This window comes from Brevundimonas sp. TWP1-3, from assembly GCF_049896085.1.
Taxonomy (GTDB): Bacteria; Pseudomonadota; Alphaproteobacteria; order Caulobacterales; family Caulobacteraceae; genus Brevundimonas.
In genome coordinates this window covers 445478-560820 of sequence record NZ_JAFCTP010000001.1, presented here as the reverse complement: position 1 = coordinate 560820, position 115343 = coordinate 445478, and the positions used below count along the sequence as shown (strand labels likewise).

At 64.2% G+C, this 115343-nt stretch carries 104 protein-coding genes, 1 tRNA gene and 4 pseudogenes (1 of these 109 cut by a window edge); 55 read left to right on the top strand and 54 right to left on the bottom strand.

Going from position 1 to position 115343, the window contains the following annotated elements:
* The 4 genes from ACP693_RS02755 to ACP693_RS02740 form a co-directional block, all read right to left on the bottom strand.
* Window positions 1-201, bottom strand: a complete 201-nt coding sequence (locus ACP693_RS02755; protein ID WP_425986708.1) for a hypothetical protein — start codon at window positions 199-201, stop codon at window positions 1-3.
* Between the two features lie 93 nt (window positions 202-294).
* The gene (locus ACP693_RS02750) at window positions 295-1962 is read right to left on the bottom strand and encodes a DHA2 family efflux MFS transporter permease subunit (RefSeq protein WP_425986711.1); all 1668 of its coding nucleotides are present in this window, start codon (window positions 1960-1962) and stop codon (window positions 295-297) included.
* The gene (locus ACP693_RS02745) at window positions 1949-3001 is read right to left on the bottom strand and encodes an HlyD family secretion protein (protein ID WP_426019193.1); all 1053 of its coding nucleotides are present in this window, start codon (window positions 2999-3001) and stop codon (window positions 1949-1951) included. The genes ACP693_RS02750 and ACP693_RS02745 overlap by 14 nt, the downstream gene beginning before the upstream one ends.
* Before the next feature lie 68 nt (window positions 3002-3069).
* Entirely contained in the window at window positions 3070-3498 is a 429-nt protein-coding gene (locus ACP693_RS02740; RefSeq protein WP_425986715.1) for a MarR family transcriptional regulator, read from the bottom strand.
* A gap of 51 nt (window positions 3499-3549) precedes the next feature.
* Here ACP693_RS02740 and ACP693_RS02735 point away from each other — a divergent pair, with 51 nt between their 5' ends.
* From ACP693_RS02735 to spt, 7 genes are all read left to right on the top strand, one after another.
* On the top strand, window positions 3550-3888 hold the full coding sequence (locus ACP693_RS02735) for a helix-turn-helix domain-containing protein (RefSeq protein WP_425986717.1): 339 nt from the start codon (window positions 3550-3552) through the stop codon (window positions 3886-3888).
* 224 nt (window positions 3889-4112) lie between these two features.
* Window positions 4113-4874, top strand: coding sequence for a DUF3313 domain-containing protein (locus ACP693_RS02730; RefSeq protein WP_425986720.1), 762 nt, complete (start codon window positions 4113-4115; stop codon window positions 4872-4874).
* 544 nt (window positions 4875-5418) lie between these two features.
* On the top strand, window positions 5419-6768 hold the full coding sequence (locus ACP693_RS02725) for a lipopolysaccharide biosynthesis protein (protein ID WP_425986722.1): 1350 nt from the start codon (window positions 5419-5421) through the stop codon (window positions 6766-6768).
* The gene (locus ACP693_RS02720) at window positions 6765-8492 is read left to right on the top strand and encodes a fatty acyl-AMP ligase (protein WP_425986724.1); all 1728 of its coding nucleotides are present in this window, start codon (window positions 6765-6767) and stop codon (window positions 8490-8492) included. Before ACP693_RS02725 ends, ACP693_RS02720 begins: the two co-directional genes overlap by 4 nt.
* Entirely contained in the window at window positions 8489-9421 is a 933-nt protein-coding gene (locus tag ACP693_RS02715; protein WP_425986726.1) for an NAD-dependent epimerase/dehydratase family protein, read from the top strand. Before ACP693_RS02720 ends, ACP693_RS02715 begins: the two co-directional genes overlap by 4 nt.
* A gap of 95 nt (window positions 9422-9516) precedes the next feature.
* Window positions 9517-9774, top strand: a complete 258-nt coding sequence (locus ACP693_RS02710; RefSeq protein ID WP_426029305.1) for an acyl carrier protein — start codon at window positions 9517-9519, stop codon at window positions 9772-9774.
* A gap of 3 nt (window positions 9775-9777) precedes the next feature.
* Entirely contained in the window at window positions 9778-10995 is a 1218-nt protein-coding gene (spt, locus tag ACP693_RS02705; protein ID WP_425986728.1) for a serine palmitoyltransferase, read from the top strand.
* Here the strand turns inward: spt and ACP693_RS02700 are convergent.
* From ACP693_RS02700 to ACP693_RS02690, 3 genes are read right to left on the bottom strand one after another with little or no spacing between them, the layout of a single operon-like run.
* The gene (locus tag ACP693_RS02700) at window positions 10977-11909 is read right to left on the bottom strand and encodes a hypothetical protein (protein ID WP_425986730.1); all 933 of its coding nucleotides are present in this window, start codon (window positions 11907-11909) and stop codon (window positions 10977-10979) included. The two genes, spt and ACP693_RS02700, sit on opposite strands and share 19 nt — an antisense overlap.
* On the bottom strand, window positions 11906-12814 hold the full coding sequence (locus tag ACP693_RS02695) for a diacylglycerol/lipid kinase family protein (RefSeq protein ID WP_425986732.1): 909 nt from the start codon (window positions 12812-12814) through the stop codon (window positions 11906-11908). The genes ACP693_RS02700 and ACP693_RS02695 overlap by 4 nt, the downstream gene beginning before the upstream one ends.
* Window positions 12814-13920 carry a CDP-alcohol phosphatidyltransferase family protein gene (locus ACP693_RS02690; protein ID WP_425986734.1) on the bottom strand — a complete coding sequence of 369 codons (1107 nt, stop codon included), beginning with the start codon at window positions 13918-13920 and terminating at the stop codon, window positions 12814-12816. The genes ACP693_RS02695 and ACP693_RS02690 overlap by 1 nt, the downstream gene beginning before the upstream one ends.
* Window positions 13921-14007: 87 nt before the next feature.
* Here ACP693_RS02690 and ACP693_RS02685 point away from each other — a divergent pair, with 87 nt between their 5' ends.
* A complete protein-coding gene (locus tag ACP693_RS02685; protein ID WP_425986736.1) occupies window positions 14008-14904 on the top strand; it encodes a metallophosphoesterase family protein in 897 nt (298 codons plus the stop codon).
* A 92-nt stretch (window positions 14905-14996) separates the two neighbouring features.
* Here the strand turns inward: ACP693_RS02685 and ACP693_RS02680 are convergent, their stop codons facing one another.
* Entirely contained in the window at window positions 14997-15473 is a 477-nt protein-coding gene (locus ACP693_RS02680; RefSeq protein WP_425986738.1) for a DUF2141 domain-containing protein, read from the bottom strand.
* Window positions 15474-15529: 56 nt separating this feature from the next.
* Between ACP693_RS02680 and ACP693_RS02675 the strand changes: the two genes are divergently transcribed.
* From ACP693_RS02675 to ACP693_RS02655, 5 genes are read left to right on the top strand one after another with little or no spacing between them, the layout of a single operon-like run.
* On the top strand, window positions 15530-15982 hold the full coding sequence (locus ACP693_RS02675) for an HIT family protein (RefSeq protein WP_425987086.1): 453 nt from the start codon (window positions 15530-15532) through the stop codon (window positions 15980-15982).
* Window positions 15979-17169, top strand: a complete 1191-nt coding sequence (locus tag ACP693_RS02670) for an LptF/LptG family permease (protein WP_425986740.1) — start codon at window positions 15979-15981, stop codon at window positions 17167-17169. Before ACP693_RS02675 ends, ACP693_RS02670 begins: the two co-directional genes overlap by 4 nt.
* Entirely contained in the window at window positions 17166-18230 is a 1065-nt protein-coding gene (locus tag ACP693_RS02665) for an LptF/LptG family permease (protein WP_426019196.1), read from the top strand. Before ACP693_RS02670 ends, ACP693_RS02665 begins: the two co-directional genes overlap by 4 nt.
* Complete coding sequence (locus ACP693_RS02660) at window positions 18227-19363, top strand: dATP pyrophosphohydrolase (protein ID WP_425986744.1); 1137 nt, start codon at window positions 18227-18229, stop codon at window positions 19361-19363. Before ACP693_RS02665 ends, ACP693_RS02660 begins: the two co-directional genes overlap by 4 nt.
* Window positions 19360-20127 carry a nucleotidyltransferase family protein gene (locus ACP693_RS02655; RefSeq protein ID WP_425986746.1) on the top strand — a complete coding sequence of 256 codons (768 nt, stop codon included), beginning with the start codon at window positions 19360-19362 and terminating at the stop codon, window positions 20125-20127. Before ACP693_RS02660 ends, ACP693_RS02655 begins: the two co-directional genes overlap by 4 nt.
* On the opposite strand, the gene ACP693_RS02650 is transcribed toward ACP693_RS02655, so the two are convergent.
* Entirely contained in the window at window positions 20106-20846 is a 741-nt protein-coding gene (locus ACP693_RS02650; protein ID WP_425986748.1) for an NTP transferase domain-containing protein, read from the bottom strand. The genes ACP693_RS02655 and ACP693_RS02650 overlap by 22 nt on opposite strands.
* On the bottom strand, window positions 20843-21718 hold the full coding sequence (locus ACP693_RS02645; protein ID WP_425986750.1) for a glycerophosphotransferase: 876 nt from the start codon (window positions 21716-21718) through the stop codon (window positions 20843-20845). The genes ACP693_RS02650 and ACP693_RS02645 overlap by 4 nt, the downstream gene beginning before the upstream one ends.
* 671 nt (window positions 21719-22389) lie before the next feature.
* Between ACP693_RS02645 and ACP693_RS02640 the strand changes: the two genes are divergently transcribed.
* Window positions 22390-23235, top strand: coding sequence for a universal stress protein (locus ACP693_RS02640; RefSeq protein ID WP_425986752.1), 846 nt, complete (start codon window positions 22390-22392; stop codon window positions 23233-23235).
* Window positions 23236-24051: 816 nt separating this feature from the next.
* Here ACP693_RS02640 and ACP693_RS02635 read toward each other — a convergent pair.
* Window positions 24052-24810 carry a glutaredoxin family protein gene (locus ACP693_RS02635; protein ID WP_292078826.1) on the bottom strand — a complete coding sequence of 253 codons (759 nt, stop codon included), beginning with the start codon at window positions 24808-24810 and terminating at the stop codon, window positions 24052-24054.
* A gap of 194 nt (window positions 24811-25004) precedes the next feature.
* Here ACP693_RS02635 and ACP693_RS02630 point away from each other — a divergent pair.
* Window positions 25005-26103, top strand: a pseudogene (locus ACP693_RS02630) (IS3 family transposase).
* Window positions 26104-26529: 426 nt separating this feature from the next.
* Here the strand turns inward: ACP693_RS02630 and ACP693_RS02625 are convergent.
* From ACP693_RS02625 to ACP693_RS02605, 5 genes are all read right to left on the bottom strand, one after another.
* Complete coding sequence (locus ACP693_RS02625) at window positions 26530-27981, bottom strand: aldehyde dehydrogenase (RefSeq protein ID WP_425986754.1); 1452 nt, start codon at window positions 27979-27981, stop codon at window positions 26530-26532.
* 107 nt (window positions 27982-28088) lie between these two features.
* Window positions 28089-28928: a 3-(cis-5,6-dihydroxycyclohexa-1,3-dien-1-yl)propanoate dehydrogenase gene (gene hcaB, locus ACP693_RS02620; protein ID WP_425986756.1), complete on the bottom strand. Its 840-nt coding sequence runs from the start codon at window positions 28926-28928 to the stop codon at window positions 28089-28091.
* A gap of 33 nt (window positions 28929-28961) precedes the next feature.
* A complete protein-coding gene (locus ACP693_RS02615) occupies window positions 28962-29267 on the bottom strand; it encodes a non-heme iron oxygenase ferredoxin subunit (protein WP_425986758.1) in 306 nt (101 codons plus the stop codon).
* A gap of 10 nt (window positions 29268-29277) precedes the next feature.
* The gene (locus ACP693_RS02610) at window positions 29278-29835 is read right to left on the bottom strand and encodes an aromatic-ring-hydroxylating dioxygenase subunit beta (RefSeq protein ID WP_425986760.1); all 558 of its coding nucleotides are present in this window, start codon (window positions 29833-29835) and stop codon (window positions 29278-29280) included.
* Between the two features lie 86 nt (window positions 29836-29921).
* Window positions 29922-31286, bottom strand: a complete 1365-nt coding sequence (locus ACP693_RS02605) for an aromatic ring-hydroxylating dioxygenase subunit alpha (protein WP_425986762.1) — start codon at window positions 31284-31286, stop codon at window positions 29922-29924.
* Between the two features lie 433 nt (window positions 31287-31719).
* Between ACP693_RS02605 and ACP693_RS02600 the strand changes: the two genes are divergently transcribed.
* The 3 genes from ACP693_RS02600 (at window position 31720) to ACP693_RS02590 (ending at window position 34565) form a co-directional block, all read left to right on the top strand.
* A complete protein-coding gene (locus ACP693_RS02600) occupies window positions 31720-32430 on the top strand; it encodes a fumarylacetoacetate hydrolase family protein (protein ID WP_425986764.1) in 711 nt (236 codons plus the stop codon).
* Window positions 32427-33074 (top strand): maleylacetoacetate isomerase, encoded by a 648-nt coding sequence (gene maiA, locus ACP693_RS02595; RefSeq protein WP_425986766.1) that lies wholly within the window; start codon window positions 32427-32429, stop codon window positions 33072-33074. Before ACP693_RS02600 ends, maiA begins: the two co-directional genes overlap by 4 nt.
* A 301-nt stretch (window positions 33075-33375) precedes the next feature.
* Window positions 33376-34565, top strand: a protein-coding gene (locus ACP693_RS02590; RefSeq protein WP_426019199.1) for an IS3 family transposase whose coding sequence is annotated in 2 segments (ribosomal slippage) — window positions 33376-33634 and window positions 33634-34565 — 1191 coding nt in all. Because the reading frame shifts where the segments join, the coding sequence is not laid out codon by codon here.
* A 16-nt stretch (window positions 34566-34581) separates the two neighbouring features.
* On the opposite strand, the pseudogene ACP693_RS02585 reads toward ACP693_RS02590, so the two are convergent.
* The 9 genes and pseudogenes from ACP693_RS02585 to ACP693_RS02545 form a co-directional block, all read right to left on the bottom strand.
* Window positions 34582-34844 (bottom strand): annotated as a pseudogene (locus ACP693_RS02585) (transposase); the annotation flags it as partial.
* A 510-nt stretch (window positions 34845-35354) separates the two neighbouring features.
* On the bottom strand, window positions 35355-35954 hold the full coding sequence (locus tag ACP693_RS02580; RefSeq protein ID WP_425986772.1) for a glutathione S-transferase C-terminal domain-containing protein: 600 nt from the start codon (window positions 35952-35954) through the stop codon (window positions 35355-35357).
* A 68-nt stretch (window positions 35955-36022) separates the two neighbouring features.
* Entirely contained in the window at window positions 36023-36685 is a 663-nt protein-coding gene (locus ACP693_RS02575; protein WP_425986775.1) for an OmpW/AlkL family protein, read from the bottom strand.
* Window positions 36686-36757: 72 nt separating this feature from the next.
* Window positions 36758-37963, bottom strand: a complete 1206-nt coding sequence (locus tag ACP693_RS02570; RefSeq protein ID WP_425986777.1) for an NAD(P)/FAD-dependent oxidoreductase — start codon at window positions 37961-37963, stop codon at window positions 36758-36760.
* Window positions 37964-38059: 96 nt separating this feature from the next.
* On the bottom strand, window positions 38060-38965 hold the full coding sequence (locus tag ACP693_RS02565) for a VOC family protein (RefSeq protein WP_425986779.1): 906 nt from the start codon (window positions 38963-38965) through the stop codon (window positions 38060-38062).
* Between the two features lie 39 nt (window positions 38966-39004).
* The gene (locus tag ACP693_RS02560; RefSeq protein WP_425986781.1) at window positions 39005-39595 is read right to left on the bottom strand and encodes a 2-hydroxychromene-2-carboxylate isomerase; all 591 of its coding nucleotides are present in this window, start codon (window positions 39593-39595) and stop codon (window positions 39005-39007) included.
* Window positions 39592-40587, bottom strand: coding sequence for a dihydrodipicolinate synthase family protein (locus ACP693_RS02555; RefSeq protein ID WP_425986784.1), 996 nt, complete (start codon window positions 40585-40587; stop codon window positions 39592-39594). The genes ACP693_RS02560 and ACP693_RS02555 overlap by 4 nt, the downstream gene beginning before the upstream one ends.
* Before the next feature lie 77 nt (window positions 40588-40664).
* On the bottom strand, window positions 40665-41729 hold the full coding sequence (gene gtdA / locus ACP693_RS02550) for a gentisate 1,2-dioxygenase (RefSeq protein ID WP_425986786.1): 1065 nt from the start codon (window positions 41727-41729) through the stop codon (window positions 40665-40667).
* Between the two features lie 44 nt (window positions 41730-41773).
* Complete coding sequence (locus ACP693_RS02545; RefSeq protein ID WP_425986788.1) at window positions 41774-42097, bottom strand: 2Fe-2S iron-sulfur cluster-binding protein; 324 nt, start codon at window positions 42095-42097, stop codon at window positions 41774-41776.
* A gap of 967 nt (window positions 42098-43064) precedes the next feature.
* Between ACP693_RS02545 and ACP693_RS02540 the strand changes: the two genes are divergently transcribed.
* The 5 genes and pseudogenes from ACP693_RS02540 to ACP693_RS02520 all read left to right on the top strand — a co-directional run bounded on the left by ACP693_RS02540 (window position 43065) and on the right by ACP693_RS02520 (window position 48529).
* Window positions 43065-44303 (top strand): CaiB/BaiF CoA transferase family protein, encoded by a 1239-nt coding sequence (locus tag ACP693_RS02540; RefSeq protein ID WP_425986790.1) that lies wholly within the window; start codon window positions 43065-43067, stop codon window positions 44301-44303.
* The gene (locus ACP693_RS02535; RefSeq protein WP_425986792.1) at window positions 44300-45214 is read left to right on the top strand and encodes a hydroxymethylglutaryl-CoA lyase; all 915 of its coding nucleotides are present in this window, start codon (window positions 44300-44302) and stop codon (window positions 45212-45214) included. The genes ACP693_RS02540 and ACP693_RS02535 overlap by 4 nt, the downstream gene beginning before the upstream one ends.
* Window positions 45215-45231: 17 nt before the next feature.
* Window positions 45232-46617, top strand: coding sequence for a 3-isopropylmalate dehydratase large subunit (gene leuC / locus ACP693_RS02530; protein ID WP_425986794.1), 1386 nt, complete (start codon window positions 45232-45234; stop codon window positions 46615-46617).
* On the top strand, window positions 46617-47270 hold the full coding sequence (gene leuD, locus ACP693_RS02525) for a 3-isopropylmalate dehydratase small subunit (protein ID WP_425986796.1): 654 nt from the start codon (window positions 46617-46619) through the stop codon (window positions 47268-47270). The genes leuC and leuD overlap by 1 nt, the downstream gene beginning before the upstream one ends.
* A 480-nt stretch (window positions 47271-47750) precedes the next feature.
* Window positions 47751-48529: pseudogene (locus ACP693_RS02520) on the top strand (IS110 family transposase).
* Window positions 48530-48759: 230 nt separating this feature from the next.
* Here ACP693_RS02520 and ACP693_RS02515 read toward each other — a convergent pair.
* Window positions 48760-49252 (bottom strand): annotated as a pseudogene (locus ACP693_RS02515) (integrase core domain-containing protein); the annotation flags it as partial.
* A gap of 15 nt (window positions 49253-49267) precedes the next feature.
* Here ACP693_RS02515 and ACP693_RS02510 point away from each other — a divergent pair.
* Both ACP693_RS02510 and ACP693_RS02505 read left to right on the top strand, forming a co-directional pair.
* A complete protein-coding gene (locus ACP693_RS02510; protein WP_425986798.1) occupies window positions 49268-49564 on the top strand; it encodes an integrase core domain-containing protein in 297 nt (98 codons plus the stop codon).
* A gap of 546 nt (window positions 49565-50110) precedes the next feature.
* Window positions 50111-50626 (top strand): MarR family winged helix-turn-helix transcriptional regulator, encoded by a 516-nt coding sequence (locus ACP693_RS02505; protein ID WP_425986800.1) that lies wholly within the window; start codon window positions 50111-50113, stop codon window positions 50624-50626.
* A 71-nt stretch (window positions 50627-50697) separates the two neighbouring features.
* Here the strand turns inward: ACP693_RS02505 and ACP693_RS02500 are convergent, their stop codons facing one another.
* The 6 genes from ACP693_RS02500 to ACP693_RS02475 all read right to left on the bottom strand — a co-directional run bounded on the left by ACP693_RS02500 (window position 50698) and on the right by ACP693_RS02475 (window position 57056).
* Entirely contained in the window at window positions 50698-51555 is an 858-nt protein-coding gene (locus ACP693_RS02500; RefSeq protein WP_425986802.1) for a fumarylacetoacetate hydrolase family protein, read from the bottom strand.
* A gap of 95 nt (window positions 51556-51650) precedes the next feature.
* Window positions 51651-52895 (bottom strand): cytochrome P450, encoded by a 1245-nt coding sequence (locus tag ACP693_RS02495; protein WP_425986804.1) that lies wholly within the window; start codon window positions 52893-52895, stop codon window positions 51651-51653.
* A gap of 567 nt (window positions 52896-53462) precedes the next feature.
* The gene (locus ACP693_RS02490) at window positions 53463-54587 is read right to left on the bottom strand and encodes an ABC transporter permease (protein WP_425986806.1); all 1125 of its coding nucleotides are present in this window, start codon (window positions 54585-54587) and stop codon (window positions 53463-53465) included.
* A complete protein-coding gene (locus tag ACP693_RS02485; protein ID WP_292078822.1) occupies window positions 54587-55513 on the bottom strand; it encodes an ABC transporter ATP-binding protein in 927 nt (308 codons plus the stop codon). Before ACP693_RS02485 ends, ACP693_RS02490 begins: the two co-directional genes overlap by 1 nt.
* Window positions 55510-56493, bottom strand: coding sequence for an HlyD family secretion protein (locus ACP693_RS02480; protein ID WP_425986809.1), 984 nt, complete (start codon window positions 56491-56493; stop codon window positions 55510-55512). The genes ACP693_RS02485 and ACP693_RS02480 overlap by 4 nt, the downstream gene beginning before the upstream one ends.
* Window positions 56490-57056, bottom strand: a complete 567-nt coding sequence (locus ACP693_RS02475) for a TetR/AcrR family transcriptional regulator (protein WP_425986811.1) — start codon at window positions 57054-57056, stop codon at window positions 56490-56492. The genes ACP693_RS02480 and ACP693_RS02475 overlap by 4 nt, the downstream gene beginning before the upstream one ends.
* A gap of 443 nt (window positions 57057-57499) precedes the next feature.
* Here ACP693_RS02475 and ACP693_RS02470 point away from each other — a divergent pair, with 443 nt between their 5' ends.
* The 11 genes from ACP693_RS02470 to ACP693_RS02420 all read left to right on the top strand — a co-directional run bounded on the left by ACP693_RS02470 (window position 57500) and on the right by ACP693_RS02420 (window position 73031).
* Window positions 57500-58069 carry an RNA polymerase sigma factor gene (locus ACP693_RS02470; RefSeq protein WP_425986813.1) on the top strand — a complete coding sequence of 190 codons (570 nt, stop codon included), beginning with the start codon at window positions 57500-57502 and terminating at the stop codon, window positions 58067-58069.
* On the top strand, window positions 58066-59016 hold the full coding sequence (locus ACP693_RS02465; protein WP_425986815.1) for a FecR family protein: 951 nt from the start codon (window positions 58066-58068) through the stop codon (window positions 59014-59016). The genes ACP693_RS02470 and ACP693_RS02465 overlap by 4 nt, the downstream gene beginning before the upstream one ends.
* Window positions 59017-59100: 84 nt before the next feature.
* On the top strand, window positions 59101-61788 hold the full coding sequence (locus ACP693_RS02460; RefSeq protein ID WP_425986817.1) for a TonB-dependent receptor domain-containing protein: 2688 nt from the start codon (window positions 59101-59103) through the stop codon (window positions 61786-61788).
* An 8-nt stretch (window positions 61789-61796) separates the two neighbouring features.
* Complete coding sequence (locus ACP693_RS02455; protein ID WP_426019202.1) at window positions 61797-63134, top strand: hypothetical protein; 1338 nt, start codon at window positions 61797-61799, stop codon at window positions 63132-63134.
* Window positions 63131-64438: a glycoside hydrolase family 1 protein gene (locus ACP693_RS02450; protein WP_426019204.1), complete on the top strand. Its 1308-nt coding sequence runs from the start codon at window positions 63131-63133 to the stop codon at window positions 64436-64438. Before ACP693_RS02455 ends, ACP693_RS02450 begins: the two co-directional genes overlap by 4 nt.
* On the top strand, window positions 64435-65658 hold the full coding sequence (locus ACP693_RS02445; RefSeq protein ID WP_425986823.1) for a glycoside hydrolase family 1 protein: 1224 nt from the start codon (window positions 64435-64437) through the stop codon (window positions 65656-65658). The genes ACP693_RS02450 and ACP693_RS02445 overlap by 4 nt, the downstream gene beginning before the upstream one ends.
* Complete coding sequence (locus ACP693_RS02440) at window positions 65655-66611, top strand: alpha/beta hydrolase (protein ID WP_425986825.1); 957 nt, start codon at window positions 65655-65657, stop codon at window positions 66609-66611. The genes ACP693_RS02445 and ACP693_RS02440 overlap by 4 nt, the downstream gene beginning before the upstream one ends.
* 137 nt (window positions 66612-66748) lie before the next feature.
* On the top strand, window positions 66749-67690 hold the full coding sequence (locus ACP693_RS02435; protein ID WP_425986827.1) for an alpha/beta hydrolase: 942 nt from the start codon (window positions 66749-66751) through the stop codon (window positions 67688-67690).
* Window positions 67687-69069, top strand: coding sequence for an alpha/beta hydrolase family protein (locus ACP693_RS02430; protein ID WP_425986829.1), 1383 nt, complete (start codon window positions 67687-67689; stop codon window positions 69067-69069). Before ACP693_RS02435 ends, ACP693_RS02430 begins: the two co-directional genes overlap by 4 nt.
* Window positions 69024-71147 carry a beta-galactosidase gene (locus ACP693_RS02425; RefSeq protein ID WP_426050112.1) on the top strand — a complete coding sequence of 708 codons (2124 nt, stop codon included), beginning with the start codon at window positions 69024-69026 and terminating at the stop codon, window positions 71145-71147. The genes ACP693_RS02430 and ACP693_RS02425 overlap by 46 nt, the downstream gene beginning before the upstream one ends.
* Window positions 71148-71393: 246 nt before the next feature.
* Window positions 71394-73031, top strand: coding sequence for a 3-(methylthio)propionyl-CoA ligase (locus tag ACP693_RS02420; RefSeq protein WP_425986831.1), 1638 nt, complete (start codon window positions 71394-71396; stop codon window positions 73029-73031).
* Between the two features lie 119 nt (window positions 73032-73150).
* Here ACP693_RS02420 and ACP693_RS02415 read toward each other — a convergent pair whose 3' ends face one another.
* From ACP693_RS02415 to ACP693_RS02370, 10 genes are all read right to left on the bottom strand, one after another.
* A complete protein-coding gene (locus ACP693_RS02415) occupies window positions 73151-73297 on the bottom strand; it encodes a LysR family transcriptional regulator (protein ID WP_426029323.1) in 147 nt (48 codons plus the stop codon).
* 136 nt (window positions 73298-73433) lie between these two features.
* Entirely contained in the window at window positions 73434-75134 is a 1701-nt protein-coding gene (locus tag ACP693_RS02410) for an ATP-binding protein (RefSeq protein WP_425986833.1), read from the bottom strand.
* Window positions 75135-75359: 225 nt separating this feature from the next.
* The gene (locus ACP693_RS02405; RefSeq protein ID WP_425986835.1) at window positions 75360-75743 is read right to left on the bottom strand and encodes a nuclear transport factor 2 family protein; all 384 of its coding nucleotides are present in this window, start codon (window positions 75741-75743) and stop codon (window positions 75360-75362) included.
* Entirely contained in the window at window positions 75736-77061 is a 1326-nt protein-coding gene (locus ACP693_RS02400) for a sugar MFS transporter (RefSeq protein WP_425986837.1), read from the bottom strand. The genes ACP693_RS02405 and ACP693_RS02400 overlap by 8 nt, the downstream gene beginning before the upstream one ends.
* A 49-nt stretch (window positions 77062-77110) precedes the next feature.
* Window positions 77111-78721 (bottom strand): alpha,alpha-trehalase TreF, encoded by a 1611-nt coding sequence (gene treF / locus ACP693_RS02395; protein ID WP_425986839.1) that lies wholly within the window; start codon window positions 78719-78721, stop codon window positions 77111-77113.
* Between the two features lie 103 nt (window positions 78722-78824).
* The gene (locus ACP693_RS02390) at window positions 78825-79937 is read right to left on the bottom strand and encodes an alpha/beta hydrolase (RefSeq protein WP_008260296.1); all 1113 of its coding nucleotides are present in this window, start codon (window positions 79935-79937) and stop codon (window positions 78825-78827) included.
* On the bottom strand, window positions 79934-81292 hold the full coding sequence (locus ACP693_RS02385; protein WP_425986841.1) for a glycoside hydrolase family 1 protein: 1359 nt from the start codon (window positions 81290-81292) through the stop codon (window positions 79934-79936). Before ACP693_RS02385 ends, ACP693_RS02390 begins: the two co-directional genes overlap by 4 nt.
* Window positions 81289-82944, bottom strand: a complete 1656-nt coding sequence (locus ACP693_RS02380) for a long-chain-fatty-acid--CoA ligase (protein WP_372691484.1) — start codon at window positions 82942-82944, stop codon at window positions 81289-81291. The genes ACP693_RS02385 and ACP693_RS02380 overlap by 4 nt, the downstream gene beginning before the upstream one ends.
* 3 nt (window positions 82945-82947) lie before the next feature.
* Window positions 82948-84330 carry an alpha/beta hydrolase family protein gene (locus tag ACP693_RS02375; RefSeq protein WP_426019206.1) on the bottom strand — a complete coding sequence of 461 codons (1383 nt, stop codon included), beginning with the start codon at window positions 84328-84330 and terminating at the stop codon, window positions 82948-82950.
* A 10-nt stretch (window positions 84331-84340) separates the two neighbouring features.
* A complete protein-coding gene (locus ACP693_RS02370) occupies window positions 84341-86578 on the bottom strand; it encodes a TonB-dependent receptor (protein ID WP_425986844.1) in 2238 nt (745 codons plus the stop codon).
* A 215-nt stretch (window positions 86579-86793) separates the two neighbouring features.
* On the opposite strand from ACP693_RS02370, the gene ACP693_RS02365 reads away from it, so the two are divergent.
* Window positions 86794-87507, top strand: a complete 714-nt coding sequence (locus ACP693_RS02365) for a TetR/AcrR family transcriptional regulator (protein WP_425986845.1) — start codon at window positions 86794-86796, stop codon at window positions 87505-87507.
* A gap of 625 nt (window positions 87508-88132) precedes the next feature.
* Here the strand turns inward: ACP693_RS02365 and ACP693_RS02360 are convergent.
* Both ACP693_RS02360 and ACP693_RS02355 read right to left on the bottom strand, forming a co-directional pair.
* Window positions 88133-88207 (bottom strand) — tRNA-Gly (locus ACP693_RS02360).
* 240 nt (window positions 88208-88447) lie between these two features.
* Window positions 88448-89230 (bottom strand): SDR family NAD(P)-dependent oxidoreductase, encoded by a 783-nt coding sequence (locus ACP693_RS02355; RefSeq protein WP_426019209.1) that lies wholly within the window; start codon window positions 89228-89230, stop codon window positions 88448-88450.
* A gap of 56 nt (window positions 89231-89286) precedes the next feature.
* On the opposite strand from ACP693_RS02355, the gene ACP693_RS02350 reads away from it, so the two are divergent.
* Window positions 89287-89685, top strand: coding sequence for a YkvA family protein (locus ACP693_RS02350; protein WP_426019211.1), 399 nt, complete (start codon window positions 89287-89289; stop codon window positions 89683-89685).
* A 37-nt stretch (window positions 89686-89722) separates the two neighbouring features.
* On the opposite strand, the gene ACP693_RS02345 is transcribed toward ACP693_RS02350, so the two are convergent.
* Window positions 89723-90724, bottom strand: coding sequence for an NADPH:quinone oxidoreductase family protein (locus ACP693_RS02345; RefSeq protein ID WP_426019214.1), 1002 nt, complete (start codon window positions 90722-90724; stop codon window positions 89723-89725).
* A 99-nt stretch (window positions 90725-90823) separates the two neighbouring features.
* Between ACP693_RS02345 and ACP693_RS02340 the strand changes: the two genes are divergently transcribed.
* Window positions 90824-91693, top strand: a complete 870-nt coding sequence (locus ACP693_RS02340) for an isoaspartyl peptidase/L-asparaginase family protein (RefSeq protein WP_426019216.1) — start codon at window positions 90824-90826, stop codon at window positions 91691-91693.
* Here the strand turns inward: ACP693_RS02340 and ACP693_RS02335 are convergent.
* Window positions 91690-93423, bottom strand: coding sequence for an ATP-binding protein (locus tag ACP693_RS02335; protein WP_426019218.1), 1734 nt, complete (start codon window positions 93421-93423; stop codon window positions 91690-91692). The two genes, ACP693_RS02340 and ACP693_RS02335, sit on opposite strands and share 4 nt — an antisense overlap.
* Window positions 93424-93671: 248 nt before the next feature.
* Here ACP693_RS02335 and ACP693_RS02330 point away from each other — a divergent pair, with 248 nt between their 5' ends.
* Complete coding sequence (locus tag ACP693_RS02330; RefSeq protein ID WP_426019221.1) at window positions 93672-96524, top strand: M16 family metallopeptidase; 2853 nt, start codon at window positions 93672-93674, stop codon at window positions 96522-96524.
* Window positions 96525-96576: 52 nt separating this feature from the next.
* Here ACP693_RS02330 and ACP693_RS02325 read toward each other — a convergent pair whose 3' ends face one another.
* From ACP693_RS02325 to ACP693_RS02315, 3 genes are all read right to left on the bottom strand, one after another.
* Entirely contained in the window at window positions 96577-97407 is an 831-nt protein-coding gene (locus ACP693_RS02325) for a S1 family peptidase (RefSeq protein ID WP_426019224.1), read from the bottom strand.
* 12 nt (window positions 97408-97419) lie between these two features.
* Window positions 97420-97860, bottom strand: coding sequence for a DUF350 domain-containing protein (locus ACP693_RS02320; protein WP_426019227.1), 441 nt, complete (start codon window positions 97858-97860; stop codon window positions 97420-97422).
* Between the two features lie 69 nt (window positions 97861-97929).
* Complete coding sequence (locus tag ACP693_RS02315) at window positions 97930-98262, bottom strand: metalloregulator ArsR/SmtB family transcription factor (protein WP_426019230.1); 333 nt, start codon at window positions 98260-98262, stop codon at window positions 97930-97932.
* Window positions 98263-98351: 89 nt separating this feature from the next.
* Between ACP693_RS02315 and ACP693_RS02310 the strand changes: the two genes are divergently transcribed.
* On the top strand, window positions 98352-99257 hold the full coding sequence (locus ACP693_RS02310; protein ID WP_426019233.1) for an acyl-CoA desaturase: 906 nt from the start codon (window positions 98352-98354) through the stop codon (window positions 99255-99257).
* A gap of 446 nt (window positions 99258-99703) precedes the next feature.
* On the opposite strand, the gene rlmN is transcribed toward ACP693_RS02310, so the two are convergent.
* Together rlmN and ACP693_RS02300 are read right to left on the bottom strand one after the other, a co-directional pair.
* On the bottom strand, window positions 99704-100876 hold the full coding sequence (gene rlmN, locus ACP693_RS02305; protein WP_426019236.1) for a 23S rRNA (adenine(2503)-C(2))-methyltransferase RlmN: 1173 nt from the start codon (window positions 100874-100876) through the stop codon (window positions 99704-99706).
* A gap of 82 nt (window positions 100877-100958) precedes the next feature.
* A complete protein-coding gene (locus ACP693_RS02300; protein ID WP_426019238.1) occupies window positions 100959-101258 on the bottom strand; it encodes a DUF6356 family protein in 300 nt (99 codons plus the stop codon).
* 148 nt (window positions 101259-101406) lie between these two features.
* Here ACP693_RS02300 and ACP693_RS02295 point away from each other — a divergent pair, with 148 nt between their 5' ends.
* Both ACP693_RS02295 and ACP693_RS02290 read left to right on the top strand, forming a co-directional pair.
* On the top strand, window positions 101407-102738 hold the full coding sequence (locus ACP693_RS02295; protein WP_426019240.1) for a trypsin-like peptidase domain-containing protein: 1332 nt from the start codon (window positions 101407-101409) through the stop codon (window positions 102736-102738).
* Between the two features lie 332 nt (window positions 102739-103070).
* A complete protein-coding gene (locus ACP693_RS02290; protein ID WP_426019241.1) occupies window positions 103071-103406 on the top strand; it encodes a DUF2794 domain-containing protein in 336 nt (111 codons plus the stop codon).
* 52 nt (window positions 103407-103458) lie between these two features.
* On the opposite strand, the gene ACP693_RS02285 is transcribed toward ACP693_RS02290, so the two are convergent.
* Window positions 103459-104208: a Bax inhibitor-1/YccA family protein gene (locus ACP693_RS02285; RefSeq protein ID WP_374321986.1), complete on the bottom strand. Its 750-nt coding sequence runs from the start codon at window positions 104206-104208 to the stop codon at window positions 103459-103461.
* A gap of 130 nt (window positions 104209-104338) precedes the next feature.
* Here ACP693_RS02285 and thpR point away from each other — a divergent pair, with 130 nt between their 5' ends.
* From thpR to mmcB, 4 genes are read left to right on the top strand one after another with little or no spacing between them, the layout of a single operon-like run.
* Window positions 104339-104878: an RNA 2',3'-cyclic phosphodiesterase gene (thpR, locus tag ACP693_RS02280; protein WP_426019242.1), complete on the top strand. Its 540-nt coding sequence runs from the start codon at window positions 104339-104341 to the stop codon at window positions 104876-104878.
* The gene (locus ACP693_RS02275) at window positions 104875-105459 is read left to right on the top strand and encodes a GNAT family N-acetyltransferase (protein ID WP_426019245.1); all 585 of its coding nucleotides are present in this window, start codon (window positions 104875-104877) and stop codon (window positions 105457-105459) included. Before thpR ends, ACP693_RS02275 begins: the two co-directional genes overlap by 4 nt.
* Before the next feature lie 57 nt (window positions 105460-105516).
* Complete coding sequence (locus ACP693_RS02270) at window positions 105517-106041, top strand: lipocalin family protein (protein ID WP_426019247.1); 525 nt, start codon at window positions 105517-105519, stop codon at window positions 106039-106041.
* A 45-nt stretch (window positions 106042-106086) separates the two neighbouring features.
* Window positions 106087-106530, top strand: coding sequence for a DNA repair putative endonuclease MmcB (mmcB, locus tag ACP693_RS02265; protein ID WP_426019248.1), 444 nt, complete (start codon window positions 106087-106089; stop codon window positions 106528-106530).
* Here the strand turns inward: mmcB and ACP693_RS02260 are convergent.
* A complete protein-coding gene (locus ACP693_RS02260; RefSeq protein WP_426019250.1) occupies window positions 106527-107312 on the bottom strand; it encodes a C40 family peptidase in 786 nt (261 codons plus the stop codon). The genes mmcB and ACP693_RS02260 overlap by 4 nt on opposite strands.
* A gap of 184 nt (window positions 107313-107496) precedes the next feature.
* Between ACP693_RS02260 and ACP693_RS02255 the strand changes: the two genes are divergently transcribed.
* The gene (locus ACP693_RS02255) at window positions 107497-107976 is read left to right on the top strand and encodes a hypothetical protein (RefSeq protein ID WP_426019252.1); all 480 of its coding nucleotides are present in this window, start codon (window positions 107497-107499) and stop codon (window positions 107974-107976) included.
* 3 nt (window positions 107977-107979) lie between these two features.
* On the opposite strand, the gene ACP693_RS02250 is transcribed toward ACP693_RS02255, so the two are convergent.
* Window positions 107980-109365, bottom strand: coding sequence for a leucyl aminopeptidase family protein (locus ACP693_RS02250; RefSeq protein WP_426019253.1), 1386 nt, complete (start codon window positions 109363-109365; stop codon window positions 107980-107982).
* 85 nt (window positions 109366-109450) lie between these two features.
* Between ACP693_RS02250 and ACP693_RS02245 the strand changes: the two genes are divergently transcribed.
* From ACP693_RS02245 to ACP693_RS02215, 7 genes are all read left to right on the top strand, one after another.
* Window positions 109451-110287, top strand: coding sequence for a tetratricopeptide repeat protein (locus ACP693_RS02245; RefSeq protein ID WP_426019256.1), 837 nt, complete (start codon window positions 109451-109453; stop codon window positions 110285-110287).
* 42 nt (window positions 110288-110329) lie between these two features.
* The gene (locus ACP693_RS02240; protein WP_426019258.1) at window positions 110330-110989 is read left to right on the top strand and encodes an HAD-IA family hydrolase; all 660 of its coding nucleotides are present in this window, start codon (window positions 110330-110332) and stop codon (window positions 110987-110989) included.
* A 72-nt stretch (window positions 110990-111061) separates the two neighbouring features.
* Window positions 111062-111517, top strand: coding sequence for an iron-sulfur cluster assembly scaffold protein (locus ACP693_RS02235; RefSeq protein WP_426019259.1), 456 nt, complete (start codon window positions 111062-111064; stop codon window positions 111515-111517).
* 79 nt (window positions 111518-111596) lie between these two features.
* Window positions 111597-111833, top strand: coding sequence for a membrane protein insertion efficiency factor YidD (gene yidD / locus ACP693_RS02230; protein WP_135194176.1), 237 nt, complete (start codon window positions 111597-111599; stop codon window positions 111831-111833).
* On the top strand, window positions 111830-113767 hold the full coding sequence (thrS, locus tag ACP693_RS02225) for a threonine--tRNA ligase (protein ID WP_426019260.1): 1938 nt from the start codon (window positions 111830-111832) through the stop codon (window positions 113765-113767). The genes yidD and thrS overlap by 4 nt, the downstream gene beginning before the upstream one ends.
* Window positions 113768-113863: 96 nt before the next feature.
* Window positions 113864-114853, top strand: coding sequence for a UDP-glucose 4-epimerase GalE (gene galE, locus ACP693_RS02220; RefSeq protein ID WP_426019262.1), 990 nt, complete (start codon window positions 113864-113866; stop codon window positions 114851-114853).
* A 105-nt stretch (window positions 114854-114958) separates the two neighbouring features.
* On the top strand, window positions 114959-115343 hold the 5' portion of the coding sequence (locus ACP693_RS02215) for a ferritin-like domain-containing protein (protein ID WP_409717453.1). The gene runs 116 nt beyond the window's last position; only the first 385 of its 501 coding nucleotides appear in the window; its start codon is at window positions 114959-114961; its stop codon lies off the right edge, out of view.

Sequence of the window (115343 nt, the reverse complement as noted above, 5' to 3'; positions counted from 1 at the left end):
TCATTCGAAGATCGAACGCCACATAGCGCGGGTGCTGTCCGCCATCGGCGCCTTCACCACCCAGCGCTCACCAAACTCACAGACTCTCTCGGCCTCCTTGATCCGGCAGTTGTCACGTTGGGGCATGAAGCCGATTTTCTCATAGTGACGGATCATGCGTCGGCAGACGCCGCTGGCGTCCGACGTCGCGCCGATATTCATCGCTTCACCGCATTGAGCCGCGGTGTGTCTAGAACGACGGTGAACGACGAGAGCGCCATCGGGCGGCTATATTTCCAAGGCCGACCGAAACCGTCAGGCGGCGCCCCTCTTGCGCTGCGGGCCTACATCGTCCGGCAGAACCGGTTCGAGCGCGAAACCGGCCTCGATATCCCCTTCGGCTTCCATGGCGGTCGGAGGCGCCGCGGAAGCCTTGCGGTTCGATTGCAGAGCGCGGTGCAGGATGAAGGTCGGCAGGAGTGCTCCGGCGAAAACGATTGCTGTGATCAGAAAACCGTCACGATAGGCGGCTGCGGCCGCCTGATAGACGACGGTCTGCCCTAGAAGCCAGCCGGAAGCCGCCGCCTGATCAATCGGCGCAACGCCGAGTTCGCTCATGGCCCGGACGGCACCCTGAACATAGGCAGTCGTCGCGACATTGTCCGGCGTCTGCGTCGCGGCGATGAGATCACCATGAAAGGCGCTGCGGCGTTCCACGATCACCGCCAAAATCCCCGTGCCGAGTGCGCCGCCGAGCTGCCGCGTAAAATTCATCGCCCCTGAACCCTGGCTCAGAAGTCGTGGCGGAAGCACCGTCAGAGAACCCGCGCTGAGCGACGGAAACACGAAGCCCAGACCGACACGGCTTATCACCGTCCACCACGCCAGCGTCCAGAAGGCCGTATCGACATTGACGTGCGAGAGGAGCCACGATGCGTAGGCGAAGATGGCCATGCCAAGACCGATGAGCACGCCCGGGGGCGCCACGTCGCTGAGTTTTCCGGCAAGGGGGAACACGAAAACGAGCGCGAACCCCGCCGGCATGAGAAGCAGTCCGGCCTGCGTCGCCGTAAGGTTCTGAATCTGCTGGACGAAAATGGGCAGTAGATAGGTCGAGCCGAACAGGCCCGCCCCCAGCACGAAACTGACGACACAGGCTGCGGCGAACGGCCCGTTGGAGAACAGTCGCAAATCGAGCATCGGATGAGGGGTCCGGTGTTCATGCCAGAGGAAGGCTCCACCGGCTGCGAGGGCCAGAGCGATCTCAACGATCACGATGTTGGAGTTCCATCCCAGGCGCTGGCCACTCGAAATCGCCTGAAGCACCGACAGGAGGAACACGGAAAGATACAGGATCGCCGGCCAGTCGAGCCTTTGCCGCTCGAGGTCCGGATTCCTGGTCGGCAGGAACAGATTGGCGAGAACGATGCCGACCACGCCGAACGGGATGCCCAGATAGAAGAGGAAGCGCCAATCGAAATTGTCCATCAGGACGCCCCCGACCCACGGCCCGAGCGCTGGCGCCAGAACCACGCCGATGCCGAAAATGCCCATCGCCGCCCCTCGCTGCTGCGGCGGGAAGACCTGGAACATCACCACCATCGCCAGCGGCTGGACGATCCCCGCGGCCAAACCCTGGAGGATGCGGGAAACGACCAGCACCGTCTGGTCCGGCGCGACGCCACCGACGATAGAGCCAAACAGGAACAGCGCCAGAGCGCCGATCATCGTAAACCGCTGTCCGAACGCGCGTTCGCACCAGGCCGTCATCAGCATGGTCACCGTCATGGCCGCCAGGAAGCCGGTCGACAGCCATTGGGCCTGCACGGAGTCAATGCCGAACTGGCCCATGATCGCGGGTATGGCGACATTGACGATCGTCGAGGACAACACGACCGCAACGGCGGCCACCATCGCCGTCAGGGTGGCCAGCCAGCGATACCCGGGACCGAAGCGAACGAAAAAGGCGTCAGTCGACGACATCGATCGTCGCCTCGACCATCATGCCGGGGCGCAATGGGATGTGTTGCTGGACGATCTCGAGGCGAACCGGGATACGCTGGGTGACCTTGGTGAAATTCCCGCTGGGATTGGGGTTTGGAAGAAGGGCGAACTGACTGGTCGCGGCTCCGCCCACCTCGGAAACCCGAGCATCGAACACCTGGCCGGGATAGGCGTCGATCTTCACTCGCGCAGGGGCTCCCACGGTGATCTTGCGGACATCGGTCTCCTTGATGTTGACGTCTATCCAGATCTCCGACGGGTTGTGGTACATCAACAGTCGTGTGCCGGCGGTGACGAACTCGCCCGGATCAATGAAGGTCTGGTCGATCACGCCATCGAATGCGGCGCGAATTTCCCGACGGCCGAGATCCAGGGTCTGCTGACCGCGCTGAGCCCGCAACCCTTCCTTCTGAGCGTCGAGCGCGGCGACTTGCGCTTCCAGCACCTCGACCTCACTCGTACCCTCGCGGGTGACGCCGACCTGGGCCCGCGACCCCGCGATCTGAGCCTGGGCGCGCGCAGCATTTTGTTCGGCCGCGCGAAGACGGGCCTGGTCTTCGTCAAATCGGCTCTGGGCGACCAACCCGCGCTCGAACAGGGTCTTGGACCGATCGAAGGCGCTACGCGCCGCCGCGACTTCCGCCTGCCGGGCCAGAGCATCCGCCTGGGCCGCCGAAACGCCGGCCGCCGACACGCCCATCTGCTCTCCGACCCGTCTGACGACCGCGGACTGTTGCGCCCTGAGCTGGGCCTGCTGGGCCTCGATGCGCGCGATCTCCGCATCGATCCGTTCGAGCGCCAAGCGGGAATCAGCCGGATCGATGCTCGCCAGGAGCTGCCCGGCGCGGACCCGCTGGCCCGCCCGGACCTGGAGGTCAACGACCCGCCCAGAAACTTCGCTGCTGACCGCGATCACATGGGCGGCGATCCGTGCGTCGGTGCTGTTCACCTTTCCGGCGCGCAGGGTGAACCAGCCGAATATCACCGCCAAGCCAATCAGCAGCACGGCGATCATCATAACTAGCCTTCGTCGACCGGGTCTGGCCTTGCGGGCTTCGGCGGCGCGAGGGGGCAAGGCGTCGGCGCTCATAGGTCTTCCAACCGTCTGTTGATATGCTCGATCACCCGCGAGGCCGTGGCCAGGTCCTCCTCGGACAAGCCCTCGGTGATTTCGCGCCGGACCTGCTGGGCGATTTTCAGAATTTCGGCCAACACGGGTGTGGCGGCCTTCGTCAGGTGCACCGCATTGACCCGCCGGTCTCCGGCGATCGCCTCGCGACGTATCAAGCCGCGGCGCTCCAAGTCGTCCAGTTGACGAACAAGCGTCGGGGGTTCGATGCCGATCCGCGACGCCAGCTCTTTCTGGCTCAGCCCATCTCCGGCTTTCTCTAACTCGAGAAGTGCGTGCCAGCGGGCCTGCGTCAGATCGGCATGCTTCAGGCGCTCGTCGAGGCGGTTGCGCCATCGACGACCTGCAAGCGCGATGGCGCGGCCGAGAGTGAATTCAGAAGGCATCGCCCTGGTGAATAGCTTGCAAAGCATTAGCATGCAAAGCATATTGCTTTGATGCAATCCCGCTTGTCTGTCGGCGTCCAATGGGCCGCGAACGACCTTAAATTCATGGTCTGGTTCGGCCTTTCCAGTGGCCGCGCGAAACTGCTGTCCGCACTTTGGGAGGCCCAGGGTGACCTTGTGGAAAGCCGGTCCTTGGGGCTCAGTCGGCACACTGTGTACGTCTATGTCTGCGATCTGCGGACGGCGTTGTATCCGGGGGCGATCCACACACGGTCGAAGTTTGGCTACGCCTTGACGATCAGCGGGCTGGCCGAATGCGAGGCTGCGTTGGAAGCGATGTCCAGGGACGCGTTGGCGGCTGGCTGCGCCGCAAGACGAATTGCCGCCTGATCGCGTACCCAGGTTGCTTTCCTGCGTTCCCGGCCGTGGGTCTTTCGGTATCGAGAGCCGGCTTCAACCACGACGACGACGGCGTCCGAGGCCGCCCCTTAGGCCGAGCGTTGGCCACCAAAAGATAGGGTAGATTCGCCATAGGCACGTCTACGTGAGATGGATTGACGCGCACCTGTGTTGGAGGAAGATCTTTGCGAAGCTCCCTAGTTTTTACTGTTTTGATGTCCGGCCTGGCGGCATGCCAGACAGCGCCAAAAGTCCAGTCCGGCTTCCTTTCGTCCTATGACGGATTGACGGAGCGTTCGGACACAATTCGCGCTTCAGTTCGCGAAAGGCGCGACGACGCTGCAGCCGAGGCGATTGATCAGCTGTTCATAGAGCCGAGCGTTCTTCAGCCCGGTGCCGCGGACGGCCTTTCCGACGCCGAGACGGCCTTGGTGTTGGCGGAGGCCGATCGTCAGATCTGCTATGAGCTCAGCGAGCGGTTCACTGTGCTGTCGGGACAGGACTCGTCCGCCGCCCGGGTTCGGACGGCCGTCACCGGTGTGCGTCCAACCGGCCAAGCTGCCTCTGCGGCGTCAGCCTTGGCCGGGTTCTTCATTCCCGGTCCGATCGGAGTGCGCGCACCGGGTTCAACGGGGGGTTTGGCCGTGGAAAGTGAGTTGATCACGACGGATGGTCGGCAGGCGGCCGCCTTGGTCTGGGCGCGCGATGCGAACGTGATTGGTACGGATTCTCCATCACTCTCGCGGGTCGGAGATGCCCTTCAACTCGCCGAGCCCATGGGGGACGCCGTCGGCGATGCGTTTGCGCCGAGAGACCGGAAACCTCGCAAGATTGCCGATCCGGATCCGTGTCGCCGGTTTGGCGCACGCGTGCAGCCCGCCGGCTTTCTGGCAGGCATGGCCACGGGTCTGTACTTGCCTGAACTCAGCGGCGCGGGCGCAAGGCCAGGAGAGCTGACCGAGCCCCCAGAACATTAGGGTCTGACGGGCCCTTGGCTGGCCGGCGACCTCTCTGGTCGCCAACCCGTGCTGATTTCTTTACTTTCGACAGAATGACGGGCGGGCGCGCCTCCCAGTACTGACAGCGCTCGCAATCGGCGGCTAGAACCGCACTGCCACGTTTGATGGTCTGGATCTTCCTGTGGCTTCCTGCCGCGTCCTGATTGCTTGCGACGCGGGTTTCGTGGATTTTCTCGGCTAGGCCGCAGGGTGTGGTCTATGACGATGGGCATGCTTGTCCCGCATGGTTTGATCGCCCTCCTCCGGGACACTGACGCCATCGTTTCGGGGGGCGATTCGGGACGCGCTTTCATAACAGCAACGTGATAATGAAATCGCCGCTGTGCGACTCCAGCCGGATCAGGTCAGGACGTCTGGAAAGGTTCATTGGGGTTACGGAGTTCAGACCCGGTCCAAGCCAAAGCCGCCGCCAGGGCGTTCATGCTGCACCAGCGGTCATCCGCCATGAAACGGGCCTCAAACTTATCATACGGCATCTCGGGGAGGAGGGACGATCGGCCCGTTGAAATTGTTTTACAACATCGATCCAGTCCTCGGTCGTGTCCTCTCCAATGCGGCTGTTTTGCTGGGGGGACGGGTCGCAAATGCGGTCATGGGTCTGGCGGCGATCGCCCTGACGGCGCGCACGCTGGGGCTGACCGGCTTTGGGGTGCTGATCCTGATCCACGCCTTCGCCCAGTTCCTGGGCGAGACGGTGAAATTCCAGTCCTGGCAAACGGTGCTGCACTACGGCGCCCGCCCGCTGGCCGAGGGGCGGTCGGCGGATTTCGGCAAGGTGCTGCGCTTCACCCTGGCCCTGGACGCGATCGGGGCCATCGTCGGCGTCGCGGTCGGGCTGATCGCCACCCTGGCGTTCGGGGATTGGCTGGGCCTGTCGCCCGAGCATCGCCCGGCGGCGGCCCTGTATGTCCTGTCGGTGGCCTTGATGGTGTCGGCGACGCCGATGGGATTGCTCAGATTGCTGGACCGGTTCGATGTCCTGGCCCGACAGACCGCGCTGGTCGCCCTGGTCCGGCTGGTCGGGTGCGGGATCGGATTTGTGACGGCGGCGTCGATGCCGGTGTTCCTGGTCTTCTGGGCGGGGGGCGTGGTCACCGGGTTCGTCTATATCGCCTGGGCCGCCTGGTCGGAGCTTAAGGCGCGCGGCCTGCTATCCGGCCTGACCTGGCGCGGCGGCCCTCTGACCGAAGGCATGCCGGGGGCCTGGCAATTTGCCTGGTCGACCAACCTCAGCGCCACGGTCGATGTGGCCTTCACGCATGTGATCACCCTGGCCATCGGGGCCCTGGTCGGACCGGCCCAGGCGGCGCTGTGGCGGATCGGGCGTCAGGTCGCCGACGCCATCGCCAAGCCCGCCCGGCTGCTGACCGCCTCCCTCTACCCCGAACTGGCCCGGCTGCATGCGGGCGAAGGCGGACAGACCGGGATGTGGCGGCTAGCGCGGGTGATCGGTCTGCTGGCCGGGGCGCTGGGCGTCGTCCTGATGGGGCTGACGCTGGGCGGTGGCGAATGGCTGTTGCGGATTACGATGGGGCCGCAGTTCACCCAGGCCGCGACCCTGATGACCTGGCAGGTCGGGGCCGCCGTCATCGGTCTGGTCGCCCTGCCTTTCGAACCGATGCTGGTGTCGCTGGGGCGGGCGGGGACCGCCCTGTGGGTCCGGCTGGTGGTCTGCATGGCCTATCTGGCTGTGCTGGGACCGGTGGTGACGCATCACGGAGCCCTGGGCGCGGCGGTGGCGCTGGTGATCGCCTCGGCGCTGATGGCTCTGGGTATGTTCGTGTGCGTGTTCCATAATCGGCGGAATCACCCGCAGGACCGGGGAGAAGACGCACAGAAGGCCCGGCCTTGACCACCCCCACGCCCACCGCGCCGGATCGTATCGTCCGCCATGCCGACTTCCCGACCCTGACCCAGGCGCTGGATTTCGCGGCGATGGGAGAGACGGGCCTCACCCTGTATGGCGGGCGCGGGGAGTGCCTGCGGGCGATGACCTATGCCGAACTGCGGACCGAGGCCCTGGCCCTGGCAGGCCGTCTGCTGGCCGGCGGCCTGAACCCCGGTGACCGGGTCGGATTGGCCGCGGAGACCGACGCCGACTTCATCCGCGCCTTCTTTGCCTGCCAGTATGCCGGTCTGATGCCCGCCCCCCTGCCCCTGCCCGCGCCCTTGGGCGGCCGCGCGGCCTATGTCGAGCAGATCGCCCGGATGCTGGGCGCGGCCGAGGCCTCGGCCGTGTTCGGGCCCGCCTCCTACGCCGAATGGCTGCGCGAGGCGGCGGATCAGGCGGGCGGCATCGCGATCGGGCCGTCGCTGAACGAACTGCCTGAGGCCGTGGATGTGACCCTGCCCGACATCGGCCCCGACGACCTCGCCTATGTCCAGTTTTCGTCCGGCAGCACGCGGTTCCCGACCGGGGTGATGGTCACCCACCGTTCCCTGATGGCCAACGCGGTGGCGATCACCCGCGACGGGCTTCAGGTCGTGGCCCAGGACCGCGCCGTGTCTTGGTTGCCGCTCTATCACGACATGGGGCTGATCGGATTCCTGCTGGCCCCGCTGTGTTGCCAGATGACGGTCGATCTGTTGCCGACCAGCGCCTTCGTGCGGCGGCCCCTGCTGTGGCTGGACCTGATGTCGCGCCACGGCGGCACCGTCTCCTACAGCCCGACCTTCGGCTATGAGCTCTGCGCCCGACGGGCCGAGACGGGCTCGTCCGCTACGTTCGACTTGTCCCGCTGGCGGATCGCGGGCGTCGGCGGCGACATGGTCCGGGTCCGCCCCCTGACCGAGTTCGCCGAGCGGTTCGGCGGGTCGGGGTTCGATGCCAAGGCCTATGTCGCCAGCTATGGCATGGCCGAGGCCACCCTGGCCGTGGCAATGGCTCCGCTGGGCCGCGGTCTGCAGGTTGAGACCCTCAGTCTGCGGGACCTGGAGGGTGACGGCGACGTCACGCGTGCAGCCATCGACGCGCGGTCGCGTGGGTTCGTCCGCTGTGGCCCGGCCCTGCCGGCGCACCGGGTCGAGGTCCGCGATGCCGATGGTCGTCCCATCCCGGACGGCCACGTCGGGCGTATCTTCATCCAGGGGCCCAGCCTGATGCAGGGCTATTTCGGCAATCCCGATGCGACCGCTGACGTCCTGTCCGGTGACGGCTGGCTGGAGACCGGCGACCTGGGCCTGATCGTGGAGGGCGAGATCGTGCCGACAGGACGGGCCAAGGACTTGATCCTGATCAACGGCCGCAACCTGTGGCCCCAGGATCTGGAATGGAGCGTCGAGGCCGAACTGGACAGGGTCCGCAGCGGCGACGTCGCGGCCTTCCACATCACAGACGGCGACGCCGAACGGGTGGTCGTGCTGGTCCAGTCCCGGTCCGGCGATGCAGAGGCCCGCGAGACTCTGACCAGCGAGGTCGCGGCCCTGCTGCGGGCCCGGCACGGGGTCGAGACGGCGGTGCATCTGGTCGGGCCGCACGACCTGCCCAAGACGACCTCGGGCAAGCTGAGCCGGACGCGTGCACGGGCGCTGTTCCTGGCCGGAACGTTCGACGGCCTGCAGGCCGGACGACCGTGAGGCGGCGCGTCTCCATCACCGGAGCGACTGGTTTTCTAGGCCAGCATCTGGTCAGGGCCTTTGCCGACGCTGGCTGGACCGTGCGTGTGCTGGCACGGCGCGATCCCGTCGCTGCGGTTGGCGATATCGCGGGGCTTGAGGTGACGCCCGGCGATCTTGAGGACAAGGGTGCGTTGCGGGCCCTGTGTCACGGGGCCGACGTCGTGATCCATGCCGCCGGCTTGGTGAAGGCCCGGCGCGATGAGGATTTCCACCACGTCAACGCCGAAGGAGCAGACCGGCTGGCCAGGGCAGCACAGGCGGTCGCTCCCAATACCCATGTCATCCTGGTATCCTCCCTGGCCGCGCGGGAGCCCCAGCTGTCCCCTTATGCGGCCAGCAAACGGGCGGGAGAGGTCATGATGGCGGCCCGGTTGGGCGACCGGCTGACCATCGTCCGGCCCACCGCCATCTACGGCCCCGGCGACCGAGAAACCTTCGCCCTGTTCGCGGCCACCGCGCTAGGATGGCCCCAGCCTGTGTTGCATCCCAAGGCCTGCATCACCCTGGTCCATGTCGCGGACGTCGCGCAGGCCCTGCTCGCACTGGCCGAGCGCTCACCCCGTTCTGCGTCGGTCGCGATCTGCGACGATCGCCCGGAAGGTTACAGTTGGGCCGAACTGACCGTTGCGGCGGCCCGGGCCGTGGGGCGCGAACCCACCACATTTCGCATCCCCGAAAGCGCCCTCAAACTCGCAGGCGTAGTGTCCGGACTGTCCCGGCTTTCCGGTCGCTCTTCAGTCCTAACGCCCGGAAAGGCCCGCGAAATCCTGCACCGCGACTGGAGCGTTTCACCCGAGGAACGCGGGCCGGCACCCGCTGTCGTCTTCCCCCTTGTCCATGGATTCACCGACACCGTAGCTTGGGCGAGACGCGCGGGCTGGCTCTAATCGGACAAACGAGCATCAGACGTGTGACAGTTCTCTGGCAATTTGTCAGAGAGCCGATTAGGCAGTGGATGTTGGAGTCCCATGGGTGGGCGCGCGTGAGTCAATCGGCAGTGACGGACCTGACGGTTCATAAGATTCAGCAGGCCGTCGAGCTTGTCCTCGGGCGCGCGGTCACGATCGACCGAGACACCGACATCGCGCGCGATCTCGCCGTCGATTCCCTGGCGCTGATGAACATCGTCATGGAGCTGGAGGACGCGTTCGACGTCTCCATGCCGCTGGACCGACTGGCGACGGTCCAGACCATCGGCGACCTCGCCGATATCATTTCCTCCCTGCGTCAGGCGGCCTGAAGAATGGCTCTGTTCGATCGATATCTCCCTCAGGTCGAGGCCTATCAGTCCATACGCGCCTTCGGGGCCGACCCGTTCAGCATGCGGTTCGACGCCATCCTGTCGCCGACAGAGGCCGAGTATGGCGGACGGCGTGTCATCCTGCTGGGCACCAACAACTACCTCGGCCTGACGTTCGATCCAGCCTGTATCGACGCCTCGGTCGAGGCGACGCGGACCTGGGGCACGGGCACCACCGGCTCGCGGATCGCCAACGGCAGTTTCGACGGCCACTTGGCGATGGAGACGGCCCTGGCCGCCTTCTATGGCCGGAAACACGCCATGGTCTTCACGACGGGGTACCAGGCCAATCTGGGTGTTCTGTCATCGCTGGTCGGGCGCGGCGATCACCTGATCCTGGACGCCGACAGCCATGCCAGCATCTATGACGGGGCGCGGCTGGGCCATGCCGAGGTCATCCGCTTCCGTCACAACGACCCCGAGGATCTGGCCAAGCGTCTGCGCCGTCTGGGCGATGCACCCGGCAACCGGATGATCGTGGTCGAGGGCATCTATTCGATGATGGGCGACGTGGCCCCCCTTCGCGAGATCGCCGCCATAAAGCGCGAGACCGGTGCCTATCTGATGGTCGACGAGGCTCATTCGCTGGGCGTGCTGGGCGCGACCGGGCGGGGTCTCGCCGAGGCGGCTGGCGTCGAGGACGACGTCGATTTCATCGTCGGCACCTTCTCCAAGAGCCTGGGCGGGATCGGCGGATACCTGGTGTCTGACATCGCCGACTTCGACGTGCTCCGGGTCGTCAGCCGCCCCTATATGTTCACCGCCTCCCTGCCGCCCGCCGTGGTCGCTTCGACCTTGAAGGCACTGGAGCGGATGCAGTCCGAGCCGGGGTTGCGATCGAAACTGGCCGCCAATTCGCAACGGCTGTTCGACGGCCTGAACGCCTTGGGCTTCACCACCGGGGCCACGGCCTCGCCGATCGTGGCGGTGGCGATGTCGGACACGGCCGAGGCCCTGGCCTTCTGGAACGGCCTCCTGACCCAAGGCGTCTATCTGAACCTCGCCCTGCCGCCCGCGACGCCGGACAGCCGCCCGCTGCTGCGCTCCAGCGTCAGCGCCGCCCACAGTTTCGAACAGATCGACGCCGTTCTGGCCGCCTTCGCCACCGTCGGCCGGTCGATGAACCTGGTGGCTCCGGCCGCTCAGCGCGCGTCGCGCTGAGCCCGGCGCTTTCGCCGCCATAGCCTGTACAGCACCCCCGGCGAGGCCAGCACCGGATGGCGGATACGCCACGGCGTCAGCGGGACGATCAGCCCGGTGTGACGCTCGATCTTCCAGGCCGCGTACTGGGTCGCGCCGGTGAAGGTGAAGGCGGCCTTGATCAGCCGGGCGATGTTCAAGGGCTTACCCAACCGCCGCCGACGTCGCCATTCGCTCAGGATTCTGTGGCGCTCTGTCGAGTTCAGAGACGGGCTCAGAAGCGCGCCGTCCCGCCGAAACGCGATCCCGCCCGCCGCCCAGGCCAGCGGCAGGATGGCAGCATAACGATCCGGGTCGAAACCGACGATCTGGTCCTCGCGCCCGGCACGCTCCACCCGAAACTCGGCGCGATAGGTCTGGGCGAACAGGGCCCGCCACCAGACCAGTGGTTCTCCGCTGCCGGGCCCCAGAACGGCGGCATAGCGGGCGGCGGTGACGGCTGCGTCGGCGACGGCGCGCGTCACCGCATGGCGGTCCGCTTCGCCCCTGGTCCAAACGAGGGCGGAGGGCTGGACGAACCGAGTCCAGATGGTGGTGTCCAGTCGTTGGCCCGCCGCCGCCTCGGCGAACGTTTTCAGCGGCAGGACCGCGACCTTGGCCCGCAGCACCGCGTCGCCGCGGGTCCATTCGCGGAAATCGACCTCGGGCCACAGCTTCCTCTCGCGCCAGCCGCGCAGGCCGGTCCGGTGCGGCCCGTCGGTCAGGATGTAGAAGTCCAGCACGCCGTCCAGATCGCCCGTCCGCAGGACGGACCCGTAGAACAGCACCGCCGCCGTATTCTGCTCCGCCGCCAGAGCTTGGGCGAAGGTGCGCACGAGCTCCGGAACCGGCATGGACATGTCGCGCGCGACCAGATCGATCAGAAGCTCGGTCATGCGGTCACGAAGGTGACAGTGGGCCCCTGACGCACCGTGACGTGCCCGCCCGGATAGACTTCGCCATCGAGCACGAAGGCCTCCAGACCGTGGAGCGAAACCGTCTGCGGGCTGTGCCGCCGATAGCCCGCCCGTTCTAGCCAGATCGGTTCACCCGCGGCCAGTATGGCAACCAGGGCCGGAATCAGCCGACGCGGCGGGGCATCGACGTCGAGCAGCTTCAGACCTGGACGCGGTCGTCCGAACGGTCGGAATTTCAACGGGAACCGTTCCAGGGTGCTGGCTAGGACAAGGAACCGCTGTCGGGCCTCGCTCGCGCTTCCGTCAAGGGCCAGTGCCAGCCGCTCGCCCGCGCCGAACCCCTGCGCGCCGCCGAAAGCCGTACTGAAGACGGCTCCGATCAGGGCGGCCCCGACCGCCAGGCTGTCAATAACCCCGATCCGGTGCGCGCCGGTCGCCATCCGCGTGGCCCCGGCATAGGCCCCGGTGCCGAAGACGAAGCCGCGGAGCGCGGGTGAGGCCTCGCCGTCGCGGGAGACCTCCAGCATGGCCCGGGTCGCGCGGCGCTCGGGCGAACGCGCCGCCGCGATCGCCGCCTCGACCGACCAGCGCGAGGGGACACCCAGGTCGCGCGCCAGCACATTGGTCTTGCCGTGCGGCACGACGGCCAGCAGCGGCAACCGGCCCGCGAAGGCTGGCCAGGCCCGTGTCAGCACGTCTCGCAACGTCCCGTCCCCGCCATCGACGATCAGCAGATCGACCCCGGCCTCCGCCATCCCGGTCAGGGCCAGCGCCAGGGCCTCGGCCGTATCGGGGGCGGCATGGATCACGTCCGGCGACACAGGCCGAGGCGACCGGGCGCGGTTCCTGTGGCTGCGTGGATTGTGGATCACCCCGACCCGCATCACACCTCCAGCCAGGACACCAGCGGACGCCGCGCGCCCAGCCCTTGAACGATCTGGACCGCGTGGACGACCAGGCACAGGGCCGTCCAGACGCCGACGGCGATGAGGCCGATGTTGGGCCGACCGACCAGGGTCGCCGCGCTCAGCAGCAGCAGATTGGGGTTCCGCCGCGCTGTGACCAGCCGGAAGAAGCTGTCGAACCGCCGCCAGGCGTGCATATGCATGCCGAACAGCCGGATGAAGATTCCCTCCTCGATCCGCTGCGCGACATAGCCGCCGACGATGACGGCCAGCAGCAGTTCCGGATGCGGCAGGTCGAACCCTGACGCCTGTACTCCCACGAACCAGGCCCACCACCAGAACGGCGGATGGATCAGGTCGATGCCATGGTCGAACACATTGCCCCAGGGCGACGACCGCAGCGTGACCCGCGCCAGCTTGCCGTCGACCGTATCGAGAAAGGTCATGACCCAGGCCGCGACCAGCCCCCAGCCGAACTCGCCGTCCCAAAACAGATACATCGCCACCAGCACCAGGATCAGGCTGGCGAAGGTGACCTGGTTCGGGCTGATCCCGGTCAGGGCACACCAGCGGGTCACGAGCCGCGCTGGAACCGGCCAGACGTATTTGGTCACCAGATCGGTGATGCCCTTGTACGATCCCTGGAACAGCCGGGCCTCGACCGCGCGGGCATTGCCGGCGTCCAGCCGCTCCAGCACCGGGGCCTCGCGTTTCCTCAGTGCGCTGTTGTAGGTCAGGTCGGCGGGGTCGAGCCGGGTCAGGTCACGCAGGGCACCGGATACATCGTCCCCGGTCAGCAGGGCCTCGACGGCGGCATCGGCGTCCGCGTCCCGAACATGGGCGGCGACCGGCAGGCCTTCGGCGTCGGTCATCACGCTCTCGGGACGAGCGATGACGGCCTTGATCAGCGATTCGTCGAACACCCGGTCGGCCAGCACCAGGACCACCGTGCCCGAACCCGCTATTTCGCCCTGCGAAACGCTCGCCCGCTCGAAGATCCGACCCAGCCGTTCCGCCGAACTCATGCCCCAGATCCGCGCCGAGCCCTCGCCCAGCACCCGCGCGCGAGGCGTGGCATCCGTCATCTGTTATACGCCCCGTTGTCGGCCCGCTCGCGGAGCCCGAATCTTCATAAAACAACTGCGGCCCGCCGTGGCCAGAAACTGATCCGATTGCCCCGTTTTCGTCTCGCCCACCTGTCGGACCCGCATCTGCCGCCGCCTCCGATGCGGCTGGACGAGGTGCGGCTGAAGCGGCTGGTCAGCGGTCTGGCCTGGCGTCGCAAGGGCCATCTTCACCGCCCCGATGTGCTGACGACCCTGATGGCCGACATCGCAGCGACCCGACCGCACCACATCGCGGTCACCGGCGACCTGACCAATTTCTCGACCGAGGCCGAATACGCTGCTGCGTCAGATTGGCTAGGCACGCTGGGCCCCACCGCCGATGTCACGGTCTCGCCCGGCAATCACGACGCCCTTGTCGGACCCGCGGACCCTGCACGATTCGCCGCCTGGCGGGCCTGGCTCGGTGATGAAGGCGACGGCTTTCCCTTCGTCCGGCGACGCGGCCCGGTGGCCATCCTGAACCTGTGTTCGGCCATCCCGACGCCGTTGCATCTGGCCCAGGGGCAGCTTGGGGCCGATCAGATCGCGCGGCTGGAGGCCGAGCTGACGGCGACGCAGCAGGCGGGTCTTTGCCGGATCGTCCTGATCCATCACCCGGTCGCGGACGGGGTCGTGGCGGATCGCAAGGCGTTGACCGACCGGCCCGCGCTTCAGGCCATGCTGGCGCGCGCGGGGGCGGAACTGATCCTGCACGGCCATGCCCACCGATCGACCGTGTCCTCGGTGGCGGGACCGGACGGGCCGATCCCGGCGCTGGGGGTGCCGTCCGCCTCGCTGTCGCCCGCTGAAGGCGAGGCGGCGCGCTGGCACGAGATCGCGATCACGCCCTGCGAGACGGGCTTCGATATCGACATCGCCGCACGCGGTATTCAGGCGGACGGCACCATGAACAGGCTGGGTGGCTACCAGCTGGCGACCCGCACAAGAGGCAAAATCGGCTGACCTGACGTCGGCCCGGCCAGAATGGCGTGACTGGCAGAAGTAGGGAGACTAGCGATCCCGAAATGGCGCTATTCAAACAGGCCCGTGCACACTCAGGGATAGCGGGTCTGGATCCGGATCGTGTTGTCGCCGGGCGTCACCGCAAACCGCACGGAGCGGAACGACGGCAGGCCCAGCCGCGCCGGGGCGTCGTTGGAAAAGCCGAACCCTTCCGTCGGGCGACCGATGGCGCTGCGGTCGAAATCGCTGTCGCCGTCGGCGTCGTGATAGATGACCACCGCATAGGTGCCCGCCTCCGGCAGGTTGAAACAGGCCCGCGTCGTCGGCGCCAACGCCCGCGTCCGCACCCGCAGCAGCTTGCCACCGGGAGCCAGGAACCGCCGCGCATTGTCGGGATAGATCGTCACTGCGATCTGGCCCTCGGCCGCCCGCACGCCGTTGACGATGACGTTCAGCCGCGTCCCGCCATCCGCCGCGCCCTCGCAGGTCTGGGCCTGGACGGCCCCCGCCGAGGCGATCAACGCCGCACCGGACACCAGGGCCGCGATCAGGAAAGGTCTGGCTTTCACGATTTGTCTCTGTTTCCTATAGGCCACGCCGGTCCGGACCGGTTATCTTGGCCATCATGACCAATCCGACCGCAACGGCCTTTGGATATCCGCACACGCTTGTCGCGGAAACAACTCACTGGCTTGTTCTGGTCCGGCCCAAACAGCCCACATGGGGATCGCTGGCCCTGGTGTGCAAGGAGCCGGTCCAGGCCTTCGCCGACCTCAGCGCCGAGGCCTTCGCCGATCTGAAGGTCGCGACCACCGGCATCGAGGTCATACTGGGTCGCTTGGTGGCCTATGAGCGGATCAACTATCTGATGCTGATGATGGTCGATCGCGACGTGCATTTCCACGTCATCCCCCGCTACGACGGCGCACGCGAGGACGCCGGTCTGACGTTCACCGACGCCGGCTGGCCCGGCCCACCCGCGCTTGGCCAGAGCATCGATCTGGACGCCGATCAGGCCGCCAGCCTGGCCCGGCGGCTTGGTGAAGCCTGGCCCCGGACGGAGGTGGCGGCGCAGTGATCCGTCTGCGCATCCTCGACCGCTATTCGCTCCGGCTGACGCTCTGGCCGATGGTCGGGGCGATCGTCGTGACGCTGGTGGCGCTGTTGCTGGAGCGGGTGCTGCGGCTGCTGGACGCCCTGTCCCAGAGCGACGGACGGTTCGGTTCCGTGCTGGAGCTGACGGCCAATCTCGTTCCGCATTATCTGGGCCTGACCCTGCCTGCTGCCTTCTTCGTGGCCCTTTTCATCGTGGTGTCGCGACTGAACGACGGGTCCGAGATCGACGCCATGCTGGCCAGCGGCCATTCCCTGACCCGGATCGCGGCTCCGTTTGTCGGGCTGGGCGTCGCCCTGATGGTCCTCAGCTTCATCCTGTTCGGCTTCGTCCAGCCCTACAGCCGATATGCCTACCGCTCGGTCCTGCACAGCGCCCAAAGCGCGGGCTGGAGCGGGGCGGTTCCGGAACGGGCGGTGATATCCACTGACGACGGCCTGCTGATCACCGCCAACACCACCGATGCCTCAGGCCGGTCGTTGAAGGGCGTCTTCATCCGCCAGCTCAATCCGAACGGCGCTGAGCTGATCACTACCGCCGACCGAGCCGATGTCTCGATAAATCCTGAGAGCGGCACCGCCACCGTCACCCTGCACCAGGGTCGCCAGATCCGGATCGGTCGCGACGGCAGGCCCAAAGTCTTCGTCTTCAGCGGCTTCTTCGCCGACATCCCCCTGACCGGGGCGACGAAGCTGCTGCGGGATCGCGGCGGGGATGCGCGCGAGCTGACGCAGGTCGAGCTCGTGACCGGAGGAGGTCGGACCATTCCGCTGCAGGAACGGATGGCCGAGTTCTATGGCCGACTGGCGCGAGCCCTCGCTCTCCCGCTGCTGCCGCTGCTTGCGCTGCCGCTGGGTCTGGCGGCCAAGCGGGGCGGGCGGGCGCCCGGCGTCATCCTGGCCGGGGTCATCCTGATCGCGTTCCAGAACCTGCTCCAGCTCGGACAGGGGCTGGCGACCAGCGGGCGGGCCGACGCCATCGTCGCCGTGGGCCTGCCTTTCGCGGGGTTCGCGGGCCTGTGCGTCTGGATCTTCATGGGTAGCCGCCGACGCCCCGGCGACACCCCTATCGCCCGGCTGACGCAGCGCCTGGGGGCGGTAACGAGGCGTGTCATCCGGCTGATCCCCGCACGGCGGCCCGCCCGCGCATGATCCTGGCCCGTGTCATCCTCAAGGTCGTGGGGTTCCGCATTCTGGCGGCGCTTGCCGTGCTTTTCGCTGTGCTTCAGGTGCTCGACCTGCTGGACGCGACGACCGACGTGCTGGACCGCGGGCTGGGTGTCAGCGGCGTGATGACATATGCCGCGCTGCGCGCGCCAGGCCTGCTGATCCAGGCCCTGCCCATCGCGGTCCTGGCCGGCAGCCTGCTGGCCTTCAACCAGCTGGGTCGGGAGAGCGCGATCATCGCCATGCGGGCCAGCGGCATCTCTACGTTTCGCCTCATCGGCCTGTCGCTACCCGCGGCCCTGGTCGTCGTCGCGGCCCATCTGGTGATCGGCCAGGCGATCGCCCCGCGCACCGATTCCGCGCTGGAACGCTGGTGGCGGGTCACCGAACCGGTGGATGATCGGAAGCCGCCGGAAAGCCGCAGCTTCCGCATCGGAGCCGACATCGTCACCGCCACCGCAAATCCCGACCGCGACACCAGCCTGATCGACGTCCGCATCTATCGCCGGACGCCGACGGGCTTGTTGGTGACCCGGACCACGGCGTCTACGGCCCGTTTCGACAACGGCGCCTGGACCCTGAGCGACGCAAGGACCGTGACGATCGCACAAGGGGGCGAGGGTGTTCGCGATGTCGTGTGCATGACCTGGCCGACCACCCTCCGTCCCGTCGATATCCAGACCGTGTTTGGCGACACGGCCGCGACCACCTCGGCGGAAGCCCGCCGCGCGCTGCGTGAGGGCGCGGCCCTGCGGTCCCCCGCCTTCTACCAGATGACCCTGCATCGGGCCTGGTCGACGCCATTCGCGTCGCTTGTCATGCTTCTGCTGGCGATCCCGGTGGGCTTGGTCAGCTATCGCGGCGCCCAGGCTCCCGTTGTGCTGGCGCTTTGCCTCGGGGCCGGGTTGCTGTTCCTGGTCGTCGACGGGCTAATGGCGGCCGTGGGCGAAAGTGGGGTCTTGCCGGTGCTGCTGGCCGCCTGGGGCGGGCCGATCGTATTCGCCGCCGCCGCCATGATGGTCCTGTTGCGGGAGGAAGGCGCATGATGCCGTTGCAGATCGTCCCGGTCGTCACCCCGGCGGAGCTGGACCGGTTCATCGCGCTGTCCGACCGGATCAACGCGGGGGATCCGAACTATGTGCCGCCGCTGCGGATGGAGCGACGCGATGCCCTGTCGCCCAAGAAGAACCCCTTCTTCGCCCATGCCGATGTCCAGCTGTGGATGGCGATCCGCGACGGGCGCGACGTCGGCCGGATCAGCGCCCAGATCGACCACTTGGCCCCACCCCGCGCGGACGGTCCCGATGGCCATTTCGGCCTGATCTGCGCCGAGGACGACGCCGCCGTATTCGCCGCCCTGTTCGAGACCGCCGAGTCCTGGTTAAAAGCGCGGGGCTGTCGCCGGGCTCTGGGTCCGTTCAACCTGTCGATCAACGAGGAGGTCGGCCTGCTGATCGACGGCTTCGACACCCCGCCGATGGTGATGATGGGCCACGACCCGGCCTATGCAGCTTCCCGGATCGAGGCCCTGGGTTATGCCAAGGCCAAGGACGTCTTCGCCTATACCTCGTCCTTCGACCACGACCTGCCCGCGCCGGTCACGCGGCGGGTAAAACGCGGGCCGCCGCCGGGCCTCGTGCTCCGCCCGCTCGACATGCGCCGTTACGATGCCGAGGTCGATGCCTTGACGGACATCCTAAACGACGCCTGGTCCGACAATTGGGGGTTCACGCCCGTCACGGAGGCGGAGACCCGTCAACTGGCAATTGCGCTGAAGCCAGTGATTGATCCGCGCCTGACCTGGTTCGCCGAGATCGACGGCGACGTAGCCGGTTTTGTCGTCTTCCTTCCCAACGTCAACGCGGCGATCGCGGACCTGAAGGGGCGGTTGCTGCCTTTCGGTTGGGCCCAACTGCTGTGGCGGCTGAAGGTGCGGCGCGTCAAATCGATCCGCGTTCCCCTGATGGGGGTCAAGCGTCGCCATGCCAGGACACAGAAGGGGATCATGGCGCCGTTTCATCTGGTGCATATCGCCCGCAGCCAAGCCCGCGCACTGGGCTATCGGCACTGCGAGATGTCGTGGATCCTCGAGGACAACACGGCCATGCGAGGGATCCTCGAATCGCTCGGGGCCCGCATCTACAAGACCTATAGAATCTATCTGAAGACGCTCGTTTGACCGGCTTCACGGCCCTGATCCTGGCCGGCTCGCGCGGCGGCCCGGAGCCCGTGGCCAACTACGCCGGCGTGGCGCACAAGGCCCTGATCCCGGTCGACGGGACGCCGATGATCCTGCGCGTGGTCGCCGCCCTGGGTGAGGCCGGAGCCAGCCGAATCGCCGTCTCGACCGACGAGACCGAGGTCATGGCGTTGTTGGCCGGGTATGGGGTCGAATGCATGCCTCCAAGCGCCCAGCCCAGCCTCAGCGTCCGATCGGCCTTCGAAGCCCTGGGGGCGCCGCTTCTGGTGACGACGGCGGACCACGCCCTGCTGCGTCCAGAATGGATCACCCAGTTCCTCGCCGACATGCCGCCCGAGTGTGACCTGGCCCTGCTGCTGGCCGAACGGCGAGTGGTGGAAGCGGATGCTCCACGGACGAGGCGGACCTGGTACCGGTTCGGGCGACGGGCCTGGTCCGGCTGCAACCTGTTCTATCTGGCTACGCCCAAGGCCGGGGACGCCCTGGCGTTGTGGCGGACGGTCGAGGTCCATCGCAAACAGCCGTGGCGCGTGGCGCGCCTGATCGGCCTGACCGGCCTGGCGCGTTATCTCGGCGGGCGCCTGACGATCCACGAGGCCGTCGCCCGTCTCGGAGACTCGATCGGGGTCCGGGCCGCTGTCGTGCCAAGCCGCTTCGGCCTCGCCGCCGTGGATGTGGACAAGCCCGAAGACCTCGAACTGGTCCGTTGGATCGTCGAGGATCAGCGCGCCAGCCAACCCTGAACCAGGGCCTCGTTGGTTGCCACATCGGCCAGGAAATCCATCTCCCCCCAGCCCAACCCCTCGATCGAACAGACGCTGACGCCCCCGCCTTGGCGTGCCAGCTCGTGGATGATGCTTAGATACCACCGGCGCAGGTTGTCCGGATCGCGCAGCGCCGCCTCCATCGCAGACCGGAAACGGGCAGCGCCCCGGTCCGAGAACCGCAGGAAGCCGATCGATTCGGCGTCATAGGTCTGGATTGTCTTGCCGATGGCGAACAGATCGTCGCCACGCGTCTCGACCTTCATGTCGTCGGCGTCATAGGTAGGCTTGCGATCGACGGTCACGACGATGTCGGTCATTGGGGCCGCGATCAGTCTGTCTGCAATAGCGGGCTCGAACAGGGTGTCCCCGTTCAACAGCAGCACGCCCGCCTCGAACCGATCGCGTACAATCCAGCAGGAGGCCAGGTTGTCGGCAACCCCGTAAAAGGGGTTGTAGACGGTCGAGACCGCCATGGCCCCCAGTTTCAGTCTGCCGATCTCGTCCTCGACCAGCGAGGCCCCGAAACCGGTGACCACGACAACCTCTTCCACGCCCGCCGCCTGAAGATGCGTGAGTTGCCAGGCCAGCAGGCTGCGCCCGCCCAGTTCCACCAGGCATTTCGGCCTTGCCTCTGTCAGGGGCAACAGCCTCTTGCCCTGGCCCGCGCTCAGGATGATGGCCCGTTTTGTCGTCACCCGGATTGTCCCTGCATGAAGTCCATGATGGCTCGCGCCGCCCGCTCGGAGGCCGGTTGGGGGCCGGTCGAGAAGGTCTCGGCGAAGCCCGCGGTCTGGGCAGCCAAGAAATGCCGGTGATTCCGCCGTGCCGCATCGATGGCCTCGACCAGATCGATCGTGGTCTCCCGAACCGGCCCGAACCGCCAATGGCCATAGTTCTCGTCGCCCTGCCAGTCGACGCCCCCGGCGTTCAGGAAGACACAGGGTTTGGGCGTGCGCAGGAACTCGTAGGCCTGGCTGCTCACGTCGCCAAGGTAGACGTCAGCCAATGTGGTCCAGGTCATGTCGATCGACCGGTCACTGCCGCGATCGATGTAGATGTGAGGCCGGCCCTCATAGTCGTCCAGCAGCCCCGCCCAGCGCGCCCTCGCGGCCCTGCCGTCCAGCAGTCGGACGTGAGGCGCCACGACCAGGTTGTAGCGATCCTGATCGGCGAAGGCGCTGAGCACATCCGCGCCGAACCGTTCCCACGAGCCAAGATTGGAGAAATGAGGATTGTAGAGCACCACGGGCCTGTCATTAGCGAACGGTCGAAAGCTCGGATCTCGGATAGCATCCGCCGCCTCGAACTTGGGGTAGCCGATGACGGCGTGATGACCCTCACGGATCAGGCCCTCGCGCTGCATCCGCGCCCGGTGCTTCTCGCCCGCCATCAGGACGAAGTCGAAATCCGCGATCCGCCGATCAAATCCGGCCGCCCGGTCCCCCGCCCCATGGTCCAGATGAATGAAGCGAGGCCGGGTAACCCCCAGCCGCTTCAAAAATATAGACGTCCGCTCCGGCACGGCGATGGCGTCCGATTCGTTCAACCAGCCCGCTGCGGTCACCATTGTCAGAAGTTTCGGCGGGTTCCTGCCGCCCGAGATCGTCTGGGCGATAGAAAGAAGCGACGAACTTATATTGTAATACTCGATTGCTGCGTCGCCCAGTCGAGAGGCTGCGAACCGAGCGTATTCGAGCTGCCAAGCGCCAGGCGACGCAATAACGACGCGCGCTTCGGATTTAGCAGCCAAGCGCACTGCTGTCGGCAATCCATGCAGCAGTTGATGATTTTGCGCATTGAATAGAAAGACTATCTTCACCCCGGTATTGGCGTCCCAAAGAGTCTTAAATAAATAGAATTAATAATCCACGTAATGATACAGCGCCACCTTGGCGTTGCGCATATAGAACATGATGTCCAGCCACGTCGCCAATATAGAAAATACCAGGGATTCTGATCCAACGCCGTCACCGACCGCTGCGCCTATAACCCGTCCGCGTCGTCGGGGGACGCTCATCTCAGCGGCATCGATCAGGGTCCTAACCGTAGCCATATATGAAGGCCTTTCAAGCCGCCCAGCTTAGACCGACGCCTATGAATGCCGGCTCTCGTGTTGGATCGTAACGGAGTGGGCACAGGTCGCCGTTGGCGGAGCATCGACCGAAGGTCGTCGGACTCCGGGTCCTCGACGTTAACCGCCAATCGATGTAGGTTGCCGGTTAACAGAGTAGGTGGCCGATGTTTTCAGCGTGGCGAGATATTGCAGTCTTCGTCGATGAGACCGGGGCCGGAGATCGGATCGCTCGTCAGGCGGCAATCCTTGCGAAACGTCACAACGCGCATCTGGTCGGAATATTCGGGATGGCGCGCGAACCATCCCATCCGTCGGACGACTTCGCGAGGGGCAGGCAAGGTATACAGCACGTCATAGCCAAACGCCGCGAAGAGGAGGCCGGCAAAGCACTCGCCGCTGGGAAACAGTTCAGCGACCTTCTGAGAGACTACGACGTCGGAACTGAGTTTCGAGTCGTCTGGCGCGGCGACGCTGCTGATGATATTGTCCTGAATGGACTGAACTGCGATTTGATCATCGCAAGCCATCCAAAGCTCGATAATCTTCCAGATAACTGGTCAGGCGAACACCTTTTGCTTGTGACGAGCGCCCCTGTGTTGAGAATCTCCACCGGCTGGGAAGATCGATCTGTGGGTAAGAATGTCCTGATTGCCTGGAATGGCAGCCGGGAAGTTCGCCGAGCGGTCAACGACGGCATGCCTCTTCTTGGCTCTGCCGATTCGGTTACAGTGCTGACTGTAGATCATGATCGCATACCTGGGGGTATCGGATCGACGGCCGACGATGCTGTCCGCCATCTTCTAAGGCATGACATAGACGCCAACCTCTCCTCGATTGAGTCCGGGGGGCGCCCGGTTGCAGACGTCATTCTAGACTACGCAGCTTCTATCAGCGCCGATTTGCTTGTTATAGGCGCCTACAGTCATCCCCGAACGATCGAGCGTCTGTTCGGCGGCATCACCCGTTCGTTGCTGGCCGATGCCGAGATGCCCCTGCTCATGTCTCGCTGAAGCGTCAGGGTCAGTCGAGGGCAAGTCACTGGACCGGCGCCGCGGCGTTGCAGGACGGCTTTCGAAACCAGGAGAATGCTGAGGAGAAATCAAGCAGGCTTGTTCCAGCAGCTAGAACGCGATTTCGAGAAGGGTCGGGTCCAAAGTGACCTTGACCCGGATGTCGGAACGGACAGTGCCGGATCGGGCCCCTCGTCGCCGATCGCACCTTAAGGTCGTTATTCGTTATAGGCTCTACCCCCAAGTCTCGCATTCTGGGGGGCCTCGTCGAGGGACAGGCATCCGACCGCCTGACGCACCATCATGGCCGCCGGGCCTCGCTGAACTCGATCGCTTCATCTTCTCTCCATGTTCAGAGCCCAAGCGCAGAACAAGAAACCAGATCAGATCGCTCCAAAGCTTCAGGGGCAGGTCAGAGCGTCACCGCCATCAGGCGTCAGTCGCTGGCTCAATACCGTCAAGCCCGAGGCGCCGGCCGGCAAGGCCATCTTCGACAACTCCGCTGCCCACAGACACCCCTGGGTGATCGACGGGCTGAAGCGCCGCCCACAATGGAGGCTCCATTTCACGCCGACCTCGGCGCCGGGCCCAACGCCGTCAAGGGCGTTGTCCCCATCCTTTCCAAGCGTCGTCTCGCCCGTTGCGACTTCAACGCGTCGTCGCTCTCCCGGCCGCCGTCAACCGCTTCGTCGGACGACATTCAGCAGCCCAAGCCCTTCTTCCGGACCGCCGAGCCAGACAGAATGATCGCCGCAGCCAACCGGCGCCCAGACGCAGGGATTTAATCCATAGAGGGCGGTTGTGGGCGATGATCTATTAGACTGCCCTCGGGCCGACGCCGAGTGACATCACCGCCATCCAGACCGCCATGGCGATCATCATCAGGTTCTCGGTGAGCGATAGGAAACCCAGAGGCACATTGCTGTCGCCGCCGACGCAGGCGCATTTCAGTTCCCTCTTGTCGATATAGACGGCCTTGAACACAGAGATCGCGCCGATGCCTCCGATGACCAGGGCGACGGGCGCCGACAGCCAGGTCAGCACGCCCGCGACCATCAGTGCGCCCGCTCCAAACTCCGCGAAGGGGTAGATCTTGCCATATGGGACCCAGCGCTTGGCCAAGAGGTCGTAATTCAGGAACATGGACGAGAAACTCTCGATGTTCTGGAGTTTCAGCATCCCCAGCACCATCATAGACAGCGCAATGAACCACTCGCCCGCCCGCCCGGTCAGCGGGGTTCCGTAGATGACAAGGCTAAGCATTGAGGCCATGACGGCGGTCGTCAGGAAAACGACCAGCACCGGCGTATAGGTCGTCGCCTTGGGGTCGCGGACCTTGAGGCCCAGGTTGCGACGCAGGTCGTCGTGACCGCCTATCCGCTGTCCGTCGATGAAGACCTGGGGTGTCGTGTTCACGCCGTACTGGGCCTTGAAGGCGTCGGTCTGCTCGCGGGTCGTCAGCCAGTGGTCCTCGACCCGATAGCCCCGGCTTTTCAGCAGGTGACGGGCTTTGAGCCCCCAGGGGCAGGTGTGGTCGGGCATCACCATGCGATAGATGATGGCGGTCTTGGTCATTGCAGCCTCCGTGACATTGAAACCGGAGGCCCGCCCCCAAGTTCCGTAGCACGACGGAGTCAAGCGTGAGTGTGCGGACTATCGCAGCCCTGACGCGAGAGGAGGATGTGGCTTTTGATCTGTTCCGGGAAACTGGATCACTGGACGTTAGAGTTTTCTGCTGAGATTTCCCTGCTGGGAATCAGCGGAAGACCATGAAGGCATCAGCATTTTCGGACGCCCAGAAGGCGTTCATTCTGAAGCAGGGCGCGGACGGCGTGCCGGTGGCGGAGATCTGCCGGCGGGCCCTGGATCAGGCAGGCGACGTACTTCAACTGGAAGAAGAAGTACGACGGCCTGCTGCCGACGGAGATGAAGCGGCTGAAGCAGCTCGAGGACGAAAACGGGCGGCTGAGGAAGTTGGTGGCGGACCTGTCGCTGGACCGGGAGATGCTACAGGACGTGATCCGCCGAAAGCTCCGAGGCCTGGTCGCAGCGCGAGCTGGTGGAGGGTGATCGGGGTGATTGGGGCGTCGATCCGGCGGGCGTGCCGGGTTCTGGAGAGAGGCACGTGGAGCTATCACTACCGATCCCGTCGCCCCGACCAGGCCGGCTTCGAAGCCCGGATCAAAGCGATCAGCGAGACGCGCGTACGCTACGGCTATCGCCGGGTGCACGTGCTACTGGAACGCGAAGGCTGGCGGATCAACATTAAAAAAATCCACCGGATTTACAATGTATTGGGCCATCAGCTGCGCAACAGGACGCCCAAGCGGCGGTTGAAGGCCAAGCTGCGCGAGGATCGCTGTGAGGCAACTCAGCCCAACGAAACATGGGCCATGGACTTTCTCCACGACCAGCTGGCGACGAGTAGCAAGATCCGGGGCTTGAGGGTTGTGGACAGCTTCAGTCGCTTTTCGCCGGTGATCGATCCCCGGTTCACATACCGGTCATAAAACGTGGTCGAGGCGCTGGACCGCGCCTGTGCCGAGCTGGGCTATCCGAATGCGATCCGGGTCGATCAGGGGACCGAGTTCGTCTCCCGGAACCTAGACCTGTGGGCCTATGCCCGCGGCGTCACCCTGGACTTCTCCAGGCCGGCAAGCCCACGGACAATGCCTTCATCGAAGCCTTCAACGGCCGCTTACGGGCCGAGTGTCTGAACGCCCACTGCTTCCTGACGCTTGCGGATGCGGCCGAAAAGTTCGAGGCTTGGCGCAGAGACTACACGAGGTCCGGGCCCATGGGGCCATCGGCAACAAGCCGCCGATCGCGTTGATGAATCCGGGTGACACAGCCCGCCTGTCACCCTGACTTGGGCCGGGAAACTCCAGCTCCGGGTGCTCCAGAGAATGGAGGCGGATCACCCCCAATGTAATAGTCATCATAGACCGCCAGCACCCGCACTAAAGGGTGAGGCCGAACAGCGCTTACCTTGACGCTGGGATGGTTGACGCCCGATCCTACGTCGAACCGCTACTCGGACCAACCGGCCGGCCTATTGCCATCTACATCAACCCCGGCCCAGATCACCCCGGCACTCTCGTTAAGGCGTACTGAGAAACGGCAGTCAGGTCCAGCAACACCAATCACACAGCAACAGCTCGGCCGCAATCCGCCGCATTATCACCACATTCTAGATCATCAACTGATCAAAACATCAGGAATGTCATCGAACAGACCCCCGTGACCGATGCTGGTCAATCTGCACGATGTCATCCGCCCGGTCTTGACCCTCTTTTACAGCGGGTAGGGTTGCAAAGGCTGCTCGATCGAAATCCACTTCAGCTCGGTGAATTCATCAATCACGGCCGTACTGTCAAACCGCCCCCAACCACTGCCTTTGGTTCCGCCATAGGGTGCCTGAGCTTCATTGGAAACGGTTGAGCCGTTGATGTGGACGGCACCCGTCTGGATGCGCATCGCGACGTCGAGCGCGCGGGTCATGTCGGTGCCGAAGACGCCTGCAGACAGCCCGTACTCGGTGTCGTTGGCGACCCGCACAGCTTCATCTGCGCCATTGACCCGGATCACCTGCAAAATCGGTCCGAAGGCTTCTTCTGAATAGATGCGCATCTCAGCGGTCACTCGGTCAAGTACGGTCGGTGCCATAAGTGTACTGTCCGCGCGGCCACCAGAGCGAATTTCTGCTCCCTTTTGAACTGCATCGGCCATCAACTCGTTCAGCCTGTCAACGGCGCCCTGGCTGATGATCGGGCCAAGGGCGCACGATGCCTGGGTGCGAGGGTCACCCGCCTCGAGTTTCGCAGCCCGCGCCGCCAGCTTTTGGACGAAGTTATCAGCGACGGACTCATCCACAATGGCGCGCTCAGTCGTCATGCAGATCTGTCCCTGATAAAGAAACGCTCCGAAGATGGTCGCGTTGACCGCGCTATCGATATCCGCATCCTCCAGGACCACTACGGGCGACTTATCGCCCAACTCCATCAGGCTGCGCTTCAGATGGCGGCCGCATGCAGCAGCAATTATCCGCCCCACATGCGTTGATCCAGTGAAGTTGACACGCCGCACAGCTGGATGCGCGATCATCGCCTCAACCACTTCTGGAGCGTCCTTGGGATCATTCATCACAAAATTGAGCGTTCCGGCCGGAAACCCTGCCGCATGAACAGCTTCAGCAACGAGCACATGGGTCTTGGGCGAGGTTTCCGACGCGCGAAAAACGACCGTGTTGCCGCACATCAATGGATAGGCGATCGCCCGAGCGGCCAGAACGACTGGTCCGTTCCAGGGAACGATTGACAGGATCACGCCCACCGGTTGGCGCAGCGTCATCGACAGCGTCCCAGGCTTATCCGAGGGTATCGTATTGCCCTGAATTTGGGTCGTCATAGCGGCGGCCTCTCGGAATACGTTTGCCGCGAGCATGACGTTGAAGCGCGCCCAAAGATCACCTGCTCCGATCTCCGCCTTCATGGCGCGCACGAAATCTTCCGTACGCTTCTCGATTTCTTCAGCGGCTTTCATGAGCAGGGCTCGCCGCAGGCCAGGGCCCGTCTGAGACCACGAGGCAAACGCCCGCTCGGCAGATTCAATCGCCGCCACGGCATCATGGGCCTTTGCCGCAGATCCCTGCGCCACGACCTCGCCAGTTACCGGAGAGCGGCGCTCGAATGTGGCATTGTCTACTGCGTTCCGGGGCTCGTTGTCGATGTACAGCTGAACGTTCATTCCATGTCCCTTTTTGATTGTATCCTCGGCCCGAGGCCACGAGTGGCTCAAACAGGGCTAAGGAACATTCCATTATGAAGCTTAGGCGACGCTGAAGGAGTTATTGCTTACGGCTCGATTGGGTCGAACTTCTCAGAGAGTTGCACGCCCATGTTCGGAGATGCGAAGCCGCGCATACCGATACCGCCGTCGAAGTTTAGCACTCCACCCGTGCCCGGCGTGTTGTCACGGCGGTTTGCAAGGAACACATAGGCACCGGCATATTCGTGGGCTTTGAATGCGCGCTCGAGCGGCAGCATCTGTTTCATCAAATCATCCAGCGGAATGTCGGAAAATTTGACGCCCTGTTGCGCTAGGGCGCTGGATCCAGAGAGGTTGCTCCCGCCAATGCCGCCCGGGGCGACCCCGTTCACCCGCACGTATGGTGCGAACTCGTGAGCCATCTGCTTAATCATTCCGACAACCGCATGTTTCGTTGCCGTATAGAGTACGCCACCGCCGCCGGGATAAAACGAGGCGTTTGAGGCGGTAAAGATCATGTGCCCCTTGGTTTTGTAGAGAGCAGGTAGCGCCGCTTTGGCACCCAAGACATAGCCTTTGACATTGATGCCAAACATCTCATCGAAAGCGGATGAAAGATCTCTATCGTCGGTGGAAATCAAAGATTTTGAATAGTCCCAGATGCCCGCATTACCGACGAAGGTATCCAGTTTCTCGAAGGACTTTAGACACTCGTCAACCGCGCGATGATTGTCATCTATATCACGAACATCACCGGCGATTCCGACGACCCTGTCGCCAAATTGTCGAGTGACCTCCTCGATACGCTCCTGCGACCGGTCGAAGACTGCGACGCGCGCGCCTTCCTCGACGAATCTCTCGACGATGGCTAGTCCAAGGCCGGACCCCCCACCCGTCACGAGAGCCACCTGATCTTTTAGTTGCATTAGTAATTCCTCCCCAACTTTGTTATTCGACTTTCAGCAGTCGATATAAATGTAATCCCGTTCGACCTTTGCAGGGTAGACCTTGAGTGCCTTGCAGGCAGGCAAAGCCAGCACTTTTCCGGTCCTCACGCAGAACTTCGCGAAGTGAAGGCTGCACTCCACTACTCCGTCCTCGATGAAACCATCGGCAAGTGACCAAGTATCATGGGTGCACGTATCTTGCACGCCATGTACTTCTCCATTGACACGACAAACTAGGATCGGCTCAGGACCGCCATCAAAAAGTCTCATCTCTCCCTCTGGTACATCGGCCGAAGGGAATGCCTTAGTCCACGCCATACCTATCCCTTCAAAAGAAAAAGCTCAGGTTGTTTGAAAGGATCGTGCTTTGATCTATCAGGATCGTGCGTCGCGAGATCTCGAAGCCAGCCCCTCCTTCAACGCGACGCAGAACGTCACGGCGTTCGCAAGCGAACACGTCTTGTTGTCGCTCTTGCCGCGTCCGATAGACAATCGAGGCAGAGATAACGTTGATCGTTTCGTCGCTCTCTGGAACCACCATGACGTTGCCAATCACATAACGCACGCGCGAAGCAGGGTTTTCCGACCAGCCGACATCCGATAAAATTTTTCGGATTCGACCCTTCATCGTTCCCCAGTTATCATCAAAGTGAGCGAAACCCTGTTCGTCCGTATACTCTTGCGCCACCTCGCGCATGATTTTCGTGGAACGAATCGGCATCCAGTAATGAATGTCCTGAGCCAGCAGGCTGAACCACTCCTTGTAGCGGCGATCCGTTAGAAGCTTGGCCTCCCAGTACAGAAACTGTTGAATTTCCTGCTGAAGTTCCAGAGTAACGGCCTTGGGCTTATGTTCGAAGGCCGTCTTGAAATTGTCGTTGAGCATTCTCTCGTCCCTCATTGCACAAGTATCTGCGGACACTCGCCAGCAGACGTTTGATAACTAAGCGGAGTTCAACCGCTGGGTCGAACCTACTCTGCGGCGAGCGGGCGTTGCTGGATCCGGTTTATCGACGGCCAATCCGGTGCCGTCATGATCTGCGTCCAATAGCGATAGAGGCCGCGCGCCGATTCCTCGCTGTAGGTGTAGGCGAAACTCAGCCCAGGAAATCCTTCTGAGTTTTCCGTCGAGACCGTATGGGAACCCATCTCGATGTTGAACTTTTGACGCTGAGCAATATGACCGCGCAAGACCTGCTGAATGTCACACCAGTTCTCGCCATCGTCCTGCTCAAACACGCCGCCTGCAGAAAACGTACGAGACACGTTGCGGCGCCATTCGTCCTTGATTTCCTGCGGCGCCGTTTTGTCCACGACCGTGAAGGTCCAGACCTCGATCTCGTTGGGACCCCGAGGTTGCCACATGCGGACTGTATTGATGCCTGCAAGAAAGGAAAGGTTCGGGAAAACATTGCAATGGCAAAGGTTCACGTCCGCTCGGCCCTGTCCCAACCGACTCACAGTCTCCTCATAGGCCGGCCCCCTCGTCAGGTACTCGGTGACCTTTGGGCCAAGAATGGTCATGTAAAACATCGGGTTGCGCAGAAAAAGGCCGCAGCCGTGACCATTTTCGAGTTGGACGTTCATGCCCTCCGTGGGCGGGGCGACCTGTGTAATATCAACGTCCTCAGGAACACCCGCCATGATACCAGACAAGTGTGAGGTTGTTCCAGCATGGTAGGAGTCCGAGGCGAACTGCTCTGCCGCGAACTTCCAGTTGCAGGGAATGACCCATTTTTGGATGCCGGGCAGCGCCTCTGTTCCGGCCTCACAGCGGTCGAGCATGATGTCCATGTAGAATTTGACATCTCCGAGGTACTCATCAAGGCTGGGCGCTTCGGTGTCCCAGTTGGCGAAAATGAGCCCCTTGTAGGTTTCGACTCGTGCCTGCTTCGGCCCCCATTCAGCCTTGTTCAGGCAGCCACCGAAGGCTTCCTTCTCCATTGGCACGCTGACGAGATCGCCGCCCTGATTGTACGCCCAGCCGTGGTAGGTGCAGGTGAACGATTTAGCATTCCCTGAATCCGCGCGGCAAATCCGCATGCCGCGGTGCTGGCATTGGTTCAAGAACACCCGGATACTGCTGTCTTTCTGCCGAACAACGACGACGGGATCCTCGCCGATATAAGCTGTTGTGAAGTCACCCGGACTCGCGATTTGGGACTCGTGTCCCATACAAACCCAAGTGCGCGCGAAGATGCGCTCCAGCTCCAGGCGGTAAAGGGATTCATCGACGTAAATCTTAGGGTCGTACCGGCCCTGTTCCTCGTCGACCATCGCCAGAATATCGGCATTTGAGTATGCGCCGGCAACGCTCGAATTTGTCGTATCTCGCATCTTGGTTCCTCCCTTTGGCTTCTGTGGCCGCCTTGTCTCGAAGGCGACAGGCGAGGTCATTTTAGCAGCCCACGAATCCCCAGGCAACAAAAGAAGCATGCTTTACAATAAATGCCTTTCTGGCGCAGGATGTTGTCGGCGGATCAGATCTTCTGAAGGGAATCAACGGGATGCGGACGGGTTCTGCGCGCGGTCTGTCGTCGCCAACCAGCGCCGCGTTATCCGCGCTGTCGAATGACGGACGGATATGGCCAACTCGAGGATTTAGACAGCCCTCGATCGATCCGATGCGGTTCAGTCGTAGGTGGCGGAACTTGCGCCTCGATCCTTCTCGGCTCTTCGTCGCTCCGACTGAGGTCGGACGTTGCGGGGTGGATTCGGTTCAATGCATCCACGCTGACACGCCATCATCACGAGAGAAACGGTAGCATCGATGAAATACTCTTTCCCGTTACCCCCTGTGGTCAGTCTGCCAGTCGCCGGACGGGCTGAACGTTTCCCCGTGCGTCGGATCTTCTGCGTGGGGCGAAACTACGCCGCCCACGCCAAAGAGATGGGCAAGGATCCAGATCGGGACCCGCCGTTTTTTTTCACCAAGCCCGCCGATGCCATTGTCGAGGATGGACGGATCGTCGCCTATCCGCCAGAGACGCAGGATTTTCACTACGAGGCGGAGCTGGTCGTCGCCATCGGTAAGTCCGGCACCAATATTCAAGAGGATCGGTCGCGCGACCACATCTTCGGCTATGGGATCGGCAATGACTTGACCCGGCGGGATTTGCAGCTTGCTGCTCGCGAAGCAGGACGTCCGTGGGACTGGGGCAAGGCTTTTGACCGCTCGGCGGTAATCGGCGCCATCCATCCCGGCACGCCGGTCGGCACGCCGGAGCGCGGATCAATCCGGTTAATGCTGAATGGCGTCGTCAAGCAAAGCGCCGATCTCTTGGACCTTATCTGGTCGGTCCCCGAGATCGTCTCGATTCTGTCGCGTTCGATTGAAATCCGGCCCGGTGATCTGGTGATGACGGGCACACCGGCTGGGGTCGGCGCGATGGACGTGGGCGATGTCTGCGTAATCTCGATCGATGGCTTGGGAGAGATCACAACTACCATTGGGCCCCGCTCACCCGGATTTACCCGATGAACTTTCGGCTCCACAATTTTTTCCGCTCCTCCGCATCGACGCGACTTCGCGCCGCACTCAACCTCAAGGGCATCGCTTATGACTATGTCTCCTATGCGCTAAGAAACCGGGAAACTCGTACGGCAGAGTTTCTATCCTTGAACCCAGCAGGCCTCGTGCCAGTTCTCGAGCGCGACGATGGAGAACCATTGATGCAGTCGCTTGCAATCATCGAATGGTTGGAAGAAACCCAACCTGGGCCCAGGCTGTTACCAGAGGACGCAGACGGACGCGCTCGTGTGCGAGCGCTCTCCTACATGATCGGCTGCGAGATCCACCCCCTTAACAACCTGCGAGTTCTGACTCGCCTAGGCGAGCAATTCGGAGCCGACGACGGCGCTCAGAAAGAATGGTTCACTTACTGGGTCGAAACCACGTTCGACCCGCTCGAGAAGATGCTGGCGCAAGATAGTCGCACCGGGAGTTTCTGCCACGGCGACACGCCCGGTCTCGCCGATTGCTGCGTCTACGCCCAAGTCTTGAATAACCGACGGTTCGTAATCGAGATGGGACGTTGGCCCACAATAGCACGCATATTCGACGCAGCGGATGCGCTCCCCGCGTTCCGAAATGCAGCACCCTTACAGCAACCGGACGCAGTTTGATTCAGGGAACAGTGACTTCGTCGCCTCCGTCCGCTATCTATTCTCGGCGAGCGGGCTCCTGCCTTTTACGATCGAACCGGCCGAGGGGGCCTGTGCCCGGCCAAGCACACGACAACGGCTATAGGCTAACGTCGATCTTGCACGGCTGTAACAGGCGCTCAAGTGAGGTAATCCAACCGTTGTCGAGCATGAAATGCGACCGGAGCGTGTTCGTGGCGAATGGCGGGCCCGGTCAGTTTGACGTGCCCCCCTGAAACTCCTCCAGGAATAGCTAGAGTCCGCCCCTCGAAAGTACGGACAGATGAAGCGATCACGGTTCACGGAAGAGCAGATCATCGGGATCCTGCGTGAGCAGGAAGCCGGCGTTGCGACGGCGGAGGTCTGCCGGCGTCACGGCGTCAGCTCGGCAACTTTCTACAATAGGAAAGCCAAGTTCGGCGGCATGGACGTGTCGGAGGCCCGGCGTCTGAAGGCGCTGGAGGACGAGAACACCAAGCTGAAGCGGATGCTGGCGGACGCGATGCTGGACAACGTCGCGCTGAAGGACCTCTTGGGAAAAAAGTGGTGACGCCCACTGCGCATCGAGAAGCGGCGGCGCACCTGCAGTCGGTCTACGAGATGAGCGAGCGGCGGGCGTGCCGGGTGCTGGGCACCGATCGGGCGAGCGTTCGCTATCGGGCCACAAGGCCGGACGACGGTGCCCTGCGCGACCGGTTGAAGGCCCTGGCCCAGGAGCGCCGGAGGTTCGGCTATCGACGCCTGCACGTGATGCTCCGGCGTGAGGGCCATGCGGTCAACAGGAAGCGGGTCCAGCGGATCTATCGGGAGGAGAGGCTGACGGTGCGCAGGCGCGGCGGCCGAAAGCGGGCCATGGGCACTCGACGTCCGCTGGAGACACCGCTGGTCGCCAATCAGCGCTGGTCGCTGGACTTCGTGTCCGACCAGCTCACCGATGGCCGCCGCTTCCGCATTCTGACCGTGATCGACAACTGCACCCGCGAGTGTCTGGCGCTGGTGGCCGATACGTCGCTGTCGGGGGGCCGGGTCGCGCGCGAGTTGGACGTCATCATCCAGCAGCGCGGGCGTCCGGAGACCATCGTCAGCGACAACGGCACTGAGTTGACCTCGAACGCCATCCTGGCCTGGGCTGACGATGCGGCCGTCGGCTGGCACTACATCGCGCCGGGCAAGCCTCAGCAGAACGGCTTCAACGAGAGCTTCAACGGCCGCCTTCGCGACGAGCTGCTGAACGAGACACTGTTCCGCTCCCTGCCGCACGCCCGGGTCGTGCTCGAAGCCTGGCGGCGCGATTACAACCAAGCCCGGCCGCACTCGAAGCTGGGATGGCTGACCCACGAGGCCTACGCAAAGGCACTCATCGGAGACATCGGCCGGCCTGCTGCCCGACTTGAAAGCTGCGCAGACCGGCCTATTGCCAACCCCACCAACCCCAGCTCAGATCGCCCAAGGACTCTCGTTATCGCTGGATGAGAAACGGGGGTCACGTCAAGTTTTTTCCCAGGAGATCCTTCAACGCCGACACGTCCAGCATCGACTCCGCCAGAAGCTTCTTCAGCCGTCGGTTCTCGTCCTCCAGCGCCTTCAGTTTCTGGGCGTCCGAGACGCTCATCCCGCTGTATTTGGCCTTCCACCGATAGAAGGTCTGCTCGCTGATCCGTGCCGCCGGCGGACCTCCGCCGTCGCACCGCCCGCCTCCTGTTCGCGCAGCACCCCTATGATCTGCGCCTCGGTGAACCTGCTCTTCTTTATGTCCGTCTCCTTGAGGTTGACGGGCTCTCACTCAAACCGAGGGATCAGGAAGCGGGCAGGTCGCCACCTCGACCGCCATCCTGGCTAAGTCAGCCTGGCTAAGTCAGCCTGGCTAAGTCAGCCTGGCGGTCGCGTGCCAGTGCAACACGCCAGGCAAGCCCAAACGGAACTGCTTCGTGGAAGCGTTCTCCGGCAGGATGTGCCACTAAATGTCGAACGAGACAGCGTTATTCGACCTGTCGCCCGCACGGCAGAAGCTGACGGCTTTAGCGAACGACTAGATCGCAGGCACCCGCGCTTGTTGATGGGCTACATTATTCCTCAGGCTTATGCTGAGAGCCTGACCGCGACAGGCCAGCCCACTGCGCGATCGGAAAGAGGCACGGCCTACTGCTCAAAATGAGCTGAGAGGCCTAACAAACGCTGAGTATCAGGCCGCCGCTTGGTCTTGGCTGACATGGCTCCAAGATATTGATGGTGGAATCCCTACAAGCCCGCCGCGGTACCATTCTATACCAACCCTTCCTCCTTGAGTGCCTGCCGGACGGAAGGGCGATCGCCGATCCGTTTGGCGTATTCCTCAAGCTTTGGCCAAGGTGACATGTCGAACTTGAGGAAGGTACACCAGCCGAGGAGGGTGAAGAGGTAGGCATCGGCGACAGTGAAGCTGTCCCCGACGAGGTATCCTGCCCGACCGATAAGGTTCTGTGTATCGCTCATTCGGCCCATTGCAAAATTTATGAAGAAGGAGCGGGCTTCAACCGGAAGATCTGGACGGAACAGCGGGGCTAGCGACTTATGGACTTCGGTAGCCAGAAAGTTCAAAGTTTCAAGCAGCTTCCAGCGATCATCCCCTGTTACCTTGCCAAGCTTTCCATTGGCCTTGTCTGCGATATACTGCAGCACGATAGCGCTTTCAGTAAGCGTCATGTCGCCATCAACGATGGTGGGCACCAAACCAAGCGGATTGATATTGGTAAAATCCTCACCTTCGACCTTGCTCCCTGTCGGCCCCCTCGTAACTAAATGGCATGCTGTGGGAATTCCGGCCTCCAGGCAGCTAATGTGGGCAGCTAGAGAGCAGGCAGCCGGAATATAATAGAGGTCCATTGTCACAATCTATGACCTTTCGAGAACGAGCTTGACCGATTAGCGAACATAATGGTGGAACGAGTGTTTCAGAAACGCCAGACCACCCCGGCACCGACTAGGAGCGGATCCAGCGTCGCCTTTCCAGACGCCGGCGGGCCACCGACGCCCAATGTGCCCCTGACATCTGACTCCAGCCAGATCTTTTTCACGTCAAAATAGACCCCCATTCGATCGGTGACCATGCTTTCGAAACCAGTCTGAAGAACGGTGCCCCAAGCGTTATCCACTTCGAAGTCGGCAACATCCTGACCTTCCTCATCGAGAATGATTGTATAGTTGATGCCGACCCCGACATAAGGCTCAAACTTAGTCGTCTGAGTCGGGAAGCGATACTGCAACGCCAGGATAGCGGGGGCATAGGTCACGTCTCCTAGATACGCTCCGGCCAGGCTTCCATCCCCACGAATCTCTGCGGTGGGCGGGACGCCGAAAGTGAAGCTGGCGGACAATTCGTCGGTAATCCGGTATCCGACATCGAAGCTGACGGAATAGTTGTCTTCTACCGATACGTCGGCACCCGGTAACGGAGCACCCGCGACATCCAGTTCGGCGCCAGGGCTGAAGTATATCCCCACGGGCCCTCCCCGTAGGTACCAGTCTTTGTGATCGGCATCCTGTGCCTGAGCCATACCGCTCTGAGCGAAAGCTAGACCGGCGCCGACCACGGCTAAGTAAGAAATCTGACGCATAGTTTTCCTCCCTGATTTTTATCTATTTACGTAATCTGCAGCGATGCCGCACGGCTACGCTTACCGGAGTCCTCAAAGTAGTTCGCGAAGGTCTCGCACGGTGGTCAAAGCGTCGTCTGTCACGCTGTAACCCTTTGAGATAAGGCGGCGGATGACTGCCATTTCGCGCGGCCTGTCAAAGCAGATCGCGCCTGCCAGTCGTTCGTCGACGACCGAAAAGCGAGTGAAAGACCGGCCTTCATCCTTCCTTAAGAGCATGGCTCCTTCCTCTGCCGGATTGACCCCGATCATCTGGATATTGAGGTCGTACTGGTCGGACCAGAACCAGGTGTTGATCGAATAGAGCTTGTCGTGCCCCAGCATGTTGCGGGCCGCCGCCGCCGCCTGGTCCTGCGCATTGGCCCAGGACTCCCTGCGCACGGGTCTGCCGCCATCAACACGCTGCGCCGCCACGTCACCTGCAGCAAAAATCAGCGGATCGGTCGTCCTTAGAAATTGGTCCACGACAATGCCATTATCGGTTTCCAGTCCGGCCTCCTCGGCGAGGGAATCATTGGCTACCGCCCCGATCCCGATAACCACAATATCGACCGCCAGCGTTTCGCCGTTAGAAAGCGTCACGCTTTCAACCCGACCTTCTCCACCCACCGCCCTGATCGAGGTGTTCAGGTAGACTTCGGTACCGTTGATACGGTGGACATCCCCCAGAGCCATGCCGACCTCCATTGGCAAACTTCGGCCGCAGAGCATCTGGGCCAACTCTACGACCACAGCCTTCATCCCACCTTTTCGGGCGGTCGCTGCGACCTCTAGCCCGATCCAACCGGCGCCTATCGACAAAAGACACCGTCCCGGCACCATCTGCGCGCGTAGGCGCTCCGCATCAGCAATGGTGCGGAGATAAAAGACATTCGCCTTCCCGGCGAATGGCCCGTCGAGGATTCGAGCCCGGCTACCGGTGGCAATCAGCAGGCGATCATAGGATAGGGAGTCTCCCGTTGAAAGCCGGACCATCTGCGCGACGCGATCAATTGTCTCGGCGCGCGAGTTGATACGAAGCTCGATCTCAAGTTTCTGCCTCGCCTCTTCGGTGAGCAGACAGATACTCTGGGAATCAGCGGCACCTTGGAGAACCGCCTTTGAAAGCGGTGGACGATCGTATGGTAGACAAGGCTCTTCCGACACCATAGTCAAAGCGCCCTCAAAGCCCTCTGTACGCAACGTTTTCGCGGCGGATACCGCAGCCAATCCGCCGCCTATGATGACAACGCGTTCCATGTATGCCTCTCCAGCCATGATTTCGGACGGCGATGTCTCTGCCCCTGTACATCCGCAGATTGTCCCTCTGCGCGATTGGCGCAGCGCTGTCCTTGATTAGGAACCCACTTTAAAGCTCTCTGGGAAAGGCGCGCCCCACGAACTGAAAATGCCGGGTTGGTCAGCTTGCCAAATATACGGACCTGCCTTTCGGTCTACGCAGCGGGGCATTTCTCCCGACAACTCATAGCGATTGCCATCGGGGGTGAAGAAGTAGGAATACAGGTTTGAACCCACACCGTGGCGGCCCGGACCTGCCTCTGTCTGGATTCCACCTCGAGCCACCTGGTCGAGCATGAGCTTCATGTACTCGATGTTAGGAATGGTCCATGCTAGATGGTCGAGCGTTTCGTGTGGTGCCCCGGCAAACATTGCGACGTCATGATGGTAGTCCCCGACATGCATCCAAGCCGCAAGACGCCCTTGACCGCCGGGGAACTCAACGATGTCCGAAGCGTAAAAATCAATGTGGTCGCGGAGAAAATCGATTGTCGCCGTTGCATCTGGTCCGACGCGCAGCGTGATGTGGTCGAGGTCAAGCGGCGCCAGACCGCTCAGATGGTTGGCGTTTCGAGAAGCTGGATTGTAATAATGCTTTCGCGCTTCGGAGCGTAGCAAGGCAATCTGCATTTTCTGGCCCTGCGGCGGCAGGTCGAATTCGATAATCTTTTCAACGCCTGGATCGCAATCGCTCATTTCGCGAACCGGCACTCCAGCATCGGACACGCGCTTGCTGTAGTGCTTGAGGTCCTCCTCATCATCTGCCGCGATAGCAAAACTGATCACCCCGGAACCGCCTTCGGTTACCGCAACATCGAAAGTTCCATCGGTGCCGCATGTAAGGTAAACTGTACCATCCTTTTCGTCGATCTTCTCCAGACCCAGAACATCCGAGTGAAATCTTATCGATTCCTCGAGGTTCTTGACCTTCAAGTGCGCGTGCGAAAGCTTTTGAAGCGCCAATTTATGTCTCCTTCTAGATGAATAACGTTAATGTCTAAACTAGTGCTGTAGGGATGTTTCCATAAACGTGAGGCGATCATTGCCCCACCACATCTGTTCTCCCACGATCATGGTAGGCGTGCCGAATACGCCCGCATCATGGGCAGCCTGCGTACTGGCGCCGTAGGCGTCAGTAGCGTCATCTGATAAGACCCAGGCTGAAAGTGCCTCCGCGCTCCAGCCAAAGCGGCCGGCAAGCTCGTCCAACAGCGCTGGATCTGCAGGATCGGCACCTTGTCCCCAAACCCGGTCCCAGGCCGCACGGATGAAAGCTTCGCCCTCGCTTTTACCCGATGCATACAGGAAGCCCTTGTTCAGTTTTTCTGACGCAAGAGACATAGGGAATATTAGCGGCACGCCATATTCCTCGGCCCAGCGGCTCAGATCCTTGGTCAGATAGCGGATCTTCAAAGGAAGTGTGACGTTTGGGGGCGACGTATTGCCCGCCATGAGTTTCAACTGGGGCAGATTCACAACATGTGGACGAAACTCCAGACCATACTGCCTGCAGAGCGCCGGCACCTTGTGAAAGGCCAAGTATGCGAACGGACTCATGAAGTCGAAATAGAAATCAAGCTGCCTGCCAGTCACTTGGAGGTTCCCGCCTCAAGTTCTTTGGCGAGCTTTGCCCATTGCCGCCCGGATTCCCGCCCTCCCTCCAGGATCGCCTCGGGAACCAGATGATAAGGAGGGCGACAAGGTCCTGCCACCATCCACCCGGCCGCATCCATTCGGGCCTTCTCAATACCGATGTTATAGACCGAGAACTCCTTGAATGAACCGTTTGGAAAGAGCGTTCGATAGGTTTGGCCAATTCTATCGGTCAGTGCCTTCGAACGGGTCCAATCGCCGGTTTTCACCGCCTCGGCCACGAGGTCACGGAGCTGGATGACGGGGGTCGGCCCGCAAACCGCACCACTCGTCCAGAACGCTGTACAGTTTTCGGGATCGAGGCGGGCGGCGGCGTAGTAGTCCACATCGAGCGGCATGAGACGTATGCGTCGCCTGGTCAGGTTCAGGTCGGCATAAAGCGCGGCCGTGTTGATGTATTTTGCACAAACCACCTGTGAAATTTCAGACACCTGCGCCCAGAACGCACGCGGAAAATCGAACTTGAACGCCTCAGGATTGGCGTAGGCACAGATGGCCATATCCGGGCAGGCTTCGGCCACATCTCTGTAAAACTGTACCGCTGTCGACACGTCGGGCTGCACCCACATGGGAAGCCCCAGCATCACCCCGTCAAGCCCGATCTCGCGGGCGGTCTTTGTCATGGTGATGGAGTCACGGGTATTGAGCGCGGTTGCACCGCCGAATATAGGAACGCGGCCCCGTCCCGCCTCGACCAACGTTTGCATGAACCCGCGCTTCTCCTCCCAGGTTGTGGTTGCGCCTTCGCCGAGTGTGCCAAGCGAAAGAATACCATCTACACCCGAGGTGATGAGGGCTTCGACCGCACGTGCGGTTTCGTCCAGATCAACAGTGTTCTCTGCCCGGGGGTCCGAGGCGTTGGACTTGGAAGGCGTGGGCATTATTGCCCAGCATCCCTTTACGTCATCGACCGTGAGCAGTTCATGTTTCATGGCTTGATCTCCAATTTGTGGGTAGGATCTACAAGTATCGGCAGGCGCATCCAGCGCCTTCCGGACCGGCCCGCTGACTATGCGTTGAGCGGCGCCTCGTTCCCGCGGTCCTCACGCCAAAGCCCGAGCTTCTCTTGGCAGACGCGATCTGAGTATGAGAACATGACCGCCTCGCCGTCTGCCTCATGTGTGACCGTGTGCCAGCTCGGCACGACGAACAAATCCCTTGGACCCCATTCATACGTCTCGCCATTAATCACGCTACGGCCACTGCCCTCGGTGATTACGAAGATTGTCGCATCCGTCGAGCGGTAGGATTGCGTCTTGAACCCTTTTGGAAGGAGTTGAAGACACGGCGAAATCGTCGGCATGGCCCAGCCGCCGTCCACCGGATTGATGTAGCGCATTTTGAACCCATGGCGGGGGTCGATCTCTCCCTGTCTCAACAGGTGATCAAGGGCTTCCCGCGACCGCGCGTATGGGTAGTTGAAGATCGGCGACGTTGCTTTGGTTGACTTGTAACCGACCGGCAGCATATTGGCACCGTAACGCCAGGCGCTGTCCCCAACGTGGCGCGTGATGCGCTGCCGATCCTCAAGATGCTCTTCGGCGAATGACGCGTCAAAGACCGACACAATCGGGATGTCGAGACCGTCCAGCCAGATCATCGGCTCATCACTGTCATTGCCGTGGTCATGCCAGGCGGCGTGCGGGGTGATGACGAAATCCCCAAACTGCATCACTGTTCGCTCACCATCGACCGAGGTATGTGCGCCGCTGCCTTCCAGCACGAAGCGAAGGGCCGACTGACTGTGACGGTGCGCGGGGGCCACTTCCCCCGGCATAACAATCTGCAGGCCCGCATAAAGGGAGGTCGTGATCCTTGACTGGCCGCGCAGTCCCGGATTCTCGAGAACAAGTACACGCCGCTCAGCTTCTCGCGCTGTGATCAGCCCGCCTGCTTCCAGCAAGTAGGATCTTGCCTCATCGAAGCGCCAAAGATGTGGGACGCAGCCACTCTTCGGCTCGGGCGTGATTATATTAGAAAGCACAGTCCAAAGCGCAGTATAGGAACCGCGGTCGATCTTTTCATAAAAGACCTTTCGATCTGCGGTTTCCGTGGGTTTTTCGGTAAGAGACATGTTGCTATCCGGTTCGCGCCTCAAACAGGAAGCGCTTATTTCAATCAAAATTGGAATTGTGGAGTAGTCACTGTCAGGCCGTCAAGTTTTGGCGTAAGCCGGATTTGGCAGGCAAGGCGACTGTTATCCTGCCGGTTAGCGGCAAACTCGAGCATGCTCGTTTCGCCCTCGGTGGCCGCCGGAATTCGCGTGAGCCAATCGGAATCCACATAAACCTGGCACGTGGCGCACGCACACGCACCGCCGCAATCCGCATCGATTCCCGGCACGCCCGCCAATGTCGCCGCCTCCATCAGAGACTGGCCGTCGCTGGACGAGACCTCGCGTTGCTCGCCCGCCGAATCGATGAACACCACTTGGATCGTCATCGGCACCTCCCTTTAGCATCACCAATCAACAAGAAGGCATGTTCGGATGCCGTCTCCCGAGCGCCTGTTCGCGCATCGTAAAGACGTAATTATTCCTCACCCGCCTTTTTTTATTCGTTATGTCTGCGCGCTCATTAAGCATGCATACTATATTTTTTGCACCGCTGCGATGGCCAGTCAAGCGGATTGACGTGATGATTGGACGACCTTGACCGAAGAAGATTTTCAGGGTGTGTTGATCATTGCGGATTTCACGTCTGGGGAGCAAGTATCCGAACCATCGCTGTTTTCTGGCTCGCTCTGGCGTAGCTCTTTTTCAATTTCCTCGTGATCGTTGGACCGCGATTGCGGTGGGGCCAGTCGTTTAGTTCTTGACGCCGGTCCGTCCCCGCCTTGTCTCTTCTGAGGCACTCGCCACGGCTCATAACTGAGCTCGTGAGCGGATCGCGGCCTGCCAAGAAGTGAGGCTGATGCCGCAAGCGTAAACGAAGGCCTCAGTGATGCGCGGGTAAACTGACACTATCCACGCTGTGGCGATCGCCGAGCCTGTCACTTGGCCGACGATGCAACTCTCGGGAGGAAGTATAAGTTCCGCAGGCGGAGTCGATCTCGCAGGAGCTGCGCGGTCTTTTTGCTTGATAGCGAATGATGCGGATTAATACCTTGCTAAGCCGCCTTGGTCGGGAGGCATCCTCGCAACACAAAGACCACGCCGGGGCGGTGGCAGTCTGAAGGTATTAAGTAAAACGATTAGGTTGTTCCGGAGCAGAACGCGCCCTGCTCGAAAAGCGGCGCGAACTCGGCTTGGACAACCATATCGATTCTAACGTTGCGTTCTTAGTTGTCATGGACTGGGTACAGGAGGCAACGACTGACGACCATCCCAAGCAGCGCGCTTGATACTCTCAGTATAGCATTGCATACGCCCTGCGCCTATTATCCGGCTTTCGCCAATGGAACTTCCGACATGCCCGATCCACTCGCCCTGGCCCCGGCCGCTCCGGTTCTGACGGGGCTCAGGGTGCTCGAACTGGGGCATTTCGTTGCCGCCCCCTTCTGCACGCGCCTGTTGGGCGATCTCGGTGCGGACGTCATCAAAATCGAGCCTCCCTCAGGCGATCCCGTGCGCCAGTGGGGTGAGCAGGTAGATGGTCATTCACTGTGGTGGTCGGTTCACGGTAGAAATAAGCGCAGCATCGCCTTGGATCTTAAATCCGAAGCGGCGAAAGCCGTAGTGCTTGACCTAGTCGCGAAATGTGATGTGCTGGTTGAGAATTTCCGACCGGGACAACTGGAGAAGCTGGGTCTGGGGGCGGATGTATTGCGGGCCCATCGCCCGGACCTGATCATTGCCCACATTTCTGGCTATGGGCAGACCGGTCCTTATCGACACCGCGCGGCGTTTGGCGTGATTGGCGAGGCTATGGGGGGATTGCGCCACCTCACAAATCACCCGCCGGGCACTTACGATTTGCCGCCTGTACGCGTGGGAGTGAGCATCGGGGACTCAATAGCTGGCCTCTATGCGGCCTTCGGCGTCATGACGGCCCTTTGGCAGCGGGACCGCGAAGGCGGGGACGGGGTGCCTAGAAGCTTGGACGTCGCCCTTACTGAAAGCGTCTTTAGCATGATGGAGGCCATGCTTCCTGAATACGGTCGATTGGGCAAGATCAAGCAACCCACCGGTGGTGGGATCGTGACCGCGGCCCCCACCAATGCATACCCTACCCGTGACAATTCATGGATCTTGATCGCAGCCAACTCCGAGCCCCTGTTCAAAAAGCTCGCCGCCGCAATGAGGCAGCCCGGTCTGGCCGAAGATACCCGGTTCAAGGGCAATGCGGCGCGGGTGTCGCACATGACTGTCCTGGACGCCATAATAGCGGAGTGGACGCGCGAATACGACTCAATCGCGCTCGTCGACCTCCTTTATGCTGCTGATATTCCGTGTTCGAAGGTCTACACCGCCGCCGACATCGCTGCAGATCCTCAGTATCGGTTTCGCAACATGGTTCAGGAGATTGAAGATCCCCGCCTGGGCCGTGTGCTGCATGCTGGCGTGGTGCCTCATGTGCCAGAAAGCCCCGGCAGCATACGCTGGACCGGACCGAATATCGGCGAGCATGGTCCGGAAATCCTAGCCGAGTTGCTCGATTACAGCGCGGAACAGATCGCCGACCTTCGTGCAGCAGGAGCCATGCCATGAATCAACGAGCCCTGGAAATTGTCGAGGTCGGCCCCCGTGATGGTTTTCAGTCGATCACAGATGTGATCCCGACCCCCGTGAAACTCGATCTGGTTGAGAAGCTTTATGCCGCAGGCGTAAGGCGGATGGAGGCCACCGCGTTCGTCAGCGCTACGGCTGTGCCGCAGTTGGCCGACGCGGGTGAGGTCATGCGGCGAGCGCAGGCCCTGCCGGGTCTCGACGTGCAGGTACTGGTTCCTAATCTCCGCAACGCCGGCAAGGCCCTCGAGGCCGGAGCCACCCACCTGGCCTTCGTTCTTTCGGTATCGCAACGCCATAATGAGAACAATGTCCGGCGCACGCCCTTGGAATCGGTCGAGGACTATCGGTCAGTCGCAGCAATGATGCCGGACGGCGCGCAGATGCGGTTGAATGTCGCCACGGCTTTCGACTGTCCCTGGGATGGGAGGATGAACTCCACCCACACCTTGGCATTGCTCGATCGGCTGGTGGACATCCTTCCGCAGGCCGAAATCTGTCTGTGCGACACCACGGGCAGGGTCACGCCCGACCGGGTCTCGTCATTGTTCGCCGCCGCCCGGTCTCGGTTTCCGCAGGTCGGAGGGTGGGCCTATCACGGTCACGACACGTATGGATTGGGCGTCGCCAATGTCGTGGCTGCCTGGGACGCCGGTGTCGACGTGGTGGACGCCTCCTTCGCGGGACTGGGAGGTTGTCCATTTGCGCCAGGCGCAACCGGCAATGTGGCCACGGAGGACGTGGTCTGGACGTTCGAACAGATGGGCGTCCCGACTGGCTTAGACCTCAAGCGCCTCGTGGGCGTGGCCTTGGAGGGAGCTCAGCTTCCCGGTGCCATGATGGGCGGCCGTGTGCGCGACGCCCTGGCGTCGGGTCTGGGGCTTAAATCGTGACGGCTGAGCCTAGAACGATGTTCCAGAAGATCTGGGACGCCCATGTCGTGGGTAACGCGATCGGCGGAGGCGTCCTCCTCTATATTGACCGCCATTTGGTGAATGAGGTCACTAGCCCGCAAGCGTTCGAAGGGTTGCGGCTGGCTGGGCGCTCCGTGCACCGGCCGGGTGCCACCATCGCGGTCGCAGACCACAATGTCCCGACCGAACACCGGGACCGCCCGATTTCCGATTCCGCCAGTCGCAACCAAGTCGAGACTCTGGAGCGGAACGTTGCTGAGTTCGGCTTACCGTACGTCCCACTGCGCAGCCGCCTCCAGGGAATTGTACATGTCATCGGCCCGGAGATGGGCATGACCCTACCGGGCATGACAATCGTGTGCGGTGACAGCCATACGTCGACACATGGCGCCTTTGGAGCCCTGGCCTTCGGCATTGGAACGTCCGAGGTCGAACATGTCCTTGCCACTCAGACCCTGATCCAGAAGCCGGCCAAGACCCTCCTCCTGAACGTGAAGGGAAAGCTAGGGGCCGGTGTCACAAGTAAAGATCTCATTCTGGCCATAATCGGGCAGCTGGGTACGGCTGGCGCAACGGGCTATGTCATCGAGTATGCAGGCGAAGCAATCCGCGCACTCAACATGGCGGGGCGCATGACTGTTTGCAACATGTCGATCGAAGCCGGCGCGCGCGCCGGTTTGATCGCTCCAGACGACAAGACATTCGCCTGGATCCGCGGTCGGCCCCTTGCACCACAGGGAGATGCATTCGAAGCCTCGAAAACCGTGTGGACCGCCTTCGCAACGGATCCCGGCGCGACATACGATCGGACGGTGGAGATTAACGCCGAGGAGATCGAGCCCATGGTCACCTGGGGTACCAGCCCGGAAGCTGTGGTGTCGGTGAATGGCCGGACTCCTTCGGTCGATCAGATGCCCGTGGAACGAGCTTCCGAAATCCAGCACATGCTCGAGTATATGGGGCTGGGACCCGACCAGCCTGTGCTTGGCCTGAAGATTGACGTGGTTTTCATCGGCAGTTGCACCAACAGCCGTATCGAGGACCTCCGCGCCGCGGCTGGCTTGGTCGGCGACCGGAAGGTGGCCCCTGGCGTTCGTGCTCTTGTCGTTCCTGGATCGGGGACCGTAAAGGCCCAGGCGGAGGCAGAGGGACTGGCTTCAACATTCCTTGCGGCGGGTTTCGAATGGCGCGAGGCGGGATGTTCGATGTGTCTGGGCATGAACCCAGACCAGCTGGAACCGGGACAACGCTGCGCCTCGACCTCGAACCGCAACTTCGAGGGCCGCCAAGGTCAAGGCGGTCGCACGCACCTGATGTCACCAGTCATGGCGGCCGCAGCGGCAATCGCCGGAGAGATCGTGGATTCCCGGAGTTTCGACTGATGCAACCCTTCGTGCGCCTCACCGGGGTTGCTGCCTCTTTGCCGATTGCGAACATCGACACGGACAAGATCCTAGCCGGACGCTTTCTGAAGACGACCAGCCGGGCGGGGTTGGGCATCCACCTTTTCCACACGCTCCGCTACGACGCGACCGGCGGTGACCGGAAAGAATTCATCCTAAACCGAGAGCCTTGGCGGCGTGCGTCAATCCTAATCTCGGGTGCCAATTTCGGCTGCGGGTCGAGCCGGGAGCATGCGCCTTGGGCCATTTTGGATTTCGGCATTCGTTGCATCGTCGCCCCGAGTTTTGCGGATATTTTTTACAACAATTGCTTCAAGAACGGAATTTTGCCAGTCGCCCTGCCCGATGCCACCGTCGCCCGATTGACGACATATGCCAACGACGCCGATCGGGCGACAATGACCGTCGATCTTCAATCTCAGACCATCACTCTATCAGGCGGGAGCGTTTTCGCTTTTGATGTCGATCGAGACCGCAAGCGGGCGCTGCTCGAAGGCCACGACGAAATCGAGCAATCGCTGGGTGCCCTCGATGAGATCCGGGCTTGGGAGGATGCCTCCGGGGATCGCTTTGGGCGGGACATTGTGGTGGGCGACCTGATGGACGTGATTAAACCACTATGGGTGGCTTGATCCGGACCTAGAAGCCTGTGGCAGACGAGCGGAGCAGCGCCCCGCTGTCGAACCAGGTCAGGTTTTCCGGCCCCTGCGTGTGGTCTTGCTGAACTATCGTGACATGATGACCGCCACGGGCGCTAGGTCCAGGGACCAGCGCGAATCGGCATTCGGATTTTCCAAAGCATGGATACGGCATGGACCAGGGGAGGCAGCGCCAAGCCATCTGATTGAAGCGGTTGGCGGAGTGGTTCAAGTGCTTGAGATTGTTGAAGCAGCGCTCCACGTGATTTCGCAGGTTGTCGATCTTGGCATTGTCCGGCATTGGGGGCTTGCGCGAATGGGTAGAGAAAAAGTGGGCCTTGGGCCGACCTCAGCCCGATCTCACATAGGTACTCACAGCAAGTTGTTGGCGTCTGACGTGATGGTGGACGACCACCACCTGACCAGCTTTTCAGGGTTGTCGTCAGCAATGACGTCACGTCTAGGAGCGGTGTCATGCAGACCATCGCTGTGGTCGGGTTCAATCTGGCGAAGACTGTTTTCCAAGTTCACGGTATCGCCGCAGACGGCACGGTCGTCGTCAAGCGGCAGCTGCGGCGTGGCCAGATACTGGCCTTCTTGCAGTCGATTGGGCCCGGCCTCGTCGGCATGGAAGCGTGCGCTTCTGCCCATCATTAGGGGCGGGAGCCCATGGCGATCGGCCACGAGGTGCGGCTCATGCCACCGGCGTACGTGAAGGCCTATGCGAAGCGCGGCAAGACCGACGCCGCTGACGCCGAGGCGATCGCTGAGGCCGTCATCGGGCCGACCACGCGGTTTGTGGCCGTGAAGTACAAAGCGCAGCAGGCGGTGTTGATGCTGCACAAGACCCGGGATCTCCTCGTTCACCAGAGAACGATGCTGATCAACGCATTGTGGGGCGACCTCGGAGAGTTCGGCATCGTCGCTCCTCAAGGTCCAACTGGAGTGCAGGCAGCCCTGAAGACTCTGCGTGGAGAGGATCAGGACTTGCCGGATCTGGCGCGTGCCGCGCTGGGAGGCCTGGCGGGCGGCATCAGCAAGATCGGGGGACAGCTACCTTCGACGCCTTCTGGTCGTTGGGGCGACGGCTGTCCTGCGAATGGACCGCCAGCGAGAACGCGAGGGCTGGATGGGCAATCGGCTCGAACGCAAAAAAGCCCAAGGTCGCCGCCGTGGCCTTGGCCAACAAGACCGTCCGCATCGCCTGGACCCTGATGGCGCGACAGGAGGACTGCAGGCCCAGGACGGCATAGAGATCGGCGCAGTCTCCACCAGGGACCGACGCCGTAGATGAAGAGTGGTGAGATGTCATGACGAACCGGCCGCAGCCGGGGACAGGTGAAACCCAAGAGGGGGGTGAGCGACTGCAGCGCGTAGACGTGATTAGGGAGCCCGTCCGCGGACTTCATCAAGGCCAGCGGCGCACACAGCTGCATCAACAGCCGAACACATGACTGTACTCGACCACGCACCAACGTCGTTTTCAATCTTGCGTCTGGGAGATCGTCCAGACATGACCCTCCGTTGTCATCCGGCCAAGAATGAGGGTCCTTCGGTGATCTGAGTTTGGGTTGGTCGGGTTGGCAAGAGGCCGGTCTGCGCAGCCCACAACTCGTGCATCAGGCCGGCTGATCTGGCCGGTGAGCGCCTGGGCGTTGGCCTGCGGGGTCAGCCAGCCAAGCTTCGATTGAGGTCGGCTTTCGTTGTAGTCGCGCCGCCAGGCGTCCAGCACGAGCCGGGCGTGTGAAAGGGACCGGAATAGCATCTCGTTCAACAGCTCGTCGCGAAGTCGACCGTTGAAGCTCTCGTTGAAGCCGTTCTGCTGGGGCTTGCCCGGTGCGATGTAATGCCAGCCGACCCCGGTCTCGTCGGACCAGGCCAGGATGGCGTTCGAGGTAAGCCCCATGCCGCCGTCGCTGGCGATCGTCGTCGGTCGACCCCCGACGCGCGATGATGGCGTCGAGCTTACGCGCTAGGCCCTGGCGCTAGTGGTGGAGACGGCTATCGGAGGAAGGCGCATTGTACACGAGCTGGACACGCTGATCGCCCGGCGAGGCAAGCTTTCGCGGATCGCCAGCGAGAACGGCACGGAGATGACATCGCGGGCGATGCTGAATTGGGTCAACCGGAACGGCGTCGCCTGCCACTACATAGATCGCGTCAAACTCCAGCAGAACAGCTTCTTCGAGACCCTCAACGGCAAGTTCCGGCACGGGGGCCTGAATGAGGAGGTGTTCACGACCCTGGCGGAAGCCCAGGCCATGATCGACCGGTGGCAGCATGACTAAAGCTACGTCTGACCGACCTCCGCGCAGTGCGCCTCGAGCCGGAGAACGTGCGGCTGAACCAGGCGGCCGGACGGCTGCGCGACGTAAACAGCGGCGTCGCCCGGCCGCTCCCACCGGAGCTTAAGCCATGAAGCCTGCGGACTCCCCTTCTGACCGAGAGACAAGACGGGGGGCAGGTCACGGTACCGAGCCGTCGGTCAAGCGCACCGGAGAATTCCAAACAATGTACTCGCCGATGCCTTCAATGGCGGTATAAGACGAGGCCAATCCTCCGCACTTCCCGCAGCGACGCTGCGATGCCGTCTGTTCTGATGGCTTGGGTGCATCGATTGATTAAAAACCCAACGGTTGCTCGGGTATATCGGACAATCCAGCCTTCGAGGCGGATGAATGGTCAAGCTAGCGGGTAGATGTAACCTCTGTCACAGCGCAATCTTTAATCAGACACGGGCAAGCCGACGGTATTCATTTCATAATTCATAGATGGTAACTCATTATGCGGCAAATTCGCCGCTATCTTGACGCGTAACATAAAGAATAAATAGAATGAGAGATCACGTTGAGCCTCAGTATATGGAATCAGGGTGTGACCAAGCCGAATTCCGGATATTGGTAGAGCACCCAGCGCACCTGATCCGACGGAGCTATCAAGTCTTTCTGTACGCGTTCGACGAGGCCATGGCGGGCCTTGATCTGTCGCCCGTAAGTTGGATAATCATCGCAACAACCCACAATTTTCCGGGCCTTTCTGTTACGGAAGTTGCACGTCGTGCGGCGGTTGACAAAGCCAGTACCGGACGCACTGCTAGTGCCCTTGAGAGACGCGGGCTTATTTTCATAAGTAAGAGCCACACAGATGGGAGGCAGAAACTCCTTCAGCTCACCCCTTCTGGAGAGGAGCTTTATGCTAAGGCATTCGGCCGTGTCGAAAAATTGAGGTCACTTCTAATCGATGATCTTAACGCCGAAGATCAGCGTCATTTACTGACGGCGCTGGCTGCCTTTGTTCGAGCGACAGGCAAGAACACTCGTCCATCAGTTCCAACAGCTTGGGAATCCTAGACAACTGAAAAAGGTTCATTTAATCTTCATTATCCATTGCCGCGACACACGGATGCTTAAGGCTTCAGGCTTCAGGCCACATTGATTTCCATAGCGCCGATCCGGTCGATCCAGGCGTGGATCTTGTTTCCGGGCTTGACCTGTGCTACGCCCTCGGGCGTTCCCGTAAAAATCACGTCTCCAGCCTCAAGGGTGTAGAATCGGCTGGCCATTTCGATCAACTCCGGCACGCTCAGCACAAGGTCGTGCGTATTTGCCTTCTGCCGGGAGACTCCGTCCACTTTCAGTTCGAAATCGAGCTCTGAGGGATCGGGAATCTCATCAGCGGTTACGAGCCACGGACCCAAGACAGAGTAGCTGTCGATCGATTTGCGCATGCTGCGTTCCTCGGCTCCGCGCACGGTCATGTCGAGCCCGATCGCATACCCCGCGACATATTCCAGTGCTCGCTCGGCGGGCACGCGGTCTGCACGTTTGCCGATTATCGCTGCCAGTTCGATTTCGTGATCGCTGCGCCGGTCGGGGAACCGCAGCGTCACGGGTTCTGATGGGCCTATCATACTGCTGGTCGCCTTAAGAAACAAACCTGTTTCGTGAATTACCCTCACCTGGGCAGCGTTGCCCTGGTGCAGATCTTCCTGGGCGCGCGCCTCCTCGAGGTGCTTCACGTAGTTTACGGGCGCGGCTATCAGCTTCCCTGGATTTGCTATGGGAGAATCGAAATTGACCTCGCAAGCGGGACGACGCTCTCCGGTCTCCGCGGCTTCGAGGAATGCCTCCATGAGTTGATCAAGATGAGCGATCAGCGGATCATATCGCGGCAGCGGGTATCGCATCAGGGGCAAAAGTTCGAGGGCCGATGTAACATCGACAACCTGATCGTCCTGAATAATGCCGATACGGTTTCTTTGAAAACGACAGATCTTCATTATTTCCTCCTTCTAATCCAGCTGAACCGCGAACCTGCATTCCAATGTAGATTTCGCTCGCTTTCTGGCATCGCAATGCGTGGGGTCGGCGTTAATCAGGCCAGCTTAACGGGGAAAAGCTCCAGACCTCTGAACCGCGTATTGCGATGAAAACACACTTCACCGTTTCTAACCAAAGTCGGCAGTTCCTTCAGCACGGCCGCGAGGGCGATCGGAGCCTCCATCCGAGCAAGCGGCCGGCCGAGACACACGTGGATCCCAGCACCAAACGCTACGTGATTGTTCGGACGCCGCGCCAGATTAAGACGGTCGGGGTCCTCGAATATGCGTTCGTCCCGGTTCGCCGATGCTTGGCACAGAACCACCTCAGTGCCAGCTGGGATGGTCCCATTGCCGCTGGCAAGCTCAACATCGGTCGCCGTCCGCCGCCCCTGAAGCTGAAGCGGCGTAATAAAGCGAAGCAGTTCCTCGAGTGCGGAGGGCAAAGTAACTTCGCCATCGGCAAGCTGGCGCTTGCTCTGGGGGTCTTCCATCAGAAAATGCAACGACTGGGAAATCAGGTTGGTTGTAGTCTCGTGACCCCCGTTGAGGGTCACAATGCACATGTGAAGGATTTCGGAGTCGCTGACTTCGACCCCCTCACGCTGGGCCGAGGCCATGGCGCACATGATGCTCTCAGTTGGGTCTATGGTGGGGCGTGCCTTGATCTCGTCGAGAAAGGCACTGAGGTAGCCCAAGAACTCCGTCGTCGCATCATGGCCCTGCTCGATCGCTTCCGCCGAGACCTTGGGGTTGAGTGGAAAAAGGACTTTTCGCCCAATGCCCTGTATGTAGTCGGCATCCTCAACCGGAATGCCGATCACTCTGCAGATGAGTGACACCGGGATGCGGAATGCGAAATCCCGCACGAAATCGAACTCGCCCATTTTCTTAACTCTGGTGATCTCACGGTCGATTACGCTCTGGGTAAAATCTGTCAGGGACTTGATCGAGGCCTGCGAGAAGAAGGGGTTGACGATACTGCGCAAGCGATCGTGGTCCGGGTTGTCGCGGAACAGCATCGTGGACGTATGATGCTCGAGCAGAGGACCCTGACCAAACTTCTTCTCAAAAAACTCCCCCTTGTAGACAAGGCCCGACAGGTCTCGCCATACTTGGCGTACGTCATCATAGCGGGTCAGGAGGACTGTTCCATCTTCCTGTTGGTGAACAGGATCGCAATTCCGCAAAAGGCGAAAATACGTGCTGGGATCATCGAAATAGTCATCCGGCGGAGCCAGCAGATTGAAAGCTTTTGCCTTTTCCGAAACTGCGTGATCGAATTTATCAAATGCAGTCATTTTGTACTCCAAGAGCCCGAAAATCGCCGACAGCCGCAAAATGTATTAGGTGATAAGCATGCTGTCAATTTACAGCCTTAACTCAGGTTCGCTTTTTGAAGTGGTCCGTAGCAGCTTGCATTAGTCCAGCAGGCTCTTGAAGACATCGACCAGCGTCGAGCGATAAATGTTATTTCGTGGTCGTTGTGGAAGTTCCCGTGGAGCGATCCATTGGCCTGGAGTTTGACCGACCCGTCTCCATAGCCCTAGTCCATCTCGTCATTGCCGTCTCAGGTGAAGACGACCGTGTCGGGCTTCGCACCCAGGATCAGCTATAAGGCCTGCGGACTCCCATTATGACCGCGGGACCAGAGGGGGGCAGGTCACATCTGCTCCCGCCAACGCTGGCTCCTCAGCCGGCGTCAACGCACGCCGATTCCGAACATGTTTACCGCCCTCCTCGCTGCTGAGGCGGAAAGACCCGAAGCCTCATCACCTTAGCAGCCGATGGACGAGGCCCGCGTCCAGGCTCAAGAGGATGCGTGAAATGACCAGCACCGTCCGATGCGGCGGGACGCCGCTCAAGACTCAATCCAGCGTCGTCCGGTATCGAAGGATGGCGAGCGCCGTGATGACCACCACGAAGGCGGCCAGGGCCATCACGCTTGGCCACGCGTCGGCGAGACCGACGCCCTTCAACAAGGCGCCGCGGACAATCCTCAGAAAATGGGTGACAGGAATTAATGACCCGAGGGCCTGGGCCCAGTCAGGCATGCCCCGGAAAGGGAAGAGAAAGCCGGAGAGCAGCATGGACGGCAAAATGTAGAAGATGGACATCTGCATGGCCTGCATCTGGGTTTGGGCGAGGGTCGACAGGAAGAACCCAAGCGCCAGAGATCCCACGATGAACAGCATGACCCCGACGATGAGGGCGTCCCAGCCCCCGACCATGGGGACGTCGAACAGCAGCCGAGCCATCACCAGGAACAGGGTCACCTGAACAATCCCCACCCCGACATAGGGGGCGAGCTTACCGATCATGACTTCGAGCGGCCGCACAGGCGTCGCCAGCAGGCTTTCCAACGTACCGCGCTCCCGCTCGCGCGCCATGGCCAGCGACGTCATCATGACCAGGGTCATCGACAGGATGACCCCCAGAAGGCCGGGAACGATGTTGAAAGCGGTTATCCCTTCCGGGTTATAGCGCCTGTGAACGATCACCTCGAACGGGGCGCCCTGGGTGGACCGGACCAGCGGGCCGGTCAGGTCGCGAGCCAACGCCTGTGCCGGAAGGCCTGCGAGCGCGGCGAGGGCGCCGCCCGTCGCCGAGGGATCGGCGGCGTCGGCCTCGATCAGAATCGCCGGATTCTCGCCCCGCACGACCCTGCGCGTGAAATCCTGGGGGATCACCACCGCGAACTGGACCTCGCCCCGCGCCAAGGCCTGGTCGAGTTCGGCCTGGCTGTTGGCCGACTGGGTGATGAGAAAATAGCCGCTGTTCGTCAGGGCGCTCAAAAATGAGCGCGAAAAGCTCCCATGATCCTGAACATAGACCGCGGTCGGCAGATTTCGGGGATCGTCGTTGATGGCATAGCCGAACAAGACCAGCTGCAGGATCGGCATGATCAGGATCATGGCGTAGGCGAGGTGGTCGCGCGTGAGCTGTATGAACTCCTTGGCCATGACGGCCCAGATTCGTGTCGCCGAAAGCATCAGCTCGATTCTCGCTGAAGGTCAGCCGTCAATTGTATGAACACGTCCTCAAGGGTCGGCCGGGTTTCCGTCCACACGATCGGCGCCTCACTCAACGGTGCGATCGCCTTTTCCAGTGCGGCGCGATCTCGGCCGGAGACGTGCAGCGTCGTTCCGAACACCGTCGCCATTTCAACGCCGACCTGGTCTCTGAGGCGTGGAACGAGCCGGCCTACATGAGGCCCCTCCGCCAAGAAGGTGGTCAATCCGGACTCATCGATGACCTGGTCGGCCGTGCCCCGAGCCAGCGTTCGACCTCCGGCGATATAGGCGATCTCGTGACACCGTTCGGCCTCGTCCATGTAGTGGGTGGACACAAGAACGGTCATGCCTTCGTCAGACAGCGCGTGGATTTCGTCCCAGAAGGTTCGCCGCGCTTCCGGATCGACGCCGGCGGTCGGCTCGTCGAGCAGGAGCAACTCGGGTTCGTGCAGGGTCGCGGCGGCCAGCGCCAGCCGTTGTTTCCATCCGCCGGAGAGCGTGCCGGCGAGCTGTCTTCGTCGCTTGACCAGTCCCAGACGCTCCAGTGCCGCCTCGACCCGAGCGGCGCGACGGTCCAGTTCGTGAACCCTGCTTGTGAACACCAGGTTCTGCTCGATGGACAGGTCGTCATAGAGCGAGAATTTCTGCGTCATATAGCCGACCCGACGTTTGATCAGCTCCGACTGGCTCATGACGTCGTAGCCAAGGACCTCGCCCTCTCCGCTGTCGGGCGTCAGCAGACCACACAGAAGACGAAGCGTGGTCGTTTTGCCCGCTCCGTTCGGGCCAAGAAATCCGCATATTCTGCCGCGTTCGACGGTGATGCCGAAGTCCTGCACGGCATGCAGCGCGCCGAACGACTTGTTGAGGCCCCGAACGTCGATCACCGGCTCTGCATGTTTCATTGTGCGCCCCGCAACCGCTCGACATCGACAGGCAAACCGGGCTGGAGCGAGCGGGGATTTTCGGGCGTCGCTTCGATCATGAAGACCAGACGATCCCGGCTGCCCTGGCTGTAAAGGATTGGCGGAGTGAACTCAGGTCGCGGGCTGATCCAGCTAATCCGGGCCCGGCGCGCCGCGCCGCAGCCATCGCAGCTGAAGCTCACCACGCCGCCGGGCCGATAGTTAATCAATTCTCGCTCGGGAACGAAGAAACGGACCTTGACCTCGGCGTCGGGCAGCAGCGCGAGGACCGGTTGATTGGCGGGGACGAATTCACCCTGGCGAAAGAATATCTCCTCGACACGCGCGTCCACAGGCGCTCGCGGCGCCAAGGTGCTCAGCCGCACTTCGGCCTCGCCCAGTCCCCCTTCGGCCTGGTATATTTGTTGTTCAGCCGCCCGCAGGGCGCCTTCCCGCGCGCCCAGCGTCGCCACCTCGCGCCGACGCCGTACGGCCGCGACCTGGGCCCTGGCCGTGTCTCTTTGCGCTCTCTCCTGATCGAGCCTGGCTGGTGCGTAAATGCCCTGACGCACCAGGGGTTCGATCCGCGCATAGCTGGCTTCCGCTTCCCGCAGCTGCGCCTGGGCGGACGCGAGTTCGGTATCGAACACGTCGAGTTCCTGCTCTCTTTGTCCCGTCCGGAGATCGTCGGCACGCGCGCGCGCCGCCTCGACCGACGCGGCCGCACCGCTCGCCTGTGCCTTCTGCACGCCCGCGTCGATCTGGAACGTCGCAGCACCAGTCCGGACGCGGTCGCCTTCGCGCACATAGAGGGTTTCGAGCGCGCCCGATGCGGGCGCAGCGAGATAAACCGGCTCGCCCTCCACATAGCCTGAAAGAGGGCGGTCTATCGTGTCTGTCCGGAGAAACCCCCAGATCAACCCGCCGATCGCGACCAGGCCAACACCGGCGGCGATCTGATAGAGCGTCCGGCGCCTCACGCCTTCATCCCCTTGAGGACGGTGTCCAGATGTTGGGCCGCCAGCGCCTCGAGCGGCAGAGGTTTGGCCCCGATGGGCTCGAAGGTTTCTCTCCAAAGCAGACCGAGCACCAAGGGGCCCAACAGGCCCATGGCGAAGAGTTCAGGATCGCCCCTTCGGACCTCGCCCGAATTCTGCCCTCGACGGACCAGACTGGCGATCAGCGCCAGAAGCGGTGTGATGACGGACTGGTGCCAGATCAGCGCCAGTTCGGGCAGATTGCGGCTTTCCGAAATGATCAGCTTGACCACGCCGCCGATACGAGGATTGGCTTGCAGCGCGCTAACAAGGACCCCGACGCCCAATCGCGCCGCTTCATCGAATGGTAAATCGCCCTCGACGCCGGTCCTGATCTTGAGCAAGCGCGGCTCTATGGCGTCCTGCACCACCGCCCTGAAGAGATCCTGCTTCGTTTCGAAATAGAGATAGAGCGCGCCCTTCGACACCCCGGCGGCCTTGGCGATGTCGTCGAGCCGGGCGCGCGCGAAACCATGCTCGGAGAACACCTCGAGCGCAGCCGCCACGATCTCTGCCGGCCGATGGGCTGCTCGGCGTCGCCATTTTGGTTGTCCCGGCGGAAGCATGACGACCCTTATTAACTGAACGGAAAGTTATTAAGGGACTTATTCGGACGGTTCAAGGACTGTTCCACCACAAAGCGTGTTCTGCCGCCCGGGCGGTGTTCTGCTGCGGCCGGAGCGAGTGCGGTCCGCGTAAGCATTGCTTTCGAGACCAGGTGAGATCCGCAGCGACCAGCGTCAGGCTGGATCGCTGTTCGTCTGCCCCCAGCCGTGGCGACCTTCACCCTGCTGGTTCGGAAAGGCGCGCCCCGTCCGATCAGCCCGGCAGCCCGCCTCCTATGGCTTAAGTTGGCCGCAACGTTCGTTCATAACTCGTGTGCGCGTTACGGCTTTGGCCGTGCGAGATGTCTACCAGTCGGGGCGGATCGGCTTCGGGGTCTCAAATCATGCGGGATGACGAACTCAATCGGTGGTTCTGTCAGGCGATACTGCCGCATGAGCCTTTGCTCATGCGCGTCATTCATCGGAGTTGGCCAAGCGCTGAGGACGTCGTCGATATCCGCCAAGATGTCTATGAACGCGTCTTGAACGCCGCCCAGCACGGCGTGCCGTCCCAACCCCGAGCCTATCTGTTGACCATCGCCCGCAATCTGATGATCAACCGAGCGCGTCGCGCCAAAATCGTATCGTTCGATCTGATATCGGACCTAGAGACTGCAGACTGGGAGGACCTGGCCGCCGAACCGCACCGTCATCTCGCGGCGCGTGAAGAACTTCGTAGAGCCCAAGAGGGACTCGAACGTCTGCCAGTGCGGTGCCGGGAAGTTGTGTGCCTGCGCAAGCTGGAAGGACTCTCGACCCGCGAGGCGGCAGAGAGGCTAGGCGTCAGTCACCATACAGTGGAGCGGCAACTGACGTTGGGAATGCGAGCTTTGACGGACTTCATGCTGGGGGGGGAAGGGCGCATTGCTCGTGGCGTCGGCCAAGGTCGCAAGACCCGGGAGACGCAGCCATGAGCCGAGCCACCGACGTGGAAGCGTGCGCAGCGACCTGGCTGGTGCGTCGCGAAGAAGAGCACTGGACTGCCAGAGACGAAGCGGAGTTGCAGCTCTGGCTGCAGGAATCCGCGGCACACCGCGCGGCCTTCTGGCGTCTCGAATATGGTTGGCGAAGGGCTGATCGGTTGGCGGCGCTCACCAGCGATGCGCGCAAGGGGGTTGATGCAGGCATAGGGACCCGTCGGGTTCGTGCAGCGTTGCTGGCCGCCTGTCTCGTGCTCGCGACCGCCCTTGGGTTCTGGGCGATACGCGAACCGGGTTCGGCGCCCGCCATGTTTACGACGGATGTCGGCGGACACAGACTGGCGGTGATGTCCGACGGGTCTCGTGTCGAGCTGAATACGGCCAGTCATTTGCGCGCGGAGATCGGTCGGAGGAGCCGGCAGGTCTGGCTTGATCAGGGCGAAGCCTATTTCGAGGTTGCCCATGACAGGGATCGGCCTTTCGTCGTTCATGCAGGCGATACACGCGTCACGGTTCTCGGCACGAAGTTCGTGGTTCGGCGAGACGAAGACAAAGTGACGGTCAGCGTCGTTGAGGGCCGAGTGAAGGTCGAGGAGGCGGGCGGCCACGCCATTGACAGGGCCTCAGTCATCACCTCAGGGGATATCGCTCTATCCCAGGGCGATTCGATGCTTTTGGCGCCGCGCTCGGAGCAGCGCGTCGAGGCTCAACTCGCCTGGCGCCAGGGGCGGATCGATTTCGATAACACCACCCTGGGGCAGGCCGCCCTCGAGTTCAATCGCTACAACCGCCGTCAGCTCATCGTCTCCGAAGACCTCTCGGACCTGCGGATCGGAGGCTCGTTCGCCGCCCAGAATCTGGATGGCTTCGTCCGGATGCTTCGTGACGCCTACGACCTGTCTGTGACCCAAACCGGCGATCGACTCACAATTTCTTCGTGACGACGTTACGGGAGTGGAAGCTCCCGACTGTCCTTCTCTGGTGACGGCGCGTCAGACGCCGCGACATCGGGTGAGGAACAGACAATGTCAAAAGGATCCAGATCGACCTGGCTGCTGGGCGCTTGCGCTACGGCGGCCCTCGTCGTGGCGTCGCAGCCTTGTCAGGCGCAGGCGCCGCGGACGGCCAGCTTCAACATCGCTGAAGGGGAGATGCGGCCGGCCATAGACACCTGGATGCGGCAATCCGGCCGCGAGGTGATCTATCGCGTCGAGGACGTCCAAGGTCTGCGCACCCGCGGCGTAAGCGGCGTGATGGACAGCGATCTGGCGCTTGAGCGGACCCTCGCGGGCTCGGGGCTCACCAGCCGCCGCGACACGTCCGGGGCACTGGCGATCATTCGCCAGAGCGATTCCCGAAGCCAGGCCGAGACCGGCTTGGTTGCAACACAGATCGAGGATGTGATCGTCACAGCGCGACGCACCGAGGAGAGGAGCCAGGATGTTCCGGTCGCGGTCTCTGCCTTCAGCCAGGAATCGCTGCGTGAGAAAGGCATACAGACGGCGACGGATCTCCAGAATTTCACGCCATCCCTGACCGTCTTGGGACATGTCAGCCGAAACCAGGAAGAGTTCACCCTCCGCGGCATGGGAGGCTCCGGCGGGTTCGGCACTGGAAGCGGCCCCGGGGTGGTGGCCTACTTCGCTGAGACTCCCAACAGCGCGAGCGGACCGGGCGTCTTCTACGACCTCCAGTCGCTGCAGGTCCTGAAGGGGCCGCAAGGCACCCTGTTCGGACGAAACTCGACCGGCGGCGCAGTTTTGATCGAGCCCCGCCGCCCGGACTACAGCGGCTTGAATGGGTACGCCGAAGGCATTGTCGGCAACTTCTCGCGGCGAAGTGGAGAAGCGGCGATCAATCTTCCGCTTATCGAGGACAGGCTGGCCGTTCGTCTTGCGGCTCGCTTCGATCAACGTGAAGGCTACGCCCGCGACGTCCTGAGCGGGCGCGAGTACCTGAACCGAGATAACTGGGGCGTTCGGCTGGGTATTCGGTTCGATCCGACGCCCTGGTTCAGCAACTACACGGTGGCCAGCTACAACGAAGTCAATGAGAACGGGGGGGGAACGGTCCTTCTGGCCGTCAATCCCGCATCGACCTTCGGGTCGCTTATGACGCCTTTTCTGGCCGCGCAGCAGTCCAGGAGCGTGCGGGAGACCGCGCTCGGCACCATCACCAAGGATGAGTTGAAGACGTTTCTGTTCCTCAATAACTCCGAGTTCCGGCTCCGCGATGGCCTGACGTTGAAGAACATCATCAGCTATGCGGGCCGGCAAGGGAACACGGCATCCGATGGCGACGCGAGCCCCTTGGCGATTTCGGATCTGGTCGGCGCGCTGCCTGGTTCTTACAACACCGACCTGCGGACGTTCACCGAGGAGGTGCAGCTGCGCTACGAGACCGACCGGTTCGATGTCCAGGTCGGCGCCTTCTATCTGAAGGAAGACACCCCTGACGACGGTCTGACCTTCCAGACGATCAATCCCCTCCAAGCCCCTCTGGGCATAGCCGCGACGACGGTCATCCTGCCGTTTTCGCCCTTCTTCTATCCTGTCCTCAGCGTACAGGATCGCGCCGAAGTCCATGGGGACAGCCGGGCGGTCTATGCCCAGACGAATGTGAACCTCACACCCAGCCTCACTGCAACGGCGGGGCTGAGGTGGACCTGGGACACCTATGGCGGCCACATCAGCTCTTATCTTCCGGCGAGCTCCTTCTCGAACTTCGTCGCCAATGCCCCGCCCGCTCTTTTGCCGACGGCGTTGCTGACCCAGGCTCTGGCGTCCGACCTGTGCGTCTATGATGCGTTTCTCGCCGTAGCGCGCGGGCAGACGCCGTCCGTCCGCTTCCCGAATTGCTCCTATCCGGGCTTCGAGGGTGAGAGCGACGGGGCGACCTGGCAACTCGGGCTCGACTGGCGCGCTGATCCGGACACCCTCGTCTATGTCGTCAGCAGGCGCGGATACAAGAGCGGCGGCACCAATCCGGTCGTGACGATCCTTTCACCGCTCGGGCAGGATGATCCGCTGTTTCCGTTCAAGCCGGAAACCGTCACAGACCTCGAACTCGGCCTGAAGAGGGATTGGTCCTGGGACAACGGCGTCAGCGCGCGGACCAACATAGCGGCCTTCTACACCTGGTACGACGACATCCAGGTCATTCAGCGCCAAGTCTTCATCGGCTCCGACATCGCCACCAACGCCCAGAAGGCTCATGTGTTGGGCGTGGAGTTCGAGGGTCTGGTGAAGTTTGGCGACCGCTTCACCTTGGGCGCTACTTATTCGTACAACTCTGCCGAATATGACGAATGGCAGACGCTGGCGACGCCGGGCTCGCCCAGTCAGGACTACAGCGGCACGCCTTTCCTCTACGTTCCCAGTTCCAAGTTCAGCCTCGACGGACGCTTGGCCCTGCCCATGCCCGTGGAACTCGGCGATCTGGGTCTGCGCGTGACCTATTCCTGGCAGGACGACCTCAAAGTGTCTCCGGATCCGCAGCCCTTCGACACGATCCCTTCCTATGCGTTGGTCAACCTGCGCCTCGAATGGGACAACGTTGGGGGGCGGCCGATCGACATCGCGCTGTACGGTACGAATGTGACCGACGAAGAATACCGCGTCACGTCAAACAACGCCTACACAACCTCGGGCCGGGTCAGCAGCATCTACGGCGAACCCGCCCAGTACGGCCTGTCCGTTCGCGCCCGTTACTAGGAGTGGAGATGACATCGGCACGTCTATTGTTGAGCGCCTGCGCTGTTGCCGCGCTGCTTTCCGCCTGCGCTTCGATCCAATCCGCCTCGCCTGACATTTCCACGCCGGTTGCGGAGCGAGCGGCCCGACTTGGAGCAACCGATCTCGTGAGCGCGCCGGGGCCGGACGGCGGTTCCATCCTGAATGGCAAGTTGAACGGTCGAGCTTTTGTGCTGGCCACGCCAGCTCAGTGGAACCGGGGCGCAGTCTTTTTCGCGCAAGGCTACGCGACACCCGGCTCCACGCCTGTCGTACCGCCGGATCCCATCACGAAGGATCCCGGAGGCGGAAGCCTGGCGCACATCTATAGCCAAGGCTATGCGGTCGCCATTTCGGCCTACGACAAGGCGGGGGTTGCAACCGAAAGCGGCGTCGCCAACACACTACGCCTGCGCGATTTCGTGAATGGACTGGGTTCGAACCGGGATTATTTCCTGGGCGGCTCGATGGGCGGCGGCGTCGTCCTGGCCGCGATAGAGACGCATCCTGACGCCTTCGACGGCGCCGTCTCCATGTGCGGCATGACGCAAGGGTGGCTGCCCCTCGTAGGACAGATGATGGAGCTGCGGGCCGCATACAACCTGCTGACCGAAGGCACGCCTTACGCCCTGCCTGGTTCTATGGACGTAACGCGATCCGGGCTGCCGACGGTTCCTCTCGCCGGCGACCCAACGGACGGCGAGGCGTTCAGAAACGCGCAGAAGATGAGGGTGATCGCTCCAGTGCTGATGTTGTTCGGGGCTGCCAAGGCAGATCCTCAGGGCCGGGAAGCGACGATCGTTCGCCAATTGGCCTCGATCATAGATGCGGAACCTGATGCGGCCGTTATCGGCGCGCCCATCTACTCGGCTGTCCTGGGCATGGACGACATCGTTGAGGTCATGGGCGGTGTCCCCGCCGGTAACCGGAATACGGTCTATGCGCCCGATGGGATGAGCCGGACGGAGGCTGAAGGATTCAACGCGCGAATCCAGAGGTTCGACGCCGATCCGGCCGCCGTGGCGTACGGGCGACGCTGGCACGAAGCGACCGGGCGGTTTTCGACTCCTCTTGTCACTGTTCACCAAGCCGTCGATTCTCTCGTTCCCTATTCTCAATCCGAAGCGTTGGGCCAGGCGGTCGCCGAGGCCGGAAACACCGGCAACCTGGTCCAGTACAGAGTTCCAGGAACGCTGTTCCCGCTACCTGGAGGACTGGAGGGCTACACCCATTGCGGCTTCTCGCCCGAACAGAATATTGCGGCCTTCGAGGCCATGAGGACGTGGGTCGAGCAAGGACGGCGCCCCCCGCCGGAGGCGGTCAGATGAGCTTGGCCATGAACCGCAGAGGTATCCTAGGCTTGGGCGCTGCAGTCGGCGCCGCTGGCCTTGCGGGGCCGGGCAGGTCGGCGGACAACGGTTTCTTGTGGGGCGCAGCGACCGCGGGACACCAGATCGAGGGCAACAATGTCAACTCCGACTTCTGGTTGTTGGAGCAGGTCGAGCCGACCGTGTTCGCCGAACCGTCTGGAGATGCCTGCGACAGCCTTCACCGCTGGAGAGAGGACGTTGCGATCGTCAAGGCTCTGGGGCTCAACTGCTACCGGTTCTCCATTGAATGGTCCCGGATCGAGCCCGCCAAGGGACAGTTCAGCCTAGCCTACATCGATCACTACGCGCGCATCGTCGATCATTGTCGCAGCCAGGGGCTGGCGCCGATCGTCACTTTCAACCACTTCACCACGCCGAGATGGTTTGCGGCCGCTGGCGGGTGGGAGAATTCCGAATCGCCGGACCTCTTCGCGCGCTTTTGCGAGCGGTCGGGTCAACGTCTCGCTGGCGGTCTAAGCCATGCCCTGACCTTCAACGAACCCAATCTGGCGCTCGGCGGGCGGTGGTCGGCCAACCCGCCTCCCCCAGCCTTCATGGCTCAGATGTCAGCCTGTATTGCGGCCGCCGGCAAGGCTAGCGGGTCGGATCGCTTTTCCCTGCTCATGGGCGATCAAGACCCTCGTCCAATGATCCCGCACGTCGTGGAGGCGCACCGTCGGGCCCGAGCCGCTCTGAAGTCGATCCGTTCCGATCTGCCGGTGGGCCTCAGCCTGGCGATACCCGACGAAGTGCCGATGGTCCCGGACAGCGCGCTCGAACGCAAACGCGCAGACGTCTATGCGCCCTTCTTCGAAGCGGTTTCCGACGACGAGTTCGTTGGTGTCCAGACCTATGGGCGGGACTACGTCGGCGCAGAGAAATCGGTGGCGCCGCCAGACGATATCCCCCGCCGCGCGAATGGTAAGGAATGGTTCCCGGCCGCCGTGGGTAACGTCGTTCGATACGTGCATGAAGCGACGGGAAAGCCGGTTCTGGTCACCGAGAACGGCATCGACGCCGAGGACGACTTGGAACGCGCGCGATTTATCCCGGAGGCCGTCGCCTCTGTCCTGGCGGCCCGCGCTGAAGGCGTCCCGGTTCTCGGCTATATTCACTGGTCTCTTCTCGACAATTTTGAGTGGCTTTCCGGCTACGGTCCCAAATACGGACTCGTGTCGGTTGACAGCCAGACGTTTCGCCGCAGTCCCAAGCCCAGCGCTGAGGTTCTGGGGCGTATCGCGCGGACGGGGATGACACCGTGAACACCCCGCCCCCATTTCTATGGGGCGCGGCGACCGCCGGACATCAGGTCGAGGGCAACAATGTCAACGCGGACATCTGGCTTCTGGAGCAGGTGAGAGGCACCACGTTCGCTGAGCCTTCAGGCGATGCCTGCGACAGCCTGAACCGGACGGAGGACGATCTGGCGTTGATCGCGGGAATGGGGCTGAACGCCTACCGCTTCTCCACCGAATGGTCGCGGATCGAACCAGAGCCGGGACAATTCAGTCTGGCCTGGCTGGATTATTACGCAAAGAAAGCCCGGCGTTGCCGAGATCTGGGCATCGCGCCCGTCGTGACGCTGAGCCATTTCACGTCGCCCCGCTGGTTCGCCGCCCGGGGCGGCTGGGAAAACCCTCAGGCCCCGGGCCTGTTCGAGCGTTTCGCCGCCCGTGTCGCCAAGGCGCTATCAGACACCGTTGGCCATGTGATCACCTTCAACGAGCCCAATCTGCCGCTGATGGGCCGCTGGACCCCGACGCCTATATCGGATCCGGTTCGAGACGGGCTCGACGCCATGCTGGCCCAGGCCGCACGGGAGAGCGGGTCCGATCATTATTCGGTCTGGGTCTATTCGCGAGGAGAAGATGAGGCGCTAGGCCGTCTTCTTGACGGCCATCGGCGGGCGCGCGGGGCCTGGAAGGGCGCCTCGCCCGAGGCGAGCGTCGGCCTGAGCCTCGCCGTGCCAGATGTTCAGCCCATCGGCGACGAAAGCGGCGTCACCGCCTATCGCCGCTTCGCCGAAGCGCCGTTCTGGGACGCGGTCCGGGAAGACGACTTCGTGGGCGTGCAGACCTACGGAAGGCTGAGGATGGCGGCCGACCGCGTCCTGCCTCCGGAGCCGAATGCCGAGCGCACGCAAAGCGGTGACGAATACTATCCACAGGCCCTGGGCTCCGCCGTCCGCCACGTTCACGCCGTGACCGGGCGCCCCATCTTCGTCACTGAGAACGGTCTGGCGGCAGCGGATGACGAACAGCGACAGCGCTATATCGCCTCGGCCCTGGACAGCCTGGACGAGGTGCGTCGAACGGGAACGCCGGTGATCGGCTATCTGCATTGGTCTCTGCTGGACAATTTCGAATGGCGGCGCGGATACGGCCAGCAGTTTGGTCTGGCGGCGGTGGACCGCGGGACGTTCAGGCGTACGCCCAAGGCCAGCGCCGGACTTTACGCCAATCTCGTGGCGGCGCGGCGATGACCGGCGCACTGTTCGCGACGCTTCTGGTCCTGGCCGGTCAGAGCCATCCCGTCGCCCCTCAGGCCGCCTCCGGCGTGATTTCGAGAGCAGCCCAGGCAGGGCTTGACGAGGATGCGGCCCGATCACCGGCGGGTCCGACGATGGCGGATCGGCGGGGCCGGGCTGAGGCCATCCAACAGGAGATGGGCCGCGATCGTATGGCGCGCGACGGGGTGACGATGGAGGAGACCGCCATCGCCAATGTCCCGGTTCGAGTCTTCGAGCCGGGGGCCGGCGCGAGACCGGGCGTCATACTGCTGAACCTGCACGGGGGCGGATTCATCGTCGACGCCGGCTCAATGACCGAGACCGCCCCCCTCGCGGCGCTGACGCAGCGCCAAGTCATAGCCATCCGCTATCGCCTGGCGCCAGAGCATCCATTCCCGGCGGCCGTCGAGGACGCATTGAGCGTCTATCGCGCGCTTCGATCGACCCGGCCGGACGCCCGCATCGTTCTGTTTGGGACCTCGGCAGGGGCGACCCTCGCGGTTGAACTCATCGCCCGGCTTCGGCGCGATGGGGAGCCGCTGCCAGCCGCGCTGGGCTTTTTTTCCGGCACGGCCGACCTAGCCTCCGGCGGCGACAGCCTGGACCTGTTCGGAGACCCGGCTGCCGCCTCCGCAGTCCTGGGCGCCTATCTGGGAGCAGGATCGCCTCAGGATGTCGCAGCCTCGCCCGCACGCGGCGATCTCACGGATTGGCCGCCGACCCTTTGCATCTCCAGCAGCCGTGACCTTTTGCTCAGTTCGACAGCCGCCTTTTGTCGCGGACTGGACGAGGCGGGCGTCGCGGCCAACCTGATCGTCTTCGACGGTCTGCCTCACGCCTTCTGGAGCTACATCGACGCGCCTGAAACCGACGCGGCCTTTCGCGCGATGGCGCGCCATTTGTCCCCGACTGAGCCCTGGAAATGACCCCTGCAAATTGTTGTGTCGCCGTTGTCATATCCAGCCTGGCGCTCATGGCCTCTGGCTCAGCGTCGTCGGCCCAGACTCCCGGCTTGATGTCCTGGCTCCCTCCTTCCAATCAGCTCAGTCCTGAAGCGCGATCCGTGCTGGATCGGATGGACGCGGCCAAGGCTCCCGAGTTCAATGGCGACCTTGTACGCCAGCGGGCCTTCTATCAGCAGTTCAACGACGATCGGCTCGTGGAAATGCGGCGGGTGTTCAGGACCCGTGAACGGCATGAGACGCTGAATGCCGTCCATGTGCAGGTGGTCGAGCCCGCTGACGGCGTGTCGGCCCGCAATCGCGACCGCGTCCTGATCAACGTCCACGGCGGGGCCTTCATGTGGGGCGCGGGCAGCGGAGCCCTGGTGGAGGCCATTCCGATCGCCGCGACCATGGGCGTCTCCGTGGTGACGGTGGATTACCGCCTGGCCCCAGAGAACCGCTATCCCGCCGCGTCCGAGGATGTGACGGCGGTCTATCGCGCCCTGCTGGAACGATATCCGGCAGCCAACATAGGCATCTTCGGCTGCTCGGCGGGCGGCGTGATCACAGCCCAGGCCGTAACCTGGATTCGCCGAGAGGGTCTGCCCCGACCGGGCGCTATCGGCACCCTGTGCGGCACCGGCGCGCCCTATTCCGGCGACAGCCCATACCTCGCCGGCGTCGTGCCGGTCGGACCGGGGGTCAAGGCGCCGCCCCTGCCCGGACTCCTGCCGACCGCCTATATGGAAGGCGTCGGAGCCGACGATGCGCGAGCCTATCCGCTGACTTCGGATGCGGAAACGGTTTTCATGCCGCCGACCCTCCTGCTGGCGGGCGGCCGGGACTTCGCCGTCAGCGCGCTCAGCCTGGCCCACCGTCGCCTCGCCCGCGCGGGCGTCGACAGCGAACTTCATCTGTTCGACGGATTGCCGCACGCCTTCTTCGTGTGGCCTGACATGCCTGAGTCACTGGAGGCCTACGCGCTGATCGCCGGCTTCTTCGACAGCAGGCTCGGTCTCACCCCTTCGTCTTCGATCCCAACCCCCCGGAGCCCCTCATGACCTCTCGCTTCAAATCCTGCCTGCTCGCGGGACTGATCCCGTTCATCCTCGTCGCGGGCGGTCAGCCTTCTCTGGCCGGGGCCCAGGTCGCCCCGGCGGCCGTCGAAGCGGCCAGCGCGGGCCTGACGCCGGGGCAACAGGCGATCGCGGACCGGGCGGCGGCCTTGGGCGCCACCGACATCGACGCCCGGCCCGGGCCGAACGGCGGCCTGCTGCTAGGCGGCAAGCTCTCTGGCGCCCAGTTCGCCCTGGCCTTTCCCGCGACGTGGAACGGCGATGGGCTGGTCTATGCCCACGGCTATTCCACGCCGGGGACTCCGGTGTCGGTCGCCGACAACCCCGTCGAGAAGCCCGGCGTACTGAAACTCGCTTACGACCAAGGCTTCGTGGCGGGGCACAGCGCCTATGACAAGGCCGGCCTGGGCGTCGAGACCGGCTCCGTCAACACCCTGCGTCTACGCGACCTCGTCGCGGGGCTGGGCGGACAGCGTATCTACGTCGCCGGAGACTCCATGGGCGGCGGGATCGTCGTCAACCTGCTGGAGACCCATCCCGAGGCCTTCGTCGGCGGCCTTGCACGCTGTGGAGTCGTCAACAGCTGGCGCGTTCTGCTGGACCAGTTGCTTGACATGCGCGTGGCCTACGCCTTCCTGACCCGCGGAACCCCCTACGCCTATGAGGGCGACACCGACGTGCGCCGAAGCGTGATCGCGCCGGAGCCGCCCGCCGGGCTCACCGGAGAAGCGGCGCAGTTCTACGTGTTCGGCCAGATGATGAAGGTGGCGGCTCCGCCCCTGGCGCTTTGGGCGGCTGCGCAGGCGAACCCGCAGGGGCCCGAGGCGCGGATCGTGCGTCAGGTCACGACGATCGGGGGCTTCGATTACGACGCAGCGTCCCTGGCGTATCCTCTGGTGACGGCCACCCTTGCCTCTGAGGACCTAACGGCGACCGCAGGCGGCTGGGTCTATGGAAATGAGGACCGAGACTTCTCGACGCCCGACATGACACCGCAGGAGGCCGCAGCCATAAATGCCGGCGTCCAGCGCGTGCGGGCGGCTCCGGAGGCCCTGGCCTATCTTGACCGCTGGCACACCGCAACCGGTCGCGTCCAGACCCCGTTGATCACCTTCCATAACGAGATCGACTCCCTGGTGCCCTATGCGCAGGAAGAGGCGTTCGCTCAGGCGGTCGCCCGCACTGGGAGCGAGGCCAACGTGGCGCAGTACGCTGTGCCGGCGGTCAAAGCGCCTTTGCCCGGAAGCGGCGTGGAAGGCTACACCCATTGCGGTTTCGACATGGCGCAGACCTCAGCGGCCTGGACCGCCCTGCGGACATGGGTGGAGACGGGAGCACGACCTGCGACCGACGCGGTCAGATGAACCGTCGGCAGGTTCTAGCGACGTCCGTTCTGGCGATGCTTCCGGGGCCGGCGCTGGCCGGAGCCTCTGAGCCGGCTCTGTCCTCTCCCATCGTCGGAACGTCGTGGTATCCCGAGCAATGGCCTATGGAGGCATGGGCCAGAGACCTGGACCTGATGCGCGAAGCCGGTCTGAAGGTCGTGCGGATAGGTGAGTTCGCCTGGTCCCGCATGGAACCCCGCGATGGGCGCTTCGACTTCGATTGGCTGGACAGTGCAATCGCAGCAGCGGGGTCGCGCGGATTGCAGACGGTTCTTGGCACCCCAACGGCTGCGCCACCGATATGGCTCACCGAGGCACACCCGGAGGTTCTGCGGGTGGCGGAGAACGGTGAGGTTCAGGGCCATGGAGAACGCCGCCAGTTCTCGGTCGCCAGTTCGACCTATCGACGTTATGCCGTGCGGATCGCCTCAGAGATGGGCCGACGGTATGGCCAGAACTCGAATGTCGCCGGCTGGCAGATCGACAACGAGATCGGGCTTGAGACATTCGACGCCGAGGCGAAGGTGCGATGGGCGCGATGGCTCGAAGGACTGTACAGGACCATCGACAGCCTCAACGACCGCTGGACGACGGCCTACTGGAGCCAGACGTATCAGCGGTTCGACCAGGTTCCGTTGAGCCTGGGGCGGGATCAGAACCCGGCTTTGGTGCTGGACGCCCACAGGTTCTTCAGCGGGCTGTGGGCGGACTATGTTTCTGACCAGGCCGCCGCCCTTCGGGTCTCATCCGCACCCGATCAGTTCGTTACGACCAACTCCACTCTCTGGAACAATCATTTCGACCAACATCTCGTGCACCAGACCCTCGATCATGCGGCCTGGGACCTCTATGCACCGTCGGGACGACCCGACTGGGCTGGAAACGCCCTGCACCACGCGACTGTCCGCGGCTACAAGCAGCGCGCCTTCTGGGTGATGGAAACACAGCCCGGTCATGTCAATTGGGGGCCCCTCAATCGATCGGTGGACCCCGGCGAGACGCGGCTGATGGCTTGGCAGGCGGTCGCGCGCGGCGCCGATGCGGTCCTCTACTGGCAATGGCGGAGCGCCCTGGGCGGTCAGGAGCAGTACCACGGGACCTTGGTGGGGCCCGACGGGACCCCAAACGCGGTCTTCCCGGAGGTGGCTCAGACGGCGCGCGAGTTCGCCCTGGCGTCGCCCTTCCTTCTGGGCTCGACTCCGCACGCTGAGATTGCCCTGATCTACGACCAGGACAGCCGTTGGGCGCTTGAACAGCAGCGGCATGCCGAGGACTATGATCCGACTCGCGTGATGAAGGCATGGCACCGACCCCTGTACGATCGAAACATCGACGTCGATGTGATCGGCCCTGAACAGGACCTGAACCGATATCGTCTCGTCATGGCGCCCGCCCTGCATCTGGTGGACGCCGACCTTGCCGGGCGTCTGTCAGCCTATGTCGAACAGGGGGGATGGTTGGTGCTCGGACCGCGAAGCGGCATGAAGACCGAAGACAACGCCCTCTGGCCGAACGGGCAGCCAGGCCCCCTGGCGACTTTGCTCGGCGTGGAGGTCGATGGGTTCTATGCTCTGGACGATGAACGTCCGTTGGAGGGATCCTGGTCCGCTAAGGCCAGGGTCTGGGCCGAAACGATCCGTCCAGTTGCATCCGATGTCGAGGTCCTCGCGCGCTACGCCGTCGGCGGTTGGACGCAAGGACAGCCGGCCATCGTCCAGCGACGAGTGGGACAGGGAGGGACCGTGTACGTCGGCGCGCTGCTCGATGAGACGGGGCAGGGCGGCTTGACCGACCGCATTCTTTCCTCCGCCGGACTGAAACCGGGGCTCCCCTGGGTCCCGGCGGGCGTCGAGGCGGCGATGCGCACGGGGCCCGCAGGTGTCTGCTGGTTTCTGCTCAATACGTCCAGTCAGGCGGCCGCAATCGAATTTCCGCCAGGTGCGCGCATTGCTGTGGGGAGATTGGTGGAAGGCCGCTTGGGTCCTGGAGACGTCGTCGTGGTCTGGCAGGGCGCGTCGCAGGGAGCGCAGGCGGTTCGAACATCATCACGCTTATGAACCACCGCTTGCCTGTCGCTCCGACAAGCTTACGCTCGCTGAGCGTTCCGAACGAACTGGCGTTTTCAACTCAGTCTCTCTTCCCGTGTGCATCTCAAGCGGGGCAAGCCTTATTCGATGGCGCCCGATCGCTGGATCAGCAGCTGTTTCAGGAAGAACTGGCGACTGTCGTGCTGATCAATCTGTTAAAAATTATTGGATCAAACGTTTTATAACCTTGGCATTTGAGTAGTTGGGAGAAATCCAGTGTTTGGACTTATGATGGACCGTCCGTTGCTGATATCGCAACTGATTGAACACGCGGCGGAGTATCACGGCGAAACAGAGATCGTTTCACGCTCGGTCGAGGGACCGATCCATCGTTATACCTACGCGGATGCGGGCCGGCGCTCACGCCGGCTCGCGAAAGCGCTGGCAGCATTGGGCGTCGCCCCGGGCGACCGGATCGGCACCCTCGCCTGGAACGGCTATCGGCATTTTGAAGTGTATTTCGCGGTCTCCGGCATCGGAGCCATTTGCCACACTATCAACCCGCGCCTGTTCCAGGAGCAGATCGCCTATATAATCAATGATGCAGAAGACCAGTTCATCTTCGCCGACCTCAACGTGCTCGCCATTCTCGAAGGCCTAGACAAGAGCTTGAGCGGCGTTCGCGGCATCATAGTGATGACAGATCGGGCGCACATGCCTGCGCAGAGCGTGCTAAAAAATCTGCTTTGTTACGAAGACCTCGTCATGGCTCAGGAAGAAACATTTGAATGGCCCGAGTTCGACGAGAACACCGCTGCCTCGCTTTGCTATACATCTGGGACGACTGGAAACCCAAAGGGCGTTCTTTACAGCCATCGATCGACAATACTTCATGCATTTGCGGTCAACGGCGCAAACGCCATAGGCCTGACGGCCGATGACACAATCCTCCCCGTTGTGCCGATGTTCCACGCCAATGCCTGGGGCATTCCCTACGCGGCGCCCATGGTCGGCGCCAAACTCGTGTTTCCGGGCTTCAAGATGGACGGCGCAAGTCTGTTTGAACTGTTCGAGGCTGAGGGGGTTACGGCAGCGGCTGGCGTACCGACGGTTTGGCTTGAGCTTCTGCGCTTCTGCGAAACCGAATCACGGAGCCTGGACTCGCTGCAACGAACACTGATTGGCGGATCGGCGCCGCCGCGCGCGATGATCGAACGGTTCGACAAGGCTCACGGGGTTCGGGTTCTTCAAGGTTGGGGCATGACCGAGATGAGCCCTCTGGGAACGATCACTTCCATGCGGCGCGGCGAGCGCGATTTGCCGGCGGAGGCGCAGTACGACCTTATCGCCAAACAGGGACGCCCGATCTTCGGCGTGAGTTTGAAGATCGTCGATGACGCCGGTCGCGCTTTGCCGAAGGACGGGGTCGCTTTCGGGGATTTGCTCGTTCGAGGTCCATGGATCTCGGGGTCCTACTTCCACGGCGTTGACCCTTCGGCATTCACAGAAGATGGGTGGTTCAAGACCGGGGACGTCTGCACGATCGACCCGCACGGTTATATGACCATCACTGATCGCTCCAAGGATGTGATCAAATCCGGCGGCGAGTGGATCGGTTCGATCGACCTTGAGAATATCGCGATGGGCCATCCGTCCGTGCAGGAGGCCGCGGTCATTGGCGTTCCACATCCCCAGTGGGACGAGCGTCCCCTGCTCATCGTCGTGAAGCGACCGGAGGCGGACGTGACCCGCGAGGACTTGTTGAAGACCTTTGAAGGCAAGGTCGCAAAATGGTGGATGCCGGACGACGTCGTCTTCGTCGAGGCCCTTCCGCACACCGCAACGGGAAAGCTTCTCAAATCAAGGTTGAGAGAGGAGTTTCGCGACTACAAGCCGATTTCAGCCGGGGAATGAAAGCGAAGGCGACATAGGCTGCTCATTCGCTCTGAACGAGGCGATCCATCGGCCTCATCTCATCGTTCAAACGGCGGTCAACCCGTAGGGTACGCGTTCGGTCAGTGCGTCAAGAAACATCAGCGTCGGAGACCGCGTTTCAGCGGCTCGGCGCCCAGAAAATGTTCGAGACGGACGACCCGCCCGCTGAGCGTAGATTTCGAGGCTCCGAGCAGTCGAGGCGCCTGTGTAAACCCTCCAGTCTCCACCTTGGCGAAGACATCCAGATCGCGAGGTCCAGCATCTGGGTCATCCGGCCAAAGGCGAATGCGCCAGAAGCGATCCGGACGGAGGCGTCGTCAGGGCGATAGCCGGTCGGATGTTCCTCGGGTCCGCGAACCACCGCCCCACATTCGAGAGCGCTCACGCCGTGAGCCTTGAGACGAGCCTGAGCAGATCGGCGGGGCGGATGGGTTTGGACAGGTATTCGTCGGCCCCTGAATCGGATGCGGCCGCGATGTGCTCGGGCATGACGTTGGCCGACAGGATGGCGATCGGGGTTCGCGCGAGGCCCAAGCGTTCTTCGAGGGCGCGAATCTCCCGGACGGCGGTCAGCCCGTCCATAACCGGCATCTGCATGTCCATAAGGACGAGGTCGAACCGTCCGGACTGGAAGGCGGCGACGGCTTCGGCGCCGTCGACGGCCGTGGTGCAGCGCGAGCCTATCTGCTCGAGGATCATCGTGGCCACCTTGAGATTGATCGGATGATCGTCGGCGATCAGGACGGTGAGGGTACGGCCGATCTCGATCTCGTCGCCTTCGATGACGATCGATCCGGACGGCTCGCAGGGCTCGAACGGGAGGTCGATCCAGAATGTCGCCCCCTCGCCCGGGATGCTGTCATAGCCGATCCGTCCTTTCATGAGGCAGACGAGTTCGCGGGAGATGGCCAGCCCAAGGCCGGAACCGCCGAATTTGCGCGTGATCGTGCCGTCGGCCTGCTGGAAGCGGGCGAAGAGATCGCCGGAGGCCTGTGGGTCGAACCCGACCCCGGTGTCGGCGACCACTACCCGGACACAGCCGGCCTCGGGCAGGGTGACGATGACGGTGACCTGGCCCCGCGTCGTGAACTTCACCGCGTTCGAGATCAGGTTGTTCAGGACCTGACGCAGACGATTGCCGTCACCTAAGATGAAGCGATCGGCGTCCTCCGGCAGTTCGAGGACGACGGCGACTCCCTTCTCCTGCGCGCGCAGGGTGAACAGGGCGCAGGCCGAGCGAACCATGTCCCCGAAATGGTAGGGGACGTATTCGAGGGTGACCTCACCGGCCTCGATGCGGGCCATGTCCAGGATGTCGGACAGCAGGGTGGTCAGGGTGTCCGCTGAGGACTGGATGATCTGGACGAGTTCACGATCCGGTGCCGAGAGCGGAGATCGCGCCAGCAGATGGACCATGCTCACCACGCCGTTGAGAGGCGTTCGTATCTCATGGCTCATGTTGGCTAGGAACTGGCTCTTGGAGACGTTGGCGCTTTCGGCCGTCAGCCGCCCCTGCTCCATGAGCCGGAGTTTCTGGGCCAGCTGGTTCGAGGCGGCGATCGCAAGCACGACGAACAGCAGGCCGGCGACGCCCATCTGGGCGGTGAGCCATGGCGGATGGCCGGCCATCAGCACCGAGGCGGTGACGGCGCAGAAGCAACCAATGTGGGGCAGGATGGAGGCCCAGGTCAGGTGCCGGGAGCCTGCGCAGGCGATCACGCCGTTCACTATGGCGCCGGCGATAACAAGGATGGCGGCGATCACCGAGAGATCCTGGCCGCCGAAGGCCTGCCGGACTGCAAAGGCGCCGAAGACGAGATTGTTGAGGGCGATGAAGCCGACCGCCCGCCATGCCCAGACGGTCGAGGGCGTCCAGTCCTCCGACTTCCGCGACACCCGAAAGCCCCAGAACTCGAGCGCCTGGAGGATCGAGTAGACCAGCAGCCAGGCCAAAGCGAAGGGCCACCCTGTCATAGTGAAGAAGGCCACGGCGATGACCACGCCGAGTCCGATCCGGGTTCGCCACTGCCGGGCTCGCGCCACCATGGCGCCGCCAAGACGGCTGAGATCGCCCTGGTTCATGTCATCGCCCCTTCACGGGCGCCCGAGAGCCATTGCGACCATCGAATCAACGCGTTCGCGCAAGCCTGGCGCCGGAAGACACCGACGGCCAGGAGCGGCACCATAACAGCATGCTGAACAGCGCGACGAGGCCGACGACGCCCCCAGCGCGCCATTGAGTGCCCGCCCACCCCGGCTCACACGACCGTTCACGGTCCGGAAATTCGCTGTCTGCTGTCAGGCCGCTCAACTGAGATCCACGATCCTGACGAGCCGGTCGCCGGAGATGGTGAAAAACGACGCTCCGCGCAGCACCACGCGCTCCCCGGCCCTGAACTCTCCGAGGTCCACGGCCGGCGTACCGGTCCAGTCCACCTCGGGCGCCACATGATCCCCGGCGATGACCGCAGTTCGAACCTCCAGCCGCCGGAGCGTGAAGGTTTCCGCCGCCTGGGCTGCGAGGCGGGCGAAGGCATCGCGCCCGTCGATGCGCAAGGAGGGCCTGGTGTTCGAGACGTTTTCGAACACCACCGTCTCCGAGACGCACGCGACCAGGGCCTCCATATCCCTCCGATTGTAGGCGTCGAGATATCGGTGGATGATGTCCGGCAGGGCGGTCCGTTCAGGCATTGCCGGGCTCCTGGCTCGCGGACCAAGACATGTCGCTGACATCCTTCCCGATGCCCCCGCAATACCGCGCATAGAGGGCAATGACGATGTAGCAGACCACCGGAATGACGAAAGCGATCCGCAGGGTTGAGACGTCTGCGACATAGCCTGTCAGCGGCGGGACGATGGCCCCGCCGACGATGGCCATACAGATGATGCCGGACCCCTCCGCTGCGCGTTTACCGAGACCGGCGGAAGCCAGGGTGAAGATGGTCGGGAACATCACCGCATTGAACAGGCCGACGGCGAGCAGCGCGTAGCCGGAAATTGCGCCGGTCGTGAACACCGACAGGGCGATCAACACAACGGCGCCAAGGGCGACGCTGGCCAGTACCTTCCATGGGGCGATGAACCGCATGACCCACGCGCCGATGAAGCGACCGACCAGGGCGCCGCCCCAGTAGAGGGCGAGGCGCTCGCCGGCGCCCTGTGCCGGCAGGGCCAGGGTGTCGGCCTGCATCAGATAGTTGGTCATCAGGCTGGCGACCGCGACCTCGGCGCCGACATAGACGAAGATGCCCAGAGCTCCGAAGGCGAAGCGTGGCTGCTTGAGCAGGTTGAAGGCGCTGAGGAAGCCGATGGTCGGCGCCTGGTCTTCCACCAGACGATTGCGATTCAGCCAGACCACACCAGCGACGACCGCCAGGGCCACGGCTATGCCGATGTAGGCGTGGGTGATGACGGCGGATTCCGCAGCGCGGTAGGCGGTCAGGGCCGTTCCGCTCAACTCCGCGGCGCTCACCGTCGCCAGCGACCCCAGGATCAGCGTGGCGCCGACCCAGGGAAAGAGTGTGGTGCCGAGCGAGTTGAAGGCTTGGGCGAAGGTCAGACGGCTCGAGGCGGTGTCGGGCGCGCCCAGCATGGAGATCAGCGGATTGGCGACGACCTGGACCAGGGTCACCCCCGCCGCCAGGACGAACAGGGCGCCGAGGAAGGCCCCGAACAGGCCCGCGTTGGCGGCAGGAATGAACATCAGGCAGCCGGCCATCATGATCAGCAGGCCGACCACGGCGCCGCGCATGTAGCCGACTTTCTGGACGAGGGCGGCCGCTGGCAGGGAGACGATGAAATAGGCGGCGAAAAAGGCCGTCTGGATCAACATCGCCTGGAAATAGCTGAGCGAATAGAGCTCCTTCAGCTTGGGCACCAAGACGTCATTGAGGCTGGTGATGCCGCCGAAGATGAAGAACAGCCCGAAGACGAACCATTGCAGATAGCCGACGCCTCCCTTCGGGCCGCTCGACGACGGGACGGTGTCATTTGCGGGCGTGGCGATCATGGGGTGGTTTCCGGTCAAGGGCGGCGTCTTTTGGAAGCGGGGCTTTGTGTCAGGGCGCCGTCGGCGCGGTTTCGGACACGACGTCTGGATAGCGATCCAGAAGGACGCGGGTGACCCCGTTGGTCCAGCCAAAGCCGTCCTGCAGCGGATACTCCCCGCCGCCGCCCGGGCGCTGTTGCTCGACGTCGTATTTCTCGAGCATCTTGCCGGTCTCGCGGTAGACGCGGTCGACCGTGCCGAGCCAGCGCGTGCCAATGGTCTCGGCTGTGGCGCGATGCCCGTAACGGTCGAGGCCCGAGATTGCGACCCATTGCAGCGGCGCCCAGCCGTTGGGAGCGTCCCACTGCTGTCCGGTGGTCAGGGCGGTGGTGCGCAGGCCGCCGGGCGCGATCAGGACGGCCTCGGTCTGGCGCGCCGTGTCGCGGGCTTGGCTGCGGTTCGCCCAACCCGTGAACAGGGGATAGAGGCCCGCTGCGGAGACGCTCGACGTCATCCGGCCGGTCCGGCGGTCCCAGTCTCCGAAGCGGCGCTCCGAAACGCTCCAAAGGTACCTGTTCATGGCGCGTTTTCGGGCTCCCGCGCGGCGATCGAAGTCCCGCACGCAGGCGCGCTCAGCCAGGGCCCGGCAGTGGGCAGCAATGGTCCGCTCGAGTGTCCAGAGCAGGCTGTTGAGGTCGACCGGCACGATCTCGGTCGTGTGCAGGGTGGCGATGTTCTGAGGATCGTCGAACCAGCGCGAGCTGAAGTCCCAACCGCTCTCCGCCCCGGAGCGCAGGTCGCGATAGACCTCTGCAGCGGACCGGCCCGTCGCCTCGCGCGCTGTGGCGACGTCCTCGGCCCAGCTTTCATCGCGCGGCGTGTCGCGGGAGTCCCAGTAGCGGTTGAGCAGGGCGCCGTCCGGCATCCGCACGACGTGGTCGCAGGCGCCGGTCGCGGCGACGCAGTCGGCCCCCTTCATCCAGAAGGCGTACTCACCCTGCATCGCCGAGAGCTGGGTCCGGCGACTTCCGGAGTCCGTGCGGTCGGACAGTCCGACCATCAGGGCGAAGAATGGCGGCTGAGACCGGCTCAGATAATAGGTCCGCGCGCCATTGGGGATGTGCCCGTGTTCGGCAATCAGGACCTCGAAATTCTCCAGCATGGACTCGACCAGGGCGTCCTGCCCGTCAGCCTTAAGGCCCAGCATCGTGAAATAGGTGTCCCAGTAGTAGATCTCGCGGAAGCGGCCGCCGGGGACGACGTAGGGCGACGGCAGGGCCAAGGCCGAAGAGCCCTCGACGGGCTCCAGCGGCGCGCGTGTCAGCACAGGCCAAAGCGCCGCGATATGGGCCCGCAGCGACAGGCCTTCCGCAACGAGAGGGGTATCCGGTGTGGGCGACGCGTCCGGGACGATGAAACGGGCCTCGACGAAGGCCCGCAGGGCTGCTTCGCCCTCCGGGCGTTCGCGCGCGTAGTCCGCCATGATCTCGGCCACGGGGCGGCGGGGCACGGCGTCCACGAAGGTCTTGCCGTCCCCGAACACCTTGCCGGCCTGAATCGCTTCGAACAGGGGACCATAGAGGTCGGCGGGCGTCGGGTCGGATACCCGCGCCGCAGTCAGCACAGTCGCGGCCGCGACGGCCAGGACAAGACGATGGAGGAAAGGGCCTGTCGAGAACATCAGGGGAGACTCTGGAAATTGACCGAGGGCCGGCCTGGCGCACAAGCGCAGGCAGCGGGCTCTCTGTTTGGGGTCAGGGAGGCAGAAAACCTGCGGTTGCGGGTCACGGCCGTGCGGCGTCCCGGGCCGTTGCGGCGGGCGGTTCGCCAAGATGCTGATCGAAGAACCGTGCGATCAGCCCATATGCCTCCTTCGACTCCGGCAAATCCGGCCAGACGAAGAAGGCGTGCCACAGACCGTCGAACAGGAAGAGGTGGGACTCGACACCGACCGCCGCCAGCCGGCGATGCATGGTCGTCAGGGTGGAGGCGGCGAAGTCGCGACCGCCGGCGAGCAGCAGGGTGGGTGGAAAACGCGCGATGACGGCGTCGTCGGTCGCGGGATAGGCCTCCGGGTCATCCAGCGCCACTCCCTCCATATACTTGTTGGGGATGCCGATGCTTTCCGCGGCGGCGGGCGGCGGCGCCGTGCCGCCCGTCGTCGCCTGGCCGAGGAAGATGCTGTCCCCGCCATAACCCGAGCCCGTTCCGCAGAAGGTGCCGATTGCGCCGGGGGCAGGCAGGTCGTGGGTCTGGAACCAGGCGGTCGCCTGGGCGACGACGACGCCGCCGGCCGAGCAGCCATAGAGGCCGATGTTTTCGGGCCGATAGGTCTTCAACAGCTCGCGATAGACGGCGGCGACATCCTCCGACGCGGCGGGATAGCGGTGCTCGGGCGCCAGACGATAATCGACAGCCACCACCTTGATCCGGCCGACCGCCGCGACGGGAATGGCCTCGACCAGCGCGCCGCTGCCCGATCCCCACATCCAGGCGCCGCCATGGACATTGATCAGGACCCGATCCGTATTCCGCTCCGACACGCCTTCGGTCGGCATGACGACGTCGACCGGCACGCCGCCCAGGGTCAGTCGCTCCTCGCGCGTCGAATAGAGGGCTCGCATTTCTGCGAGGCGGTCGTCGTTGTAGCGCCCGTAGTGCGCTCGAGCCCTGGCGATATCGTCTCCGAAGACGAAGGGCGGTTCATGCATCAGCCGACCCGCCAAAACGCGCGCCTCGGGGCTGGCGAAGTTGGAATAGGGCAGGACAATCGGCGGGAGATGCGCAGTGGACGGGTCCTCGACGGCACCGGCCGCCGGGGCCTGCGCCAGGGCTGAAGACGTTCCGGCAATCAATGCGGCCAAGACGGCCGCTACGAGGCGGATCCGGTTCATCATGAAGCGAGCCCCTGAGATCGAGAAAGGTCAGACCCGGCGATATCCGCGAGGACGCGAGCGCTCGGCTTGACCGTGCGTTTGAACGTCGTGCGATCCACGGCCACGAGCCCGAACTTTGGACCATAGCCGGCGAACCACTCGAAATTATCCAGCAGCGACCAGTGCAGATAGCCAATCACCGGCACGCCGTCGCTCCGGGCCGCGAGGACGGCCGCCGTCGCTGCGGGGATGAAGCGTGCCCTCACGCGATCGTCCTCAGTCGCCAGCCCATTCTCCGTGACGAGGATCGGGCGGCCGGTCTGCGTATAAGCGTAGCGGATCGAGCTGCCGATGGCCTGCGGATAGAATTCGTCGCCCATCTGGGTCCGCTCCGCGCCTTCGGGTACGGGGAGCGGACCCTCGGCGCCGATCAGGCTGCGGCTGTAAGTCTGGACACCCAGAAAATCATCTTGGCGTGCCTCTGCGAAGAAGGGCGCATAGACTGCCGCTCTCTTGTCCTCGATCCGGCTGTCAGCGTCTTCGGCCTGATCGTCCGGAATGGCCAGGGTCATGCCGACCGGAAGGTCGGGTCGAACTGTCTTGATCGCCCGTCGCGCCAATCGGTGCGCCTCCAGGACGGGGGCGACCATAGCCGCCGCATCTCCCGTGTTCATCAGGGAGAAGCGGTCCGACCCGCTGGCCTTCGCTGCGGCCGCGAGCATATCCGTCATGGTCTGGCGAACCGTCGGGTCCGGGGTTCGGCCCCATTCGCCCAGAAGCTGGAGATTGGGTTCGTTGAACGTCACGACATGGCTGACGCCTTCGCCCAGGTGGCGAATGACCCGCTCGGCGTGGCGGGCGAAGGTCGTCGGCGCATCCAGGTGGAACCAGCCGCCTTTGGCCGCGAACCAGCGCGGCGAGGTGAAGTGGCTGAGGGTGACGATGGGGGCCAGACCCGCCTCACGGCAGGCGACGACCATGCGCCGGTAGTGCTCCAGGGCCGACAGGGAGACCTGGCCCTCGGCGGGCTCGATGCGGGACCATTCGACGGAGAACCGATAGGCGTTGAGGTTCAGTGACCGGACGATTTCCACGTCCTCGCTCCAGCGCTCGAAGCTGTCGCAGGCATCGCCGGACGGCTCGCTGAACAGGGTCGGCTTGACCTGTTCAAGCAGCCAGATGTCGCTGGCAACATTGTTGCCCTCGACCTGGTGCCCGGCGGTCGCCGCACCCCACAAAAAAGGCACCGCGCCCTCGCCGCGAACGGCGTTTGCCGCGGCGGGGGCCGCTGACGTCCGGGTGGCGAGGGCGGCGGCGAGTGTCCCGGCCGTCAGGATGGCGCGCCGGCTCGGGGTGGGGGAGGATAGGCGGGTCATGAGGCGCTCCGGCTGTCGAGAACGTCTTCTCCCAGGCGAAGACGCAGCAGCTTCTTGTCGATCTTGCCCACGCTGGTGCGCGGCAGGGCCTCGATCAGGATCAGCCGATCGGGCGCCGCCCAGCGGCTGAGCTGGCCGGCGGTCACCATGGGTGACATCCGGTCTTTTAGGGTCTGGAGCGAGGGTGTGCAGCCGGGGCGCGCCACCGCGAAGAGCACGGGGCGTTCGCCCCATCGCGCGTCCGGTGCGCCGACGACGGCCGCCTCGGCGATGTCCGGATCTCGCAGCGCCAGATCCTCGATCTCGGCGGAGGAGACCCATTCGCCGCCCGTCTTGATGACATCCTTCAACCGGTCGCAGATGACGATGTCGCCCTGCGGCTCACGTGTGGCCACATCCTGGGTATGCAGCCAGCCGCCGGACCACAGAGCCTTGCCGGCTTGGGCGCTGTTGGGGTAGGACTGTGTCAGCCAGGGCGCGCGTACGACGATCTCGCCCTGTCCATTCGCCACGCCGGAAACATCCTCGCCGCTCTCGTCGTGCAGCCGGATTTGCACCAGGGGAATCGGACGGCCGGCCCAACGGCGAACCGTTTCCGGTGGCCGGACATCCTCCAGGTCATGCCGCGACAGGGTCAGCACTGGGCACGTCTCCGACATTCCGTAGCCGGCCACGGCGGTGATCCCGGCGGCGGCGGCGGCGCGCATCAGGGACTCAGGCAGGGCCGATCCGCCGATGATGATGGTCCATGGCCCGAGCCGGGCGTCGGGCCCCGCTTCATCCAGCATCATCTGCAGGATCGTCGGCACGCAGTGGGAATAGGTGACAGCCTCGTCCCGCTTCAGCGCCAGCAGGCGGGCGGGAACGTAGCGTCCCGGATAGACCTGTTTAAGCCCCAGCAGGGTCGCCACATAGGGCAGACCCCAGGCGTGGACATGGAACATCGGCGTCACCGGCATGTAGACCGACTCACGCCACAGCCCCTGTTCGACCGGCTGCTGCCCCATGGCAAGACCCACCGCCAGCGTGTGAAGCACGAGCTGGCGGTGGCTGAAGGTCACGGCCTTGGGCAGGCCCGTGGTGCCCGTGGTGTGGAAGGTCGTGGCCAGGGCGTTCTCGTCGAAATCGACGAAGGAAAAGATCGCATCGCTGGCTGACAGCAGGGCCTCATAGTCGCCGACTCTGGTCTCGACCTCGACCTCGACGGCGACGCCGTCGTGGCAGGTTATGATGACGCAGCCCGGTTGAAGGGTCGGCCGCAGCGCCGCGAGATCGTCCGCGAAATCCGAATGGACGATGATTGCGCGCGGACGTGTGTCCTTGAGGACGTAGGCTATCTGATCCCGGGACATCCGCACGTTCACGGTCTGCAACACCGCCCCCATCATCGGGATGGCGAAATAGGCCTCCAGATAGCGATGACTGTCCCAGTCCATCACCGCGACGACGTCGCCCTGTTCCACCCCGTGGGCGGAGAGCACGGCGGCCAACCGCCCGATGCGGTGGTTCAGCGTTTGATAGTCGTGACGCCGGCCATCGGATCCGACGATCTCCCGCCCACTGCGGGCGTCCAGGGCGCTCTGCAGCAGATGCCGGATCAGCAGGGGATAGGCATAGGCGTCCGGCGCCGGATCCGCGAAGCGAAGCGCCATGGATTAGGGTGCCGGCGCCGCAGCCGGCATGACCGGGGTCGGCCGCTGGCCCGTGGTCGTCCAGGTCTGAAGGGCGTCGAAGGCGGCGCCGAGCTGACCCGGGGTGAAGCCGCAATGGGCCAGGCCGTCCAGTCCCGTGCCGGTGAGGGGCATGGTGATCTCGGGGACGGTGATGGCCAGCAGGCGATCGGCGTTGCCGGCGGCTTCGACCTTGCGGATCAGGCCCTCGAACTGGCTGTAGGGAACGAGGGAGTCGATGCGGTTGTGAATGGCGACGAGGGGGATGGAGAACCGGCCCGTCGAACGTCGCCAGCGATCCGCATAGGCCACTGCCGAGGGGGTGGCGCGGACACGGCCGATGTCGCGGTTGAGGGCTGCAGCCTCTTCGGCGGTCAGCAGGGGGCTGGCGTAGACCCTGGCCGAACTGTCGTAGATGCCCCCCCCGAAGGTCGCGTTCATATCGTCCATGCCGAGCGACACGGTCATGATCGGCACGATGAGGGAGGCGGGTTCCGGCGTGACGCCGGTGATTGAGGCGATCTTGTCGATGATCTGCGCCTCGCGTCCGCCCGGCGTCTCCTTTGCGGCCTTGAACAAGGCGGCGATCGGATCGGCGATCCGTTTCATCTGCACCAGACGGAAGGCTTCGTTGAGAACGCCGATGGCGTTGGGCGCGATCGGGGACAGGGCCGAGCGATTGAGGTCGGTCTCGCCGGGGAGGGCGTACTCGGTGTCGCGGGTATAGTAGGCGTAGAGGGCTCGCAGATCGATCAACAGGCCGACCTCATCGGTCCAGTTATCCACCAGACCGCAGCCGGACAGGGCGCCCTTGAAGGCCGTCGGCTCGGTCTCGATGATGGCCATTACGATATTGCCGCCCATCGAGCCGCCCGCCACATAGGCGTCCGTCACGCCCATTCTGTCGAGGAAGGCGCGGAGGCGCAGGGTGTTTTCGACGGCGGATTCGACGCCCACTCCGGCCTTGTCGAAATCGCTATGGGCGATGGCGAAGCCTTGGGCGTAGGCCCCCTTCATCAGGCCGCCAGACGGATCCTTGTCGGCCGGGTCCTCGGATACGGCGATGGAGCTGCCTGGCACCGAATAGCCGTGGGCGAAGACCAGGGCCTGGCCGTTCCAGTCGGCCGGAATAGCCATGGCGAAATGGTCGCCTTCGAGCTTTCCGTTGACGGTGAAGCCGCCATCCTCCCGGGTCTTGACCTCCACATCCGTCGCCTGCTGGGCCGAGGCCCTCGCCGCGAAGGAAGCCTGTGCCGGTTGCAGGTCGGCATTGGCCGGGGTGCTGCAGCCGGCGCCCGACAGGACGGCGGCGACGGCCAGGGCGGCGATAGACGCTCGCTTGAATCCGGGATGCGGCTTCATCAACATAGGGGGTCTCCTACCAGCTGTAGCGCAGGGTCACGCCGTACTGGCGCGGGTCGCCGAAGGCGGCGCCGACCAGACCTGTGGTGTTGTAGGTCGCGTTCGAGGTGACGCGGTATTCCTCGTCGGTGACATTGGTCCCGTACAGCGACAGGGCGACGTCGGATCCGGCGATATGCTCCCAGTCCAGACGCACGTTCAACAGGCCGTAGGCGGGAATGACCCCGAACGGCTGCAGGTCGGACGCTACCTGCTGATCGTCCTGCCAGGCGTAGGAGGCGCGCACGCTGACGTCGCCGATGGTCGAGGGGACGGGCAGGAACAGCTTGGCGTCCAGGCTGTACTTGGTCTCGGGGACATACTGGAAGGGGAAGCCGCTGCGATCGACGCCGAGACCGTCGATGTATTTGTCGTAGGTGGCGTCGTTGTAGGAATAGGTCGCCGTGATCGTCAGCGGCGCGATGGGCTGGATCACGCCCTCGAACTCGAACCCTTTCACCGTGGCCTCGGCGGCGTTGGTGATCAGTTGGGTGTTGAAGCCGCCGATCAGGGCGTAGTCGCTGCGCTGGATGTCCTCGTACTTCATGTAGAAGACCGCCAGGTTGGTGCGGGCATTGATCCCCGACGCCGACCAGTCGTGCTTCAGGCCGAGCTCGCCGTCCGTGACCGTCTCGGGCCGGATGTTGAACAGCGGGCTGGTGGCGCTGACCAGCAGCACCGAGGGGTTGATCCCGCCGCTCTTGTAGCCGTGACGGCTGACGCCATAGATCAGGGTGTCCGGCGTCGCCTGCCAGTCCAGTCCCAGTTGCCAGGTGCCGCCGTCGCTCTCACCGTCGAAGGCGCGACTGCAGTTGGGGAAGGCGAAGCCGGGATTGGTGCCGCAGGCATTGCCGAGTTGGGGAATGTAGATGCTGATGTCGCCGCCGAATTCGTCCCAGGTGTAGCGATAACCGGCGTTGGCGGTCAGGGTGTCCGTAATCGCATAGGTGAACTGACCATAGACGGCCTTGGAGCTGTCGTTGACGTGGGCGCTGTCCTGCACCAGGCTGATCGCGCCCAGATTGGCGCGCTGCACAAAGGTCAGGGGCGTGACGGTCGAGGTGTCGGAATAGAAGACGCCGGTCTGGAAGGTCAGCCGCCCCAGCTCGATCCGGGCCTGAAGCTCTTCGGTCCAGGTCTCGTTGTCGACATTCCAGCGACCGGGAATGGCGCCGTTCAGGTCGTTGATGACCAGGATCGAGGCGTCTCCATCCGAGCCGAAATCGGCGCGGGTGCGGGTGTAGCTGAGGACGTTCTTGAGGGTGATGTTGTCGGTCAGCTGGAAGGTGGTGTTGTTCAACGCCAGCAGAGTCTGGCTAACGTTCTTGGTGTCGGCGCTCAAGGCGATCCGGTCGTTGCCGCGCGCCTGCTGGGCCGCCAGCAGGGGGTTGAGCAGGGCCGCCACCGGGCCTGCCGGGTTGACAGCGAGCAGCACCGTGCCGGGGCCGTTCTCGTCGATGTCGACATAGTTGACGGCGGTGTAGCTGCTGATCCGGTCGTTCGGCTGGAACAGCAGGCCGCCGCGCAGGCTGAAGTTGTTGCGGTCGTTGTAGTCCTTGCCCGTGTTGACGTCGGTGACGAAGCCTTCGCGCTGGTCGAACTGGCCGGCCAGGCGCAGCGACAGGCTGTCGCTCAGTGGCAGGGTCACGGCGGCGCGCGCCGATCGGCGATCTAGATTGCCGACCGTCCCTTCGATGTAGCCGTCCGGCTCGAAGCCAGGCTTGACCGGGTCCAACAGGACCGCGCCGCCCGTGGTGTTGCGACCGAACAGGGTGCCCTGGGGGCCTTTCAGGACCTGGATGGACTGCAGGTCGAACAGCAGGCCCGGGCCGCTGGCCGTCGACGGCACCTCGGCGAAGTAGGCGACCACGCCCGGTCCGCCGCCCGTGCCCAGGCTGCCGATCCCGCCGATGCCGCGGATAGTGTAGTTTTCCTGGTTGCGGTTGGTGTTGCCGACAACACTGAGCGACGGGGTGAAGTTCTGCAGGTCCGTGCCGGTCTCGATGCCGCGCTGGCGCAAGCCTTCCTGGCTGAAGGCGGTGACGGCGACAGGCACGTCCTGGATGTTCTCCTCGGTCCGGCGGGCGGTGACGACGACTTCGTCGAGTGTCGTCGCCTGGGGTTCGGCCTGTGGCTCCGCCGTTTGGGCGAGAGCCGACGATGCGGCGAGAGCGAACGCGAGCGCACTGACGCCCGTCATAATGGTCTGCCGCATGGCGGTCCCCTTTTCCCTATGTGAACGGCCGGCTTGGCGTCGGCTCATTGGATGTCCGTCGATCGGACGCCGGGACTAAAGCCGAGGACATCTGGGGCGTCAACAAACTTTATTGGCGTCAAAATAAAGAAGTTTAACCGGCTGGTCTCGCCCGACCGTTCCTCCTATCAATCGGTCAGATCCGGTTTTCAGCCGGCACCGATGGCAGCGCCCTGATGACCGACAGTCTCGCCCGTCCCGCCAATACACGATTCGCCGCCCATCCTGAGAGGAAGCGTCCAGCCCGGCGCGCCCAGTCGGAACGGCGCGAGGAAGCCACCAACACCATCCTCGACGCGGCGGAGAAGCTCTTCGCCCTGCACGGCCGCGACGGCGTCACCCTCAAGGCGATCGCGACAGGGGCCAATGTCGATACGGCTCTTATCCATTACTATTTCGGCGACAAGGACCGGGTCTTCCGTGCGGTGTTCGCCCGTCGTTCAGGCGAGGTGAACGCGGCCCGGATTGCGGCCATGGACGCCTATGAGGCCCAGGTTGGCACAGACATGACCATCGAGGGCGTCCTCGATATCTTTCTGCGGCCCATCTATGAGATGGTCATCGATAAGGGGGAGGGCTGGGTCTATTTTGCCGCCATCGTCGGTCACGCCAACGCCTCCCATTTCGGCGGCAAGGACGTCATGGCCGAGAACTTCGACCCCATCGTCCAGCGCTTCATCGGCATGCTCAGGGCCCTGGCCCCGGAAGCGCCGCCCGAGCGGATTTACTGGTTCTTCGACCTCGTCTCATCCAGCCTTACCCACGGTTTGGCCCAGACGGGCCGGATCGACGACGTTTCGGGCGGGCTTTGCAAATCATCCGATCTGGGGGCCGCCCTGGAAACCATGATCACCGTGTTCAGCGAAGGATTCCGGTCAGTCGGCCGCTGAGGCGTCGGAGCGCTTCGCTGCAATCCCGATATCGACGCGACGCACAGACAACTTTTCAGCGGATATAACGGCCGGTTCGGAACGGCGCTTGGAGGCTCATGTAAGCTTCACGTGCCAGCGATACGCTTTCGCTAAGTGGGATTTGTCGGTGCCGCCGAGCCGCCGTCCTCAGGCAAGAGCGGGGCTGACTGTTGCGAGAAGAGGCTCACGCTGCGGGCAGATTTGATCCTGGACGCGACTGCACAGTGGGAACGCCAGATAGCGGGCGACAAACCCTCGATGTAAGGGGAGGCACCACGAAGCGGAAGGGTCGCGCAGCCAAGCAAAGAAAGCATTTGGCGAACCTCGAGCGTCTTCATCCGGTTTCAGGCAGCCAGCGTAAGAACGAGAAGTCGACCTCAACCGTAGGCCTGACAGCGCCATGAGCGGACGCTCTCCTTCCGGACCACACATTTTTCAAGGAGGTTGCAGGCGATTTCAGCCGAGCACGGCCAGAAACGGACCGACAAGAAAAACTACCACAAAAATATTCTGGTAGCGGCGTGGTAGCGGCGACGAAAACAGGGTGGGCGATCCCGCTGGGATCGCCCTGCCTTAACCTATTGATTGCCTTAGCAATCTCGACTGGAGCGGGCGAAGAGATTCGAACTCTCGACCCCAACCTTGGCAAGGTTGTGCTCTACCACTGAGCTACGCCCGCACTCCGTAGGAGCTAGGTGCGCTCCCCGTCGAGGAGGGGGCGTATAGCGGAGGGTTGAGCGGTTCCGCAAGAGGTTTTTTCGACCTATCGCGGTTCGCGTCGCCCGCGTCGGAAAACGTCGCCGAAACGCTCCCGGCTCTCGCCGCCTGAGCGCCTTCGCGCTCAAGCAGCGAGCCTCGTCATTTCCGCGAAGGCGGGAACGCGCGGCGAGCGTAGCGCCCCCTCTACCAGTATGGGGCGTCAGCGCGGCGCCAGGCGAATAGCCCCGTCCAGGCGGATGCACTCGCCGTTGATATAGACGTTGCGGGCCAGCTCCAGCACCAGGGACGCATAGTCGGCCGGCGTGCCCAGGCGGCTGGGGAAGGGGATGGCGGCGGCCAGGGCGTCCTGGATCTTCTGGTCCATTCCCGCCATCATCGGCGTCCACATGATGCCGGGCAGGATGGTGTTGCAGCGCACGCCTTCCTGGGCCAGGTCCCGCGCCACCGGCAGGGTCATGGCGTAGACCCCGCCCTTGGACGCCGAATAGGCCGCCTGGCCGATCTGGCCGTCCTGGGCCGCCACGGACGCCGTATTGACGATCAGGCCGCGCTCGCCGTCCGCCATGGGCTCCAGCGTCACCATGCCCGCCGCCGACTGCGACAGGACGCGGAAGGTGCCGAACAGATTGACCCGCACCGTGCGTTCGAACTGGGCCATGTCGTGGGCGCGGATCTCGCCGGTGTCCTTCTTGCGCGAGACGGTCTTCTGGCCCGTGGCGATACCGGCGCAGTTGACCGTCAGCCGCTCCTGGCCGTGGGCGGCGCGAGCCTTTTCGAACGCGGCGGCCACCGAGGCGTCGTCGGTGACGTCGACCTGGCAGAAGACGCCGCCGATTTCCCTGGCGATTTCCTCGCCGCGTTCGGCGTTCAGATCGAACAGGGCGACCCGTGCGCCCGTCGCAGCGATGGCGCGGGCCGTGCCTTCGCCGAGGCCGGATGCCCCGCCGGTGACCACGGCGGCGGTGGTGTTGTCGAGTTTCATCCTGATCGTTCCTATGTATTGTTTGAACCTGAGTTTCGTTTGAGGATTTAGCGGCCATGACCGCCAAAGCCAAACCCGCCGATCCGTCTGACGCCCTGGACCCGAAAAAGGCCCTCGTCCCTTCCGTCGTGAAGGTCAACGAGGCGCGCGTTACCAGGGGCTTCTGGCCCAAGATCACCCGCACGGCCGCCCGCATCCCCTTCGCCGACCAGGCCCTGGCCGCCTGGTACGCCGCGCGCGATCCCGAGACGCCGATGGCGGCCAAGGGCATGATTTTCGCCGGCCTGGCCTATTTCGTCCTGCCCATTGACGCCATTCCCGACATCTTCGCGGGCATCGGCTACACCGACGACGCCGCCGTGATCACCGCCGTCCTCGCCATGGTCGGCGCCAGCATCAAACGCCGCCACCGCGACAAAGCCGAAGACGCGGTGCAGCGGTTGAAGGCGAAATAATAATCCTCCTCCGAGAAGCGTAGCGGAACGGGGGAGGTCAGCTCTCCACCGTCACCACGATCTTGCCCAGGGCCTGACGGTCGCCCAAGGCTTTGATCGCCTCGCCGGCCTTCTCCAGGGGGAAGGTCTTGGACACCCGCGGCTTGATCTTGCCGTCGGCGTACATCTGCATCAGTTCGGCCATATTGGCGGCGTGGCCCTTGGGATCGCGCGCGACGGCCGCGCCCCAGAAGACGCCGATCACCGACACCGACTTCAGCAGCGTCAGGTTCAACGGCAGAGACGGGATCCCGGCCGGGAAACCGACCACCAGATAGCGCCCGTTCCAGTCCATGGCCCGCAGCGCCGGATCGGCGTAGTCGCCGCCCACCGCGTCATAGACCACGTCGGCGCCATCGCGGCCGGTCGCCAGCTTGAACTCGCCCGACAGCTCCTTCTGCGCGGCCCGATCCATCGGACCGGACGGATAGATCAGGCCGTTGTCCGCCCCCAGGTCCAGGGCGAACTGGACCTTGTCGTTGGTCGAGGCGGCGGCGACCACGCGCGCGCCCATGGCCTTGCCCAGTTCAACGGCGGCGGCGCCCACGCCCCCGGCCGCGCCCAGCACCAGCAGGGTCTCGCCGGCCTTCAGCTGCGCCCGATCCTTCAGCGCATAATAGCTGGTGCCATAGGTCATGATCAGGGCCGCCGCCTCCTCGAAGCTCATCGCCTCGGGAATGGGGATGACCGTCTCGGCCCGCACCGCCAGCCGCTCCACCAGCCCGCCCCAGCCCGGCACGGCGATGACGCGGTCGCCCTTGCGCACGCCCTTGACGCCTTCGCCCACCGCCTCGACCACGCCCGCCACCTCGGCGCCGGGCGAGAAGGGCCGCTCTGGCCGGAACTGGTATTTGTCCTCGATGATCAGGGTGTCGGGATAGTTGATCCCCACCGCCTTGACCTCGATCACCACCTCGCCCGCCTTGGGCGTGGGATCCAATACGTCCTCCACGACCAATGTTTCAGGACCGCCGGGAGCCTTGGACAGAACAGCGCGCATCTTTCCTCCTTGGCCGACATGGCGCGGCCTTCATCCCGACGCTAAACAGCGCCACGCCCGATTGAAAGAGGCGACGAAAACCAGGCTCAGGAAGACGACATGACCGCCCTCATCCTTCACGGCGGCGCCGGCGCCCGGCGCGAACGCAACTATGACGCCGAGGTCGTGCATATGCGCCAGGTGGTCGAGGCCATGAAGGCGCGGCTGGACGCGGGCGACAGCGCCGTGGACGTCGCCACCGCCGCCGTCGTCATGCTGGAGGATTCCGGCCTTTACGTCGCCGGCAAGGGCGCCTCTCCCAATCTGGCCGGCGCCTATGAGCTGGACGCCAGCATCATGGACGGATCGACGAAACGCGCCGGGGCCGTCGCCGCCCTGCAAGGCTTCCGCAACCCCGTCGTCGCCGCCCGCGCCGTAATGGACCGCACGCCGCATGTCATGCTGGTGGGCGAGGGCGCGGCCCTGTTCGCCCATGACCAGAAACTGGAGCCCATCGCCGACGAGGCCGCCTGGTTCACCGGCGCCGGCCAGGGCGAGGACAACCACCCGCCCGGAACCCTCAGCCACGGTACAGTCGGCGTCTGCGTTCTGGACGCACAGGGCCGTCTCGCCGCCGCCACCTCGACCGCCGGGGTGTTCGGCAAGATGCCGGGCCGCGTCGGAGACACCCCCATCCCCGCCGCCGGAACCTGGGCCGACGCCAAGGCCGCGACCTCCTGCACCGGCCAGGGCGAATATTTCATTCGCGTCGCCGCCGCCGCCCAGGTCGCCTGGCGCGTCGCCGCCGGACAGACCTTGGCCGAGGCGACCCAGGCCGTCATCGACGAGATCGGCTCCATGGGCGGCGACGGCGGCATGATCGCCCTGGACGCCGCCGGAAACATCGCCGCACCCTTCAACAGCCAGGGCATGAAACACGCCTGGCTGACCCCCGCCGGCGAGATCGGCGTCGAGGTCTTCAGGGACTAGGCCCCGATCTCGCTCTGGCCTGACATCACGTCGGAGATGGTGGTCAGCAGCACCTTCAGGTCGATGGGCTTGCTGACCACCGCATCCATGCCCGCCGCCAGATAAGCCTCGACCTGTTCCACCATCGCATTGGCCGTCAGGGCGATGATCGGCGTCCGCGCCAGCGCCTCGTCGGCCTCGCGTTTGCGAATGGTCTTCGTCGCAGTGGGACCGTCCATATTCGGCATCTGCACGTCCATCAGGATCAGGTCCCAGGCGCGCGCTTGCGTGGCCTTCACCGCCTCAAGGCCGTCCTCGACGATCTCGACCTCGATCCCGACCTGGCCCAGCAGGCCGCGGATCACCTGCTGATTGACCGGATGATCCTCGGCGACCAACACCCGCAGCGCCGCCTGCGGCTCGGCGTCGGCCCCATCCTCGCCGGCCTTCACAGGCTGCGTCCGCTTCAGCGGCAGGGTGACGACGAAGGTCGCCCCCTCGCCCGCCTCGCTTTCGACCTCGATGCGACCGCCCAGCAGGTCCACCAGCGCCGCCACGATCGACAGCCCCAGCCCTGCCCCGTCGCGCCGGTCCACCGCCGCCGCCTCGATCTGGGCGAAGCGCGTGAACAGATGTTCGATCTGGTCGGCCGGTATGCCCCGCCCGGTGTCCGAGACCCGCAACACCACCCCGGCGTCCGTGCTCGCAACATCCAGCGCCACCTCGCCCTCGGCCGTGAACTTGATGGCGTTGGACAGCAGGTTGAACAGGATCTGGCGCAGCCGCACCGGATCGGCGCTGACCCAGCCCAGGCCCGCCGAGCGTACGTGGAAGGCCAGTCCCTTGCTGTCCGCCAGCGGTCTCAGCGTTTCGGTCACCTCGTGGATCAGGGCGTCGGCGTCGATGGCCTGGGGCACGATCTCCAGCTGCCCTTCCTCGATCCGCGACAGGTCCAGAATCTGGTTGATCAGGTCCAGCAGGGTGTGGGCCGACCGGTCCAGGATTTCCAGGCGCCGCTTCTGCCGGTCCTCCAACGCATCGCCCGCCATGATCTGCGCCATGCCGATGACGCCGTTCAGGGGGGTGCGGATCTCGTGGCTCATATTGGCCAGAAAACGCGACTTGGCGGCGTTGGCCTCGTCCGCCTCCTGGCGTGCATCCTGGGCCGCGTCGCGGTCCAGCAGGGCCGCCGCATGCGCCGCCTGGACCTCGGCCAGCAGGCCCTTGTTGCGTTGATCGGCCGCGAACAGATCGCACCACAGGGCGTGCATGGCCCGCGAGATGATGACCAGGATGATCGCCAGCATGACGAAGGCGGCCGCGACCGCCAGCCCATGCGGTCCCATCAACGCCGGATAGATCATCACCAGCACAGCGACGCCGATCGGCGCCGCAGCCAGGCCCAGCAGCCTCGGCGCCGCGCTGAACTGGACGAAGGCCACGCCGATCGACCAGACCTGGATCAGGATGACCACGAGCCGGACATCGGCAATCGGGCTCGACAGCCAGGCGATCAAAGGGCCCGACACCCCCAGGGCGAACCGCGTCGTCACGATCGTCATCAGCACAGGGGGCCAGCCGGACGCCGGGGCCTCTTCCTGCTGGTAGCGTTTCACCCGTCGCTGCGCCCAGGCGTCGAACACCATGCCGACGGCGGCGAATCCCAACCCCAGCCAAGGCTGCCCCAGAGCCGCCAGGATCAGCCCCGCCGCCGCCCAGCTGCCGTAGAGCACGGCCGGCGGAGTAACCATATTTTCCAGGACGAAGGCCCAGACCGCGATTTTTTCGTCGGAGACAGAAGTCGCTTTCGCTCGTCTCGGCACGCGTCCTCGGCATGGGTGGCCGCTGGAATGCGGCATTCGGCGAATAGATCGCCGTCATGAACTTGTCCACCAACGACCTGGCCGAGGATCCGGTTCATTACATCTCGGTAAGGTGCAAGTCGGCCAATCGCTGATACGGTCGGCTCCGCCCGGCATTCCGGGCTTCGGAGCCCCCCATGAAATTCCGCCTCACCGCCACCGTAGCCGCCTCGGCCCTGATGCTGGGCCTCGCCGCCCCCGCCTTCGCAGAGACCGCTGTCCCTGCCGCAGCCGCCGTTCAGGCGCCCCAGGGCGTCACCGTGCCCCCGCTGGGCTTCGCCAAGCGCGTCCTGCCGAACGGGCTTGAAGTCTACACGGCGCGCGACGCCGACACGTCCAACGTCACGGTCCAGGTCTGGTACAAGGTCGGCTCCAAGGACGATCCGGCGGGCCGTTCGGGCTTCGCCCACCTGTTCGAACACCTGATGTTCAAGTCCACCAAGAACCTGCCGCCCGAGACCTTCGACCGTCTGACCGAGGACGTGGGCGGCTCCAACAACGCCTTCACCGCCGACGACACCACCGCCTATTTCGAGACCGTGCCCGCCAACCATCTGGAGCGGATGCTGTTCGCCGAGGCCGACCGCATGGGCTCGCTGGTCGTGGACGAGCCGACCTTCGTCGCCGAGCGCGACGTGGTGAAGGAGGAATACCGCCAGCGCATTCTGGCCAACCCCTATGGCCGCCTGTTCGGCCTGTTCGTGCCCGAAACCATCTATCAGGAAAGCCCCTATCGCCGCCCCGGCATCGGCTCGATCGAGGAGCTTGAGGCCTCGTCGCTGGAGGACGTGCGCCGCTTCCACGCTACCTACTACCGGCCCGACGCCGCCTATCTGATCGTGGCGGGCAACTTCGACCAGGCCCAGCTGGACCGCTGGATCGACCAGTATTTCGGCCCGCTGAAAAACCCGACCACGCCGATCCCGGTCAACAATGTCGTCGAGCCCGAGCCGACGGGGCCGCGCAACGTCACCTATTATGCGCCGAACGTTCCGCTGCCGGCCGCCGTCGTCGCCTGGCCGACCGTCAAATACGCCGACGCCGACCGCGCCGCCCTGACCGTGCTGGACGGCATCCTGTCCACCGGCGAGTCGAGCCGCCTCTATCGCTCGCTGGTCTATGACAAGCAGATCGCCGCCCAGATCGGCTCGACCCCCGACTTCTCGCAACAGGCCGGCAACCTGTCCGCGCTTGCCATCATGGCCCAGGGCCATACGGCCGAGGAGGGCGTCACCGCCCTGAACGACGAAATCGCCAAGCTGCGTGACGCCCCCGTCTCGGCCGAGGAACTGTCCGAGGCCAAGAACGAGATCGTCGCTGATGCGCTGCGCAGCCGCGAGACGGTGGACGACCGCGCCACCGCGCTCGGTTTCGCCCTGATCAACACCGGCTCGGCCGCCGCCGCCGACGACGAGGTCGCCCAGATCCAGGCCGTCACCGTCGCCGACGTCCAGCGCGTGGCCCGCAAATATCTGACGCCGCAACGCCAGTCGACGATCACCTTCCTGGCCGCCGACGACCAGAACCCCGCCTCGGTCCAGAAGATGAATGTCGGCGCCCCGGTCACCGTCGCCGACCTGGCGCCGGCCGGTCCGCCCGCCGTCCTCCTGCCCGAGGCCGAGCGCACCCCCCTGCCCCAGCCCGGTGCCGATGTCGCACCCGTAACCCCGAGCGTCGCCGACTTCCGCCTCGACAACGGCCTGCGCGTCCTGGTCGCCCCGACCGACGGCGTGCCGCTGGTCTCGGCCCGCCTCAGCTTCGACGCCGGCTCATCAGACGATCCGTCGGGCAAGGCCGGCATCGCCGCCATGACCGCCGCCCTGCTGACCCAGGGCACCAAGACCAAGACCGCACCCGAGATCGCCACCCAGATCGAACAGCTGGGGGCCTCGATCGGCGCCGGCGCGGGCGTGGACTTCTCCAACGTCTACGCCAACGCCCCGTCCAACGCCTTCCCCGCGACCGTCGCCCTGATGGCCGACCTGGTGAAGAACCCCACCTTCGCCGGCGAGGAGCTTGAGCGTCAGCAGGCCCAGACCCTGGACGGCCTGCGCGTCGCCCTCAGCCAGCCGGCCGCCATCGCCGGCATGACCGTGGGCCGCGTCATCTATGGCGACGCCCCTTATGGCGCGACGATCACGCAACAGACGGTCCCCACCATCACCCCGGCCGATGTCGCCGCCTTCCACGCCGCCCGCTATCGGCCGACCGACGCGACCCTGGTCTTCTCGGGCGACATCACGCCTGACGCCGCCCGCGCCCTGGCGCAACAGGCCTTCGGCGACTGGAACCCGGCCGGGGCCGCGCCTGCCGCGACCGCCAACCCCGCCGGTGAGGCCCTGGCGCCCCGCGTCGTCGTGGTGAACCAGCCCGGCGCCGGCCAGGCCGCTGTCGTGGCCGCCGTTCGCGGCGTGTCTCGCACCGACGCCGACTTCTTCCCGCTGACGGTCGGCAACACCCTGCTGGGCGGCGGCTTCTCGTCGCGGCTGAACCAGGAGATCCGCATCAAGCGCGGCCTGTCCTACGGCGCCTCGTCGTCGCTGGGCGTGCGGGCGGATGCGGGCCTGTTCACCGCCTCGACCCAGACCAAGAACGAGACCGCCGACGAGGTCGCCGATCTGATCCTGGCCGAGATCGCCAAACTGGGCGCCGAGACCCCGAGCCAGGCCGACCTGGCCCCTCGCCGCGCCACCCTGATCGGCGGCTTCGGCCGCTCGCTGGAGACGGTGGACGGACTGGGATCGCTGGTGGCCAACCTGGCGCTCTATGACCTGCCGATGAGCGACCTCGCCGACTACGCCGGTCGGGTTCGCGCCGTGACGCCCGAACAGGTCCAGGCCGCCTTCGCCGAACACCTGCCGGTCAATCGCGCCAGCCTGGTGATCGTCGGCGACGGCTCGCTGTTCCTCGACGCCCTGCGCGCCAAACACCCCAACCTCGAAGTCATCGAGGCCGGCGCCCTGAACCTGAACAACGGCGCGCTGAAGTAAGGAGCATAGGCGAGAAGCTCATCCTCACCTGCGGGGGAGGGTGAGCCGCCGCCTAGACCGACAGACAGACCACCTGGGCTACGCGCAGATCGCGCCTCAGCCGATTCGACACCTGGCCATAGTCCTCGGTCGTCACCGCTTGGCCCCGCGCGTCCTCGCCCGCCGTCTGTTCGCCCCGGATGGCGGGACCAAAGGTTTCGGGCGTCGTCGTATAGATCCGGCCCCGCCGCGGCGCCTCGGCGATGGTGACGCCCACGACCCGGCCCTGACCGTCCAGCGCCGGCGCCCCCGACAGGCCCGACAGCGTGCCCTCCAGCCCATTGGTGCGCCCGACCTCGGCCCAGGCCAGTACAGGCTCGTCGCGTGCGCCGCGTCCGAACACCTTCAGCGTCTCGCGGCCCAGCAGGCGCGACGTGACTTCGCCCGGCCGCCCCTGCGGGAAACCGGGATGGAAGGCCCGCTGTCCCTTGCGCAACGGCGCCTCGGCCGCGACCGGCAAGGCGGGCGGCCCCCCGTCGGTGATCAGCAGGGCGATGTCCGCGCGGGGCGCCAGACGCACGTCGGCGGCGACGGCCCGGCCCTGGCCCACCACCAGCGCCGGCCTGCGACAGCCCTCGACCACATGGCGCGCCGTGATCCAGCGACCCCGCCCGGCGATGGAGAAGGCGGTCCCCGACGCCGGCTTGAACGGCGCCTGGCCCGCGTCGACCGTCACGGCGGCGTCGAAGGGGGTGATCGGTCCCAGCAGCGGCCCTTCGACCTCAGAGGCGGGCGCCGAGGAGAGCGGCGCATCCGCATTCTCGCGCCGGCCCAGCGACACGGCCAGAAAAACCGCCGCCACCGCTCCGTAGATGGCCCAGTCCGGCAGGCGGGGAAATTGCATGACCCCGGCCGATCAGCCGGTCAGCGCGGCGGACAGGATCACGGCCGTCGCCAGCTTGGCGCCCAGCAGCACCACCGCCGCCGCGATCTCGCCATGCCGAATCCGCTCGGGCAAGCCCGTCAGCAGCAGGTCCACGACCCGGAAAGCCAGAAGCTGCAGCACCACCGTGGCCACGCCCCAGATGGCGATGTCGCGCACCGAGGTGGAGACCGACAACGACACGGCCAGCGGAATAGCCAACCCCACCAGGATACCCGCAAAGGCGATGGCGGCGGCGGTATTGCCCTGACGGATCAAGGCCACCTCCTTCCACGGCGTCAGCAGGGCATAGACCGTCGCCCCCGCCGCGAGCAGCAGCAGGGTGACGATCAGGTGCATGACCATGACCGGGAAGCCCGAGGCGAAAGCCTGCACCTCGGCGCTGGAAAGGACGTTCGACAGGGACGGGTCCATACCCAGACGCCTTGCCCGATTGTCGCCCCAATCCGCAAGCGCGGCAGGGCAACACCTTGTGACGAAAGATTACAGGTCGCCGTCGCCCTGGTTATTCTTTCGGGCTTTCGCCAGGGCGGCGCTCTCGCGCTTCAGCGGTTTGGCGACGGGGCAAACCTCCTGGACATAGCTGTTCAGGGTATTGGTCAGCTGATCGGGCGCCGAGCTGTAGTGGACGTACTGGCCCTTCTTCTCGCTGGTCACCAGACCCGCGACCTCCAGCACCGACAGGTGCTGCGACACCGCCGGCTTGGAGATTTCGAATTTGGCCGCGATTTCGCCCGCCGTCAGGTCGGCATGGGCCAGATAGGCCAGGATCTTGCGGCGGACGGGACTGGAGAGGGCTTCGAACACGCGCTGCATGATTTGTATTTAAGCGATTTGCTAACAGCTTGCCAGGGGATTGTTTCGGTGTTTAAGTCATTACCTAAATACCTATCTGGAGCATCGCCGTGACCGATCATGATCCCTGCGCCGTGAACCATCTGGTCGAGACGCCGGGTTGCAGTCCGGTGAAGGGCCGCGTGGTCTGGGATCCGGTCCCGTCGTTGTGGAACGGCGCCATGCTGGCTATGACACTGGTCTTCGGCGCGGCGACGTTCAGCCTCGGCGCTCTGGCGGTCTTCGTGGTCATCACGGGGACAACCCTGTTGCTGGGTCACTCGGTCGGGTTTCATCGTCGGATGATTCACGGCAGTTTCGACTGCCCCCTTTGGCTGGAGCGGCTGCTCGCCTGGTTCGGGACCGTGGTCGGAATGAGCGGACCGTTCCGCATGATCCGCGCCCACGACATCCGCGACTGGGCCCAGCGTCAGTCGAACTGCCACGACTATCTGGCACACCGGCGACCGATGCTGGTCGATGCGATCTGGCAGATGCATGGTCGACTGGAGCTGGAACGCCCGCCCGCCTTCGACCTGGGACGGATCGGCCGCGACCCGGTGCATCGGTTCCTGGAACGGACGTGGATGCTGCAACAGATTCCGGTCGCGGCTGGACTATGGCTGCTGGGCGGCTGGGGCTTCGTCGTCTGGGGCGTCTGCGCCCGCGTCTCCATCAGCGTGATCGGCCATTGGTTCGTCGGCCATCTGGCCCACAGGCGCGGTCCCCAGACCTGGCAGGTGCGCGACGCCGGCGTCCAGGCCCACGACGTGCCCTGGGCCGCCATCCCCACCATGGGCGAGGCCTGGCACAACAACCACCACGCCTATCCCGGCTCGGCGAAGATCGGCCTCTATCCAGGCCAGAGCGACTGGGGTTACCGGTTCATTCAACTGCTGGAACGAATGGGGCTAGCCTGGAACGTGCGGACGCCAGCCGACATGTCGGACCGCCCTTTGATACGCACGGAGGCTTGAGATGATCAGGCCTCTACCAGAAAGGCTGTCAGCCTTGATTGTAGCGAACTTCGCAGCAGCGGCGGCGCTCGGCCTTACGGCGATTATGATCGCCGCAATTTACATAGTGATTACGCCAGCCGATCTTTCAAATGGAGCTGCGGCAATTGTGGGTGGAGCGGTCTTCGTCGGCGTGGCTGCCGCGATAGCAGGCACGGTCATAGGGTTCGTTTTCTTTCTCGTAGGCCTAATCACCGTCGGAATACCCACGTGGTGGGTGCTCCACCGGATCGGATCGACTAGCGGATTCGCATTCGCCGCCGTGGGTGCTGTCGAAAGTGTTCTTGGAGGAACCTTGGTCAGACCGTTGCTCCTACCGCTCTACCCATTTGCTATCGTACTGGTTCTGGTCTTGCCTGGAGCTGTAGCCGGATGGGTTATCTGGCGGTTGGGCTACGACCAAACACTTACGCCGCCTCAGCCCCCGCCGCCTGCTCCGCCTTCCTGAGCGTGCTCGCCCGCACCTTCTCGCTCTCGGACTTCAGCTGGCCGCAGGCAGCCAGGATGTCGCGGCCGCGGGGGGTGCGGATGGGGCTGGCGTAGCCGGCCTTGTTCAGGATGGCGGCGAAACGTTCGATCGTCTTCCAGTCCGAGCATTCGTATTCGACGCCCGGCCAGGGGTTGAACGGGATCAGGTTGATCTTGGCCGGGATGCCTTCGATCAGCTTCAGCAGGGCGCGCGCCTCTTCCGGGCTGTCGTTGACGCCCTTTAGCATGACGTATTCGAACGTCACCCGGCGCGCGTTCGACAGGCCCGGATAGGCCCGGATGCCGGCCATCAGCTGTTCGAGATTGTATTTCTTGTTCAGCGGCACCAGCACGTCGCGCAGGGCGTCGTTGGTGGCGTGCAGGCTGATGGCCAGCATGGCCGCCGTGCGGGTTCCCAAAGCGTCCAGTTGCGGCACGACGCCCGAAGTCGAGACCGTGATCCGGCGACGCGACAGGGCGATGCCCTCGTTGTCCGAGATGATGTCGATGGCGTCGGCGACATGGTCCAGATTGTAGAGCGGCTCGCCCATGCCCATGAAGACGATGTTGGACAGGCGACGGTCTTCCTTGGGCGACGGCCACTCCTCCAGGTCGTCGCGCGCGACCTGGACCTGGGCCACGATCTCGGCGGCGGTCAGGTTGCGGACCAGCTTCTGGGTGCCGGTGTGGCAGAAGGTGCAGTTCAGGGTGCAGCCGACCTGGCTGGACACGCAAAGCGCCCCGGCCCGGCCCACGTCGGGGATGTAGACGGTCTCGATCTCGATGCCGGGCGCGGTGCGGATCAGCCATTTGCGGGTGCCGTCCTTGGACACCTGGCGTTCGACGATCTCGGGGCGGGCCAGGGTGAAATGCTCGGCCAGCTTGGCCTGCATGTCCTTGGCGACATTGCTCATGGCCGAGAACTCGGTCACGCCATAGTGGTGGATCCAGCCCCACACCTGGCTGGCGCGCATCTTCGCCTTTTCGGGCGGACAGACGTCGGCGTCGATCAGCGCCTGGCGCAGGCCCGCGCGCGTCAGACCGCTGAGGTTGACGGGCGCCTTGATGGCGGGCGCGTTCGAGACGCGCGAAAGGTCGAGCGTGATGCTCAAGGCGGCGATCCTGCGTGAGGTTGAGCCGGCCTATATAGCACGGATCCCGGCGATTGCATGGCCGGGGCCGGATTCGACGGCCTTAGAGGCCTACGTCCCAAACGCCGGCGTCGCGCATCCGGGTCTCTCGCGCCTCTTCGGCCCGGCCGCCCATCTCGCCCGCCATGCCCCGGATCGCGGTCGAGACCGTGCTCTTGTGCACGCCCGGCACGACGGCGTGGGCGAAGGCGGCGCCGGCCAGCCGCATCAGCTTGAAGCCAAAGGCGGCCGAGGCGGCCATATGTTCGAAATAGGTCTCGCCCACTTCGCGCGGATGGTCGCGGAACAGACGGGCGAAGGGCGTGGAGCCTGAAGGGGGCCGGTCGATCGTCGTCTGGCTCATGGCGTGGGCTCCCCTGCTTCGGCTTCCTATGGTCACGCCTGACGGCCTTGGACGCAACCCCTGTCGCGATCTGTTCATCCCGGCCGTCCGCCCCATCGTCAGGAGCGAAAACTCGGGCTAGGGTCGTCGCTCGATCAAGGGAATGCTCATGCCGATCCGCCTCAAGGCCGTCTCCTCCATGGCCGTCGCGCTGGCCCTGCTGGCCTCGGCGTCGCCGGTCCTGGCCCAGTCGGGCGCCGCCGGCCTGCCCTACGACGCCCGGCGCGGCGTGTTCAGCTTCTCGTCGGGGCTGGAGGGTTCGCTGCCGGCGGTGGTTCAGGTGACGACCCTGGGCCAGTCGCGCGGTCCCAGCTCGGACGCCGCCGATCCCAAACCCTACGCCTCCGGCTCCGGCGTCATCGTCGATGCGGCCGAGGGCATGCTGATCACCAACAATCACGTGGTCGAGGGCGGGCGCAAATTCACCGTGGACCTGACCGACGGCCGGCTGTTCGACGCCGTCCTGGTCGGGGCGGACAAGGCCACCGACATCGCCGTGCTGCGGATCGTGCCCGACGGCCGGCCGCTGAACCTGAAACAGGTCCAGACGGTGGATTCCGACACCCTGCGCACCGGCGACCTGGCCTTCGCCGTCGGCTATCCGCTGGGCCTGGACCAGACCCTGACCATGGGCGTCATCTCGGGCCTGAACCGCTCAGGCCTGGGCGACGCGGTCGAGGACTATATCCAGACCGACGCGGCCGTGAACTCGGGCAACTCGGGCGGCCCGCTGCTGGACAGCCGGGGCCGGCTGATCGGCATCAACACCTCGATCCTGTCGGGCGGCCTGGGCGGGGGCAACGACGGCATCGCCTTCGCCGTGCCGACGCGGATCATGCTGTATGTCGCCGACCAGCTGAAGAAGAACGGCGAGGTCAAGCGGGGCCAGACCGGCGCCATCTTCGGCTCGCTGAACGCCGAGCGCGCGCGCGAACTGCATCTCGGCATCGTGCGCGGGGCGGTCGTCGCCGATGTCGCGCCGGGATCGCCGGCCGAGCGCGCAGGCCTGCGCCACAACGACGTCATCACACGCATCGAGGGACGTCCCGTCGCCAACGCCGGCTCGGTCAACGCCACTATCGGCATCGCCGCGCCGGGCTCCGACCTCAGCGTCGCCTATCTGCGCGGCGGCCGCGAGGCTTCGACCAGCCTGTCGGTCGAGACGCCGGTGGATCAGCCTGTGGTCGTCGGCGCCCAGTCGGTGCTGGCCTATGGCGCGACGCTGCGCAATCAGGACGGCGGCGCCCAGGTCGTCGCCGTCACCGCCGGCTCGCCCGCCGCCCAGGCCGGACTGACGGCCGGCGACCTGATCACCGCCATCGGCGGCGCAGCCGTGGCGGACGCCCAGGCGGCCGCGACAGCCCTGCAGGGTGCGACGGGTTCGGTCGAGGCGACCGTGCTGAGGAATGGAGAGACCCTGAACCTGACCCTGTCGCTCTAAGCGGCGGGGCTCCAGGCAGGGTCAGGGCATCCTAACGCTGTCAGGCAAACTCCAGACAGCGAAACGCCCGCCTTGCCAGGGAGGGGGAGGGGAAAGGCAGGGCGGGCGCTCGCTTGGAGGAAGCATCGGCCGCCGGAGCCCTTCGTGGAAACATCCAGGGGGGCTGGGGGGGCTGTTCAGGATCCGGGACGCTTCCGAACTCCGACGAGCCGATGATCGACATTTCGTCGCCCAACCGGGCGGGCGAAGGACCGAAACGGGGCCATTTCGTGTCTGCGTCGTTTTCTGTGCGCCCACTGGCGCCGGGCCGCGGTGTCCTTAAGTTGAGGGGCATGAGCATGAACCCTCACGAGGCGGAGCCCACCGCCGGCCCCGTCTTCTTCGACCGACGTGAACTGGACCCGATCCTGAGGGTGTACGGCCGCATGGTCGCCCAGGGCGAATGGCGCGACTACGCCATGGTCGGACACAAGGATTTCGCCGAGTTCGCCGTCTTCCGCCGCTCAGGCGACGCCCCCCTCTACCGCATCGAAAAACGCCCCGCCCTCCAGACCCGCCAGGGCCAGTGGGCCGTCATCGGCGAAGGCGGACAGATCCTGAAACGCGGCCGCGACCTGGCCCAGGTGCTTCGCGTCTTCGACGGCCGCAAGTTCCAGGTGATCGACTGACGCAAAAAGGGCCCCGCGAGGGGCCCTTTCCGTATCAGTCTTGCGACAGACCTTAGTTCCGGTTGCCGCCCATGAAGGCCAGCAGGAATTGGAACAGGTTCACGAAGTTGATGAACAGGCTCAGGGCGCCGAAGCCCGTGGCCACACCCATCGCGTTCTGGTCGCCGCCCAGCTGGTAGTAGGTCATCTTCAGACGCTGGGTGTCGTAGGCGATCAGGCCCGCGAAGATCAGCACGCCCAGACCCGAGATGATCAGGTAGAAGGTTCCCGATTGCAGGAACATGTTCACCACCGAGGCGATGATCAGGCCGATCACGCCGAAGATCAGGAAGGTGCCCATGCCGGTCAGGTCCTTCTTGGTGGTGTAACCCACCAGGCTGAGACCGCCGAACGCCGCCGCCGTGACCAGGAAGGTCGAGGCCAGCGAGGCGCCGGTGTAGCGCAGGAACACGATGCCCAGGCCCGCGCCGATGGTGGCGACCACGGCCCAATAGAGCAGGTTCACGCCCTTGGCCGACGGGTTCTTCATGAAGAACATCGAACCGAACAGCATCACCAGAGGCGAGAACTGCACGATCATGCCCAGCATGGTGAGGCCGATCCGGCCGTCGGCCGTCTGGACGAACAGCAGTTGCTGCACGGCAGGCACATTGCCCGTGACGTAGGCCAGGGCGGCGGCGACCACCAGGCCCAGCGCCAGCTTGTTGTAGACGCCCAGCATGAAGCTGCGCAGGCCGGCGTCGACCGACATGTCGGCCGTCTGCGGCAGAGGACGGGCGTAACCGTTGTTGAAATCGCTCATGGCGACGAACTTTCTCCGATTGGCCGGAGAGGCTTCTCCGGTCACAGGGTTTGAATATCGTGAGCCGAGGCCCTCGCTGCAAGGAAAACCGGACTTGGAGGCCGTTGTTCCTGCCGCTACCTTCGGTCGCATGCTTCGTCTGTTCACCGCCCTGACCCTGCCGCCCGATGTCGGAGAGACGCTGAAACGGCGCCAATCCGGCCTGCCCGGCGCGCGCTGGCGGCCGCTGGACGCCCTTCACGTCACCCTGTCCTTCTATGGCGAGACCGACGAACGCCGCGCCGACGACCTGGCTTCGGAACTAGCGCGCGTGGCGGGCGGGCCTTTCGAGATCGCCCTAAAAGGCGTCGGCTGTTTCGGCGACGACCACCGCAGCCATACGCTTTGGGCCGGGGTCGAGACGCCCAACGAGAGGCTGTCGGTGCTGGCCGGACGCTGCAAGTCGGCGGGCGAGAGGGCGGGGATCAGGATGGAGGCGCGCACCTACAAGCCTCACGTCACCCTGGCCTATCTGAAGACCCAGACCAATCCCGACCGCATCGGCGCCTGGATGGCCGGGCACAATCTGCTGCACTCGCCGCCGATCCGCATCGACCGGTTCGGCCTGTATTCCAGTCTCCTGACCGACAACGGCAGTCACTATGAGTTGGAACGGGAGTATCTGCTGTGAGCGATCTCGCATACGCCGTGCCGCCCCATGTGACCCTGGGCCCTACGTTGGAGACCGAGCGGTTGATCCTGCGGCCGCCGGCGGTCGAGGACTTTCCGCGCTGGGCCGAGTTCATGGCCGATCCGGAGACTACGCGCTTCATCGGCGGCGTCCAGCCCGCGCCCCAGGTATGGCGCACAATTTGCGCAATCGCCGGCATGTGGGCCCTGAGCGGCGAGGGCATGTTCTCCATCCTGGAGAAGTCGAGCGGCCTGTGGCTGGGACGTATCGGGCCGCTGCATCCCTATGGCTGGCCCGGCCGCGAGGTGGGCTGGAGCCTGCACCGGGATGCGACCGGCAAGGGCTATGCCGTCGAGGCCGCCGCCGCGACGATGGACTACGCCTTCGACGTGCTGGGCTGGGACGACGTGATCCACTGTATCGACCCCGAGAACCTGGCCTCGGCGGAGGTGGCGACGCGGCTGGGATCGCGCAATCGCGGACCGGGCATCCTTCCCGAACCGCTACAGGACCACGCCGTCGATCTGTGGGGCCAGACGCGCGATGAATGGGCGGTCAATCGGTCGCGCCTGAAACGCTGAAGTCAACCGATCGCGCCGACGCGTCGTATCCCCTCCAGATCGAACGAGGATACGCCCATGTTTCGCGCCAGCCTGATCGCCGCTTCCGCCGCCCTCGCCGTCCTGCCGACGACGGCATTCGCTCAGGCGTCGAACGTCGATCTGAACCGCTTCGACGGCCGCTGGTTCGAGATCGAGCGCAACCACAACAACGTCCAGAAGGACTGCAGCCGCGCCCAGATCGACTTCACGCCGCGCGACGCCGCCGACCGCTACGCCATCGCCGTGACCTGCACCCGCCGCAACGACGGTCGGGTCGAGACCCTGCGCGCCAACGCCCGCGTCACAGACACTGCGACCAACGCCAAGTTCCGCTTCAGTCTGACGGGCCTGCTCAGCTTCGGCGGCCTGGCGGGTCAGAACTACTGGGTCTACGACCACGCGCCGGACTACAGCTGGGCCATCATGGGCCTGCCGGACAAGTCGAACTGGTGGATCTGGCACCGCAACCAGAATGCGTCCCAGGCCGAGCGCGACCGCATCCTGTCCCGCGTCCGCGCCCTGGGCTTCAGCACTAACCGCTTGGTGCACACGGGCCTGTAAAGGCGCCGCTTGCGATAGGAACGTAGCCGGAACATAACGTTCGGCATGTCCGCCGCCGTCCATCTCGAACTGGTCTTCAGCCGCCCGGAAACCACCCAGTGGGTGACGCGCGGCGCGGCGCGGCTGATGATGGACATGGGCTATGCGCCGCTGCTGGAGGTCTGCCTGCCCAACGGCCGCCGCGCCGACGTCATGGCCATCGGGCGCAAGGGCGACATCGTCATCTGCGAGGTCAAGTCGGGGGTCGATGACTACCGCGTCGACCGCAAATGGCATGAGTACGGGCCGTTCTGCGACGCCTTCTATTTCGCCGTGGCGCCCGAGTTTCCGCAAGACATCCTGCCGGACGAGCCGGGCCTGATCGTCGCCGACGGGTTCGGCGGGGCGGTGGTGCGTGAAGCGCCGTCGATGGCTTTGGCGCCCGCACGACGCAAGGCCTTGACCCTGGCCTTCGCCCGGTTGGGCGCGATGCGGACGATGCGCGACTAAAGGCGGCGGAAGACGGCGGCGGCGAAACCGTCGGCGATCAGGCGCGCCTCGACCTCGGCCAAGGGTTCGATGACCACCCCCTTGCCGCCCGTCGCATGGATGATCCGTTCGCCATCCAGCACCAGGGCCGAATGGCCGGTCCAGTCCTGGTCGCCGTTCGGCGCCAACCAGACGACGATGTCGCCGCGCTCGATGTCCGCTGCCGAGATCGCCTGCCCGATCTGGGCCTGGGCGTCCGAGCGGCGCGGACCCGTCAGGCCGCATGCCAGCAGGGCCTGCTGCACCAGACCGGAACAGTCGGTCGAGATCGAAGACCGCGCGCCCAGCTCGTGCGGGCGGCCCAGCAGCCGTTCGGCCACAGCGACCAGATCGGCTTCGAACTCTCCGATCGGCTGAAGGTCGGACTGGTCCAGACCCGCCGCCGCTTCGACGACCAAAGAGTTCAGCGGCAGGGCGGCGTCGATGGCCGCGACACGATAGGCGGCCAGCGGCGCGCCGCTCGACAGGCTGTCCAGCACCACCCAGCCGACCACGCCGTCCCGGCGCGCCCGGCCCCAGGCCCGGCCGTTGGCCCGGTCCAGAACGTCGAAGATTTCGCCGTGCAGCAGTTGGTCGATCCGTCCGTCGGCGTCCGAAAAAATGTCCGCCACGGCCGCGCGGCAGTGCATGGCCTCGGTCGCGCGGTAGGCGTCCGCACGCACCAACCCTTCCAGCGCCTGTTCGGCGAGGTCGGGGCGAGCAAGGCGGTCGCCGGGCGGAAGAAGATCGAGAACGTCTGTCAACGTGAACTCGCGTGATTGAGCCCACAGCCTTATCCCCCGATGGCTTAGGGGCCGTTAACGGCCGACGCCTTTGCGAAAGAAAATCAACAAAACTGCGTTCTCGAATTCAATATGACGCCTTGAAGCTTTGCCTTGAGACGCCACCTCAGAGGGGACACGCCGTCGGGCTCTGTTGGAGATTCAGGTGCTTTTGTCGCTGATGCTACTGATCGTGCTTGGCCTGACCGTCGCCGACGAAGGGCCTGTCGGAATCGTTTTAAGGCGATGGCTGGTCGAGGCGCCGGCTCAACTTCTGGCGCGTCTGTCGCGCGGTCGGGTGCTGGGCCTCGGCCTGGTCGTCCTGCTGGGCGTCGCAGCGATCTTGCTGTTCGAAACCGACGGCCTGCGGCTGTTCTCCATGGCGGCGCCGGACATGATCGCCTGGGTTTTGATGTTCGACGTGACCGTGATCTTCGATCTGGTCGTCCTGACCATCAGTCTGCGCGCCGTCGCCGGCTGGCGCGGCCTGGTCCGACAGCGGGACATGGCCCTCAGCCGAGCCCGTGCCATGATCGGCCGGATCAGAGGCGGCGCGCGCCCGCGCAGCGGGCGCGTCCGCAAGCCCAGACCGCCGCGACCCCCGTCCGGCGATGGCGAGCCGGACCCTGGCTTCGCCTTCGCGTGATCGTCAGGCGGCGTAGCGCGCCTTGAGCATGGCGTAGCACGCCCTCAACGCCTGGGCCTCGCCGCCTTCGGGGTAGCCGGGGCGGGCGCGGGGGTTCCAGGCGAAGATGTCCATATGCGCCCAGGCGCCGGTCATCGGGGCGAACTTCTGAAGGAACAGGGCGGCGGTGACCGAACCCGCCTGGGCCCAGGCGGACGGGTCGTTCTTCAGATCGGCGATCTCGGTGTCGAGCGCGCCGCGATAGCCCGGCCACAGCGGCATCCGCCACAGAGGATCGCGCACCTGCCCCGCCGCCGCCAGCAGGCCGGCGGCCAAAGGGTCATCATCGGTATAGAGCGGCGGCAGGTCCGGCCCCAGCGCGACCCGCGCCGCCCCGGTCAGGGTAGCGAAATCCAGCGTCAGGTCCGGCTCGTGCTCGCTCGCCCGGGTCAGGGCGTCGGCCAGGATCAGCCGGCCTTCCGCATCCGTATTGCCGATCTCGATGGTCAGGCCCTTGCGGCTGTTCAGAATGTCGCCGGGCCGGAAGGCGTCGGCGGACACCGCATTCTCCACCGCCGCCACGATCACCACCAGCCGCACCGGCAGATCAGCCTGCATGACCAGCCTCCCCAGGGCCAGGGCGTGGGCCGATCCGCCCATGTCCTTCTTCATGTTCCGCATCCCGGCGGCGGGTTTCAGATCCAGGCCGCCGGTGTCGAACACCACCCCCTTGCCGACCAGGGCCACCAGCGGCAGGTCCGTCTGGTCCAGCTTCCAGCCGATCTCGATCAGGCGCGGCGCCCGGTGCGGGGCGGCGGCCCGGCCGACGGCGTGTACGGCCGGATAGTTCTCCTCCAGCAGGGCGTCGCCCTCGACCACCGTGATGGTCGCCCCGGCGCTCTCGGCGATCTCGCGGGCGAGGGTCTCGATCTGCAGCGGCCCCATGTCGGCGGCCGGCGTATCGACCATCTCGCGCGCCAGGGCGCAGGCGGCGGCGATGCGCGAGACCTCGGCGACATCCACCCCGTCCGGCGCGACCAGCCTGGCCGGCGCCCGATCCGGCCGGGCCTTGTAGCGGTCGAACACATAGGCCCCCAGCAGGAAGGCCAGGGTCGCCAGTTCCGCGTCCTCGGCCGCCACCTCAAGCCGATACAGGCCGCCTGGCAGCCGAGCCGAAAGGCCCCGCACGCTCATCGGATCGAAAGCCGCCCCCGCTCCGACCAAGACCTGGGCGACCTCGCCGTCCGCGCCTGGCACGACCAAAAGCTGACCCGCCTTGCCCTCGAACCCGTGCAACTCGCCCCAGCGGCGGGACGCACCGTCCAGCGCTTCGCCCGGCTGAACGAAGCGGATCGGGATCGCGCCGTCGCCGTCTTGGGCGGAAACCAGCAGGGGATGCGAGATGGACATGCGGCCCTCGAAACGAAGTTAACCATCAGTTGACGTGAACAGGCGACCTTAGAGGCAAGACCCAAGGACCGCCTGGACCCGCCCCATGTCGCGCATGCCCGCCCTTCTCGCAACCGCCGCCCTGATCGTCCTGTGTGGCGGACCTGCCCTGGCGGCCGACCCGACACCGGCCTCATCGGCCCAGACCCGTGCGCCGTCCTCGGCGCAGGTCCGCGCCACCTATGACCGGATGGACGCCCTGTCGCGTTCGGTCTTCTGGGCCTCGGAACAGGAAGCCAATCCGACCGATGCCGTCGCAGGCGTAAAGCTGGCGCAGGCGCTGCGCGAACTGGGCCGCTACGACCAGGCCGCCGAGGCCGCCCAGGCGACCCTGACCGTCCAGCCGAACAATCTCGACGCCCTGCTGGAGCTGGGTCGCGCCCATATCGCGCGTGGCCAGGCCTTCTATGGCGTCGCGCCCCTGGAACAGGCCCGCAATCAGGCGCCGCGCGACTGGCGCGCCTATTCGCTGCTGGGCGTGGCCTATGAGCAGGTGCGCCGGACCGACGACGCCCGCGCGGCATGGAACCAGGCCTTGGCCTTGTCGCCCGACAACCCCGATGTCCTGACCAACGCCGCCACAGCCGCCCTGACCCAGGGCGATGCGCCCGGCGCCGAGACCCTGCTGCGCCGCGCCGTCGCCCAGCCGACCGCCTCGGCCAAAGTGCGCCAGAACCTGGCCATGGTGCTGGGCCTGCAGGGCAAGATGGGCGAGGCCGAACAGATCCTGCGCCGCGAACTGCCGCCCGAACAGGCCGAGCAGAACCTGCAATGGCTGCGCGCGCGCGGCACGACCGGCGCCGCGCCGTCCAGCGGCGGCGCAACGACGAACACGCCGACGACCGACACGGCCCGCACCTGGAATTCGCTGCAAGGCGGCTGATCGACCCGTTGCGGTTGGGCCGCGCGCGTGGTGGATGAGGCCATGACCTCCCTCCCCACGCCCCGCGCCTATCAGGCCTTCCTGTTCGACATGGACGGCACCTTGATCACCTCGACGCTCGCCGCCGAGCGGGTCTGGACCCGCTGGGCCGGACGTCACGGCCTGGACGTCGCGGCCCTGCTGTCGGTCATGCACGGGGTGCGGGCCATCGACACCATCCGCAACCAGAACCTGCCCCACATCGACTTGGCCGCCGAGGTCGCCTGGGTCGAGCGCGGCGAGATCGAGGACGTGGAGGGCGTCGCCCCCATCCCCGGCGCCATCGACTTCGTCAAACGCCTGCCGCCCGACCGCTGGGCCGTGGTCACCTCCGCGTCTGTCCCCCTGGCCCGTGCCCGCCTGAAAGCCGCCGGGGTGACCCCGCCCGCCGTCATGATCACCGCCGAGGACGTGGAACGCGGCAAGCCAGACCCCGCCGGCTATCTGAAGGCCGCGGCGACCTTGGGCTTCGACATCGCCGACTGCCTGGTGTTCGAGGACGCCGAGGCCGGCATCAGGGCGGGCGAAACGGCCGGTGCCGACGTCGTGGTCGTCACCGCCGCCTGGACCCATCCACTTCAGACGGATCACCCCACGCTGGCGGACTATGCGGATGCCGGGCTTGAAGTGCGCGCGGACGGTTCGCTGACGTTGGAGATCTAACACTGCCGTTCTCCCTCCCCGCACCGGGAGGAAGAGGTTTCGCGTTGGCGTCGAACATCCTATCTTCGTCCCATGATCGACGACCTCTACAGCGCGCGAATCCTGTCGCTGGCGGCCAACCTGCCGCATGCGGGACGGTTGCCGGCGCCGCAAGGCACCGGCGAGCGGGTGGCGAAATTGTGCGGGTCGCGGGCGACGGTGGATGTGACGCTGGACGAGCAGGGCCGCGTCGCCGAGTTTGCTCAGGACGTGAAGGCCTGCGCCCTAGGTCAGGCCGCCGCCGGGGTGCTGGGCCAGTCTGTGATTGGCGCTTCGGTCGATGAACTCCAGGACGCTCGTGACGCCATGTCCGCCATGCTGAAGTCTGGCGGCGACGGCCCGACCGGCCGGTTCGAGGATCTTCGCGTCCTGAAACAGGTCGCCGACTATCCCGCGCGCCATGCCTCGACCCTGGTCTCCATCGAAGCGACGCTGGAGGCGGTCAACAACGCCCTGACCGCCCGAACGCGTCTCGCCGGCGCGGCCTGACGGGCACGACCGGTTGATCCCCCTGCGATGACGGGGGATAAGCGCGGCGAACCCATCCAGCCTCCGGCGAAGGGACGTGATGTCTCTCTATGAACGCGGCGTCCGCGCGGCCCATCGGGGCTACAAGCTGACGCTGTCTCCCCTGATCGGCCAGCAATGCCGATTCCTGCCGACCTGTTCGGACTACGGGCGCGACGCCCTGATCCAGCATGGTCCGGTCAAGGGGGGGTGGCTCACCGTGCGTCGCCTCTGTAAATGCCATCCCTTCGGAGGATCGGGCTACGACCCGGTCCCGCCTGCAAAGACTGACACATGATCGATCTGAAGTTCCCCGACGGCGCCGTGCGCCAATATCCCGAAGGCTCCACGGCGCGCGACGTGGCGACCTCGATCTCGCCGTCGCTGGCCAAGAAGGCCGTGCTGGCCGAGCTGAACGGCGAGCAGCGCGACATGGGGCGGGTGCTGGAGACGGGCGGCGACTTCCGTCTGATCATGCGCGACGATCCCGCCGCCCTCTATACGATCCGTCACGACACGGCCCACGTCCTGGCCGAGGCGGTCCAGACCCTGTTCCCCGGCACCCAGGTCACCATCGGCCCGGCCATCGAGGACGGCTTCTATTACGACTTCTTCCGCGAGGAGCCCTTCTCGACCGACGACTTCGCCGCCATCGAAAAGGAGATGGGCCGGATCGTCGATCGTGATGCGAAATTCGAGCGCGAGGTCTGGGAACGCGACGAGGCGATCCAATTCTTCGAGACGCGGGGCGAGAAGTTTAAGGCCGAACTGATCCGCGACCTGCCGGGAACCGAGACCATCACCCTGTACAAGCAGGGCGACTGGATCGACCTGTGCCGGGGCCCGCACTTCCCCTCGACTCGCCACGTCGGCAAGGCGTTCAAACTGACCAAGCTGGCCGGCGCCTATTGGCGCGGGGATTCCAAGCGCGAACAGCTGCAGCGCATCTACGGCACCGCCTGGGCGACCAAGGAAGACCTGGACGCCCATCTGCAGCGACTGGAGGAGGCCGAGAAGCGCGACCACCGCAAGGTCGGCAAGGCCATGGAGCTCTTCCACATGCAGGAAGAGGGCCGGGGCATGGTCTTCTGGCATCCCAAGGGCTGGGTCCTGTGGCGCGTGCTGGAGGCCTATATGCGCCGCCGCCTGGACGCCGCCGGCTATGTCGAGGTCAAGACGCCCCAGGTCCTGGACCGCAAATTCTGGGAACAGAGCGGCCACTGGGACAAGTACCGGCCCAACATGTTCGTCTGCGAAACGGTGGAGGGCGAGGAGCTGTCCCTCAAGCCGATGAACTGCCCCGGCCACGTCCAGATCTTCGATCAGGGCCAGCGCTCGTACCGCGAACTGCCGCTGCGGATGGCCGAGTTCGGGGCCTGCCACCGCTATGAGCCGTCGGGCTCGCTGCACGGCCTGATGCGGGTGCGCGGCTTCACCCAGGACGACGCCCACATCTTCTGCCGTGAGGACCAGATCGTCGAGGAGACGGCCGAGTTCATCAAACTGGCCCGTAGCGTCCACGCCGACCTGGGCATGGAGACCGCCTACATCAGCCTGGGCACCCGCCCCGAGAACCGCGCGGGCTCCGACGAATTCTGGGACAAGGCCGAGGCCCTGATGGCCGAGGCCGCCCGCGCCGCCGGGACCGAGCCGGTCGTGACCGAGGGCGACGGCGCCTTCTACGCGCCCAAGCTGGACTTCATCGTCAAGGACGCCATCGGCCGCGAATGGACCTGCGGCACGATCCAGCTGGACTATGTCCTGCCCGAACGCCTGGACGCGACCTACATCGCCGAGGACGGTCAGAAGCACCGGCCGGTCATGCTGCACCGGGCGATCCTGGGATCGTTCGAGCGGTTCATCGGCATCATGATCGAGAACTACGCCGGCGCCTTCCCCCTGTGGCTCGCCCCGACCCAGGCCGTGGTGGCGACGATCACCTCAGACGCCGACGACTACGCCCGCGACGTGATGGCCCGGTTCAAGGCCGCCGGCCTGCGCACCGAGATCGACCTTCGCAACGAGAAGGTCGGCTACAAGGTGCGTGAACACTCGGTCGGCAAGGTCCCGGTCATCGCCGTCCTCGGCCGCCAGGAAGCCGAGCAGGGCCTGGTCGCCATCCGCCGCCTGGGCTCCCAGGCCCAGACGGTGGTCACGGTCGAGGAGGCCATCCGCATCCTGACCGACGAGGCGACCCCGCCGGACCTGAAGCGGGACCAGGCGGCCGATTGAGGCCGCGCCTTCGCGGTGATTGTCGCCTAGGATAGGGCGTCAGGCTTTAGCACGCTCCCGTGTCTGTGCCGGCAACGGTCTAAGGGGAGAGCGGGCATGCCCAGCACCATCCTGGTCACGGGCGGCGCCGGCTATGTGGGTTCGCACGCCTGCCTCGCCCTGTCCCAGGCCGGTTTCACGCCGTTGGTCTATGACAATCTGTCGAACGGCCATGCGGCCTTCGTCCAGTGGGGCGAGCTTGAGATCGGCGACATCCGCGACGCAGCCCGTCTGGATGCCGTGATCGCCAGACACAGGCCCGTCGCGGTTCTGCATTTCGCCGCCCTGATCGAGGTCGGGGAATCGGTCAAGGCGCCGGGCCGCTTCTATGACAACAATGTCGTCGGCGCCCTGACCCTGATCGAGGCGGCGCGGCGCGGCGGGATCGGGGCGATGGTCTTCTCCTCGACCTGCGCCACCTATGGCGACCCGGTCTATCTGCCGATGGACGAGGCTCACCCCCAGGCGCCGCTGAACCCCTATGGCCGATCCAAGCTGATGGTCGAACAGGCCTTGGCCGACTATTCGACCTATGCCGGCTTCCGCTCGGTCTGCCTGCGCTACTTCAACGCCGCCGGCGCCGACGAAGAGGGCCGGATCGGTGAGCGCCACCACCCCGAGACCCACGCCATTCCGCTGGCGCTCCAGACGGCGCTGGGCCAGCGTCAGGGGTTCAAGCTGTTCGGCGGCGACTACGACACCCGCGACGGCACGGCGGTGCGTGACTATGTCCACGTCATGGACCTGGCCGACGCCCATGTGCGGGCGCTGCAATACCTGCTCGACGGCGGCGAGACGACGGTCTTCAACCTGGGCACCGGCGCGGGCACGACGGTCAGGGAATTGATCGACACCATCCGCCGCACGACCAACCGGCCCTTCCCCGTCGAGACCGCGCCGCGCCGGCCCGGCGACGCCCCCTGTCTGGTGGCCGACAACAGCCGTGCGCGCGAGGTTCTCGGCTGGCGGCCGATGCGGACGTTGGACGACATCGTTCGCACCGCCTGGCGCTGGCATGCCGCCGAGCGGGAAGCGCTTGAGGCCTAGGTCTTCGCAGCCTGCGCACGAAACCGAACAAAGGAACGCAAACCTGAAAGATCGCTTGTGACGGGGTGCGCGCCTGCGCCCCATCACAGATAGCGAGATACGACCATGGCCGAGAAAACCCTCGACACCCTGTTCCACGACACGCTCAAGGACATCTATTACGCCGAGCGCAAGATCCTGAAGTCGCTGCCCAAGATGGCCCGCGCGGCGCAATCGCCCGAGCTGAAGGCCGCCTTCGAAAAGCACAAGGACCAGACCGAAGGCCAGATCGAACGCCTGCAACAGGTCTTCGAACTGATCGGCAAGGCCCCCCGCGGCAAGACTTGTGACGCCATCGAAGGCATCCTGGCCGAGGGCGATGAAATCATGGAAGAATATAAGGACACCCCGGCCCTCGACGCCGGCCTGCTGGCCGCCGCCCAGGCGGTCGAACACTATGAGATCACCCGCTACGGCACGCTGAAGCGCTGGGCTCTGGTGCTGGGGATGA

Coding starts and splice junctions, on each gene's coding strand:
- ACP693_RS02290 (WP_426019241.1), top strand. CDS start 103,071: ATGAGCATGAACCCTCACGAGGCGGAGCCCACCGCCGGCCCCGTCTTC.
- ACP693_RS02610 (WP_425986760.1), bottom strand. CDS start 29,835: ATGCTCAACGACAATTTCAAGACGGCCTTCGAACATAAGCCCAAGGCC.
- ACP693_RS02270 (WP_426019247.1), top strand. CDS start 105,517: ATGTTTCGCGCCAGCCTGATCGCCGCTTCCGCCGCCCTCGCCGTCCTG.
- ACP693_RS02295 (WP_426019240.1), top strand. CDS start 101,407: ATGCCGATCCGCCTCAAGGCCGTCTCCTCCATGGCCGTCGCGCTGGCC.
- leuC (WP_425986794.1), top strand. CDS start 45,232: ATGTTCCAGAAGATCTGGGACGCCCATGTCGTGGGTAACGCGATCGGC.
- thpR (WP_426019242.1), top strand. CDS start 104,339: ATGCTTCGTCTGTTCACCGCCCTGACCCTGCCGCCCGATGTCGGAGAG.
- ACP693_RS02430 (WP_425986829.1), top strand. CDS start 67,687: ATGACCTCTCGCTTCAAATCCTGCCTGCTCGCGGGACTGATCCCGTTC.
- ACP693_RS02390 (WP_008260296.1), bottom strand. CDS start 79,937: ATGATGAACCGGATCCGCCTCGTAGCGGCCGTCTTGGCCGCATTGATT.
- ACP693_RS02635 (WP_292078826.1), bottom strand. CDS start 24,810: ATGACCAAGACCGCCATCATCTATCGCATGGTGATGCCCGACCACACC.
- ACP693_RS02470 (WP_425986813.1), top strand. CDS start 57,500: ATGCGGGATGACGAACTCAATCGGTGGTTCTGTCAGGCGATACTGCCG.
- ACP693_RS02730 (WP_425986720.1), top strand. CDS start 4,113: ATGTCCGGCCTGGCGGCATGCCAGACAGCGCCAAAAGTCCAGTCCGGC.
- yidD (WP_135194176.1), top strand. CDS start 111,597: ATGTCTCTCTATGAACGCGGCGTCCGCGCGGCCCATCGGGGCTACAAG.
- ACP693_RS02375 (WP_426019206.1), bottom strand. CDS start 84,330: ATGTTGATGAAGCCGCATCCCGGATTCAAGCGAGCGTCTATCGCCGCC.
- ACP693_RS02385 (WP_425986841.1), bottom strand. CDS start 81,292: ATGACCCGCCTATCCTCCCCCACCCCGAGCCGGCGCGCCATCCTGACG.
- ACP693_RS02570 (WP_425986777.1), bottom strand. CDS start 37,963: ATGGAACGCGTTGTCATCATAGGCGGCGGATTGGCTGCGGTATCCGCC.
- ACP693_RS02315 (WP_426019230.1), bottom strand. CDS start 98,262: ATGCAGCGCGTGTTCGAAGCCCTCTCCAGTCCCGTCCGCCGCAAGATC.
- ACP693_RS02460 (WP_425986817.1), top strand. CDS start 59,101: ATGTCAAAAGGATCCAGATCGACCTGGCTGCTGGGCGCTTGCGCTACG.
- ACP693_RS02300 (WP_426019238.1), bottom strand. CDS start 101,258: ATGAGCCAGACGACGATCGACCGGCCCCCTTCAGGCTCCACGCCCTTC.
- leuD (WP_425986796.1), top strand. CDS start 46,617: ATGCAACCCTTCGTGCGCCTCACCGGGGTTGCTGCCTCTTTGCCGATT.
- ACP693_RS02485 (WP_292078822.1), bottom strand. CDS start 55,513: ATGAAACATGCAGAGCCGGTGATCGACGTTCGGGGCCTCAACAAGTCG.
- ACP693_RS02240 (WP_426019258.1), top strand. CDS start 110,330: ATGACCTCCCTCCCCACGCCCCGCGCCTATCAGGCCTTCCTGTTCGAC.
- ACP693_RS02600 (WP_425986764.1), top strand. CDS start 31,720: ATGAAATACTCTTTCCCGTTACCCCCTGTGGTCAGTCTGCCAGTCGCC.
- ACP693_RS02355 (WP_426019209.1), bottom strand. CDS start 89,230: ATGAAACTCGACAACACCACCGCCGCCGTGGTCACCGGCGGGGCATCC.
- ACP693_RS02235 (WP_426019259.1), top strand. CDS start 111,062: ATGATCGACGACCTCTACAGCGCGCGAATCCTGTCGCTGGCGGCCAAC.
- ACP693_RS02695 (WP_425986732.1), bottom strand. CDS start 12,814: ATGCGGGTCGGGGTGATCCACAATCCACGCAGCCACAGGAACCGCGCC.
- ACP693_RS02250 (WP_426019253.1), bottom strand. CDS start 109,365: ATGTCCATCTCGCATCCCCTGCTGGTTTCCGCCCAAGACGGCGACGGC.
- gtdA (WP_425986786.1), bottom strand. CDS start 41,729: ATGTCTCTTACCGAAAAACCCACGGAAACCGCAGATCGAAAGGTCTTT.
- ACP693_RS02495 (WP_425986804.1), bottom strand. CDS start 52,895: ATGACTGCATTTGATAAATTCGATCACGCAGTTTCGGAAAAGGCAAAA.
- ACP693_RS02740 (WP_425986715.1), bottom strand. CDS start 3,498: ATGCCTTCTGAATTCACTCTCGGCCGCGCCATCGCGCTTGCAGGTCGT.
- ACP693_RS02755 (WP_425986708.1), bottom strand. CDS start 201: ATGAATATCGGCGCGACGTCGGACGCCAGCGGCGTCTGCCGACGCATG.
- ACP693_RS02335 (WP_426019218.1), bottom strand. CDS start 93,423: ATGGTTACTCCGCCGGCCGTGCTCTACGGCAGCTGGGCGGCGGCGGGG.
- ACP693_RS02350 (WP_426019211.1), top strand. CDS start 89,287: ATGACCGCCAAAGCCAAACCCGCCGATCCGTCTGACGCCCTGGACCCG.
- ACP693_RS02465 (WP_425986815.1), top strand. CDS start 58,066: ATGAGCCGAGCCACCGACGTGGAAGCGTGCGCAGCGACCTGGCTGGTG.
- ACP693_RS02440 (WP_425986825.1), top strand. CDS start 65,655: ATGACCGGCGCACTGTTCGCGACGCTTCTGGTCCTGGCCGGTCAGAGC.
- ACP693_RS02455 (WP_426019202.1), top strand. CDS start 61,797: ATGACATCGGCACGTCTATTGTTGAGCGCCTGCGCTGTTGCCGCGCTG.
- ACP693_RS02345 (WP_426019214.1), bottom strand. CDS start 90,724: ATGCGCGCTGTTCTGTCCAAGGCTCCCGGCGGTCCTGAAACATTGGTC.
- ACP693_RS02505 (WP_425986800.1), top strand. CDS start 50,111: ATGAGAGATCACGTTGAGCCTCAGTATATGGAATCAGGGTGTGACCAA.
- ACP693_RS02615 (WP_425986758.1), bottom strand. CDS start 29,267: ATGGCGTGGACTAAGGCATTCCCTTCGGCCGATGTACCAGAGGGAGAG.
- ACP693_RS02605 (WP_425986762.1), bottom strand. CDS start 31,286: ATGCGAGATACGACAAATTCGAGCGTTGCCGGCGCATACTCAAATGCC.
- maiA (WP_425986766.1), top strand. CDS start 32,427: ATGAACTTTCGGCTCCACAATTTTTTCCGCTCCTCCGCATCGACGCGA.
- ACP693_RS02285 (WP_374321986.1), bottom strand. CDS start 104,208: ATGAGCGATTTCAACAACGGTTACGCCCGTCCTCTGCCGCAGACGGCC.
- ACP693_RS02380 (WP_372691484.1), bottom strand. CDS start 82,944: ATGGCGCTTCGCTTCGCGGATCCGGCGCCGGACGCCTATGCCTATCCC.
- ACP693_RS02575 (WP_425986775.1), bottom strand. CDS start 36,685: ATGCGTCAGATTTCTTACTTAGCCGTGGTCGGCGCCGGTCTAGCTTTC.
- mmcB (WP_426019248.1), top strand. CDS start 106,087: ATGTCCGCCGCCGTCCATCTCGAACTGGTCTTCAGCCGCCCGGAAACC.
- ACP693_RS02535 (WP_425986792.1), top strand. CDS start 44,300: ATGAATCAACGAGCCCTGGAAATTGTCGAGGTCGGCCCCCGTGATGGT.
- ACP693_RS02625 (WP_425986754.1), bottom strand. CDS start 27,981: ATGAACGTTCAGCTGTACATCGACAACGAGCCCCGGAACGCAGTAGAC.
- ACP693_RS02580 (WP_425986772.1), bottom strand. CDS start 35,954: ATGGACCTCTATTATATTCCGGCTGCCTGCTCTCTAGCTGCCCACATT.
- ACP693_RS02735 (WP_425986717.1), top strand. CDS start 3,550: ATGCAATCCCGCTTGTCTGTCGGCGTCCAATGGGCCGCGAACGACCTT.
- ACP693_RS02370 (WP_425986844.1), bottom strand. CDS start 86,578: ATGCGGCAGACCATTATGACGGGCGTCAGTGCGCTCGCGTTCGCTCTC.
- ACP693_RS02410 (WP_425986833.1), bottom strand. CDS start 75,134: ATGAACCAGGGCGATCTCAGCCGTCTTGGCGGCGCCATGGTGGCGCGA.
- ACP693_RS02320 (WP_426019227.1), bottom strand. CDS start 97,860: ATGGACCCGTCCCTGTCGAACGTCCTTTCCAGCGCCGAGGTGCAGGCT.
- ACP693_RS02365 (WP_425986845.1), top strand. CDS start 86,794: ATGACCGACAGTCTCGCCCGTCCCGCCAATACACGATTCGCCGCCCAT.
- ACP693_RS02490 (WP_425986806.1), bottom strand. CDS start 54,587: ATGCTTTCGGCGACACGAATCTGGGCCGTCATGGCCAAGGAGTTCATA.
- ACP693_RS02500 (WP_425986802.1), bottom strand. CDS start 51,555: ATGAAGATCTGTCGTTTTCAAAGAAACCGTATCGGCATTATTCAGGAC.
- ACP693_RS02640 (WP_425986752.1), top strand. CDS start 22,390: ATGTTTTCAGCGTGGCGAGATATTGCAGTCTTCGTCGATGAGACCGGG.
- ACP693_RS02340 (WP_426019216.1), top strand. CDS start 90,824: ATGACCGCCCTCATCCTTCACGGCGGCGCCGGCGCCCGGCGCGAACGC.
- ACP693_RS02675 (WP_425987086.1), top strand. CDS start 15,530: ATGACCAATCCGACCGCAACGGCCTTTGGATATCCGCACACGCTTGTC.
- ACP693_RS02545 (WP_425986788.1), bottom strand. CDS start 42,097: ATGACGATCCAAGTGGTGTTCATCGATTCGGCGGGCGAGCAACGCGAG.
- thrS (WP_426019260.1), top strand. CDS start 111,830: ATGATCGATCTGAAGTTCCCCGACGGCGCCGTGCGCCAATATCCCGAA.
- ACP693_RS02540 (WP_425986790.1), top strand. CDS start 43,065: ATGCCCGATCCACTCGCCCTGGCCCCGGCCGCTCCGGTTCTGACGGGG.
- spt (WP_425986728.1), top strand. CDS start 9,778: ATGGCTCTGTTCGATCGATATCTCCCTCAGGTCGAGGCCTATCAGTCC.
- ACP693_RS02750 (WP_425986711.1), bottom strand. CDS start 1,962: ATGTCGTCGACTGACGCCTTTTTCGTTCGCTTCGGTCCCGGGTATCGC.
- ACP693_RS02325 (WP_426019224.1), bottom strand. CDS start 97,407: ATGCAATTTCCCCGCCTGCCGGACTGGGCCATCTACGGAGCGGTGGCG.
- hcaB (WP_425986756.1), bottom strand. CDS start 28,928: ATGCAACTAAAAGATCAGGTGGCTCTCGTGACGGGTGGGGGGTCCGGC.
- ACP693_RS02665 (WP_426019196.1), top strand. CDS start 17,166: ATGATCCTGGCCCGTGTCATCCTCAAGGTCGTGGGGTTCCGCATTCTG.
- ACP693_RS02450 (WP_426019204.1), top strand. CDS start 63,131: ATGAGCTTGGCCATGAACCGCAGAGGTATCCTAGGCTTGGGCGCTGCA.
- ACP693_RS02330 (WP_426019221.1), top strand. CDS start 93,672: ATGAAATTCCGCCTCACCGCCACCGTAGCCGCCTCGGCCCTGATGCTG.
- ACP693_RS02745 (WP_426019193.1), bottom strand. CDS start 3,001: ATGATGATCGCCGTGCTGCTGATTGGCTTGGCGGTGATATTCGGCTGG.
- ACP693_RS02645 (WP_425986750.1), bottom strand. CDS start 21,718: ATGGTGACCGCAGCGGGCTGGTTGAACGAATCGGACGCCATCGCCGTG.
- ACP693_RS02245 (WP_426019256.1), top strand. CDS start 109,451: ATGTCGCGCATGCCCGCCCTTCTCGCAACCGCCGCCCTGATCGTCCTG.
- ACP693_RS02400 (WP_425986837.1), bottom strand. CDS start 77,061: ATGATCGCCACGCCCGCAAATGACACCGTCCCGTCGTCGAGCGGCCCG.
- ACP693_RS02660 (WP_425986744.1), top strand. CDS start 18,227: ATGATGCCGTTGCAGATCGTCCCGGTCGTCACCCCGGCGGAGCTGGAC.
- ACP693_RS02555 (WP_425986784.1), bottom strand. CDS start 40,587: ATGAAACATGAACTGCTCACGGTCGATGACGTAAAGGGATGCTGGGCA.
- ACP693_RS02405 (WP_425986835.1), bottom strand. CDS start 75,743: ATGCCTGAACGGACCGCCCTGCCGGACATCATCCACCGATATCTCGAC.
- ACP693_RS02425 (WP_426050112.1), top strand. CDS start 69,024: ATGGGTGGAGACGGGAGCACGACCTGCGACCGACGCGGTCAGATGAAC.
- ACP693_RS02700 (WP_425986730.1), bottom strand. CDS start 11,909: ATGACCGAGCTTCTGATCGATCTGGTCGCGCGCGACATGTCCATGCCG.
- treF (WP_425986839.1), bottom strand. CDS start 78,721: ATGTTCTCGACAGGCCCTTTCCTCCATCGTCTTGTCCTGGCCGTCGCG.
- ACP693_RS02690 (WP_425986734.1), bottom strand. CDS start 13,920: ATGACGGATGCCACGCCTCGCGCGCGGGTGCTGGGCGAGGGCTCGGCG.
- galE (WP_426019262.1), top strand. CDS start 113,864: ATGCCCAGCACCATCCTGGTCACGGGCGGCGCCGGCTATGTGGGTTCG.